This is a genomic window from Lysinibacillus sp. NPDC096382 (assembly GCF_044762845.1).
In the GTDB taxonomy this organism is placed as follows: Bacteria; Bacillota; Bacilli; order Bacillales_A; family Planococcaceae; genus Lysinibacillus.
Genome location: NZ_JBIWFC010000015.1, coordinates 1 through 115,343 on the forward strand (window position 1 = coordinate 1; position 115,343 = coordinate 115,343).

At 38.2% G+C, this 115,343-nt stretch carries 105 protein-coding genes, 2 rRNA genes, 1 pseudogene and 3 riboswitches (1 of these 111 running past the window's edge); of the genes and pseudogenes, 87 read left to right on the forward strand and 21 right to left on the reverse strand.

Translation table 11 applies throughout. The features are described 5' to 3' along the window. The 15 genes from ACIQZA_RS18290 to purD all read left to right on the forward strand — a co-directional run. Positions 1-93, forward strand: a 23S ribosomal RNA gene (locus ACIQZA_RS18290); the annotation flags it as partial. A 162-nt stretch (positions 94-255) separates the two neighbouring features. Next, a 5S ribosomal RNA gene (gene rrf, locus ACIQZA_RS18295) occupies positions 256-371 on the forward strand. A gap of 1,176 nt (positions 372-1,547) precedes the next feature. After that, positions 1,548-1,742, forward strand: a complete 195-nt coding sequence (locus tag ACIQZA_RS18300; protein ID WP_323655716.1) for an NETI motif-containing protein — start codon at positions 1,548-1,550, stop codon at positions 1,740-1,742. Positions 1,743-1,834: 92 nt separating this feature from the next. Then, a riboswitch (purine riboswitch) is annotated at positions 1,835-1,933 on the forward strand. A gap of 199 nt (positions 1,934-2,132) precedes the next feature. Beyond that, positions 2,133-2,621: a 5-(carboxyamino)imidazole ribonucleotide mutase gene (purE, locus tag ACIQZA_RS18305; RefSeq protein WP_323655715.1), complete on the forward strand. Its 489-nt coding sequence runs from the start codon at positions 2,133-2,135 to the stop codon at positions 2,619-2,621. Then, positions 2,618-3,742: a 5-(carboxyamino)imidazole ribonucleotide synthase gene (gene purK, locus ACIQZA_RS18310; protein ID WP_402883367.1), complete on the forward strand. Its 1,125-nt coding sequence runs from the start codon at positions 2,618-2,620 to the stop codon at positions 3,740-3,742. The genes purE and purK overlap by 4 nt, the downstream gene beginning before the upstream one ends. 13 nt (positions 3,743-3,755) lie before the next feature. Further along, positions 3,756-5,051 (forward strand): adenylosuccinate lyase, encoded by a 1,296-nt coding sequence (gene purB / locus ACIQZA_RS18315; protein WP_400939689.1) that lies wholly within the window; start codon positions 3,756-3,758, stop codon positions 5,049-5,051. 261 nt (positions 5,052-5,312) lie between these two features. After that, positions 5,313-6,023: a phosphoribosylaminoimidazolesuccinocarboxamide synthase gene (gene purC, locus ACIQZA_RS18320; protein ID WP_400939687.1), complete on the forward strand. Its 711-nt coding sequence runs from the start codon at positions 5,313-5,315 to the stop codon at positions 6,021-6,023. Between the two features lie 2 nt (positions 6,024-6,025). After that, on the forward strand, positions 6,026-6,274 hold the full coding sequence (gene purS / locus ACIQZA_RS18325; RefSeq protein ID WP_079562648.1) for a phosphoribosylformylglycinamidine synthase subunit PurS: 249 nt from the start codon (positions 6,026-6,028) through the stop codon (positions 6,272-6,274). Positions 6,275-6,276: 2 nt separating this feature from the next. Then, positions 6,277-6,960: a phosphoribosylformylglycinamidine synthase subunit PurQ gene (gene purQ / locus ACIQZA_RS18330; RefSeq protein WP_402883364.1), complete on the forward strand. Its 684-nt coding sequence runs from the start codon at positions 6,277-6,279 to the stop codon at positions 6,958-6,960. Then, a complete protein-coding gene (gene purL / locus ACIQZA_RS18335; RefSeq protein ID WP_402883362.1) occupies positions 6,947-9,181 on the forward strand; it encodes a phosphoribosylformylglycinamidine synthase subunit PurL in 2,235 nt (744 codons plus the stop codon). Before purQ ends, purL begins: the two co-directional genes overlap by 14 nt. After that, complete coding sequence (purF, locus tag ACIQZA_RS18340) at positions 9,157-10,581, forward strand: amidophosphoribosyltransferase (RefSeq protein ID WP_400939683.1); 1,425 nt, start codon at positions 9,157-9,159, stop codon at positions 10,579-10,581. The genes purL and purF overlap by 25 nt, the downstream gene beginning before the upstream one ends. An 87-nt stretch (positions 10,582-10,668) precedes the next feature. After that, positions 10,669-11,724, forward strand: coding sequence for a phosphoribosylformylglycinamidine cyclo-ligase (gene purM / locus ACIQZA_RS18345; protein ID WP_402883361.1), 1,056 nt, complete (start codon positions 10,669-10,671; stop codon positions 11,722-11,724). Further along, complete coding sequence (gene purN, locus ACIQZA_RS18350; protein WP_402883360.1) at positions 11,724-12,293, forward strand: phosphoribosylglycinamide formyltransferase; 570 nt, start codon at positions 11,724-11,726, stop codon at positions 12,291-12,293. Before purM ends, purN begins: the two co-directional genes overlap by 1 nt. 626 nt (positions 12,294-12,919) lie before the next feature. Further along, complete coding sequence (purH, locus tag ACIQZA_RS18355; RefSeq protein WP_402883358.1) at positions 12,920-14,446, forward strand: bifunctional phosphoribosylaminoimidazolecarboxamide formyltransferase/IMP cyclohydrolase; 1,527 nt, start codon at positions 12,920-12,922, stop codon at positions 14,444-14,446. Positions 14,447-14,514: 68 nt separating this feature from the next. After that, complete coding sequence (gene purD / locus ACIQZA_RS18360; protein ID WP_402883357.1) at positions 14,515-15,771, forward strand: phosphoribosylamine--glycine ligase; 1,257 nt, start codon at positions 14,515-14,517, stop codon at positions 15,769-15,771. Between the two features lie 650 nt (positions 15,772-16,421). Here the strand turns inward: purD and ACIQZA_RS18365 are convergent. Continuing rightward, the gene (locus ACIQZA_RS18365; protein ID WP_402883356.1) at positions 16,422-16,865 is read right to left on the reverse strand and encodes a YgaP-like transmembrane domain; all 444 of its coding nucleotides are present in this window, start codon (positions 16,863-16,865) and stop codon (positions 16,422-16,424) included. A gap of 201 nt (positions 16,866-17,066) precedes the next feature. Here ACIQZA_RS18365 and ACIQZA_RS18370 point away from each other — a divergent pair, with 201 nt between their 5' ends. From ACIQZA_RS18370 to ACIQZA_RS18455, 18 genes are all read left to right on the forward strand, one after another. Further along, positions 17,067-18,788 carry an adenine deaminase C-terminal domain-containing protein gene (locus ACIQZA_RS18370; RefSeq protein WP_402883355.1) on the forward strand — a complete coding sequence of 574 codons (1,722 nt, stop codon included), beginning with the start codon at positions 17,067-17,069 and terminating at the stop codon, positions 18,786-18,788. Between the two features lie 49 nt (positions 18,789-18,837). After that, on the forward strand, positions 18,838-19,893 hold the full coding sequence (locus tag ACIQZA_RS18375) for a DUF3048 domain-containing protein (RefSeq protein WP_142510097.1): 1,056 nt from the start codon (positions 18,838-18,840) through the stop codon (positions 19,891-19,893). 15 nt (positions 19,894-19,908) lie between these two features. Continuing rightward, complete coding sequence (locus ACIQZA_RS18380) at positions 19,909-20,229, forward strand: YerC/YecD family TrpR-related protein (RefSeq protein WP_004225717.1); 321 nt, start codon at positions 19,909-19,911, stop codon at positions 20,227-20,229. Positions 20,230-20,339: 110 nt separating this feature from the next. Beyond that, entirely contained in the window at positions 20,340-21,029 is a 690-nt protein-coding gene (gene pcrB / locus ACIQZA_RS18385) for a heptaprenylglyceryl phosphate synthase (protein ID WP_402883351.1), read from the forward strand. Between the two features lie 32 nt (positions 21,030-21,061). Beyond that, on the forward strand, positions 21,062-23,314 hold the full coding sequence (gene pcrA, locus ACIQZA_RS18390) for a DNA helicase PcrA (protein WP_402883349.1): 2,253 nt from the start codon (positions 21,062-21,064) through the stop codon (positions 23,312-23,314). Between the two features lie 14 nt (positions 23,315-23,328). Then, entirely contained in the window at positions 23,329-25,335 is a 2,007-nt protein-coding gene (gene ligA / locus ACIQZA_RS18395) for an NAD-dependent DNA ligase LigA (RefSeq protein ID WP_400939666.1), read from the forward strand. Between the two features lie 147 nt (positions 25,336-25,482). Beyond that, positions 25,483-26,616 (forward strand): CamS family sex pheromone protein, encoded by a 1,134-nt coding sequence (locus ACIQZA_RS18400; protein ID WP_142510101.1) that lies wholly within the window; start codon positions 25,483-25,485, stop codon positions 26,614-26,616. Positions 26,617-27,564: 948 nt separating this feature from the next. Next, entirely contained in the window at positions 27,565-27,852 is a 288-nt protein-coding gene (gene gatC / locus ACIQZA_RS18405) for an Asp-tRNA(Asn)/Glu-tRNA(Gln) amidotransferase subunit GatC (protein WP_010857153.1), read from the forward strand. Between the two features lie 24 nt (positions 27,853-27,876). Beyond that, entirely contained in the window at positions 27,877-29,340 is a 1,464-nt protein-coding gene (gatA, locus tag ACIQZA_RS18410; protein WP_400939660.1) for an Asp-tRNA(Asn)/Glu-tRNA(Gln) amidotransferase subunit GatA, read from the forward strand. Between the two features lies 1 nt (position 29,341). Continuing rightward, positions 29,342-30,769: an Asp-tRNA(Asn)/Glu-tRNA(Gln) amidotransferase subunit GatB gene (gatB, locus tag ACIQZA_RS18415; protein ID WP_402883348.1), complete on the forward strand. Its 1,428-nt coding sequence runs from the start codon at positions 29,342-29,344 to the stop codon at positions 30,767-30,769. Between the two features lie 239 nt (positions 30,770-31,008). Further along, positions 31,009-31,569 (forward strand): thioredoxin family protein, encoded by a 561-nt coding sequence (locus tag ACIQZA_RS18420; RefSeq protein WP_400939655.1) that lies wholly within the window; start codon positions 31,009-31,011, stop codon positions 31,567-31,569. Positions 31,570-31,703: 134 nt separating this feature from the next. Beyond that, the gene (locus tag ACIQZA_RS18425; protein ID WP_142510105.1) at positions 31,704-32,618 is read left to right on the forward strand and encodes a diacylglycerol kinase; all 915 of its coding nucleotides are present in this window, start codon (positions 31,704-31,706) and stop codon (positions 32,616-32,618) included. A 545-nt stretch (positions 32,619-33,163) separates the two neighbouring features. Beyond that, on the forward strand, positions 33,164-34,510 hold the full coding sequence (locus tag ACIQZA_RS18430) for a cytochrome ubiquinol oxidase subunit I (RefSeq protein ID WP_323655687.1): 1,347 nt from the start codon (positions 33,164-33,166) through the stop codon (positions 34,508-34,510). After that, entirely contained in the window at positions 34,507-35,532 is a 1,026-nt protein-coding gene (locus tag ACIQZA_RS18435; protein WP_400939651.1) for a cytochrome d ubiquinol oxidase subunit II, read from the forward strand. Before ACIQZA_RS18430 ends, ACIQZA_RS18435 begins: the two co-directional genes overlap by 4 nt. Before the next feature lie 13 nt (positions 35,533-35,545). After that, positions 35,546-35,668 (forward strand): cytochrome bd oxidase small subunit CydS family protein, encoded by a 123-nt coding sequence (cydS, locus tag ACIQZA_RS18440; protein WP_256469478.1) that lies wholly within the window; start codon positions 35,546-35,548, stop codon positions 35,666-35,668. Between the two features lie 175 nt (positions 35,669-35,843). Beyond that, positions 35,844-37,217, forward strand: a complete 1,374-nt coding sequence (gene rlmD / locus ACIQZA_RS18445; protein ID WP_402883345.1) for a 23S rRNA (uracil(1939)-C(5))-methyltransferase RlmD — start codon at positions 35,844-35,846, stop codon at positions 37,215-37,217. Beyond that, a complete protein-coding gene (locus ACIQZA_RS18450) occupies positions 37,217-37,405 on the forward strand; it encodes a hypothetical protein (RefSeq protein WP_323655684.1) in 189 nt (62 codons plus the stop codon). Before rlmD (ACIQZA_RS18445) ends, ACIQZA_RS18450 begins: the two co-directional genes overlap by 1 nt. Before the next feature lie 253 nt (positions 37,406-37,658). Continuing rightward, positions 37,659-38,648, forward strand: coding sequence for a tRNA dihydrouridine synthase (locus ACIQZA_RS18455; protein WP_402883343.1), 990 nt, complete (start codon positions 37,659-37,661; stop codon positions 38,646-38,648). A 51-nt stretch (positions 38,649-38,699) separates the two neighbouring features. Here ACIQZA_RS18455 and ACIQZA_RS18460 read toward each other — a convergent pair whose 3' ends face one another. Then, complete coding sequence (locus ACIQZA_RS18460; protein WP_402883342.1) at positions 38,700-39,623, reverse strand: GNAT family N-acetyltransferase; 924 nt, start codon at positions 39,621-39,623, stop codon at positions 38,700-38,702. A 184-nt stretch (positions 39,624-39,807) separates the two neighbouring features. On the opposite strand from ACIQZA_RS18460, the gene ACIQZA_RS18465 reads away from it, so the two are divergent. The 3 genes from ACIQZA_RS18465 to ACIQZA_RS18475 all read left to right on the forward strand — a co-directional run bounded on the left by ACIQZA_RS18465 (position 39,808) and on the right by ACIQZA_RS18475 (position 41,659). Further along, a complete protein-coding gene (locus ACIQZA_RS18465) occupies positions 39,808-40,020 on the forward strand; it encodes a response regulator (RefSeq protein WP_402883340.1) in 213 nt (70 codons plus the stop codon). A 243-nt stretch (positions 40,021-40,263) separates the two neighbouring features. Beyond that, the gene (locus ACIQZA_RS18470) at positions 40,264-41,478 is read left to right on the forward strand and encodes an MFS transporter (protein WP_402883339.1); all 1,215 of its coding nucleotides are present in this window, start codon (positions 40,264-40,266) and stop codon (positions 41,476-41,478) included. 58 nt (positions 41,479-41,536) lie between these two features. Then, positions 41,537-41,659 carry a hypothetical protein gene (locus ACIQZA_RS18475; RefSeq protein ID WP_403009937.1) on the forward strand — a complete coding sequence of 41 codons (123 nt, stop codon included), beginning with the start codon at positions 41,537-41,539 and terminating at the stop codon, positions 41,657-41,659. A 111-nt stretch (positions 41,660-41,770) separates the two neighbouring features. Here ACIQZA_RS18475 and ACIQZA_RS18480 read toward each other — a convergent pair whose 3' ends face one another. Beyond that, positions 41,771-41,968 carry an alpha/beta-type small acid-soluble spore protein gene (locus ACIQZA_RS18480; RefSeq protein WP_053483023.1) on the reverse strand — a complete coding sequence of 66 codons (198 nt, stop codon included), beginning with the start codon at positions 41,966-41,968 and terminating at the stop codon, positions 41,771-41,773. A 205-nt stretch (positions 41,969-42,173) separates the two neighbouring features. Here ACIQZA_RS18480 and ACIQZA_RS18485 point away from each other — a divergent pair, with 205 nt between their 5' ends. The 6 genes from ACIQZA_RS18485 (at position 42,174) to ACIQZA_RS18510 (ending at position 48,679) form a co-directional block, all read left to right on the forward strand. Next, the gene (locus tag ACIQZA_RS18485) at positions 42,174-42,668 is read left to right on the forward strand and encodes a YehS family protein (protein WP_402883338.1); all 495 of its coding nucleotides are present in this window, start codon (positions 42,174-42,176) and stop codon (positions 42,666-42,668) included. Positions 42,669-42,933: 265 nt separating this feature from the next. Next, positions 42,934-43,128, forward strand: coding sequence for a hypothetical protein (locus tag ACIQZA_RS18490; protein WP_142510112.1), 195 nt, complete (start codon positions 42,934-42,936; stop codon positions 43,126-43,128). A 230-nt stretch (positions 43,129-43,358) separates the two neighbouring features. Continuing rightward, positions 43,359-43,444, forward strand: a riboswitch (cyclic di-GMP riboswitch). Between the two features lie 108 nt (positions 43,445-43,552). Further along, positions 43,553-45,295, forward strand: coding sequence for a methyl-accepting chemotaxis protein (locus ACIQZA_RS18495; protein WP_400939632.1), 1,743 nt, complete (start codon positions 43,553-43,555; stop codon positions 45,293-45,295). Next, the gene (locus tag ACIQZA_RS18500) at positions 45,295-46,047 is read left to right on the forward strand and encodes an SDR family NAD(P)-dependent oxidoreductase (RefSeq protein ID WP_400939629.1); all 753 of its coding nucleotides are present in this window, start codon (positions 45,295-45,297) and stop codon (positions 46,045-46,047) included. Before ACIQZA_RS18495 ends, ACIQZA_RS18500 begins: the two co-directional genes overlap by 1 nt. 24 nt (positions 46,048-46,071) lie before the next feature. Further along, entirely contained in the window at positions 46,072-47,568 is a 1,497-nt protein-coding gene (locus tag ACIQZA_RS18505) for a sodium:solute symporter family protein (RefSeq protein WP_142510115.1), read from the forward strand. Positions 47,569-47,995: 427 nt separating this feature from the next. Next, a complete protein-coding gene (locus ACIQZA_RS18510) occupies positions 47,996-48,679 on the forward strand; it encodes a hypothetical protein (RefSeq protein ID WP_400939625.1) in 684 nt (227 codons plus the stop codon). A gap of 205 nt (positions 48,680-48,884) precedes the next feature. On the opposite strand, the gene ACIQZA_RS18515 is transcribed toward ACIQZA_RS18510, so the two are convergent. Both ACIQZA_RS18515 and ACIQZA_RS18520 read right to left on the reverse strand, forming a co-directional pair. After that, complete coding sequence (locus ACIQZA_RS18515) at positions 48,885-50,579, reverse strand: methyl-accepting chemotaxis protein (RefSeq protein WP_400939623.1); 1,695 nt, start codon at positions 50,577-50,579, stop codon at positions 48,885-48,887. Between the two features lie 315 nt (positions 50,580-50,894). Continuing rightward, positions 50,895-51,890, reverse strand: a complete 996-nt coding sequence (locus ACIQZA_RS18520; protein WP_402883335.1) for a M23 family metallopeptidase — start codon at positions 51,888-51,890, stop codon at positions 50,895-50,897. Between ACIQZA_RS18520 and ACIQZA_RS18525 the strand changes: the two genes are divergently transcribed. From ACIQZA_RS18525 to ACIQZA_RS18540, 4 genes are all read left to right on the forward strand, one after another. Beyond that, positions 51,882-52,187 (forward strand): hypothetical protein, encoded by a 306-nt coding sequence (locus ACIQZA_RS18525; protein WP_403009940.1) that lies wholly within the window; start codon positions 51,882-51,884, stop codon positions 52,185-52,187. The two genes, ACIQZA_RS18520 and ACIQZA_RS18525, sit on opposite strands and share 9 nt — an antisense overlap. Before the next feature lie 431 nt (positions 52,188-52,618). Continuing rightward, positions 52,619-54,514 (forward strand): PrkA family serine protein kinase, encoded by a 1,896-nt coding sequence (locus ACIQZA_RS18530; RefSeq protein WP_400939708.1) that lies wholly within the window; start codon positions 52,619-52,621, stop codon positions 54,512-54,514. 152 nt (positions 54,515-54,666) lie between these two features. Next, entirely contained in the window at positions 54,667-55,824 is a 1,158-nt protein-coding gene (gene yhbH, locus ACIQZA_RS18535) for a sporulation protein YhbH (RefSeq protein ID WP_400939617.1), read from the forward strand. Positions 55,825-55,857: 33 nt separating this feature from the next. After that, positions 55,858-57,255: a SpoVR family protein gene (locus tag ACIQZA_RS18540; protein WP_400939705.1), complete on the forward strand. Its 1,398-nt coding sequence runs from the start codon at positions 55,858-55,860 to the stop codon at positions 57,253-57,255. 162 nt (positions 57,256-57,417) lie between these two features. Here the strand turns inward: ACIQZA_RS18540 and ACIQZA_RS18545 are convergent, their stop codons facing one another. Continuing rightward, the gene (locus ACIQZA_RS18545; protein WP_402883332.1) at positions 57,418-57,777 is read right to left on the reverse strand and encodes a hypothetical protein; all 360 of its coding nucleotides are present in this window, start codon (positions 57,775-57,777) and stop codon (positions 57,418-57,420) included. Between the two features lie 187 nt (positions 57,778-57,964). Here ACIQZA_RS18545 and ACIQZA_RS18550 point away from each other — a divergent pair, with 187 nt between their 5' ends. After that, positions 57,965-58,840 carry a radical SAM/SPASM domain-containing protein gene (locus ACIQZA_RS18550; protein WP_400939613.1) on the forward strand — a complete coding sequence of 292 codons (876 nt, stop codon included), beginning with the start codon at positions 57,965-57,967 and terminating at the stop codon, positions 58,838-58,840. Between the two features lie 150 nt (positions 58,841-58,990). Here ACIQZA_RS18550 and ACIQZA_RS18555 read toward each other — a convergent pair whose 3' ends face one another. Continuing rightward, positions 58,991-59,380, reverse strand: coding sequence for a helix-turn-helix domain-containing protein (locus ACIQZA_RS18555; RefSeq protein WP_142510121.1), 390 nt, complete (start codon positions 59,378-59,380; stop codon positions 58,991-58,993). A 216-nt stretch (positions 59,381-59,596) separates the two neighbouring features. Between ACIQZA_RS18555 and ACIQZA_RS18560 the strand changes: the two genes are divergently transcribed. Next, positions 59,597-60,232 carry a restriction endonuclease subunit S gene (locus ACIQZA_RS18560; RefSeq protein WP_402883331.1) on the forward strand — a complete coding sequence of 212 codons (636 nt, stop codon included), beginning with the start codon at positions 59,597-59,599 and terminating at the stop codon, positions 60,230-60,232. A gap of 231 nt (positions 60,233-60,463) precedes the next feature. Here ACIQZA_RS18560 and ACIQZA_RS18565 read toward each other — a convergent pair whose 3' ends face one another. Beyond that, positions 60,464-62,137, reverse strand: a complete 1,674-nt coding sequence (locus ACIQZA_RS18565; RefSeq protein WP_402883329.1) for a ribonuclease J — start codon at positions 62,135-62,137, stop codon at positions 60,464-60,466. A 172-nt stretch (positions 62,138-62,309) separates the two neighbouring features. Here ACIQZA_RS18565 and ACIQZA_RS18570 point away from each other — a divergent pair, with 172 nt between their 5' ends. Further along, positions 62,310-63,074, forward strand: coding sequence for a DUF2935 domain-containing protein (locus ACIQZA_RS18570; RefSeq protein WP_400939605.1), 765 nt, complete (start codon positions 62,310-62,312; stop codon positions 63,072-63,074). A gap of 179 nt (positions 63,075-63,253) precedes the next feature. On the opposite strand, the gene ACIQZA_RS18575 is transcribed toward ACIQZA_RS18570, so the two are convergent. Then, positions 63,254-63,748 (reverse strand): L,D-transpeptidase family protein, encoded by a 495-nt coding sequence (locus tag ACIQZA_RS18575; RefSeq protein WP_132363416.1) that lies wholly within the window; start codon positions 63,746-63,748, stop codon positions 63,254-63,256. A 148-nt stretch (positions 63,749-63,896) separates the two neighbouring features. Here ACIQZA_RS18575 and ACIQZA_RS18580 point away from each other — a divergent pair, with 148 nt between their 5' ends. The 5 genes from ACIQZA_RS18580 to ACIQZA_RS18600 all read left to right on the forward strand — a co-directional run bounded on the left by ACIQZA_RS18580 (position 63,897) and on the right by ACIQZA_RS18600 (position 65,683). Further along, complete coding sequence (locus ACIQZA_RS18580) at positions 63,897-64,130, forward strand: hypothetical protein (protein ID WP_142510125.1); 234 nt, start codon at positions 63,897-63,899, stop codon at positions 64,128-64,130. A gap of 44 nt (positions 64,131-64,174) precedes the next feature. Then, positions 64,175-64,387 (forward strand): hypothetical protein, encoded by a 213-nt coding sequence (locus tag ACIQZA_RS18585; RefSeq protein WP_402883371.1) that lies wholly within the window; start codon positions 64,175-64,177, stop codon positions 64,385-64,387. Positions 64,388-64,402: 15 nt separating this feature from the next. After that, entirely contained in the window at positions 64,403-64,600 is a 198-nt protein-coding gene (locus tag ACIQZA_RS18590) for a gamma-type small acid-soluble spore protein (protein WP_400939598.1), read from the forward strand. Positions 64,601-64,719: 119 nt separating this feature from the next. Further along, positions 64,720-64,890: a cysteine-rich CWC family protein gene (locus tag ACIQZA_RS18595; protein ID WP_142510127.1), complete on the forward strand. Its 171-nt coding sequence runs from the start codon at positions 64,720-64,722 to the stop codon at positions 64,888-64,890. 211 nt (positions 64,891-65,101) lie between these two features. Beyond that, positions 65,102-65,683: a DUF305 domain-containing protein gene (locus ACIQZA_RS18600; RefSeq protein WP_142510128.1), complete on the forward strand. Its 582-nt coding sequence runs from the start codon at positions 65,102-65,104 to the stop codon at positions 65,681-65,683. 111 nt (positions 65,684-65,794) lie between these two features. Here the strand turns inward: ACIQZA_RS18600 and ACIQZA_RS18605 are convergent, their stop codons facing one another. Beyond that, positions 65,795-66,391, reverse strand: coding sequence for a metallophosphoesterase family protein (locus ACIQZA_RS18605; RefSeq protein ID WP_402883369.1), 597 nt, complete (start codon positions 66,389-66,391; stop codon positions 65,795-65,797). A gap of 592 nt (positions 66,392-66,983) precedes the next feature. Between ACIQZA_RS18605 and ACIQZA_RS18610 the strand changes: the two genes are divergently transcribed. The 9 genes from ACIQZA_RS18610 (at position 66,984) to ACIQZA_RS18650 (ending at position 79,939) form a co-directional block, all read left to right on the forward strand. Next, positions 66,984-68,486 (forward strand): class I adenylate-forming enzyme family protein, encoded by a 1,503-nt coding sequence (locus ACIQZA_RS18610; RefSeq protein WP_402883368.1) that lies wholly within the window; start codon positions 66,984-66,986, stop codon positions 68,484-68,486. A 390-nt stretch (positions 68,487-68,876) separates the two neighbouring features. Continuing rightward, positions 68,877-69,866 carry a C39 family peptidase gene (locus ACIQZA_RS18615; RefSeq protein ID WP_402883323.1) on the forward strand — a complete coding sequence of 330 codons (990 nt, stop codon included), beginning with the start codon at positions 68,877-68,879 and terminating at the stop codon, positions 69,864-69,866. A gap of 120 nt (positions 69,867-69,986) precedes the next feature. Next, the gene (locus ACIQZA_RS18620) at positions 69,987-71,216 is read left to right on the forward strand and encodes a carboxylate--amine ligase (protein ID WP_402883320.1); all 1,230 of its coding nucleotides are present in this window, start codon (positions 69,987-69,989) and stop codon (positions 71,214-71,216) included. After that, positions 71,216-71,929 carry a cysteate racemase gene (gene cuyB, locus ACIQZA_RS18625; RefSeq protein WP_402883318.1) on the forward strand — a complete coding sequence of 238 codons (714 nt, stop codon included), beginning with the start codon at positions 71,216-71,218 and terminating at the stop codon, positions 71,927-71,929. Before ACIQZA_RS18620 ends, cuyB begins: the two co-directional genes overlap by 1 nt. Before the next feature lie 235 nt (positions 71,930-72,164). Continuing rightward, complete coding sequence (locus ACIQZA_RS18630) at positions 72,165-73,313, forward strand: DEAD/DEAH box helicase (RefSeq protein WP_387085170.1); 1,149 nt, start codon at positions 72,165-72,167, stop codon at positions 73,311-73,313. Between the two features lies 1 nt (position 73,314). Continuing rightward, complete coding sequence (locus ACIQZA_RS18635; RefSeq protein ID WP_402883316.1) at positions 73,315-74,544, forward strand: aminopeptidase; 1,230 nt, start codon at positions 73,315-73,317, stop codon at positions 74,542-74,544. A gap of 30 nt (positions 74,545-74,574) precedes the next feature. Then, positions 74,575-75,513, forward strand: a complete 939-nt coding sequence (locus ACIQZA_RS18640) for an SGNH/GDSL hydrolase family protein (RefSeq protein ID WP_402883314.1) — start codon at positions 74,575-74,577, stop codon at positions 75,511-75,513. Positions 75,514-75,704: 191 nt separating this feature from the next. After that, the gene (locus ACIQZA_RS18645) at positions 75,705-76,862 is read left to right on the forward strand and encodes an exonuclease SbcCD subunit D (RefSeq protein WP_402883311.1); all 1,158 of its coding nucleotides are present in this window, start codon (positions 75,705-75,707) and stop codon (positions 76,860-76,862) included. Next, positions 76,859-79,939 carry an AAA family ATPase gene (locus tag ACIQZA_RS18650; RefSeq protein WP_402883308.1) on the forward strand — a complete coding sequence of 1,027 codons (3,081 nt, stop codon included), beginning with the start codon at positions 76,859-76,861 and terminating at the stop codon, positions 79,937-79,939. Before ACIQZA_RS18645 ends, ACIQZA_RS18650 begins: the two co-directional genes overlap by 4 nt. A 213-nt stretch (positions 79,940-80,152) precedes the next feature. Here ACIQZA_RS18650 and ACIQZA_RS18655 read toward each other — a convergent pair whose 3' ends face one another. Continuing rightward, entirely contained in the window at positions 80,153-80,488 is a 336-nt protein-coding gene (locus ACIQZA_RS18655; protein WP_142510137.1) for a magnetosome magnetite crystal formation protein family, read from the reverse strand. Between the two features lie 125 nt (positions 80,489-80,613). Then, a riboswitch (TPP riboswitch) is annotated at positions 80,614-80,722 on the forward strand. 127 nt (positions 80,723-80,849) lie between these two features. Between ACIQZA_RS18655 and thiT the strand changes: the two genes are divergently transcribed. From thiT to map, 5 genes are all read left to right on the forward strand, one after another. Beyond that, the gene (gene thiT, locus ACIQZA_RS18660; protein ID WP_402883306.1) at positions 80,850-81,410 is read left to right on the forward strand and encodes an energy-coupled thiamine transporter ThiT; all 561 of its coding nucleotides are present in this window, start codon (positions 80,850-80,852) and stop codon (positions 81,408-81,410) included. A 139-nt stretch (positions 81,411-81,549) separates the two neighbouring features. Continuing rightward, on the forward strand, positions 81,550-81,867 hold the full coding sequence (locus tag ACIQZA_RS18665; protein WP_402883303.1) for a hypothetical protein: 318 nt from the start codon (positions 81,550-81,552) through the stop codon (positions 81,865-81,867). A 338-nt stretch (positions 81,868-82,205) separates the two neighbouring features. Then, positions 82,206-82,400, forward strand: a complete 195-nt coding sequence (locus tag ACIQZA_RS18670; RefSeq protein WP_142510140.1) for a hypothetical protein — start codon at positions 82,206-82,208, stop codon at positions 82,398-82,400. Positions 82,401-83,091: 691 nt separating this feature from the next. Beyond that, entirely contained in the window at positions 83,092-84,654 is a 1,563-nt protein-coding gene (locus ACIQZA_RS18675; RefSeq protein ID WP_400939563.1) for a glycoside hydrolase family 10-like protein, read from the forward strand. 502 nt (positions 84,655-85,156) lie between these two features. Next, entirely contained in the window at positions 85,157-85,912 is a 756-nt protein-coding gene (gene map, locus ACIQZA_RS18680) for a type I methionyl aminopeptidase (protein ID WP_400939697.1), read from the forward strand. A gap of 26 nt (positions 85,913-85,938) precedes the next feature. On the opposite strand, the gene ACIQZA_RS18685 is transcribed toward map, so the two are convergent. Continuing rightward, on the reverse strand, positions 85,939-86,652 hold the full coding sequence (locus ACIQZA_RS18685) for a hypothetical protein (protein ID WP_323655633.1): 714 nt from the start codon (positions 86,650-86,652) through the stop codon (positions 85,939-85,941). 200 nt (positions 86,653-86,852) lie between these two features. Here ACIQZA_RS18685 and ACIQZA_RS18690 point away from each other — a divergent pair, with 200 nt between their 5' ends. Both ACIQZA_RS18690 and ACIQZA_RS18695 read left to right on the forward strand, forming a co-directional pair. After that, the gene (locus ACIQZA_RS18690; RefSeq protein WP_400939560.1) at positions 86,853-87,677 is read left to right on the forward strand and encodes a polyphosphate kinase 2 family protein; all 825 of its coding nucleotides are present in this window, start codon (positions 86,853-86,855) and stop codon (positions 87,675-87,677) included. A gap of 162 nt (positions 87,678-87,839) precedes the next feature. Further along, positions 87,840-88,427: a GNAT family N-acetyltransferase gene (locus ACIQZA_RS18695; RefSeq protein WP_142510759.1), complete on the forward strand. Its 588-nt coding sequence runs from the start codon at positions 87,840-87,842 to the stop codon at positions 88,425-88,427. A 49-nt stretch (positions 88,428-88,476) separates the two neighbouring features. On the opposite strand, the gene ACIQZA_RS18700 is transcribed toward ACIQZA_RS18695, so the two are convergent. Together ACIQZA_RS18700 and ACIQZA_RS18705 are read right to left on the reverse strand one after the other, a co-directional pair. Continuing rightward, entirely contained in the window at positions 88,477-89,040 is a 564-nt protein-coding gene (locus ACIQZA_RS18700) for a beta-class carbonic anhydrase (protein ID WP_142510760.1), read from the reverse strand. Positions 89,041-89,243: 203 nt separating this feature from the next. After that, the gene (locus tag ACIQZA_RS18705; RefSeq protein ID WP_255505301.1) at positions 89,244-89,378 is read right to left on the reverse strand and encodes a hypothetical protein; all 135 of its coding nucleotides are present in this window, start codon (positions 89,376-89,378) and stop codon (positions 89,244-89,246) included. Positions 89,379-90,246: 868 nt separating this feature from the next. Here ACIQZA_RS18705 and motA point away from each other — a divergent pair. Beyond that, complete coding sequence (gene motA / locus ACIQZA_RS18710; protein ID WP_400939556.1) at positions 90,247-91,050, forward strand: flagellar motor stator protein MotA; 804 nt, start codon at positions 90,247-90,249, stop codon at positions 91,048-91,050. Continuing rightward, the gene (motB, locus tag ACIQZA_RS18715) at positions 91,034-91,804 is read left to right on the forward strand and encodes a flagellar motor protein MotB (RefSeq protein ID WP_400939553.1); all 771 of its coding nucleotides are present in this window, start codon (positions 91,034-91,036) and stop codon (positions 91,802-91,804) included. Before motA ends, motB begins: the two co-directional genes overlap by 17 nt. A gap of 67 nt (positions 91,805-91,871) precedes the next feature. Here motB and ACIQZA_RS18720 read toward each other — a convergent pair whose 3' ends face one another. Beyond that, positions 91,872-92,093 (reverse strand): DUF1128 domain-containing protein, encoded by a 222-nt coding sequence (locus ACIQZA_RS18720; protein ID WP_142510762.1) that lies wholly within the window; start codon positions 92,091-92,093, stop codon positions 91,872-91,874. A 435-nt stretch (positions 92,094-92,528) separates the two neighbouring features. Here ACIQZA_RS18720 and ACIQZA_RS18725 point away from each other — a divergent pair, with 435 nt between their 5' ends. Both ACIQZA_RS18725 and ACIQZA_RS18730 read left to right on the forward strand, forming a co-directional pair. Then, positions 92,529-92,855 carry a YtxH domain-containing protein gene (locus ACIQZA_RS18725; RefSeq protein WP_400939551.1) on the forward strand — a complete coding sequence of 109 codons (327 nt, stop codon included), beginning with the start codon at positions 92,529-92,531 and terminating at the stop codon, positions 92,853-92,855. 23 nt (positions 92,856-92,878) lie between these two features. Continuing rightward, on the forward strand, positions 92,879-93,817 hold the full coding sequence (locus tag ACIQZA_RS18730) for a YihY/virulence factor BrkB family protein (RefSeq protein WP_142510764.1): 939 nt from the start codon (positions 92,879-92,881) through the stop codon (positions 93,815-93,817). A gap of 55 nt (positions 93,818-93,872) precedes the next feature. On the opposite strand, the gene ACIQZA_RS18735 is transcribed toward ACIQZA_RS18730, so the two are convergent. Together ACIQZA_RS18735 and ACIQZA_RS18740 are read right to left on the reverse strand one after the other, a co-directional pair. Beyond that, the gene (locus ACIQZA_RS18735) at positions 93,873-95,777 is read right to left on the reverse strand and encodes a heavy metal translocating P-type ATPase (protein WP_402883297.1); all 1,905 of its coding nucleotides are present in this window, start codon (positions 95,775-95,777) and stop codon (positions 93,873-93,875) included. A 512-nt stretch (positions 95,778-96,289) separates the two neighbouring features. Then, entirely contained in the window at positions 96,290-97,828 is a 1,539-nt protein-coding gene (locus ACIQZA_RS18740) for a fumarate hydratase (protein ID WP_402883295.1), read from the reverse strand. Positions 97,829-98,091: 263 nt separating this feature from the next. On the opposite strand from ACIQZA_RS18740, the gene ACIQZA_RS18745 reads away from it, so the two are divergent. Beyond that, positions 98,092-98,883: a YwqG family protein gene (locus ACIQZA_RS18745; RefSeq protein WP_402883293.1), complete on the forward strand. Its 792-nt coding sequence runs from the start codon at positions 98,092-98,094 to the stop codon at positions 98,881-98,883. 188 nt (positions 98,884-99,071) lie between these two features. On the opposite strand, the gene ACIQZA_RS18750 is transcribed toward ACIQZA_RS18745, so the two are convergent. Continuing rightward, positions 99,072-99,257 (reverse strand): SE1561 family protein, encoded by a 186-nt coding sequence (locus ACIQZA_RS18750; protein WP_049668848.1) that lies wholly within the window; start codon positions 99,255-99,257, stop codon positions 99,072-99,074. A 369-nt stretch (positions 99,258-99,626) separates the two neighbouring features. Between ACIQZA_RS18750 and ACIQZA_RS18755 the strand changes: the two are divergent. Beyond that, positions 99,627-100,788, forward strand: a pseudogene (locus ACIQZA_RS18755) (MFS transporter). 411 nt (positions 100,789-101,199) lie between these two features. On the opposite strand, the gene rlmD (ACIQZA_RS18760) reads toward ACIQZA_RS18755, so the two are convergent. Then, a complete protein-coding gene (rlmD, locus tag ACIQZA_RS18760) occupies positions 101,200-102,579 on the reverse strand; it encodes a 23S rRNA (uracil(1939)-C(5))-methyltransferase RlmD (RefSeq protein ID WP_402883287.1) in 1,380 nt (459 codons plus the stop codon). A 44-nt stretch (positions 102,580-102,623) separates the two neighbouring features. Then, entirely contained in the window at positions 102,624-103,442 is an 819-nt protein-coding gene (locus ACIQZA_RS18765) for a polysaccharide deacetylase family protein (RefSeq protein ID WP_400939529.1), read from the reverse strand. Between the two features lie 258 nt (positions 103,443-103,700). On the opposite strand from ACIQZA_RS18765, the gene recX reads away from it, so the two are divergent. From recX to ACIQZA_RS18780, 3 genes are read left to right on the forward strand one after another with little or no spacing between them, the layout of a single operon-like run. Continuing rightward, a complete protein-coding gene (gene recX / locus ACIQZA_RS18770) occupies positions 103,701-104,504 on the forward strand; it encodes a recombination regulator RecX (RefSeq protein ID WP_400939527.1) in 804 nt (267 codons plus the stop codon). After that, entirely contained in the window at positions 104,501-104,830 is a 330-nt protein-coding gene (locus ACIQZA_RS18775) for a YfhH family protein (protein WP_142510770.1), read from the forward strand. The genes recX and ACIQZA_RS18775 overlap by 4 nt, the downstream gene beginning before the upstream one ends. After that, positions 104,831-105,100 carry a YfhJ family protein gene (locus ACIQZA_RS18780; protein WP_142510771.1) on the forward strand — a complete coding sequence of 90 codons (270 nt, stop codon included), beginning with the start codon at positions 104,831-104,833 and terminating at the stop codon, positions 105,098-105,100. A gap of 39 nt (positions 105,101-105,139) precedes the next feature. Here the strand turns inward: ACIQZA_RS18780 and ACIQZA_RS18785 are convergent, their stop codons facing one another. After that, positions 105,140-106,126 carry a metal-dependent hydrolase gene (locus ACIQZA_RS18785; RefSeq protein ID WP_142510772.1) on the reverse strand — a complete coding sequence of 329 codons (987 nt, stop codon included), beginning with the start codon at positions 106,124-106,126 and terminating at the stop codon, positions 105,140-105,142. A gap of 208 nt (positions 106,127-106,334) precedes the next feature. Between ACIQZA_RS18785 and mutY the strand changes: the two genes are divergently transcribed. The 8 genes from mutY to ACIQZA_RS18825 form a co-directional block, all read left to right on the forward strand. After that, positions 106,335-107,369, forward strand: coding sequence for an A/G-specific adenine glycosylase (gene mutY / locus ACIQZA_RS18790; RefSeq protein WP_402883282.1), 1,035 nt, complete (start codon positions 106,335-106,337; stop codon positions 107,367-107,369). Between the two features lie 84 nt (positions 107,370-107,453). After that, complete coding sequence (locus tag ACIQZA_RS18795) at positions 107,454-107,633, forward strand: gamma-type small acid-soluble spore protein (protein ID WP_142510774.1); 180 nt, start codon at positions 107,454-107,456, stop codon at positions 107,631-107,633. Positions 107,634-108,009: 376 nt separating this feature from the next. Then, a complete protein-coding gene (ntdP, locus tag ACIQZA_RS18800; protein ID WP_132363336.1) occupies positions 108,010-108,555 on the forward strand; it encodes a nucleoside tri-diphosphate phosphatase in 546 nt (181 codons plus the stop codon). 202 nt (positions 108,556-108,757) lie between these two features. Continuing rightward, a complete protein-coding gene (locus tag ACIQZA_RS18805; protein WP_402883278.1) occupies positions 108,758-110,503 on the forward strand; it encodes an ABC transporter ATP-binding protein in 1,746 nt (581 codons plus the stop codon). A gap of 803 nt (positions 110,504-111,306) precedes the next feature. Beyond that, positions 111,307-112,320: an ABC transporter ATP-binding protein gene (locus ACIQZA_RS18810; protein WP_400939517.1), complete on the forward strand. Its 1,014-nt coding sequence runs from the start codon at positions 111,307-111,309 to the stop codon at positions 112,318-112,320. Beyond that, entirely contained in the window at positions 112,295-113,284 is a 990-nt protein-coding gene (locus ACIQZA_RS18815; RefSeq protein ID WP_400939515.1) for an ABC transporter ATP-binding protein, read from the forward strand. The genes ACIQZA_RS18810 and ACIQZA_RS18815 overlap by 26 nt, the downstream gene beginning before the upstream one ends. Before the next feature lie 21 nt (positions 113,285-113,305). Continuing rightward, positions 113,306-114,922 (forward strand): ABC transporter substrate-binding protein, encoded by a 1,617-nt coding sequence (locus ACIQZA_RS18820; RefSeq protein ID WP_400939513.1) that lies wholly within the window; start codon positions 113,306-113,308, stop codon positions 114,920-114,922. Positions 114,923-115,204: 282 nt separating this feature from the next. After that, positions 115,205-115,343, forward strand: partial view of an ABC transporter permease gene (locus ACIQZA_RS18825; protein ID WP_400939511.1) — the start only. The gene runs 866 nt beyond the window's last position; 139 of the gene's 1,005 nt are visible here — the first part of the coding sequence; its start codon is at positions 115,205-115,207; its stop codon lies beyond the right edge, outside the window.

A 115,343-nucleotide genomic window follows, 5' to 3' on the forward strand; every position in this document is an offset into this window, starting at 1 on the left:
GATCCCTCAAAGACGATGAGGTAGATAGGTTCGAGGTGGAAGTGTGGTGACACATGGAGCTGACGAATACTAATCGATCGAGGACTTAACCAAAACGTTTGAAACATTCAATGCACCGTTTATCCAGTTTTGAAAGAATAATTCTTTCAAGGGTTTCAAGATACGAGTAGTTCGAGGAAGCGTACTCAAGTACGTGACTGACTGAACGACAGAAGCTGACGAAGAAATACGATGTATATTGAAAGCCGACAATAGTCTAGTGATGATGGCAAAGAGGTCACACCCGTTCCCATACCGAACACGGAAGTTAAGCTCTTTAGCGCCGATGGTAGTTGGGGGCTTCCCCCTGTGAGAGTAGGACGTCGCTAGGCACCTAGAAAAGTCGAGGATTTATTCCTCGGCTTTTTTGTTTTATAAAATAAAAGTAAAATGATATACTCATTTTTAAATTTACATAATGAATGATGCTGTATAATGAATGAACTAATCGACATATCCTCCTAAAAAAACGAGCAAAGTTTGTGGAATGTATCGGGGGGGAAACACATATGTGCCCGTAAAAACAAAAACGATTGATAGAATTAACGAACAGGAGGATAGAGCGCCATCAAGAGAGATTTTTACAACTTGCTGGAATGTCTAAATATTGTTCAAAGAGTAAAGTCGGACGAGCTTTTATTAGCGAATTTTAAATTGAAATTAGATCTATAACCACATCTTGCTTTAATAAGGGAGGAATTAAAAAATGAGGCGTAACATTTTTTTACTATATCAATATTTTCCTTAATGATTTTCATTCTTTATGTTTGGCTATGATTCATCAAAATGGTATGGTAGTTTTTTTAATTTCCTTTATGATCTAAGTATATTTACGCCATTTGTGTAGGAGGATTAGGAATAATTAGCGCAATTTTGGGTATTAAAGGCGATATTCGTAGGGTTTTAATTGTACTCAATGCTTTTTTAATGTTCCTGTTCCTGGGTGCATATTTAATTGGAATCTATGGATTTCAAAATCCTTAATAAAGAACTGCAGTTTATTTTTCTGCAGTTCTTTTAATTTGTCTTCCATTAGTAACAATAAAAATATAATTCCTTGTTAATAGCTAGTCACCAAAAGTTGAGAATGATATTTATTAAGCGGAGAGTGGGCGACTTTTTTGGGAATAGCAATAAAGGAACGAAGGCTAAAAGCATCACGTCCTGTGATAACGCCTTCGTGACCAACATCATGTTGGCCCGAGACCATGGAGCGAGCAAGCTGAGGAAAGAAGGCTAAAAATATCACATCCTATAATAACGCCTTCGTGACCAACATCGTGCCGATGTCGTTATGTTGCACTACGCTTTCGCATAAAACATTTGTTGGCCCAAGCGGCTCATCGGACGCCCCCCAGGAAAGTGCCTAGTCGGAACGAAAATCAACTTCACGTTTTGGCGAAGAGCATTTTATTAATACATCATACATACTAAAGGAACAAACTAAAGGTATAATGGAATTCATACAAGGGAAAACAATTGGAAACAAGATTGAAAGGAAGAAAGATTTGGGAAAAAAACAAATTTGGTATGAAGTAGAAGAAAACGAGTCAATTGAAGATTGTTTGGCAAGAATGCGTCGAGATGGTTATATGGCAGTGGGAAGAAAAGAAGAACCGATTTTTCACTTAGTCAATGGAGAACCAACGTATTTGCGTCAAAAAATACAATTCAAAGCAATGTTATGGCAAGATTCCGAGTAATTCTTGCTTAAATCCGAACATTTATAAAAGACCAAAATAAAATGTTCGCATTTTTGGTTGACTACAATGGAATGACTTGTTAAAATATGAGAAGGAAAAACAAATAAATCCCACATATATGCTAGAGGATTGGCTCTAGTGTCTCTACCCGGCACCGTAAATGCTGGACTATGCGGGAAAGCACTTTTGGCATGTTACGGGAAGGTTTATGTGCAGAAATGTACATTTGCATATTCTTTTCATAATAAGTCCTCAAGTAAACTGCTTTCACGTGTATGGTAGGGAGTAGTTTATTTGAGGATTTTCTTTGTTATAAAAAGAAAAAGTAAGGAATTGTAGTAGCTATAAAATATTTGATCATTTTTCTAACGTTAAAAAGGAGCGACAATCATGAATCCGAAAATCGGTGTCATTATGGGGAGTTCAAGTGACTGGGAAACAATGAAATATGCATGTGATATTTTAGATGAATTACAGGTACCGTACGAGAAAAAAGTTGTATCTGCACATCGTACTCCCGATTTAATGTTTGAGTATGCAGAATCAGCACGTGAGCGAGGTATTCAAGTAATTATTGCTGGTGCAGGTGGAGCTGCGCATTTACCTGGAATGGTAGCAGCTAAAACAACGTTACCGGTAATCGGTGTACCTGTGCAATCACGTGCTCTTAACGGTCTTGATTCTTTATTATCAATCGTTCAAATGCCTGGCGGTGTACCTGTAGCAACAGTAGCGATTGGCAAAGCGGGAGCGACGAATGCAGGCTTGCTAGCAGCGCAAATTTTATCGACAACAGATGCAGAGCTTGCTAATAAACTAGATGCTAGACGTGAAGCCACGAAGCAACAAGTATTGGAAAGCACAGGTGACTTAGTGTGACAAAGATAATTTATCCCGGGCAGACGATAGGCATTATCGGAGGAGGTCAGCTTGGCCGTATGATGGCACTTGCTGCTAAAGAAGCAGGCTTTAAAATCGCCGTTCTTGAACCATCAATGGATTCACCAGGTGGACAGGTTGCGGATGTACTTATTGTAGCCCCGTATGATGATGAGTCAGCTTTAGAAGAACTTGCAGAGGTAAGTGACGTTATAACGTATGAATTTGAAAATATCGATTATGAAGGCTTAAAACGTTTAACACAAATGGCTTACGTCCCACAAGGAGCAGAGCTAGTACGCATCACACAAGACCGTGTGACAGAGAAAGAAGCGATAGTGAACGCGGGTTGTCCAGTAGCCCCTTATTTGGTGGTAAATACATATGAAGAATTACTAGCCAATATTGATAGGATTAGTTATCCTTGTATAGTCAAAACAGCAAGAGGTGGCTATGATGGCAAGGGGCAGCAGCTTTTAAAATCTACAGAAGACCTACCGTTAGCAAAAGGGCTTTTCTCTCATTCACAATGTATTGTTGAGGGATATGTATCTTTCGTTAAAGAGGTGTCTGTCATTGTTCAAAGAAACGGGAATGGTGAATCATATTGTCAGCCAGTTGGAGAAAATATTCATGTTCATCAAATTTTACATGAAACGATCGTACCAGCTCGTATAAAAGAGGAAACATCACTGTCTGCAGAACGAGAAGCCTTGAAAATTGCTGATTATCTAAATTTAGTAGGGACATTAGCTGTAGAAATGTTTGTATTAGAAGATGGTGGAATCGTTATAAATGAATTAGCACCAAGACCTCATAATTCAGGTCACTATTCTATAGAAGCATGTAACGTTTCACAGTTCCATCAGCATATACGTGCAGTTTGTGGTTGGCCATTATGTAAACCACAACTTTGGGCACCATCTATTATGGTAAATGTTTTAGGGCAGCATGTCATGCCACTTAGTAACTCAATTGCTAAATATCCTGAATGGTCTATACATCTTTATGGGAAAGCTGAAGCTAAGGTAAACCGTAAGATGGGCCACGTAACGATTATGACAAAAAACTTAGAAGAAACACTACAACAAATCGAGAGTTCTGGCATTTGGTCAGAATAGAAGGAGAAACGCAATGATCGAACGTTACACAAGACCCGAAATGGGCGCAATTTGGACAGAACAAAATAAATATCAAGCTTGGTTAGAAGTTGAAATTTTAGCATGTGAGGCTTGGGCAGAAATCGGAGACATCCCAAAAGAGGATGTAGCTAAAATTCGTGAAAATGCTTCATTTGATGTTAATCGCATTTTAGAGATTGAGAAAGAAACACGTCATGATGTTGTAGCATTTACTCGTGCCGTTTCTGAGACACTTGGTGAAGAGCGAAAATGGGTGCACTATGGTTTAACTTCTACGGACGTAGTTGATACAGCCCTTTCTTATATAATTAAACAAGCGAATGATATTTTACGCAAAGACATCGTGAATTTCATTGATATTATTGCAGCAAAAGCGAAAGAGCATAAGCATACGGTTATGATGGGACGTACACATGGTGTTCATGCTGAGCCAACAACTTTCGGTTTAAAACTTGGTTTATGGTATGAAGAAATGAAGCGTAACCTAGAACGCTTTGAAGCAGCAGCAAAAGTAATTGAAACAGGAAAAATGTCTGGAGCAGTTGGAACATATGCCAATATCGATCCTAAAGTTGAGCAATATGTATGCGATAAACTAGGCCTTGCAGCATCACCTATTTCAACTCAAACATTACAACGCGATCGTCATGCGCAATATTTAGGTGCGTTGGCATTAATCGCAACATCAATTGAGAAATTTGCAACAGAGATTCGCGGCTTGCAAAAATCAGAAACGCGTGAAGTGGAGGAAGCATTTGCAAAAGGTCAAAAAGGCTCGTCAGCAATGCCTCATAAACGTAATCCAATCGGTTCTGAAAACATGGTTGGTATGTCACGTTTAATGCGTGGCTATATGGTAACGGCTTATGAAAACGTAGCATTATGGCATGAGCGTGATATTTCACATTCATCTGCAGAGCGCGTTATTTTACCGGATGCAACGATTACACTTAACTATATGTTAAATCGCTTCGGTAACATAGTGAAAAACTTAACAGTATTCCCTGAAAACATGAAACGTAATATGGGTCGCACTTTTGGTCTAATTTATTCTCAACGTATCTTATTAGCACTGATTGATAAAGGGTTAGTGCGTGAGGAAGCGTATGATACAGTACAACCTTTAGCGATGCAGGCATGGGACGAGCAAGTTCAGTTCCGTACGTTAGTCGATGCAAGTGAAAAAATTACATCGTATTTAACGAAGGAAGAGCTAGATGAATGCTTCGACTACAACTACCATTTACAACATGTAGATATGATTTTTGAACGTCTTGGACTTAACTAAAATTTACCTTCATTCAGCAACTGAATGAAGATTAAGCCTCCGGCGGATGTCACGGATATTGAAAAGAATGAATTGTGCCAGCACAATTCAAAATCCGGACGCTTTGTTTATCTGCGCGAAAGCAAAGCGACAGCTACAATTACGCTAAGGCGAAATTGATTGAGTAGAGTCACTTGCGGTTGTTACAGAATTGAATCGTATACGTACGTTTCAATTCTGAACAATACGCGTGTATTTCATAATATCAGGGGGAGTAACGAAATGACTAAAGGTCAACTTTTGTATGAAGGTAAAGCAAAAAAATTGTACACAACAGAGGAGCCTAATGTGTTACTCGTTGAATACAAGGATAGTGCAACAGCGTTTAATGGTGAGAAAAAAGAAGAAATTGAAGGCAAAGGCGTATTAAATAATCGCATTACATCTTTAATTTTCGAAAAATTACAAGCAAACGGAATTGCGTCACATTTCGTAAAACAATTATCTGATACGCAGCAGCTTGTAAAAAAGGTAGATATTATTCCAATTGAAGTCGTAGTTCGCAATATAGCGGCGGGTAGCTTAGCGAAACGTCTTGGCTTTGAGGAAGGTACACCATTAAAACGCCCAATCGTTGAATTTTATTATAAAGACGATGAGCTAGGCGATCCGCTCATTACAACGGAGCATATTGACGTACTTGATCTTGCAACACCTGAGGAAGTGATAGCCATTTATGATGGTGCACTTGTAGTGAACAAAGTTTTACAGCCTATTTTTGCAGATGTCAACGTTACATTAATTGACTTTAAATTAGAGTTCGGACGTGACAATGACGGAAATGTACTATTGGCAGATGAAATATCACCAGATACATGCAGACTTTGGGATGCAACTACAAAGCAAAAGTTAGACAAAGATGTCTTTCGTAGAGACCTTGGTAATTTAACTGAAGTTTATACTATTATACTTTCTAGACTCGGAGGCAAATAACAATGAAAAAAGTTAAAATTTACGTGACATTACGTGAGAGCATTCTTGATCCACAAGGTTCAGCTGTACAAGGTTCTTTAGTGAAAATGGGTTACGCTGAAGTAGAAGATTTACGAATCGGTAAATATCTTGAACTAGCAATTAAAGATACAGAACGTGATATTGATACTCTAGTAAAAGAAATGTGTGAAAAGGTTTTAACTAACGTTGTAATCGAAGACTATCGCTACGAAGTCGAGGAGGCTAACTAATCATGAAATTCGCAGTACTCGTTTTCCCTGGGTCAAACTGTGATATCGATATGTATCATGCGATTAAAGACGAGCTAGGTGAAGAAGTAGAATATGTATGGCATACAGCAACAGATTTAAGTGGCTTTGATGGCATTTTAGTACCGGGAGGCTTCTCGTACGGGGACTATCTTCGCTGTGGTGCGATGGCCAACCAATCTAATATTATGGCAGAGGTTAAGAAGGCAGCAGATGCTGGTAAGCCGGTATTGGGAGTATGTAATGGCTTCCAAATCTTAACTGAAGCAGGCTTATTACCAGGCGCATTACTTCGTAATAAAAATTTGAAATTCATGTGCCGTACAATCCCGCTTAAAGTTGAAAACAATAATACATTATTCACAAACCAATATGAGCTAGGTCAAATAATCAATATTCCAATCGCTCACGGTGAAGGTAACTACTACTGTGACGAGGAAACTTTACAACAATTAAAAGATAACAATCAAATCGTGTTCACATATTCAGGCGAAAATCCAAACGGTTCTTTAGAAGATATCGCAGGGATTACAAACGAGCGTGGCAATGTACTAGGGATGATGCCTCACCCAGAGCGAGCTGTTGATGCACTGGTGGGCGGAGCAGACGGTCTGGCAGTATTTAAATCAATTGTGAAGCAGTGGAGGGAAAATCATGTCAACAACTAAGTTTGAGCCAACAGCACAGCAAATTAAAGAGCAAAAGCTATACGCTGGTATGGGGATGTCAGACGAAGAATTTGCAATGGTAGAAGGTATTTTAGGACGTCTACCAAACTGGACAGAGACAGGTCTTTTCTCCGTAATGTGGTCTGAGCACTGCTCATACAAAAATTCAAAACCAGTGTTACGTAAATTCCCTACAAAGGGTCCACAAGTTTTACAAGGTCCAGGTGAAGGTGCTGGTATCGTAGATATTGGCGACGAACAAGCAGTTGTATTTAAAATGGAATCACATAACCACCCATCAGCAATTGAGCCTTATCAAGGTGCTGCTACAGGAGTTGGTGGTATTATCCGTGACGTTTTCTCAATGGGTGCACGTCCAATTGCGATGCTAAACTCACTACGCTTTGGCGAATTAAAATCAGCACGTGGTAAATATTTATTTGAAGAAGTAGTTGCTGGTATCGCAGGTTACGGTAACTGTATCGGGATTCCTACAGTCGGTGGCGAAATTCAATTCGATCCTTGCTATGAAGGCAACCCACTAGTGAATGCAATGTGTGTAGGTTTAATCGACCACAAAGATATTCAACGTGGAATCGCGGCTGGTGTAGGGAATACAGTTATGTATGTGGGCGCTAAAACAGGCCGTGACGGTATCCATGGTGCAACATTTGCATCTGAAGAGTTAACAGAAGAATCTGAGAACCAACGTCCAGCAGTTCAAGTAGGTGATCCATTTATGGAGAAACTTTTACTTGAAGCATGTTTAGAAGTTGTAAAATCTGACGCGCTAGTAGGTATTCAAGATATGGGTGCTGCTGGTCTTACGTCTTCATCAGCAGAAATGGCTTCTAAGGCTGGCTCTGGTGTAGAAATGAACTTAGACTTAGTACCTCAACGTGAGACAGGCATGACAGCATATGAAATGATGCTATCTGAATCTCAGGAGCGTATGCTACTTGTTGTGAAAAAAGGTCGCGAAGATGAAATTAAAGCGATTTTCGATAAATATGACTTAGATGCTGTGGCAATTGGTCGCGTGACGGATGATAAAATGCTACGCCTATTACATAATGGCGAAGTTGTAGCTGAAGTATCTGCTGATGCACTTGCAGAAGATGCACCAGTTTATCATAAACCATTTGCAGAGCCTGCTTACTATGCTGAGTTCCAAGCGATGGAAAACACAGAACCAGTGGTAACAGATTACAAAGAAACATTAAATGCACTTTTAAAAGCACCAACAGTTGCTTCAAAAGAGTGGGTTTACGATCAATATGATTATCAAGTTCGTACATCAACAGTCGTTGCACCAGGTTCTGATGCAGCCGTGATCCGCGTTCGCGGTACGAACAAAGGATTAGCGATGACTACTGACTGTAACTCTCGTTATATTTTCCTAGATCCAGAGGTAGGCGGTGCCATTGCTGTAGCAGAGGCAGCTCGTAATATCGTGGCAACTGGTGGTACACCATTAGCAATTACTGACTGCTTAAACTTTGGTAATCCTGAGAAACCAGAAATCTTCTGGCAAATTGAAAAATCAGCTGATGGTATTTCAGCGGCTTGTACAGCATTGAATTCACCAGTAATCGGCGGTAACGTCTCTCTTTATAACGAGCGTTCTGGCGAAGCGGTTTACCCAACACCAACAATCGGTATGGTTGGACTAATTGAAGATTTAGCACATGTGACAACTCAAGAAGTAAAGGTTGCTGGTGATGTAGTATTTGTGATCGGCGATACAAAAACTGAGTTCGGTGGTTCGGAGCTTCAAAAACTATTAAATAATGGGGTTATTTCAGGGAAAGCACCAGCAATTGACCTACAAATTGAAGCCGCACGTCAAGAAGCATTGCTTAAAGCGATTAAAGCAGGAATCGTACAATCTGCACATGATGTAGCAGAAGGCGGTCTTGCAGTAGCGCTTGCTGAAACAACATTTGGCGCACATGGCTTAGGTCTTGATGTAACATTAACAGGCTCTGCTACAACAGCATTATTCAGTGAAACACAATCTCGTTTTGTTGTAACAGTGAAAGAAGAAAATGTAGCTGCATTTGTAGAAATTGTAAAAGACGCAATGAAAATCGGTGTTGTAACAAACGATGCGCTTGTTAAAATCGACGGTGACAACGGTGTGCTTGTAGAAGGTACAGTGGAGGAATTCCGTTCTAATTGGAAAGGAGCAATCCCATGCTTGCTGAACTCAGAGGCTTAAACGAAGAATGTGGGGTGTTTGGTATTTGGGGTAACTCAAATCCAGCACACCTTAGTTATTACGGGCTTCATGCTCTTCAACACCGTGGCCAAGAAGGCGCTGGGATCGTAGTTTCTGACGGTCAGCATCTTCGCGCGGTGAAAGGCGAAGGACTAGTTAATGATGTTTTCAACGAAGAGAAATTAAAGGCAGTGGACGGAAAAGCAGCAATTGCCCATGTCCGTTATACGACTGCTGGAGGGGGCGGTATTGAAAATGTACAGCCGTTATTATTTCACTCCTCAACTGGTAGCCTTTCAATTGCTCATAACGGTAATTTAGTCAATGCCACGCACTTAAAACAGTATTTAGAGCGTCAAGGTAGTATTTTCCATTCCAGCTCCGATACTGAAGTGCTAGCACATCTTATTAAGAAAAGCTCGCATTCACCATTCCGTGCGAAGGTGAAAAATGCCCTATCTTTATTAAAGGGCGCGTATTCGGTCTTAATTATGACTAAAGATGAAATGCTTGTTGCACGTGATCCACATGGTTTACGTCCATTATCTCTTGGGAAGCTAGGAGATGGCTGGGTTGTAGCTTCTGAAACTTGTGCATTTGATTTAATAGGTGCAGAATTTGTTCGATCTGTTGAACCTGGTGAGTTATTAATTATTAACGATGAGGGTGTAAAATCTGATCGTTTTGTAGATATGGATAAACGTGCAATGTGCGCGATGGAGTACGTTTATTTAGCACGTCCCGATTCTGATATTGATGGTATTAACGTCCACATGGCGCGTAAACGTATGGGCAAACAGCTTGCTCGAGAATGTGCACATATTGGAGCGGATGTTGTAACAGGTGTCCCTGATTCAAGTATTTCAGCAGCAATCGGCTTTGCAGAGGAAAGTGGCATTCCGTATGAGCTAGGTCTTATTAAAAATCGTTATGTAGGTCGTACATTTATCCAACCAACACAGGAATTACGTGAACGCGGTGTGAAAATGAAGCTTTCTCCTGTTGTTCAAGTCGTAAAGGATAAACGTGTAGTGATGGTGGACGATTCAATCGTTCGCGGTACAACTTCAAGACGTATTGTAAAAATGTTAAAAGATGCAGGGGCGGCAGAAGTACATGTTGTCATTTCTTCACCACCGATGACGGATCCTTGCTATTACGGTATTGATACTTCCACACATGAAGAATTGATTGCATCTAGCCACAATGTAGATGCAATCCGGGATGCTATAGGAGCCGATTCCCTAACATTCCTTTCCGTTGAAGGTATGGTGGAGACGATTGCAAGACCATATGAAGATGAAAACCGTGGATTATGCCTAGCGTGCTTTACAGGTAAATATCCTACAGAAATTTTCCCAGATACAATCTTACCACATGAAAAAGAACTATTACGTTAAGAAAAACATCTAAACACGTCTAGCTATAAATGATAAATCTAGATTCAGATGTGCCAAGGCGATTTGGATGATAAGGAGGAACTCTGCGTGTCAAAAGCATATGAACAAGCAGGTGTAAATATAGAAGCAGGCTACGAAGCCGTAAAACGAATGAAGTCTCACGTTGAACGAACAAACCGTCTAGGTGTGATGGGCACGTTTGGTGGTTTTGGCGGTATGTTTGACTTGTCAGAACTAAATCTTAAGGAACCTGTTCTTATTTCAGGTACAGATGGCGTTGGGACAAAACTAAAGCTAGCGTTTATGGTGGGCAAGCACGACACGATTGGTGTGGACTGTGTAGCGATGTGTGTCAATGATATCGTAGCGCAAGGGGCTGAACCATTGTATTTTTTAGATTATGTAGCCCTTGGCAAGGCAGAGCCAGCGAAAATTGAGCAAATCGTAAAGGGCGTTGCAGATGGCTGTGTGCAATCCGGTGCGGCATTAATCGGTGGAGAAACTGCAGAAATGCCAGGTCTTTACGAAGAAGATGAGTATGATTTAGCTGGTTTTGCGGTAGGAGCTTGTGAAAAATCAGCCATCGTAACAGGTGAGAAAATCGTAGAGGGTGACGTGCTTGTTGGTATTGCTTCAAGTGGGGTGCATTCAAACGGTTACTCATTAGTACGAAAAATTGTTTTTGCAGATAATCATTACGCTGTTGATTCGATTGTGGAAGGCTACGAAAATCTTGGTCCTATAGGGGAAGCCTTGTTAGTGCCAACAAAATTATATGCAAGACCTGTACTTGCAGCTTTAAAAGCAGCAGACGTTCATGGCTGTGCCCATGTAACTGGCGGTGGTTTTTATGAAAACCTACCACGTATGATGCCAGAAGGTTTAGCAACTGAAATTAACTTAGGTTCTTGGCCTGTCTTACGTATTTTTGAGTTTTTAAAAGAAAAAGGCCAGTTAGAGGACAAGGATTTATATAATGTCTTTAACATGGGGATTGGCTTCGTGTTAGCTGTACCTGCAGATGAAGTAGATAAAGTACTTGCTACAGTAGAAGCAAATGGTGAAAAAGCATACAAAATCGGTCGCGTTGTGAAAGGCGAGGGTGTTGTATTCAATGGCTCACATGATGGGAGTTTAGTGTAATGACTGCACCAACTAAAATTGCCGTTTTTGCTTCAGGTAGCGGCAGTAACTTTCAAGCTATTCAAGAGGCAATTGAACGTGGTGAACTACATGCAAAGATCGAACTTGTTGTCACAGACAAGCCTAGTGCATTTGTAGTGACACGTGCTGAGAACTATAGTATTCCGGTGCTAGCTTTAAGTCCGAAAGAGTTTTCTTCAAAAGCAGATTATGAGACTGCTATTATCGAGGCACTCCATAAATGTCATGTAGAATGGATTGTGCTTGCAGGTTATATGCGCTTAATTAGTGAAGTATTACTAACTGCATACCCACAGCGCATCGTGAATATTCACCCTTCACTATTACCGGCTTTCCCTGGTAAGGATGCCATTGGTCAAGCAATGGAACACGGAGTCAAAATAACAGGTGTAACCGTCCATTTTGTAGATGAAGGTATGGACACAGGACCTATTATTGCTCAATCGGCAGTTCAAGTTGTTGAAGGTGATCGTGAGGCAACAGAAACGGCCATTCATAAGGAAGAGCATGAACTTTATACAAAAGCTTTACAGCAATTATTAAAGTAATTCAGTGGTGAGGAGTTTGGTCTTCTGGAACAATACAGCCAACTCTACTCTAACAATAATAGCAAGACATATTCGTGGCAAACACGATAAAAATTGGTTTATCACCAAAAGTTGTGGGTGACTTTTGTTAAAACGTCTACTATGTAAATAAGTTGATGGGAGTGGAGGCTGGACGACTCCTTGGGGATTAGCGATAGAGGAACGAAGGCTAAAAGTATCACATCCTGTGATAACGAATTCGTGACCAACATCGTGCTGCTGCCGCTTCGTTGGCACTACGCTTTCGCGCAAAAGACATCTGTTGGCCCGAGACCCTGGAGCGAGCAAATAGGGGAACGAAGGCTAAAAGCATCACGCCCTGTGATAACGCCTTCGTCGCTACGTTACACTACGCTTTCGCACAAAAAACATCCTGTTGCCCCAAGCGGCTCATCGGACGCCCCCAGGAAGTTTTGCTCTGTAGCGAAAGTGAAGCGTCAGCAACAAATGTTTTCTGTAGCGAAAGCGAAGCGTCAGCTACAAATGTTTTCTGTGCGAAAGCGAAGCGGCAGCAACAAAGCGCCCAGCCGGAACAGAAATCAACCACACGTTTTGGTGATGAACCTAAAAATTAGGAGGATATTGTTGTGACAAAACGTGCATTAATCAGTGTTTCCAATAAAGATGGTATTTTAGAATTTGCAAAGGAACTAGTAGCGTTAGGTTATGAAATTTTATCAACTGGTGGTACGAAAAAAATGTTACAAGACAATAATGTTGCCGTAACAGCAGTAGATGAAGTAACTAAATTCCCTGAAATTTTAGATGGTCGTGTAAAAACTTTAAATCCAATGATTCACGGTGGACTATTAGGAAAGTTTGACGATGCTTCTCATCAAGCACAAATGAATGAGCATGGAATTGAGCCAATTGAGATTGTTTGTGTCAATCTTTACCCGTTTGTTGAAACAATTTCAAAGCCTAATGTAACATGGGATGACGCTATCGAAAATATTGATATTGGTGGTCCAACAATGTTACGTTCTGCAGCAAAAAACCATCAATACGTAACAGTAATTGTGGATAGCAATGACTATGCGAACGTATTAGAGGAGCTTAAAGCTAATGGTACAACGACAATTGAAACACGTCGTAAGTTAGCTGCAAAAGTTTTCCGTCACACAGCCGCTTATGATTCATATATATCAAACTACTTAACAGAAGAAGAGTTCCCAGAGAGCTTAACAATGACATATGAATTAAAACAAAACTTACGCTATGGTGAAAATCCTCATCAAAAAGCAGCATTCTATCAAAAGCGACTAGGCTCAGATTTTTCATTAGCTTATGCTACGCAATTACATGGTAAAGAATTATCATACAACAATATTCAAGACGGGAATGCCGCATTGCAAATTGTCAAAGAGTTTAAAATGCCTGCAGCAGTAGCTGTAAAGCACATGAACCCTTGTGGTGTTGGAACGGGCGCAACATTAGAAGAAGCGTTTGATAAAGCGTATGAAGCAGATCCAACATCTATTTTCGGTGGTATTATTGCTTTAAATATGGAAGTAGACGCAGCAACTGCTGAAAAATTAAGCCATATCTTTTTAGAAATTATCATTGCACCTGCTTTCTCTCAAGGAGCACTTGATATTTTAACGAAGAAGAAAAATATTCGCTTATTAACAATTCCTTTTGAGCAAGCAAAACAAGACAAATTCAATGTTGTATCAGTTGAAGGTGGTCTTCTTGTACAAGAACCAGATCGCCACGGCTTTTCTAATGCAGATATTAAAGTTGTTACAGACCGTGAACCGACAGCACAAGAATGGGAAGCATTACAGCTTGGCTGGGCAGTTGTGAAGCACGTTAAATCTAATGCAATCGTCGTTACAGATTCTCAAATGACACTTGGCGTTGGTGCTGGTCAAATGAACCGTGTTGGCGCAGCTAAAATCGCATTTGAGCAAGCAGGCGAAAAAGCAAAAGGTGCAGCACTAGCTTCAGATGCATTCTTCCCAATGAGCGATACTGTTGAAGCAGCTGCAGCGGCTGGTATTACAGCCATTATTCAACCTGGTGGCTCTATCAAAGATCAGGATTCAATCGATAAAGCAAATGAATACGGCATTGCGATGGTATTCACTGGCGTACGTCATTTCAAGCACTAAAATATTCGAAAACTAGACCGAGATGGGCAACATCTCGGTTTTACGCACAAAGAGGAGGATTCCCTAAAATGAAAGTAATGGTCATTGGAAGCGGCGGTCGAGAGCATGCTATCGCCAAACAATTTAGTATGTCACCATCTGTTAATAAAGTATTTGTAGCACCTGGTAATGATGGCATGAAAAGCGATGCAGAAATCGTTGCTATTGATACTATGGATTTTGCAGGTCTTGCACAATTTGCAAAGGAAAATGCAGTAGATTTAACCTTTGTAGGACCTGAGCAACCACTTGCGGAAGGCATAGTGGATTTCTTTACTGCTATTGGTTTACGAGTATTTGGTCCAACAAAGGCAGCTGCACAAATCGAGAGCAGTAAATCATATGCGAAAGAAATGATGAATAAATACAATATCCCAACTGCTGCCCATGAAACGTTTACTGAAGCTGCGAAGGCTATTACATATATTAAAGAGCAAGGTGCACCAATCGTTATCAAAGCAGACGGCTTGGCAGCTGGTAAAGGTGTAGTTGTAGCAATGACCGAAGATGAAGCAATTGAAGCTGTAGAGGATATGATTGGGAACCAACGTTTTGGTGAGTCCTCTTCTCGAGTTGTCATTGAAGAATTCCTAGACGGGGAAGAATTCTCCTTTATGTCCTTTGTCCATAAAGGCCAGATTTATCCAATGGTGATTGCTCAAGACCATAAACGTGCTTATGACGGCGATCAAGGACCAAATACAGGGGGTATGGGAGCTTATTCGCCAGTACCTCAAATCTCTCAAGAAGTAGTGGATGATGCATATAAAACGATAGTTGAACCGACCGTGAAAGGTATGGAGGCAGATGGTGTATCGTTTACCGGAATTTTATATGCAGGTTTGATATTAACGAAAAATGGTCCAAAAGTGATTGAGTTTAATGCACGCTTTGGAGATCCTGAAACGCAAGTAGTTTTACCACGTATGGCATCCGATTTTGGCGCATTTATGACTGCATTGATGGATGAAAAGCCATTTGATTTGCAATGGTCTGAAGAAGCAATGCTAGGTGTAGTAATCGCCGCTGAAGGCTATCCAGGGGAGGTTGAAAAAGGAAATGCATTACCTAACCTAGAGGCTCTTTCAGCTTCACACGCGGTATTCCATGCAGGCACAAAGCTTGTAGATGAGAACTTTGTTGGTAATGGTGGCCGAGTTTTATTAGTTGGAGCAAAAGCATCTACTTTACAAGAAGCACAAGAAAAAGTATACGCTGGCATTGCAACTGAAAAATGGGACAATTTCTTCTATCGCAAAGATATCGGCTGGCGTACGTTTAAGTAGTGACTGATTAAATGATAAAAGTTATAGACGACAATTGTTAAAATATATGCTAGGTATATAAGTTGATTGGAGTGTCACAGATGAGTCTTTGGAGCAAAGCGATTAAAGGAGCGAGAGCTAAAAGCATCAAGTCCTGTTCTGACGCTTTGCTGTCTCACCAACAACATCTGTTGCCTTGAAGCCCAAGGAAAGCTCCTAGTAGGAACGGAAATAACTCGTTGTGGTAATATGTGATACGTGATTTTTTGGTCCATATCTTAATTTAGAGATGACACTTTGTTAAAACGTATGCTATGCAAATAGTTGATTGTAGTGGAGGCTGGGCGACTCCTCGGGGATCAGCGATAGAGGAACGAAGGCTAAAAGCATCACGTCCTGTGATAACGCCTTCGTGACCAACTTCGTGTTGGCCCGAGACCCTGCAGCGAAGCGAAGCGGCTCATCGAACGCCCCCAGGAAGCTCTGCTCTGTGCGAAAGCGAAGCGGCAGCAACAAAGCGCCCAGCCGGAACGGAAATCAACCCCTCGCTATGATGATGGTCACTATAATTAAATATTTAAATCATGCTGTGAAACTTCTTATTGTTTTCAAACGTATGAATGAAAAGGATGAGAGCCGTCTCAACAATACAGTTGAGACGGCTCCTTTGACTAAGAAGGATTTTGTGCTTTAGTTGTAGAATTTTTACTTTCTGAGGAATGTTGATTTGAAGTGCTGGAGTCAGATTGCTTTGATGCAGTTGCGTTTGATCCTGACGTATTTCCAGATATAGCAGAGGAGAAATCCTTCATGAGTTTATCGATTTGTTCAGATGACATAGAATTTTGGCCGCTGAACATACTTTGCATAGAAGAGTTGCTGGTGCTATTGTTGTTGCTCATAGTACTCTCCAGACTAGAGCCCAGTAAAGCTTTGGTTGGGCAATACTTAAAGATACCTTCAGCCATTTTCAAGGCACCAAATGCAATCATCAATCGACCTTTCGTACATTCAGGATTTCTTGAGACTTTAGCGATACCGAATGCCGTTAAACCTGCCCCCATGGCAAAGCGACAAAAGGCATTTTTTTCGCTTAAATTCGATTCTTGCATCATAATTATTTCCTCCTTTAGTCATTGTGGGAAAAATAAAGCGGGGTGCACTTTGTTTTATGAAAGTGCTGTGTTACGATTGAAACAAGATGATTGCATAAAGCATTAATTTCATAAAAAATTGCGTTTATGCAGTAGTAGTATGTGATTTCGCGTAGGATTTACACAATGAAATTTTACGTAATTTAGGAAGGGGCGAATAGAATGGATCCAGTATGGAAAATTACAGAATTACGTCAGCAATTAGCAGTAATTGATGGAAAAAAAGCACCGGATATTGTATTAACAAATGCACGTTATTTACATAGCATGCTCAAACAATGGATAGTAGGGAACATTTGGATTTTAGGAGATCGTATTGTCTATGCTGGTGATAGAATGCCTCCGTTATTAGAAGGGACAGAAGTGGTTGATTGTACGAATAAAACAATTGTACCGGGATATATTGAGCCACATGTTCATCCGTTCCAGTTATACCATCCGCAATCCTTTGCTGATTTTTGTGGTCAGCTAGGAACTACAACTTTTATTTCAGATAATTTAAGCTTCGTTTTATCTTTAGAAAATAAGAAAGCGTTTTCAATACTAGATGATTTGAAAAAGCTACCGTTTTCATTTTATTGGTGGACTCGTTTTGATTCGCAAACTGAAATGGAACAGGAGGAAGAGATTTTTTCTAATACGTCCATTTTAGAATGGTTAGAACGTGATGATGTTTTACTTGGAGGAGAATTAACGGGCTGGCCAAGGTTGTTACATGGGGATGACCAAATGCTCTATCGTATGCAAATGGCTAAGGGCTACGGGAAAAAAATAGAAGGGCATTTCCCTGGAGCATCAGAACGAACTTTAGCACGAATGAAGCTACTTGGTGCAGATGGTGATCATGAAGCTATGACAGTGGAAGAAGTAGAGCGACGTATTATGCAAGGATATGCTGTAACGCTACGTCATTCTTCAATTCGTCCAGACCTCCCTGATTTATTAAAGGGAATAGTTGAAAAAGAGCTACCTATTTTTGATCATTTAATGATGACAACAGATGGCTCACCACCTTCTTTCCATGAGGATGGTGTAATGGATAAATGTATTCAAGTAGCTTTAGATGCAGGTGTAGCACCGATAGATGCTTATCAAATGGCTTCTTATAATGTTGCACGCTATTATAATATGTCCAACTTACATGGCTTTATCGCAACGGGTCGATTTGCTTCCCTAAATATTTTACAAGACGAATGGCACCCAGTTCCTGAAAGTGTATTATCGAAGGGTGTATGGTTAAAACGTGATGGTGAACAAGTGCAGAAACTTGCGACAATAGATTATTCAGCGTTACCTGCATTTGACTTAGATTTTTCATTAACGTCTCATGATTTTCAATTCTCGATGCCGTTTGGAATTGAGTTAGTCAATGATGTTATTACGAAACCATATAACTCATTCATTACTAGAGAAGGGCAGCTTGCAGATCATGATGAATGTTATTTAATGCTTATGAATAGAGACGGTAATTGGCATGTTAACACGATGATTAAAGGTTTTGCTACTAGTGTTCAAGGGTTTGCCTCATCTTATTCGAATACAGGCGATATTTTACTGATCGGAAAAAATAAAGACGATATGATTAAAGCCTTTGAGGAAATGAAGGCAATGCGTGGTGGTATTGTCCTTGTTGAAAAAGGCGAGGTAATTGCTGCTGTTCCTTTAACAATTGGCGGTCTTTTATATGATGGAGATGTGAAGGAGCTAGCAGAAAAAGAGAAGTTCTTAAAACAAGCATTAGCGGAACGTGGTTACCACTTAGGAGACGCAGTTTACTCTTTACTATTCTTACAATCGACACATTTACCATATATCCGTATTACGCCAAAAGGGATTTTTGATGTTATGAAGAATAAGTTATTATTACCAGCAGTGATGCGTTAATTGAAGTTTCCCTATGGTAGATGTAATTGATAAAAGGAGAGTAATGCTTGTGTTCAAATCGAAGAAACTATTTATCGCAATGGCTTTTAGCACCTTACTGATAGGAGGATGTTCAAAAGATTCGTCAGAAGTAAAGAAAGATGATACGAGCAAAGTTGACGATGGAACTGCTATTGAAGAGCCAGTTAAAGAAGGAGCGTTTGTTGCTCCGTTAACAGGTGAAGCTGTGAAGGAAGAAATTACGCAGCGTCCAATTATTGTTACAGTTAATAATCACCCGAAAGCACGTCCACAATCAGGAATAGAAGCGGCAGATATTATTTATGAAATGCTAGCAGAAGGCAATGTTACACGTTTATTAGCAGTTTATCAAAGTGAACTGCCAGAAAATGTAGGACCTGTTCGTAGTGCTCGATCTTATTTTGTGGATCTTGCGAAAGGCTATGGTGCATTTTACGTAGCACATGGTTATAGCCCAGAGGCAAAATCGATGCTTACTAATAATGTAGTCGACAATATAAATGGTATGGATTATGATGGCACACTTTTTAAACGTTCAAAAGACCGTGTTGCTCCACACAACTCGTATATTACGTCTGAAAGTATATTAAATGGAGCGAAAAAAGTGGGCGCTTCAATGAGTTACCATGAAAAAGTACATGAGGCTTTTTATGAACCCGATGAACGTGGTAAAATAGGCAATGAAACAAGTCGAGTTGACATTTACTACGGAAATAGTGAGTATTTCCATAATTCGTATTTGTATGATAAGCAAAGTAATCGTTATGGACGACAATCGGCTGGCGTTGACACAAAGGATATGTTAACAGGCGACACATTATCATTTTCAAATGTGCTATTTTTTGAAATGAAACATCGAACGATTGATAATGAGGGGCGCCAAGAAATTGATTTAACTTCTGGTGGAAATGCGTATGTATTTCAAAATGGCTATATGAGAGAAGTCAAATGGGCTAATATTGATGGAATACCAATGGCTGTAGAAGAGTCTGGGGAGCTTGTGAAGCTAGTACCAGGGAAGTCTTGGGTAAATTTCGTACCAATTTCACCAGGGTTACAAGCAATGGTGAAAACGCAGCCTTAAAGGGAGGAAGATTGCATGCAAATCGAAAAAATTCGAGGGCATCAAACAGATCAATTATTTAAAGCAGTGTTAGAGTTGAAAGACATCGAAGAATGTTATAAATTTTTTGATGATTTATGTACGATTAGTGAAATTCAATCGCTGGCACAACGCTTTGAGGTCGCGCATTTACTACGTTTAAAGAAAACCTACGAATCTATTAAGAAGGAAACAGGTGCAAGTACAGCAACTATTTCACGTGTACGTCGTTGCTTTGATTACGGGAATGATACATATGATGAAATGTTAGGTCGTTTGTATCCAGATGAAAAGCCGTTTCAAGCACCAAAAGAATAGTAGGTAAAAGGGCTGGGTAGAGTTATTACCCAGTCTTTTTCATTTTTTTGTAGACAGTCATAAGCTATACTTGTAAACGAATAGATTGAAAATGATAGGTGGTAAAATAGATGGATTATTTAGAATGGAGACATGTGTTCAAGCTAGACCCAGCTAAAGATATTTCAGATGAGGCACTAGAAAAAATTTGTGAATCAGGTACAGATGTTATTATAGTTGGCGGAACAGACGGTGTAACTTTAGATGGTGTATTAGATTTACTTGTTCGTGTAAGACGCTTTGAAGTGCCAATAGCGCTTGAAATTTCTGCGATTGATTCAGTAACACCAGGCTATGACTATTATTTCATTCCAACCGTGTTGAATAGTGATGATCCAAAGTGGATTAAAAATTTACACCATGAAGCAATTAAAGAATATGGAGATATTATGATATGGGATGAATTAGTCGCTGAAGGCTATTGTATTTTAAACCCGAATTGTAAAGTAGCTGAAGTAACGAATGCGAAAACGGATTTATCCATTGATGATGTTGTTGCTTTCGCACGTATGGCTGAAAATTTCTTTAGACTACCTGTATTTTATGTAGAGTATAGCGGTACTTATGGCGATATTGAGGTTGTAAGTGCTGTGAAAAATGAACTGAAAAATACGCGACTGTTTTACGGTGGCGGCATTACATCTGCTCAGCAAGCAGCAGAAATGGCAAAATATGCAGATACAGTAGTAGTTGGTAATATTATATACGAAGATTTAAAAGCTGCACTTGCGACTGTTAAGGCTGTAAAAAATACGATATAATTTAAGAACAAACGTTTGTAAGGCGGTGCGAAATGGAGCAGTTAACGAAAAACTTATTAGCAGGTATGAACCCTGAGCAGGAAAATGCGGTTAAAACAACTGAGGGACCGCTTCTCATTATGGCGGGTGCTGGATCAGGGAAGACACGTGTATTGACACATCGTATAGCATACTTAGTAATCGAAAAAGAAGTATACCCATCAAAGATTTTAGCTATCACATTTACAAATAAAGCTGCACGTGAAATGCGTGAGCGTATAGATGGCATACTAGGTAACGGAACTGGCGAAAGTATGTGGGTATCGACATTCCACTCAATGTGTGTGCGTATTTTGCGACGCAATATTGATCAGCTTGGGATATCACGTAACTTTTCAATTTTAGATTCTACTGATCAGCTATCAGTTATTAAAAATGTTATGAAGGATGAAAATATTGATACGAAGCGTTTTGAACCTCGTGCGATTTTAAATGCGATTAGTTCAGCAAAAAACGAATGTAAAACTGCGGACGATTATGCAGGTCAAATCAATGAAAATAATCCTTACGAAAAAACGATTGCCCGTGTTTATAAAGGTTATGAAAAAAGACTACGCCGCAATCAGTCACTCGATTTTGATGATTTAATTATGACAACTATTACATTATTCAATCGTGTACCAGAAGTGCTTGAATACTATCAAAATAAATTCCAATATATTCATGTAGATGAATATCAAGATACAAATAAATCTCAATATTTACTCGTTCAGTTGCTTGCCAAGAAATTTAAAAATATTTGTGTTGTAGGGGATTCCGACCAATCGATTTATCGTTGGCGTGGTGCAGATATTGGCAATATTCTTTCATTCGAAAAGGATTATCCAAATGCTAAGGCCATTATGCTTGAGCAAAATTATCGTTCAACACAACGCATCCTACAAGCGGCAAACGACGTCATTCAAAATAATACAACACGTTATCCAAAAGAACTGCGTACAGAAAATGCAGAAGGTGAAAAAATCGTGTTGTACAAAGCTTATAACGAGCAAGAGGAAGCGCAATTCGTTGTACAAACAATCCAACAGCTTATTCAAAAAGATAATCGTTCATTTGATGACTTTGCGATATTATATCGTACAAATGCTCAGTCCCGTGTGATGGAGGAAGTGCTCGTTAAGTCCAATATGGCTTATCAAATAGTTGGTGGTACTAAGTTCTATGATCGTAAAGAGATTAAGGATTTACTTGCCTACTTGCGCCTTATTGCCAATAATGATGATGATTTATCACTCGCACGTATTATTAATGAGCCAAAGCGTAGTATCGGTGCAACTTCCTTTGAAAAAATGGCGCGCTATGCGATTGAACAGGAGCGCTCTATTTTTGATGCTATGAATGATCTTGTATTCATGGGTCTTTCAGGGAAGGCTGCTAATTCAGCTGAGCAATTTTATGCAATGATTAAAGGCTTTACAGAGATGCAAGAATATTTATCGGTGACAGAAATTGTAGAGCAGGTCATTGACAAATCTGGTTATCGAGCAATGCTACAAAATGAAAAGACGATTGAAGCAGAAAGCCGCTTAGAAAATATTGAAGAGTTTTTATCAGTAACAAAGGCTTTTGAAGAGCGCAGTGAAGATAAAAGCTTAATTGCCTTTTTAACAGATTTAGCGCTAATTGCAGATATTGATGCACTTGATAAAGATGACACATCAAAGGGCAACATTATTTTGATGACGATGCATGCTGCAAAGGGCTTAGAATTCCCTATCGTCTTTATCATTGGAATGGAGGAAAATATTTTCCCACATTCTCGTTCACTTGATGATATGGATGAAATGGAAGAAGAAAGACGATTGATGTATGTCGGCGTGACGCGGGCCGAGGAACGTTTATATTTAACGAGTGCACAAAGCCGTACGATTTTTGGTCGTTCTAGCTATAATAATGTTTCTCGTTTCTTAGGTGAAATTTCAGAAGATATTACAGAATCAATATCCAAAGGTGGTTCGAAGCCTGAGGTTCCGTTTGCCTCAAGTAATCGTTCTACAAGTGGCTATCAAAAACGTACACTTGGAGCGGTTCAGAAAACACAGCATGCAACTGCTCGTTTACAAACAACAGGTGGTGACCAATTTGGCTGGAAGGCTGGAGACAAAGCGATCCATAAAAAATGGGGAACAGGTATGGTTGTTAGTGTAAAAGGTGAGGGTGATAGTACAGAGCTAGATATTGCCTTTCCACAACCTATTGGTATTAAGCGATTACTAGCACAATTTGCACCTATTGAAAAAGGGTAAGCGGAGGAACTTAAATGAACGAAATTGAACAGCGCGTTGTGGAGTTAAATAAATTATTACACGAATACGGTCATGCCTATTACGTGTTGGATAAACCTGTCGTAGCAGATAGTGTTTATGACCAATTATTACATGAGCTTATTGCATTAGAGGAAGCGAATCCGTCGCTTATTTACCCAGATTCACCTACGCAGCGTGTTGGCGGAGCAGTGGTAGAAGGCTTTAAGAAAGTGACTCATGATTATCCGATGCTAAGTCTATCAAACGCTTTTAATGAAGAAGACTTACGTGAATTTGACCGTAAAGTACGTCAAGCAATCGGTGATAACTTTTCCTATGTTTGTGAGTTGAAAATTGATGGTCTTGCCATTTCATTAAAATACGAAAATGGTGTTTTTGTACAAGGAGCAACGCGAGGAGACGGTGTTGTAGGGGAAGATATTACAGCAAATTTAAAAACGATTCGAGCAATACCTCTTCGATTGAAGGAACCACTTACAATTGAAGTACGTGGCGAGGCGTATATGCCTAAAAAATCATTTGACAAATTGAATACCCTTCGTACTGAAAATGGAGAAGAATTATTTGCTAATCCGAGAAATGCGGCTGCTGGTTCTTTACGCCAGTTAGATCCTAAAATAGCAGCGAGTCGTCAGCTATCAACCTTTATTTATGCAATTGGAGGAGATGGCGAGGCATATGGTATTGACGGTCATGCAGAGATGCTCGATTATTTAGAGGGACTAGGCTTCCCATCAAACAAAGAGCGTCAACGCTGCTCAACGATTGAAGAAGTACTAGCCTTTATCGAAAAGTGGACTGAAAGCCGTCCGAATTTAGCCTATGAAATTGACGGTATTGTTATTAAGGTGGATCGCTATGCGCAACAGGATGAGCTTGGTTATACAGCAAAGAGTCCACGTTGGGCAATTGCCTATAAATTCCCTGCTGAAGAAGTAGTGACAACATTACTTGATATTGATTTAACGGTTGGGCGTACAGGTGTTGTTACTCCAACTGCTATTTTAACGCCTGTTCAAGTGGCAGGTACAACAGTTCAACGTGCGTCATTACACAATGAGGATTTAATTCGAGAGAAAGATATTCGACTAGGAGATACTGTCATTATCCGAAAAGCCGGAGATATTATTCCTCAAGTTGTAGGTGTAATACTGGAGCAGCGCCCTGAGGACTCAGTGCCATATGTAATGCCAGAACATTGTCCAGTTTGTGATAGCGAGCTTATTCGTATTGAAGGAGAAGTGGCATTACGTTGTGTAAATCCAGCATGCTTTGCACAAATTGCGGAGAGCATTAAATATTTCGTATCGCGTAATGCTATGAATATTGACGGTCTTGGTGATAAAGTCGTTGAGCAATTATTACGTGCAGATTTAATTCATGATATCTCTGATTTGTATCACTTAACTGTAGAACAGCTTGTCGAGCTTGAGCGTATGGGAGAAAAATCAGCGACGAATTTAGTCAGTGCCATTCAGGCCTCCAAAGAAAATTCAATGGAGCGTTTACTAATTGGATTAGGGATACGACATGTTGGTGAAAAAGCAGCAAAAATTGTTTCAGAGGAGTTTGAAACGATGGAAGCGGTGATGGTAGCAACAGAGGAGCAACTAGTGGCGATTCATGAAATCGGCGATAAAATGGCTTCATCGCTTGTCGAGTATTTTTCAAATGAGGATGCTCGTGCAGTCATTGGGCGCCTTGCTGAAGTAGGCGTCAATATGACGTATAAAGGTAAAAAAATAGAAGTAGCTATAGGGGATAATCCTTTTGCGGGTAAAACAATCGTATTAACTGGTAAACTTGAGCAATTGACACGTAACGAAGCAAAGGCGAAAATAGAAGAGTTAGGTGGTATTGTTACAGGTAGTGTCAGCAAAAAAACTGACCTTGTCATTGCAGGAGCAGAAGCGGGTTCTAAACTAGAAAAAGCCGAGCAATTAGGTATTGAAGTTTGGAATGAAGACAGCCTGATCGAACAACTTAACCTCGTCCAATAAAGGATAGTAGTGAAGGTAAGTATGATGAATTGTCCTAGCCACTTGGTGGAACGTAGAGGCATTTTATAAATGTCTCTACGTTCCACAGGTAGGGTATGAACAATTCGTCGAGCACAATTTGATTTACAGTAAAGGAGTACAAAAATAATGAAGTCATTTCGACTCATTCCAGCAATTGTCGCTGCTGCAATGCTAGTCGGCTGTGTGCCTTCTAATAAGAAGGAAACAGAGCTTACACAGGAGACGCAACAGGAAAAAGCGGAAACAACGATTATTCCAAGCATACAGATTGATGATTCATACTATAGAACGCTAACACCTTATAAACAAAGTGCTAGCAGAGGATTAGTAGTTTCAAATATCTTTACGAAATATGATATGAAGGAAGTAGAAACAGGTTTAATGCGTCTTTCCCAAAATGAGTTTGACACAGAAAACTACTTCTTCCAAGAGGGGCAGTATTTAGCTGAAAGCACAGTGACAGATTGGCTTGCACGTAGTTCACAAACGAAGGATGGTTTAAATCCTCCAACGACGGACTCAATGCCAGCAGAAGAACGTGCAACTAAGGCCCCAATCTATTTATCACATATTGTTGAGCAAAATTATTTAACAAAAACTAGTGATAATAAAGTGAAATTAGGCGGTATTTCGATAGGACTTTCCTTAAACTCTATTTATTATTATCAAAAGGAAAAATATGGAGAGTACTATGAGGAACCAATTCCGGAGGCAAAACTCGTTGAGCAAGGAAAGAAAATGGCCGCTGAAATTGTGTCCCGCTTAAGAACTCGTGATGAATTGAAAGATATACCGATTGTAGTAGGCTTGTTTAAACAAAAAGCTCGCAATGATATTATTCCAGGAACGTATTTTAACTACGGCGTAGCAAAAGCAGGACAAAACGACGTAGCTGATTGGAAAGGTATTGACGAAGAATATGTACTATTCCCAACTAGTGAATCACAGGATGTATACAGGGATGTTAGCAATAACTTTAAGAATTTTAAACAAGATGTAGATAAATACTTTTCTAATTATACTAGTGTAATAGGAACAGGCTTCTATCAAAATAAAAAAATTCAAAAGCTAACGATTGAAGTGCCAATCCAATTTTACGGCAAGTCTGAAATTATAGGATTTACTCAATATTTAACAGGTGTTCTGATCAATCAATTTGATAACATCAATGTTGAAGTAAATATTACCTCAATAAACGGTCCAGAGGCATTGATCGTTAAGAATGCCAGCGAAAAGGAACCATACGTCCATATCTATTAACATATAGTCAGCCTCGTGCTGACTATATTTTTTTGTGGGAAGAAAAATGAAGAATTAATCAGAAGGATGGATAGGCTCTTTAGAGTGACGGATAGCCCAGCGGAAATGACGGATAAAAAGGCGAAAGCGACGGAAGGGTTCCCCAGATCGACGGATAAAGTCTTCGAAATGACGGAAAGAAACAAAGGCGACGGATAGCCCATCGGAAGTGACGGATAGAGAAGCGAAAGCGACGGAAAGATTCCCCGGAGCGATGGATAAAGTCTTCGAAACGACGGAAAGAAACAGGGCGACGGATAGCCCATCGGAAGTGACGGATAAAAAAGCGAAAGCGACGGAAGGATTCCGCGGATCGACGGATAAAGTCTTCGAAACGACGGAAGGAAATAAGGGTGACGGATAGCCCATCGGAAGTGACGGATAAAAAAGCGAAAGCGACGGAAGGATTCCCCTAAGCGACGGATAAAGTCTTCGAAATGACGGAAAGAAGAAAGGGCGATGAATAGCCCAGCCAAAGTGACGGATAAAAAAGCGAAAGCGACGGAAGGGTTCCCCGGAACGACGGATAAAGTCTTCGAAATGACGGAAAGAAACAAGGGAGACGGATAGCCCATCGGAAGTGACGGATAAAAAAGCGAAAGCGACGGAAGGATTCCCCTGAGCGACGGATAAAGTCTTTGAAACGACGGGAAGCCTCTTGACCCGAGATCCGAGAGCACGGCACACAATCCATGCCCTACTCCCGAAAAGCGAAGTCTATATGAAGGACTTGAAAGGCGGTCCCTAAAGACAACACTTCGTCATAGTAGTGAAAGTTTCTTTATTTTTGGTGAAAGTTGTGATTTTTAATATGAAAAATGTTATGATAATTTGCATGGTTAACTTTATTCAACCCTATTGTCATCGACAAAAACAATGAATTGAGTGAGTATTCGGAGGTGTGGAAAAATGGCAAAATTAACAAAAGAAGAAGTTAAACACGTTGCAAATTTAGCACGTCTTGCAATTACGGAAGAGGAAGCAGAGAAATTTGCTGAACAGCTTGGTAAAATTACAGACTTCGCAGAGCAACTAAACGAGTTAGATACAACGAATGTTGAACCAACAACTCATGTTTTACCACTAGTAAACGTAATGCGTGAAGATGTGGCAACAAAAGGCTTAGACCGTGAAGTAATGATGTTAAACGTAAAAGAACAAGAAGATGGTCAAGTAAAAGTACCAGCTATCATGTAATACTAAAACATAGGAGGATTCCTCATGACGTTATTTGAACGTTCAGCAAAGGAGCTACAAGCTGACATTAAAGCGGGTAAGCTAACAATCGCTGATTTAACAAAAGAAGCATACGAACGTGTGGCAAAGCTTGACGGCAATGTACAAGCTTTCCTTGCTTCAAACGAAGAAAAAGCAACTGCACAAGCAGTTGAAATGGACAAAGTGCCATTTGAAGAGCGTGGACCACTTTTCGGTCTTCCTATCGGTGTTAAAGACAACATCGTGACAGAAGGTTTAGAAACAACTTGTGCTTCTAAAATTCTAGAAGGCTTTATGCCAATTTACGATGCAACAGTAGTTAAAAAGCTACGTGAAGCTGGTATGGTCACTATCGGTAAATTAAACATGGACGAGTTTGCAATGGGTTCTTCAAATGAAAACTCGTACTATAAAACAACAAAAAATCCATGGAACTTAAACCATGTACCGGGTGGATCTTCAGGTGCGTCTGCAGCAGCAGTAGCAGCAGGTGAAGTACCATTCTCACTTGGTTCTGATACAGGTGGTTCAATCCGTCAACCAGCAGCATATTGCGGTGTTGTAGGGATGAAACCTACATATGGTCGTGTATCTCGCTTTGGTTTAGTTGCATTTGCATCTTCTTTAGATCAAATCGGGCCAATTACTCGTAATGTTGAAGACAACGCTCTTTTACTTGAAGCAATTGCAGGATTAGATCCAAACGATTCAACTTCTGCAAACGTTGAAGTTCCAAACTACGCAGCAGCACTTACAGGTGATGTAAAAGGCTTACGTATCGCTGTGCCAAAAGAATTCCTTGGTGAAGGTGTTGGCGAAGCAGCACGCCAATCAGTGCTTGAAGCATTAGAAGTATTAAAAGGCTTAGGTGCTACAGTAGAAGAAGTATCACTTCCTCATTCGAAATACGCACTTGCGGCATACTATATTCTTTCTTCTTCAGAAGCGTCTTCTAACCTTTCTCGTTTTGACGGTATCCGTTATGGTTTCCGTGCAGAAAATGTTAATAATTTGATGGACCTTTATAAAGAAACACGCGCACAAGGCTTTGGTGATGAAGTAAAACGTCGTATCATGCTTGGTACTTACTCATTAAGCGCAGGTACGTATGATGCTTACTACAAAAAAGCGCAACAAGCACGTACACTTATCAAAGCAGACTATGACAAAGTATTTGAAGACTTTGATGTAATCATTGGACCAACTTCTCCAACACCAGCATTTAAAATTGGTGAAAACGTTAATGATCCAATGACGATGTACGCAAATGATATTTTAACAATTCCTATGAACTTAGCTGGTGTGCCAGCCATTTCAATTCCATGTGGCTTTGAAAGTGAACTGCCATTAGGCTTACAAATTATCGGTAAATATTTCGATGAAGCAACAATTTACCGTGTAGCTCATGCTTTTGAACAAGCAACGGAGTTCCATAAACAAGTTCCTCAAATTTGGGAGGGAAAATAACATGAACTTTGAAACAGTCATTGGTTTAGAAGTACACGTTGAGTTAAAAACGAACTCAAAAATCTTCTCATCAGCACCAGCTCATTTCGGTGCTGAACCAAATACAAATACTACAGTTATCGACCTAGGCTATCCTGGTGTCCTTCCTGTACTTAATAAAAATGTTGTAGATTTCGCAATGCGTGCAGCACTTGCACTTAACATGGAAATCGAACAAGAAACAAAATTTGACCGTAAAAACTACTTCTATCCAGATAATCCGAAAGCTTATCAAATTTCTCAATTCGATAAACCAATCGGTAAAAACGGCTGGGTTGATATCGAAGTAGATGGTTACACAAAACGTATTGGTATTACACGTCTTCATATGGAAGAAGATGCTGGTAAACTGTCTCACAGTGGCGACCACTCTTTAGTTGACTTCAACCGTCAAGGTACACCACTTGTAGAAATCGTTTCTGAGCCAGATATTCGCACACCAAACGAAGCGTATGCGTATCTTGAAAAAATAAAATCAATCATCCAATATTCAGATGTTTCAGACTGTAAAATGGAAGAAGGTTCACTTCGTTGTGACGCCAACATTTCACTTCGTCCATATGGTCAAGAAGAATTTGGTACAAAGACAGAGCTTAAAAACCTTAACTCTTTCAACTACGTTCGCCGTGGTTTAGAGCATGAGGAATTACGTCAAGCTGATGTTCTTCTTTCAGGTGGGGAAATTGAGCAAGAAACTCGTCGCTTCGATGAAAAAACAGGTAAAACAATTCTTATGCGTGTGAAAGAAGGAACAGATGATTATCGTTACTTCCCAGAGCCAGACTTAGTTCGTCTATCAATCGATGATGAGTGGTTAGAACGAGTAAAATCAGAAATTCCAGAGCTTCCAGATGCTCGTAAAAAGCGCTATGTTGAAGAATTAGGGTTAACACCATATGATGCAGGAGTTCTTGTTATTTCAAAAGAAATCTCAGACTTCTTCGAGGCTATGGTAGTTAAAGGTGCAGATGCAAAGCTTTCAGCAAACTGGCTTATGGGTGATGTTTCTGCATACTTAAATGCAGAACAAAAAGACCTTAAAGATACTGCATTAACGCCAGAAAACCTTGGGGAAATGGTGAAATTAATCACGGACGGTACAATTTCTTCTAAAATCGGTAAAAAAGTATTTGCTGAATTAGTAGAAAATGGCGGTTCCGCAGCAGAAATCGTTAAAGCAAAAGGTTTAGTTCAAATTTCTGATGAAGGTGCATTACTTGCTATCGTTACAGAAGTTCTAGACAACAATGCACAATCAATCGAAGACTTCAAAAACGGTAAGGATCGCGCTATCGGCTTCTTAGTTGGTCAAATTATGAAAGCTACTAAAGGTCAAGCGAACCCACCAATGGTCAATAAATTATTACAACAAGAAATTGCAAAACGTTAATTGCAATTATTATAGAAGGCCAAGAGAGCAAATTCGTTTTCTTGGCTTTTTATTTTAAAAAATATACATACAAAAGACTCTTTGGGGTATCTATACAAGATAAATGCCTTGCCAAGCAAAACGATATTTGCTGTAAATCGACACTAAAAAATACCAAATTAACACTTAATAGTTGTCTTCAAAGAGTATTCATAGCAAAATATAGTATAGAACATGATATAACTTTAGGAGGTCAATCAATGAAAACTGAACAACAATATTTTGATGATGCGATTTCGATTCAACAATATATGGATAATATGACGACATTAAAAGAGGAAAGCTTCCGTATTTATGATGGCTTCGAAGTGCCACTAAACGATGGTTTTATCGAACTACTAAAGGACAAGCAACCAAAAATTTTAACAATTACTGAGGATTGGTGCGGGGACGCAATGTTAAACAATCCAGTTATTCGTCGAGTTGCAGAGGCAGCAGGGTTAGAAATGCGCGCAGTACTACGTGATGCTGATACAGATTTAATTGATCGCTATTTAACAAACGGTGGCCGTGCAATTCCGGTTTATATTTTATTAGATGATGCTGGGCAGGTTGTTGGGAAATGGGGACCGCGTGCACCAGAATTACAGGAACTAGTAGTGAGTAAGCGAGCTACTTTACCTGATAAAGAAGATCCTACATTTGAAGATGCACAAAAAGCACTATATGCTGAAATTCGTGAAGAGAATATTACGAATAAAGCATATTGGACATTTGTCTATGAGGATTTTAAAAAGCAAGTAACAGCTGCATTACAATAATTATAAATCGTAAGGCTGCATGTCAGAGAATAAGGACATGCCTTACTTTTGTTGACTATTGGAAGCTTAATGCAACATTTAAACGAATAGTTCGTTGAAAGAAATAGAATCTTATGAAGCAAAGAAGGTATGTTATGAAACGAGCAAGAATCATTTATAATCCTACATCTGGGCGTGAAGCGTTTAAAAAGCATCTACCAGAAGTATTGGCAAAATTAGAGGTAGCAGGCTATGAGACATCTTGTCACGCAACAACCTGTGAAGGCGATGCAACCATTGCAGCAAAAAATGCAGTTGAACGTGGCTTTGATATAATCATTGCAGTTGGTGGAGATGGCACATTAAATGAAGTTGTTTCTGGCGTGAGTTCATTTGAGAACCGCCCGAAAGTAGGTTTAATTCCGATGGGCACTACGAATGACTTTGCCCGTGCCGTGCATATTCCGCGAAATATTGAAGCTGCAGTTGACATCATTATTAAAGGCGAAACGTTGCCGGTTGATGTTGGTTTATTAAATGGGGAACGCTATTTCATCAATATTGCCGCTGGCGGACGTATTACAGAGTTAACTTATGAAGTGCCAAGTAAAATGAAAACAATGCTAGGACAGCTAGCTTATTACGTAAAAGCAGTAGAAATGATCCCATCAATTAAAGCTTCCCATATGCGTATCGAATATGATGGCGAAGTGTTTGATGGGGATGCCATGATGTTTTTATGCGGCTTAACAAATTCAGTGGGTGGCTTTGAAAAGCTAGCACCTGATGCAAGTATTAATGATGGCTACTTTACTTTATTAGTATTGAAAAAAGTAAGCTTACCTGAATTTATTCAGCTTGCTGCAATGGCATTAAGAGGCGAGCATTTGAATGATGATCGTGTAATTTATAAAAAGGCAAGTGTCGTAAAAGTATCTACTGAAGATGAAATACATTTAAACTTAGATGGTGAGTATGGTGGAGATGCGCCTGCTACATTTGAAAACTTAAAGCGCCATATTGAGATTTTTGTTCCACTAGCAGATATCCGTGAAGAAGACCGTATGTAATAAACATAAGAAGGGTCTGCTTAATTTAGGTAGAACCCTTTTTAATTTAGGGTGAGAGCCTGTTTAATCGAATTTTTGTGGAGATTAATGGTTTATCACAAAAGTTGTGGATGACTTTTGTTAAAACGTCTACTATGTAAATAAGTTGATTGGTGTGGAGGCTGGGCGACTCCAGTAAAGCCCCAGCCGGAACGGAAATCAACTACGCGTTTTGGTGATGATTCCTATTTAATGGGTTAATCCCCATATATATGAATATTTTCATCCTTTAATTGGTAATGTGAATGAATTAAGAAAAATGTTTGGCAAATGTGCGTATATTACTTGAACAAAATTTGAAACCTTTATAATAGGCCGAAATTCCGGTCCATTATAAAGGTTTTTTTCGTTGCAATAGTGGAAAATGGGGTAGAGATAAGGGAGAGGAAGTGTTGCCTTTGTATAAGTCACAGGAAAGAAAGCTCATTTGGCTAAGCTTTGGTGTTGCAATTATTATGCTACTTTCCATACTTGGAAGAATATTTGGAGGTTAGGGGGGCAATGACATGGTGAATGAATCAGCAGTCTTTTGGAGTAGAGCGTTAACGGAACTAACTTTATCCTTCCATATTATTTATGCAACGATTGGAGTTGGTGTCCCGTTAATGATTATGATCGCACAATGGACTGGGTATAAAAAGAATGATGAGCACTATATTTTAATGGCAAGACGTTGGGCACGAGGTTTTGTTATTACGGTTGCAGTCGGAGTTGTCACAGGGACAGCAATTGGCTTACAGTTATCTTTACTATGGCCGAATTTCATGCAGCTTGCCGGTCAGACAATTGCATTACCACTTTTTATGGAAACGTTTGCATTTTTCTTTGAAGCCATCTTTCTAGGCATCTACCTATATACTTGGGATCGCTTCGATAGTCAGAAGAAGCATATGCTACTGTTAATTCCGGTTGCTGTCGGTGCATCGATGTCAGCTGTGTTTATAACAATTGTCAATGCGTTTATGAATGCGCCACAAGGATTTGATATTGTGGACGGCCAGCTAGTGAATATTCAACCATTTCTAGCAATGTTTAATCCAGCAATGCCGACAAAGGTAGCGCATGTTCTCGTTACAGCCTATATGACATCCGCATTTGTATTAGCCGCAATCGCAGGATATCGTATGCTTAGAGGTTCTAAGCATATATATCATAAAAAATCTTTATTACTACTTATGAAGATTGGTCTGATTTTCTCCATTGCTTCAGCAATTATTGGAGACTTTTCAGGAAAATATTTAGCGGAATATCAGCCAGAAAAACTAGCTGCGGCTGAGTGGCATTTTGAAACGGGAGACAAAGCTTCCCTTATACTATTTGGTGTATTAGAAGGGGAAGAAGTAAAATATGCTATTAAAGTACCTTATGCTTTGAGTGTTTTAGCACATAATAATCCAAATGCTGAGGTAATTGGCTTAGATCAATTTGCTGAAGAAGATCGACCACCACTATATATCCATTACCTCTTTAATCTCATGGTGTTTATCGGCATGTTTATGGCACTCGTTTCACTGGTTTATGTATGCGGGAAAGCACGCGATTGGCAGTTTATTCATTCACGTTGGTTTAGATGGATTGTTGTTGCAGGTGGACCACTTTCTATTATTGCGATTGAAGCAGGATGGTGGCTTGCTGAAGTTGGACGACAGCCTTGGATCTTATATGGATTAATGCGAACACCAGAAGGGGCCACGACGAGTGACCATGTAGATTTAATGATGCTGTTGTTTACAGGTGTGTATGCCGTATTAGGAGTAGGAAGTATGGTAGTTTTAATTCGTATGTTCAAAAAGAATCCAATTGAGCGAGAGTTAGAAGATCGCCATGCTGAAAAAGGCGGTGACATCCTATGACATTAGAGATTTTAGGTATTTCAGTTTTATGGATTTTCCTATTTGGTTATGTCATTGTAGCTTCAATCGATTTTGGTGCAGGCTTTTTTAATGCCTACAGCCTACTAATCGGAAAAAATCACATTTTAACAAATATTATTAAACGTTATTTATCACCAGTTTGGGAAGTAACCAATGTCTTTTTAGTATTCTTCTTTGTTGGGATTGTTGGATTTTTCCCACAAACAGCTTTCTATTATGGAACGATTTTACTTGTTCCAGTTAGTATTTCGCTAGTGCTGCTTGCAATACGAGGCTCCTATTATGCATTTGAATCATATGGCGCACGTGGGCATATTGGTTACACGTTGACGTATGGTATAGCAGGATTACTTATTCCAGCCTCACTCTCTGTTGTATTTGCGATTGCTGCTGGCGGCTATGTTGATATTGCTGACGGGCAACCGGTCTTGAATTATTGGACGTTGTATACGAGCCCGTTTGCTTGGAGTATTGTCGTGCTAAGCATTGCAGCGGTACTGTATATTTCAGCCGTGTTTTTAACTTGGTATGCACATAAAGCTAAGGATCGAGAAGCTACAAATTTAATGCGAAAATACGCACTTGCTTGGGCGATACCATTAATGGTGAGTGCGCTCGGCATTATGTACGAAATGAAATTCATTAACCCTGAAAGTTACAATAACCTAGTTAATTTATGGTGGATGTTTGCCATATCTGCCGTGCTATTTATTATTACTGTAGTGTTGCTATGGATGCGAAAAAATTACGGTCTTGCGGTTAGTTTATTGATTGCCCAATTTGCAGTGGCATTCTTTGCATATGGAATTGCCCAATACCCATATTTACTGTATCCGTATTTAACGATTTACGATAGCTTTACAAGCACACAAATGGCGATTGCACTCGTCATTGCGTTTGTTTTGGGACTGTGTCTGCTTATTCCATCATTGTTCTTGTTGTTGAAATTATTCCTTTTCAACAAAAATTATGTGACAGGAAAAGAAGATAATCACGCATAGGAGGGATACAACTATGACAAGTTTTTTGATTTTTTATGCACCATTTATAGTCGTCATCTTAGGTGTAGTTGCTGCTTTCTGGTGGGCACCTAGAGATTACCATACAGTAAGGAAAGAGGGGAAGAGTCGCGAATAGCGGCTCTTTTTTCTACTCGTGTAAAGGTAATCAGTTTGAGAGCGGATACCAATCTTGTCTTCCTGATCAGTTAGAAGTAGAGCCGACCACATTTGAGCCGTTAATATGAAGCCTTGTTCTTTTGTCATCCGCCTCAACATGCTACAATAAAGAGATTGAAATGGAGGATGTACGAATGTCAGCACCCGTGAAAAAGAATGACCGACTAACAGTTTATATAGAGGATTTAACACATGATGGCAATGGCGTCGCAAAGGTCGATGGCTATCCATTATTTATCCAAGGTGCACTTCCTAGTGAAACGGCGGAAATACATGTTGTAAAAACGTTAAAAAACTACGGCTTTGCGAAGGTCGTAGAAATTCTCGAGCCATCATCAGATCGTGTAGATGCGCCTTGTGAATATTTTAAACAATGTGGCGGCTGCCAATTACAACACCTGTCTTATGAAGGACAGTTAAAATGGAAAGAAAACATGGTGCGTAATGTCATGCAGCGCATTGGTAAAATTGATGCGCCTGTTCTACCAGTGAAGGGCATGGAAGAGCCTTGGCATTACCGTAATAAAGCGCAAATACCTTTCTCCTCAAATGAAGCAGGACAAGCAATTGCTGGTTTCTACAAAACGAAGTCTCATAGCATTGTGGATATGGAGCGATGCTTAATTCAGACTGGAGAAGCGGACGCTATTCTTGCAGGTTTGAAAAAGGAACTAGCGGCAATCGGTGTTCGACCATACAACGAATTATCGCATGAGGGAATGCTTCGCCACGTAGTTGTTCGTAAGGCACGAGCAACTGGTGAAGTGATGGTTGTTGTCGTAACTAAAAAGAAAAAATTCTCGCAAAAAGAAGCCGCTGTTGCGATAATCCAGAAGCTTATCCCGAATGTTACATCCATTATGCAAAACGTTAATAGCGACAAAACGAACGTTATTTTCGGTGATGAAACCGTAAATCTTTGGGGCAAGGACGTTATTATTGATACAATTGGCGATGTTCGCTTTGAAATTTCAGCCCGTTCATTTTACCAAGTAAACCCTGAGCAAACGGAAGTTCTATACAAACAAGCATTAGACTACGCTAACTTACAGGGTGATGAACGAGTAATTGATGCATACTGTGGTATCGGCACAATTTCATTATTCCTTGCACAACAGGCAAAGGCTGTTATGGGTGTTGAAATTGTCCCACAAGCGATTGAAGATGCAAAACGCAATGCAGCACTAAATGGCTTTACGAACACGTATTTCGAGGCTGGGCCAGCAGAGGAAGTAATTCCACGTTGGTATAAGGAAGGCAAAGAAGCGGATGTTTTAGTAGTTGACCCACCACGCAAAGGTTGCGATGAGGCTCTTCTTCAGACGATTTTAGAGCAACGTCCTAAGCGTGTTGTGTATGTGTCCTGTAACCCAGCTACACTAGCGCGCGATCTTCGAATTTTGGAGGATGGGGGCTATAAAACGCAGGAGATTCAACCTGTAGATATGTTCCCGCATTCGACGCATGTGGAGGTTGTTACGGAACTAACTCTAAAGGAGCGATCATAATGGACGCAGCAAAAAAATGGCTCTCTATCCCGAAAGATATCAGAGAAATGCTCGTGAAAAACGTATTTTGTGGCAATTGTGGTGTAACGGCAATTGTGAAGTACACGATACAAGAGGGAGAATATGCCCCTGTATTGAAGGGGAAATGCAAGACTTGTGGTAGGGATGTTGCTCGGGTGATTGATTAGTAAATGATAGAACTCTGAAAGGATGGAGTGAATATTCCATCCTTTTTGTGTAAGCATGGAAGGGTTTTGGTTGAATCTTATGCTTGAATAGAAGAGGTTACTTTTGATATATGTGAATTAAAATACGACTTTCACAAATTATAAATACCAAATGTATTTGTTGATAATCAGTTATTGAGCATGATATAAGTGTAAAAGAAGTAGAACATTTGGCTTCATATTTTTTTATCGAGAGTTTGAAGTTGTATCCATAGTGAGAGGATTTGAGTTTGACATGATAGATAATTTTTGGCGTGACTTACCGCGACCATTTTTTGTACTTGCACCAATGGAAGATGTGACGGATGTTGTTTTTCGTCATGTAGTAAGTGAAGCCGGTCGACCGGACGTATTTTTCACAGAGTTTACAAACTCGGATAGCTATTGTCATCCAGAGGGCATGAAAAGTGTGCGTGGTCGTTTAATTTTTACAGAAGATGAACAGCCAATGGTGGCACATATATGGGGGGATAATCCCGAATATTTTCGTCAAATGAGTATTGGTATGGCGGAGCTAGGTTTTAAAGGCATCGATATTAATATGGGTTGTCCTGTACCGAATGTGGCATCGAGAGGGAAAGGTAGTGGCCTTATTCTGCGTCCAGACGTTGCGACAGAGCTTATTCAAGCAGCAAAAGCAGGAGGACTACCTGTCAGCGTGAAAACACGACTTGGCTTTAAAGAGGTAAATGAGTGGGAGGAGTGGCTAACGCATATTTTAAAGCAGGATATTGCGAACCTTTCTATTCATTTACGTACAAGAAAGGAAATGAGCCAAGTAGATGCGCATTGGGAGCTAATTCCGGAAATCAAAAAATTGCGTGACCGTATTGCACCAAATACGCTAATAACAATCAATGGAGACATTCCTGACCGTCAAACTGGGCTACAACTTGCTGAACAATATGGTATTGATGGCGTTATGATCGGGCGAGGTATTTTTAAAAATCCTTTTGCTTTTGAAAAAGAGCCGAAAGAGCATAGTAGTAAAGAGTATCTTGATCTTTTAAGACTGCAGCTTGATCTTCAAGATCAATATGCGGAAGTACTACCACGTTCAATCTCTGGGCTTCATCGCTTTTTCAAAATTTATGTTAAAGGTTTCCGTGGAGCTGGTGAATTAAGAAATCAATTGATGAACACGAAATCAACAGATGAAGTGCGTGCATTGCTTGATAACTTTGAATCAAACGATGTTGAATGACGAAGGACCGTAGATAGAAAAGAGGGGCAATGAACCCCTTTTTTTTGTTGCCTAATTCAGTTTTGTAAAGTACCTTATCTCTTCTGTATCCGTATAAAAACCGACAGACTCGTATAGAGATAAAGCTGATTTATTTGTAGTTAGTACCATGAGAGTAGCTTTTTGTAGCTGATGAGACTTAAGGTATTTCATAGCTTGTGTAAGCAAAAACTGGGCAATACCGCGTTTCCTCCACGGTCCACGGACATAAACGTCCTCTATTACACCGTATTCTTCTTCTTGCCATGCCATCAGTCCACCAATAATAGCGTCTGTTTGACGTATGACCATGGATGTCCATAGCTTGTTGTTCTTGTATTCAGATAACCTATTTAGACCAAGTGGAGTGTCTGGCCAAATTTCGGCTTCTATATCAAGGTAATCTCTTTCCTCGCTAGAAGTCTCCATCTTCCAGTATGAGAATTGAAATTCTTCTTGTAGTGTTAACGCAGGAATAGGTTTATTCAAATCACGATTCATACGATACAGGCTATTTAGAGGGAGGTAGCCTTTTTGGATAAAAAACTGATTGTTTGCAGTTTCTTCCGAGTCGTTACCAACGCAAAGGATTGTTCCATATTCTTTAGGTAAAGTTTCCTTTAATTGATGTGCTCTTTTGAAAAGATATTGATAGACTTTATCGAGCAGAGCAATGTCATGTTCTCTTTCAGAAATGGTTTTAAGATTAACGTATATAGAGTGGTTATTCTCTATTGAACGACTGGGGGGTACAACGTTAATGATGCTAACTTGCCCCTTAGCGACCATTTTCCCATTTTCAAATGCGCAATAAACGTTACGCCAATTATCTTCGTCTCCGACCCACCAAAATGTCGCATTTTCTTTTGCTGTAACGGATTGGTACAATTCTCCAAGTAAAGGCATGTCTCCATTTTCAAAATTACGTATGAAAATTTCTGTTGATGATTGGCTCAAAATAATCCTCCTCGTAGTATGGGATTTCGCAGTTTAGAAGGTTGGCTATGCGAGTTCCCTGTATCAATTCCATCTATACATTATATATCATAAAATGGTATTATATGTAATAACATTTTTAATGATTCTTTAAATAACTTTTTCTAAAATAGCTGTTACTTATTGCCCAAAAGGAGAATTAACTATGTACAAACTTATGCATATTGAAGACGATACTGAATTAAGTGCGCTTATTCAAGAAAACTTGGAGCGCTATGGGTATACTGTTGTACAGCTTAAAGACTTTTTTGATATAGATGAAAATGGCCTCCTATCTCAACTAAGAGCTAAGGTAATTTTTTCTACTATAAGGCATTGCTATTTCAATAATAATCTTATAAAATGTAGAACAACATAAATGAACGAAATAAATTTCCTTTAATACGGTCCAGAGAGGCTGAAAAGGGCTACTTGATATTTTAAGGCTAATAATATCTTTGATTTGGCATGCCCTTTTGTCCTCTGTGACAGAAGGGCTTTTATTTTGCTTCAACCTCTTTTAATGGAGTCCCGTGAGGCTTCAAAAGAGAATGGACAAGAATTGTATAATCCATTCCCTCAAAAAGAGATCTTTATCAACAGAAACTGGAGGATTGTAAAGATGGATTATCGTAAGAAAACAGTGGTAGCTTCAGTAGCTGGTTTAACGTTGGAAGGGATGGACATTATGTTTATCTCCTTTGCAATGACAATGATTATTTCGGAATTTAACATTGATTTCGCAACGGGTGGGCTCATTTCTGCCGTAACGAATATTGGTATGCTGTTAGGTGGCATTATTTTCGGGGTTTTAGCTGATAAGTATGGGCGGGTAAAAGTGTTTACTTATACCGTCTTGCTGTTTGCAATTGGTACAGCTTTAACTGGGTTAGCAACAACTATTGAACAAATTTATATTTATAGATTTATTGCAGGTCTCGGTGCAGGGGGCGAATACGGCATTGGTATGGCGCTTGTTGCCGAGGCTTGGCCGAAGAATAAGCAAGGAAGAGCCTCTTCATATGTTAGTGTAGGTGCTCAATACGGAGTTATTTTAGCAGCGTTACTAAGTGCCATTATTCTTCCTATTTTAGGATGGAGAGCTTTATTCTTTGTTGGTGTAGTACCTGTCATTTTCGCTTTTATCGTGCGAAGAAATCTTGAGGAATCACCGGAGTGGCTGGCTGCTCAGAAAAATAAAAAAATCGATAAGCAACATGAAAAAGGTAAGTTGGTGCAGCTATTTGAAACGCCTCGAACTTCGATGACGACAATATCATTAATCGTTATGGCAACTGTTCAAATTGCTGGTTACAATGGCTTAATGATTTGGTTGCCATCTATGTTGCAAAAATCTCAAGGTCTATCCGTTTCAAGCTCGGCACTTTGGACAATTAGCACAGCAGTTGGCATGATTATTGGGATGCTAACATTTGGACGATTTATGGACCGATTTGGCGCAAAGCGTGCATTCGGAATCTTTTTACTTACATCTGCATGTGCAGTATTTTTATACGCATATGCCACAGGTAGTATCGCAATTTTATTAGGTGGTGCAATTGTCGGCTTCTTCTCAAACGGGATGTTCGCAGGGTATGGAGCTTTAATTAGTAGCTTCTATCCGGTGCAAATTCGAAGTACAGCAACAAATACAATTTTTAACTTTGGTAGAGCAATTGGAGGATTTTCACCAATCTTTGTCGGCTATATTCTTCAAAGTTATGATATGACGGTCGTTATGATCTATTTAGCTGCCTTATATTGTATTTCCTTTATCGTGATGCTTACTCTAAAAAAAGGGGCAAGCGAGGCTTTACAACCGGTTGAAATTAAATAAATCAATTATGCCTCGGCATAAATTGTGTCTGGAATCGGCTTTGTGCTTAGGCCTGCAGATGTTTTTTGCGCGAAAGCGTAGTGCTAACGCAGCGTCAGCAACTGGTTTTGTCTGTGCGAAAGCGAAGTGGCAGCAACAGCACGATGCAGGTCAGTTAGCCGTTATCGCATGGATGCGATGATTTTAGGCTAACATCCTCTAAGAACCCCTTTCCGATTCCATGACATCCGCCGAACATGAAAGAACGAATGCCAATTTTAAAAAAGGGATTCGTTCTTTGTTTAATTTATTATTATAATAAACCTTTTGAACGTTTTTCAGCCATTTCTACGAGGCGTTTTGTTATTTCTCCCCCGACTGAACCGTTTGCACGAGAAGAGGCTTCTGGCCCTAATTGTACATTAAATTCTTGTGCGATTTCATATTTCAATTGATTAACGGCTTCATGTACACCGGGAACTAGAAGCTTATTTGAACTACGATTAGCCATTTATCTCACCTCCTTGTGATTAGAATGGTCGAGAGTTAGCTAATCATACATGTTAAAAAATAAAATGCACATTCTAAATACTTTAGTAAAGTAACTTTTGGAAAGCTAACTAAAATTGTGAATGTCTCTGCTATAATAAAGTAATGCTTCAATTAGGATAGGATTATTAGAAGCGCTTTTACAGTTAAAAATGGAGGTTTTTAAAATGACGAACAATGATATTTTAATTCGTTTAAGATATGCATTAGATATCAAAAATACAGATATGGTTAAAATTTTTCAGCTAGGTGGCATGGACTATACGAAAGAACAAGTATTGAACATGCTTATTAAAGTTTATGATGAGGAAGAAGCACCAGAAGAATACATTAAATGTAATAATAAAATGGTAGAGGCTTTTTTAAATGGATTTATTACATTTAAACGGGGTCCGCAAAAGCCTAAGCCAGGTCAATCAGAAGGACCACTACCTGTTTCAGGAAAAGAAAGCCCTAATAATATGGTATTAAAGAAAGTGAAGATTGCGTTAGCCTTAACGACTGAGGAGATGCTCGATATTTTATATGATGGAGGCGTTAGCGTTTCGAAAGGCGAATTAGGTGCCATTTTAAGAAATCCAAGTCATCGTAACTATAAAGAATGTGGCGATCGCTTTGTGAGAAATTTTTTAAGAGGGCTGACAGATAAGTATAGAAATTAAAAAACGTTAACTCTGAATTGTCAAGTGTGAATTTCAATGAAAAACTAATGGATCAATGATTAACAAAGCAACTGCAATTTTGCAGTTGCTTTTTCGTGAAGAATTTTACGTAAAAATACTCGCTGTGATAAAAATATTCTGTAAAAAGCGCATTTTCCTTAGTTGAATATAGTTGACAATTTATGGCGGAATTGTGTACACTGAAAATGACATAAAGTTGTCACAAAGAGGAAAAATAAATGTTCACGAACAGAGGGGTGCTTTTATGTTTGGTTTAAACATTTTATTAGTTGCTTTCGCATGTGTTACAATCCCACTTGTTGTTGCTTCAGTGATGTTAGACATTTTTTATGCAGAAAAGAAACAAGTTCGTTTTTCATTACGCCGTACATCTATGTGGTATTCCTGCATGTTTGCTTTATCATTTATACCATCGGTCTTATACATGACACTAAAATAGATATATCTTTAATTTGAATAATCATTTAGGGGTAATTGATTATTTAAAATTATAGTAGCAGCTACAATATTGCGTTGTAGCTGTTTTTATTTGTTATGAAGAGAATTGTGGATAAGCTGAGAAAAATAAGTAATATTATTCATTTTATACTAATAGTAAAATAGTAAAAAATATGTGAATTTTAACCTGGTAACATTGACTACTTTTACCCATTGTGTTAATTTGAGGAGGAAAAAGATGGGCAAATCTACTGAAAGGTAGAGACGCAAAGCTACAGATCTAAGGTAATAAATACTATGATGGCTGAGCTGCAAAGGAGTACTAGTTAGGTACATATATTGCTAGTCATATTCTTTGATGCCTGTTTCTTTTGAAATAGGTTATTTTTTTTGCCCAAAATACGATCAAGGAGGAAGTAATAATCATGAAGTTGTTTAAAAATGTTTCATTAAAAAACAAACTTTTACTAACGGTTTCTATTATTGTTTTGCTTCTAATTGCTATTATTACTACACAAAGTATTAGAGAATTAAACAATCGAATGTCTGTTGATTTAGAGCAAGAGTTGAAAAGTGTTGGTTTATTGACAGCTATGAATCTTGATAGGAATGATGTTAAAGATTTATTGACTGAAAAGGGAGAGACTAACGCTAAATTTAAAAAAATTCAAAAGCAACTCGATAAGATTCAAGAAGAACAAGGGATCATGAGTTGGAGCTATATTTGGGATGTGAAGGACGCAGATGGTGTTAACCCGATCGGCTATACATCTAATTTGAACGATGTCTATGAAGCGGGTGAAATCTTTACTGATTTAGCAGATGAACATGTAAAAACAGCTAAATTGGCAATTAAAAATGATAGCACTGCTGTAACTGATATTTTCGAAGATCCTTATGGTTCATGGCGAACTGTGTTTACCCCTATTAAAGATGACAATGGCAAGCTCATTGCTTTATTAGGTATTGATTATTCTGCGGACTACATAAATACGATCATTAAAACAAGTGTCATAAAACAAATCGTTATAGCTGTTATTGGAATTTTACTTCTATTAGTTTTACTCTACATAATTATTGATCGTCTATTAAAACCACTTAAGAAAGTAGTGAACGCTGCAAATCAAGTAGCGAATGGAGAATTAATAAATGTAGATTTAGAAATAACGAAGGACGAAATCGGAAATTTATCTAAATCTATTAAAACGATGGTTTCCAATTTACAACATATTATTTTAAATATTAGAAATACATCTGACAACGTTTCTTCTGCTGCTAATCAGCTAACTGTTAATGCAGCAGAAACATATAACAGCTCAACTACTATTGCTCAAGACATGGGACAAATCACGCAAAACGCTGAGGCTTCAATGGTTATGACTGAGGAAACAGCTGCTGCTATGGAGGAAACAGCGACAGGCATCCAGCAAATTGCTGACTCTGCTAATACGGCAGCCGAATCATCTATTTCTGCTTCTCAAGCTTCAGAACGTGGAAATCATGTTGTTCAGCAAGTCATTGCACAAATGGAGTTGATTAATGATTCTGTTGAACAAATCGGTACAACAATAAACGGATTACATATCAATACGAAAAAAATTAGCGATATCGTAAATCTTATTACAGCCATAGCAGATCAAACAAATCTACTAGCATTGAATGCGGCAATCGAAGCTGCTAGAGCAGGAGAGCATGGGAAAGGCTTCGCGGTTGTCGCTGATGAGGTTAGACGATTAGCGGAACAATCATCACAGTCTGCAACGGAAATATACAATTTAATTAGTACAATTCAAGCTGATTCAAATGCCTCTATCACTGTTATGGAAAAAGGTAAAGAAGATGTAAAGGCTGGTATGGAGTTTACAAACGAAGTAGGGGAAATCTTTAAAGAAATTCTCACTTCATCAGAACAAGTTGCCAGTCAGATACGTGAAATTTCAGCTGCATCTCAACAAATTTCAGCTTCTTCGGAGGAAGTAGCAGCATCTGTCAATAATATTAAGCAATCTGCGGAGCAGTCATCTGAATTCTCGGCGAATGTGTCAAATGCAACACAAGAGCAATTGACGACCATGCAAGAGGTGAAAGAAGCATCTTCTTCATTAGGAAAAACAGCAGAAGAATTGCAGGTACTTGTAGCAAAATTTAAATTGGAGAACGATCAATAATGGATATTAATTTTAAAGGAAAAAATGTACTAATTACGGGTTCAAGTAAAGGAATCGGCAAAGCCATTGCTTTGGGCTTTGCCGAGCAAGGGGCTAATATATGTATCAATTATATTGGTGATGATAACGAGGCAGAGGAAGTTCGTGCGCAAGCAGAAAAGTTTGGTGTACAAGCTATAAAATGTAATGCAGATGTATCGAACTCTCATCAAGTTCAAGCTATGTATCAATATATGGACAAACAGTTAGGCGAAATTGATGTTCTTGTCAATAACGCTGGGTTCGCACAGGCTTCAAGCATTACGGATTTAACAGATGAGCAGTGGGATAAAATGATCAAAGTTCATCTATATGGTTGTTTCTACAATTGTCGAGAAGCAGCAAAAAGAATGAAAGAACGAAACAATGGAAAAATTATTAATATTTCTTCTGATATTGGTAGTTTAGGTTGTGAGGAATTTACGCATTATTCTGCTGCAAAGGGCGGTATTAATGCATTTACGAAGGCTTTGGCACGAGAGTTAGCACCTTCGATACTAGTCAATGCAGTAGCTCCTAGTGGTACATTTACAGACATCCTAAAGGAATTTGGAGAGAATTATGTAGAGGAAGAGTCTGCTAAATATCCGTTAAAACGATTAGCTCAACCAGAAGAAATCGCAAAGACCGTGTTATTTTTAGCTTCAGAAAATGCGAATTTCTATACGGGTCAAGTATTAACGCCAAATGGCGGAGTCGTTATGAACGGTTAATGTGAAAAACTGAGGAGCAATACTATGTTAAATATAATCATCTTTAGCTTATACTTAATTTTTATTTATTACATTGGATATAAAGGATACAAACGGGTTAATACTGCGGAGGATTTAATTGTTGCTGGGTGGAGCATGCCTTTATCTGTTGTCACAGGAAGTCTAGTGGCTGCCTTATTAGCAGCCCCATTCTTCTTTGCAGCGGTAGGCTCTGGTTATACAAGTGGCGGCTTTGAAGGTTCAGCGACAATGGGTGGTTTAGGGACTTGTATGATTCTTGGAGCACTCATTTGGACGAAGCCATTACGTAGATTAAAGGGCTGGACATTAGCAGATTACTATGGATTAAGATATGGCAGTAAAAAGCTCGGTGCTTATACAGGCGTCGTAATGGCGATTGCCTTTGGTGTCTTTAATGCTGCTGCGTTAACAGTTGGTGGCACGTATATTATTCAGCAGCTATTACAAATTGATTTCGTTCCAGCAGCATTACTTTTTGTATCATTAACTGCCTTATATTCTGTAATTGGGGGCCTTTGGGCTGTAGCCTATACGGAAATTGTTCAGGGGGCACTGGCAGTAGCGGGTATAGTAGGGATCACAATTTTTATCTTATTCTATTACCCTGATGTAACATTTAACCCGGAGTGGTGGAATATTAGTGAACTCTTCAATAAGGCTGGAGCAGAGTTTTGGACACTATATCTTGTGTTAGCACTTGGTGATATTCCGGCAGTGGACTTAGGACAAAGGGTAGCCGCGGCTAAAAGTCCAAAAGTAGCTCAGCGCAGTATGATTATAGCTGGGACTATTATTATCGCTATTAGCTGGATTCCGGGTATGCTAGGAGAAGCGTTCAAAACGATTTATCCTGGTAGTACAAATCCAGAGACATTGATGCTTGCCTTTGCTCAAGGATATTTCCCACCGTTATTAGCAGCCATCTTTTTAACAGCAATGGCAGCGATGGGGATGTCTACTGTAGCCGCGTGTTATGTTGCAACTTCAGGAATTGTCACGAAAAACATTTATTTAGACTTTATTAATCGTAACCCAGATCCTAAAAAACTGTTAAAATTTTCAAGACTTATTATTATTTTAAGTGCTTTGCTAGGTTTAGTTTTAGCGGTCAGCTTCCAGAAAGTCATTGATTTAGCCTACTTGGCATGGGATATTGTATTCGTAACAATTTTCTGGCCAATCGTTTTAGGGCCGTTTTGGAAGCGAGTAAGTACACCTGCAGTTTGGGCGAGTATATCTGTCGGGTTAGTATATTACATTATTACATCTTTAACACATGTGCCTAGTCTTACTATCCAATCAGAGGGGTTTTTAGGTTTATTAAATGAGCTGTGGCAGGCACCTGTTTTCTCAGGCGTTGTGATCACAGGTATTACAATTGTTATTGTTAGTTTGATTATTCCACCTTCGCAACATGTTCTCGAGATGCATAAAATTGAAAAAGATAAGACTTTAGACAATGTAGGCAGTAAAGAGGAATTAAAGGAACATTCAAATTGATAATTATTTATAAATAAAAATGGAAACATGAGGGCATTGATTTTTAATGCCCCCATGTTTTTTTATGCGGACAACAACACTAGCTTGTTTTGGCAAAATAAAGTACTTCGGGAATGGATAAATTTTACCAGGGGAATGTTGTGAAATTTATTGTTACAAAAAATTAAAAAGTAAGTTTTCACATAGAAAATTATTGTCTGAGGAGATTACAGCAGGCGTTGTGGAAATAACGATGCTTGCTAATAAGGCTGCAAAGGTAAGAGAGAGTGGATGGAGCAGTAAAGCTACAATCAAGATAACCTCCATTTTAATGGCAGAATAACTGGTCCCATAGAAATTAAGAATGAAAAGATAATCGTTAGAATAAAATTTCTATTAACATGGATGAAATAAACCTATCGATTATCTTTTTGAGGGTGGGATATGGATGAAAACCTTTTTTCTTGTATTTCTAGGAATGACCTATTTATTATTAGCAAAGTTAGTCGAAGCGGCTATCTTTAGCAACGTCTATTTTTTAATTGGTTTAGGAGTATTAATAGCAGGAATTATTCGATATGTTAAAGAACGATATATCTATAACAATAGATTAAATGAAATGAAAGAGGCTAGTGAGGAGGAGCTTATGGCTATCCCTCATACGCATTGCATCATCTCAAATGATTGTTTAAATGCTTTATTACTAAATGAACTAACAAATACACTTTTTCTCGTAAGTAGAGAAGATTTAGAAGAAGATTTGATTACAAAAGAAATCTCATTCAATAAAATATATGAAGTTGCTATAGTGGAGGACGAAATGTATATTGCTAGGACTAGCAATAGTTTAATAAGTAGTTCATTACTTGGTGAAGATCTGGATATAGAAGAGGAATCCGATGATGAGGACCCTGAGGATAACGCTGTGTCTCAATTGACGTTGAAAATTGTAGCTGATAACTTATCTGATCCTATTCTAGAATATATTTTTCTTGATAACGGTGAGCCTATATCAAGAGAAGAGGATGCGTATCAAGAAGCGTTAGAGTTATGTGAGGAATGGTTTCAGAAGATCAGTGTTATTATTAAACGCTATGAGCTTGAAAGGGTACCCATTAGACAGTGGCAATAAATTAAAATGTAGAAAAGAAAGCTATCTCGGACGTAATGTCGAGATAGCTTTTTTAGATGGATATTTTAAACGCTCAGGTAGTGAACCGAAGTGCTCCGGTGAGGCAGAGAAGTGATCCGTTATCGTCCCAAATTGCTTGGGGTACCAAAGAAATCTCTGTTAAAGACCTAACACGTTCACGTTCTCCAAATTAAGAATCCGTACTTTAAATTTTAAATCGCTGTAATTGGATATTTAGCTCTTCAGCCATACTAGCGAGTTGATTTGCACTCCTTGAAATTTCCTCCATAGTAGCGGCAGTTTCCTCTACAGTTGCTGTTGTTTGTTCTACACCAGCTGCAGACTCTTGAGAAATAGAAGCCATTTCATCAACAGAGACATTGATAGACTCGGAATTTTGAGCAACTTTATTTAAATTGCCTGAAATGGTATTTATGTTAAGGATCATTTCTTCAACGGCTTCCGAAATTTGGTCAAATGTTTCATTTGTTTGATTTAGTTGGGCGTTTCCTCTTTTTACTTCCTCATAGCCAGATTGCAGAGCAGTTGTTACATTGCCAGTTTCTCCTTGAATACGGTTGACGATTGTTGAAATATCAGTGACAGAGAATTGTACTTGTTCTGCAAGTTTACGAACTTCATCGGCTACAACTGCAAAACCTTTACCATGCTCTCCTGCGCGAGCTGCTTCGATGGCAGCGTTTAAGGCAAGTAAATTTGTTTGATTTGAAATATCATCAATGACAGAAACAAGCTTGGAAATTTCAGCAGACTGCGCATTCAAGCCTTCAACTTTTTTCACTGAATTTAACACAATCTCATTAATAGCTGCCATTTGTTGTGTTGACTGTATCATTAAGTCTTTACCAGTTGTTGTTAGTTCTTGTACATGACTTGAATGTTCTTTTAATTTAATGCCTTCCTGTGTTGTTTCATGAATACTGCGTTGGAAAGAAGACATTGTTCCGGCTAAATCACCTGCTGTAGATGCTTGCGTTTCTGTGCCAGAGGCTAGCTCCTGCATAGTCACGGTAATTTGCTCTGTACCTGATTGCACTTCATTCGAAGATTGGGCCAGCTCTTCGCTACTAGCTGCTACTGTTTCGGAAACGGTATAGATTGAGCTAATCGTTTGCTTTAATTTTTCATTCATTTCATTGGCGGAAAGCATTAATTGACCAATCTCATCACGATGAGTTATTGGAAGTAGTTCATGGTGCAAATTGCCATCCGCTAATTCACTCATGCGCTTTGAGACAATCGTAATAGGCTTAGAAATATCTCTAGCAGTGACAATAGCGATGAGGACACCTGCGATTGTCAATACAATGCTAACAATCATTCCAACTGTTTTATTGCTTAAACTTGTTGATACTACGTCATCTCCTACCTTAGTAATGGCATCCGAGCGTTTATTGGCTAAGTCTTCATAACCAACACGAACTTCGATTACAAGATTATTCATAGCTGTTAAATTTTTTAATGCTAATTCTCTATCACCTTTTTTATAAACATCGAATACTTCGGTGTTAACGCGATTGCTCCATGTACGTGCCATTTCTACTAGCGCATCACGCTCAGGTGTATTTTCGTATTTCTCTATAATACTGTTATTTTCTTCTGCTACTTTACGATATTCATTAAACATTTCTATGTATTTTTCATCACCAGATACAACATAACTTAAAGCTGCAGAGAGACGAACGCTCATAGACATTGCTAAATTTTTACTTGCCGTTAAGACTTGTAAATCTTCTTTTACTAAACCTTCTGCTTGTTTTTCCATCTTATTATTAGAAATATAAGAATAGGCTGTAAAACAAACAACTAATACTAATAAAAGAAGAAATGCACTTAATATTCGAGCTTTAAGTGTTTTAAACTGAAAAATACCTTTCATCTTTTCCCACCCTTTGCTAAATGGTCTCTAAAATATAATTGTTGTTATAGTACAAATATTATTTTATAACTAAATCTTTATATAAATAAGCCCTTTTAATGGAAAAATGAAAAATAGTTTTTTAGTACAATAATATTTTGGTGTTAAAGGGGTAGGTAGTTAAAAATATAGTATCTTATGTGCAATTATGAAGTTTTTTTAATATTTTTATGTATTTTTTCCTATTTAAGAAAAAGCACTTGCTGCACAAGTGCACCAAGCGCTCTAAATCAGAAAAGAAAACATTTCGCCATTTTTCAGCCGAGTCGTCATTCATTATTGTTGTTTTGTTTTTTTAGCTAGTCGTTCCCATTGTAGTAATGATGGATATGGATCAAATGCCCATTCTGTACGTCCATTGAACTTATATATGCCATAGTGAAGATGAGGCGGGAATTTTCCGGACGTTCCTTCTTTACCGTAGCCAGAACTACCAACATAACCGAGAACAGTTCCAGGCTCGACAAAGTCGCCTACATTAATCTTCTTATTATAACTACCGAGATGGGCATAATAATGATATGAGTTATGATTATCACGAACTCCTATGCGCCAACCACCAAATTGATTCCAGCCTTTTATTTCTACTACTCCATAAGAGGTAGAAAGTACGGGAGTCCCATAGCTAGCGAAAATATCCGTTCCTTCATGAATACGGCGTCCACCCCAGCCCCTATTGTCTCCCCATGTACTCCGATAACTGTAATCGTAATTAGTAGGGATTGGGAATGTGTGGTCATCGAGCTCAGTTGATTTGAAATGACTATACATTTTGGAAATGGTGAAGATTTGATTTACGGCCTGTTCACTTCCGTAATATTCCCATAAAGCTAATTTAAAGTCCTCATCAGTTGTTCCAAATTTACTTAAAAATGTAGCCATGGAGAAAATTATATCGGCATCATCCTTTGGGCTGGCAACTCCGTCACCATTGCCATCTAAACCCATCCCCCCAAAGTAACTAATTGTTTCTGGGCGAGTATCATCTCGTACAGGATTTAAAGCACCTGACCAATATTCATCAGAAAATTGAATGGCAATGATACCATCCCGTTTCGGAATATCTTTACGAACGGATTGTAAATTTCGTTCATATTGATCAATGGCTGCTAAGAAATGCCATGGGATAAGTAATTCATCAAATTGTACGTAATAGGCCATACGTTGCTGCACAATTTCTTCTTGGGTGGGTTCTTCTTTTGCTAAAGCAACAGAGGGGAGAGTAAAACTCCATAATAACATCCATAATAAAAGGAATATAAAATGGCGCAAATAGTGGACCTCCTTTCTAACGTTAGAATAACCGAATTTTTTATCTTCATTCAGCACTTTTTGTGGGAAAATGAAGCGGTAGAAATGAGCAATTTTGTGAAAGACAACGCACGTAAGGTTGATTTCCGTTCCGGCTGGGCGCTTTGTTGCTGCCGCTTCGCTTTCGCACAGAAAAAACATTTGTTGCTGCCGCTTCGCTTTCGCACAGAAAAAACATTTGTTGCTGCCGCTTCGCTTTCGCACAGCAAAAACATTTGTTGCTGCCGCTTCGCTTTCGCACAGAAAAAACATTTGTAGCTGACGCTTTGCTTTTGCACAGAGCAAAGCTACCTGGGGGCGTCCGATGAGCCGCTTGGGGCAACAGGATGTTTTTTGTCCCGAAAGCGTCGTGTAACGTAGCGGCAGCAACAGGGTGTTGGTCACGAAGGGCGTAATCACAGGATGTAAGCCTCCGTTCCTCTATTGCTGATCCCCAAGGAATCGCACCCTCCACTCTTCAGGTATAGTTTTAAAAAAACGACATCCTTTTTGGAATAAGCCGAAAAACGTAAGGCGATACGATTAGTGTTTTCATTCTTTTTTATCTTTAGCGTTTAAATTCCTGTTTTTCAGAGGAAAAAATTAAAAACGCAATAAGAAGAAATTTCGACAAAGAAAAAGTATTGGGTATCATAATGTCATTTCCTTCATACTATGTTATAAATCAAGCCCTGAATGGAGGGAAGGCTATCAACATTTTAGATAAAGTGAAAAGCTATCGCGAAGAAGAAAATCGGCTAAAGTGGGAAGGTACATTTGCAGATTACCTAAACATCATCAAGGAAAGACCTGAAGTTGCTCAAACGGCCCATTCACGCGTCTACAATATGATAAAAAGTGCTGGTGTAGAGGAACGCGATGGGCAAAAAATGTATGAATTTTTTGGGCAAGAAATTTTTGGGCTTGAAACAGCAGTTGAAAGACTGGTGGAGGAATATTTCCATCCAGCAGCGCGAAGATTGGATGTTAGAAAACGTATTTTGTTATTAATGGGACCAGTAAGTGGTGGTAAATCAACAATAGTAACCTTGTTGAAACGTGGACTCGAGCAATTTTCAAGAACAGATGAAGGTGCAGTTTTCGCAATTAAGGGATGCCCAATGCATGAGGATCCTCTACATTTAATTCCACATCATTTGCGTAAAGATTTTTATGAGGAGTATGGTATACGAATTGAAGGAAGCTTATCGCCTTTAAATACGATGCGTCTTGAAAAAGAGTACGAAGGACGTATTGAAAATGTGATGATTGAACGTATTACTTTTTCTGAAGACAAACGTGTGGGCATAGGAACATTTACGCCGTCAGATCCAAAATCACAAGATATTGCAGATTTAACAGGTAGTATTGATTTCTCAACAATCGGTGAATTTGGTTCAGAATCTGACCCTCGTGCTTATCGCTTTGATGGTGAGTTAAATAAGGCAAACAGAGGTATGATGGAGTTCCAAGAAATGTTAAAGCTTGATGAAAAATTCTTATGGAATTTATTGTCTTTAACACAGGAAGGTAATTTTAAAGCAGGTCGATTTGCATTAATTAGTGCAGATGAGTTAATTGTTGCGCATACAAACGAAACGGAGTATCGTTCATTTATTTCAAATAAAAAGAATGAGGCGTTACATTCACGTATTATTGTCATGCCGATTCCGTATAACTTAAAAGTTAGTCAGGAAGAATTGATTTACGAAAAAATGATTAAAGAAAGCGATATGTCACATGTTCATATTGCGCCGCATGCATTGAAGGCCGCAGCAATCTTTTCGGTTCTAACAAGGCTGGAAGTACCGAAAAAACAAGGTGTGGATCTTATTAAAAAAATGCGACTGTACGACGGAGAAAATGTGGAGGGATTTAATTCCGTTGACTTAGAGGAGCTTAAAAAAGAGTTTCCGAACGAAGGCATGAACGGTATTGATCCACGGTATATTATTAATCGTATTTCTTCTGCTATTATCCGAAAAGAGATACCATCTATTAATGCGTTAGATGTTCTACGTGCACTAAAGGATGGGCTTGACCAGCATGCTTCCATTACTCAGGAAGATCGAGAAAAATATATGAACTATATTGCAGTTGCTCGAAGAGAGTATGATGAAATTGCCAAGAATGAAGTGCAAAAAGCATTCGTTTATTCGTATGAAGAGTCTGCAAAAACATTGATGAATAATTACCTCGATAATGTAGAGGCGTTTTGTAATAAAAATAAAATTTTAGATCCATTGACTGGTGAGGAAATGAATCCTGATGAAAAGTTAATGCGCTCTATTGAAGAGCAAATAGGCATTTCGGAAAATGCAAAAAAAGCATTCCGTGAGGAGATATTAATTCGTATTTCTGCTTATGCTCGAAAAGGTAAGCGTTTTGACTATAATTCTCATGAAAGATTACGAGAAGCAATACAGAAAAAATTATTTGCGGATCTTAAGGATGTCGTGAAGATTACAACATCTTCAAAAATGCCGGATGAATCACAGTTGAAAAAGATTAATGAGGTTGTGGCAAGACTTGTTGATGAGCATGGCTATAATACAACGTCTGCTAATGAATTATTGCAGTATGTAGGTAGTCTGTTAAATCGTTAGCGACCTATTCAGTGGAAACTATAAGACTATTGATAGGAATGAATAGGAGTGTCCCATTTTAGGGCACTCCTTTTATCTTCATTTAAGTTCAAGAAAGCGGATGACTAGCATAGTATAGAAAAAGCGAATTTGATAGATGGGTGAGGATAAAAATGACTGAAAACGATAATAAACGTTTTGCCATTTCTCAGGAAAATTGGTCCCTCCATCGTAAAGGGCACCAGGACCAGCAACGGCATATGGAAAAAGTTAAAGATGCTATTAAGAATAATTTACCCGATTTAGTTAGTGAAGAAAGTATTGTCATGTCTAATGGTCGCGAGGTAATTAAAATACCTATACGTTCACTTGATGAATATAAAATTCGATATAACTATGATAACTCCAAGCATGTTGGGCAAGGTCAAGGAGACAGTAATGTAGGTGATGTGGTTGCGCGTGATCCCAGCAGAGGCAATCAGGCTAATGGTAAAGGAAAAGAAGCTGGTGACAAGCCAGGTCAGGATTATTATGAAGCTGAAGTAAGCATTGAAGAGGTTCAAAATGTGTTATTTAACGAGCTTGAGCTACCAAATCTACAGCAGAAAGAAAAAGCGGATATTAAGACGGAAAAAGTTGAGTTTAACGATATTCGGAAAAAAGGTTTAATGGGAAATGTCGATAAAAAGCGCACAATCCTTAATGCGCTAAAGCGTAATGCTATGCAAGGAAAACCAGACATTACGCCGATTCATAATGATGATCTGCGTTTTAAAACGTGGGATGAAGTGGAAAAACCTGAATCGAAGGCAGTCGTCCTTGCCATGATGGATACAAGTGGTTCCATGGGTTCCTTCGAAAAATATTGCGCAAGGAGCTTCTTCTTTTGGATGACAAAATTTTTGCGCTCCAAGTATGAAACAGTAGAAATTGAGTTTATTGCGCATCATACCGAGGCGAAAGTAGTAACAGAAGAGGAGTTTTTTACGAAGGGAGAAAGCGGTGGAACGATTTGTTCATCTGCCTATATAAAGGCACTGGAACTAATTCGGGAAAAGTATAATCCTGCTCGCTATAATATTTATCCAGTACATTTTTCAGATGGTGAAAATATTTCAATGGATAATGAAAAGTGCTTGAAGCTAGTGGGAGAGTTAATGGATGTATCGAGCATGTTTGGATATGGTGAAGTCAATCAGCATAACCGCTTTTCTACACTTATGTACACTTACAAAAAAATAGATGACCCTAAATTTAGATATCATATTTTGAGAAAAAAAGACGATGTGTACGATGCCTTAAAGAGCTTTTTCAAAAAAGATGAATCTTAAATCATGTTCAAAGGAGGAGGCGGAAAAGTGGAGATGAACGAGCTTGAACGAGCAATTGATGAAATCACAGAAATTGCCTCAAGCTTTGGCTTAGATTTCTTTCCAATGCGCTATGAAATTTGTCCGGCAGATATTATTTATACATTTGGCGCATATGGTATGCCTACTCGATTTTCACATTGGAGCTTCGGTAAACAATTCCACAAAATGAAGCTTCAATATGATTTAGGGCTAAGTCAAATCTATGAGCTAGTGATTAACTCTAACCCATGTTATGCATTTTTACTTGATACCAATACGTTAACACAAAATAAATTGATTATTGCGCATGTATTGGCGCACTGCGATTTCTTTAAAAATAATGTACGCTTCTCCAATACTAGAAGAGATATGGTGGAGAGTATGACTGCAACAGCTGAACGGATAGCTGGCTATGAAAGAGAATATGGAAAGGAAGAGGTCGAACAGTTTTTAGATGCGGTTTTAGCGATTCAGGAGCATATCGATCCTTCCCTTTTACGACCAAAATTGTCTTGGAATACGGAAGATGAACTTGAAGAGGAAAGTCCTCAAATAAAATCACCGTATGATGATCTCTGGCGTTTAGACGATAAGGAAAAAGAGTATAGATCGGTAAGGCGAAAAATAAAGCACTTCCCGCCAAAGCCAGAAAAAGATTTATTGCTATTTTTAGAGGAGCATAGTCGGGAGCTCGAGGACTGGCAGCGAGATATATTAACGATGATGCGTGAGGAAATGCTTTATTTTTGGCCACAATTAGAGACAAAAATAATGAATGAGGGCTGGGCTTCCTTTTGGCATCAACGCATCATGCGTGAGCTTAAGCTAACAACAGCGGAAACGATTGAATATGCGAAATTAAATGCAGGTGTTGTGCAGCCTTCAAAAACATCCATTAATCCTTATTACCTTGGTGTGAAAATTTTCGAGGATATTGAGAACCGCTATAATCATCCAACGGAAGAGATGAGAAAGCTAGGTGTTCAGCCAAACTCCGGTCGAGAGAAAATGTTTGAGGTTAGAGAGATAGAATCGGATATATCTTTTATCCGTAACTATTTGACGAAGGATTTAGCAAAACGTGAAGATTTATATTTGTTCCAGAAAAAGGGCAGTGAATACCGTATTACAGATAAGGAGTATGAAATGGTACGAGATCAGCTCGTATCGATGCGTGTAAACGGGGGATTCCCATATATCGTCGTTAAAAATGGAGATTACCTTCGGAACGGAGAGCTCTATTTAGTGCATGGCTATGAGGGGATGGAGCTCGATCCACACTACTTAGAAAACGTTTTGCCATATATTTATCAGCTATGGGGTCGTCCTGTACATCTAGAAACAAATGTGGATGGAAAGCCAATGCTTTATTCATATGATGGTACAAAAAATTATAAACGCAATGTGTGAGATATGGTTCCTTGGCGAATAACTGAAACGAAAAAACTTCTATCTGTGGTATGAAATATCCCTGCAGATAGAAGTTTTTTACAGTCTAGAATCAACGTTCATCGCCATAATTTCTGTTCCGCCAGGGCGTTTTCCTGGGGAGTTCGATGAGCGCGGTCAACTTTATTCGTTGTTATTCTCATCTTCACTACTTTCACTATGATTCGAAGATGAATGAATATCGCTGTCGATAACTCTACTGTCCCTTACTTTTATGCCTTGTTGTCCGCCAGCTTCATCGTTATCGTCACCAGCAATACCGCTTCGGCCGTTTCCATCAGCAAATTGGGAGTTTATATTTCTAGTACTGCCATTTATGGCATTTTGACCGCCTTGGTTGGCATTAGTACCTACATCCTTATTTATTTGTCCTCCACCTTCAGCCCTTTGTTCAAAATGGATTTCTTTATTGCCAATATTAATAGTAAGATGGATGGTAATATGATTTTTAGATGGATCTTTTGAATGTTCATTATTAGGCATAATTTTCACCTCCTTTATTTTAGCATTACTATTAAGTTATTAATCTTTCTTTAGCTTACCTGTTCATGTAGCCCTAAAATATATAAATAATGTGAGGGGATGGAGACTGAAAAACTGTTCCTTATCGTAAAATTTGATAAAATGAATAGGATTTGAATATAAGAAGAACTGGAACGGTGAAACAACGTTGAGAACATTTAAAAAGGTTTATATAGAAATAACGAGTGTCTGTAATTTAGCATGTAGCTTTTGTCCTCCAACTGCTCGTGCAAAGGGACTTATTAAAGTAGAACAATTTAATAAAATATTGGATGAAATACGTCCTCATACGAAATATATTTATTTGCATGTAAAAGGAGAGCCACTTTTACACCCACGTATTGATCAGCTACTTGATGCAGCACATGAGAAAGGTTTTAAAGTTAACATTACAACGAACGGTACGCTGATTAAAAAGAATCGTGAAAAGATACTAGGGAAACCAGCCTTACGCCAAATTAATTTTTCTTTGCATAGTTTCGACGGTCATGAGGGATCGGAAAATCGTGAGAAATATTTAGGGGATATATTAGATTTTGTGCGTGCTTCGAAAGACTATAATACGATTATTTCATATCGATTATGGAATTTACAAAAGGATCATTTAACAGATATTGCGGCACGGAGAAATCGTGAAACGCTCGAAATTTTAGAAAATGAATATAATCTTGATTATCGCATCGAAGAAAAAGTGCAGCCTGGTAAAGGTGTAAAGATTGCTAATAATATTTATTTAAATCAGGATCATGAATTTAAGTGGCCAAGCTTACTAGAAGCGGAGGATGAAGGCAAAGGCTTTTGCCATGCACTTCGAAGCCAAGCCGCTATTTTAGTGGACGGTACAGTAGTGCCTTGCTGTCTTGATGGTGAGGGCGTTATTAATTTGGGGAATGTGAATGAGAAATCCTTTACAGACATTGTTCAAGGAGAACGTGCAAATAATATTGTCGACGGATTTTCACGTAGAGAAGCTGTAGAAGAGCTATGCAGAAAATGTGGCTATCGTCAAAAGTTTGGAATGTAATAAAAAGATCCATTTGGTTGTAGACTAAATGGATCTTTTATATGGTTAAAACAATGGCATGCCACCATGATAAAACAGGCTCATCACCAAAAGTTATGGATGATATTTGTTAAAAAATAATTTTTGGCTAGCCATCAAACAGCTCCAACGTTATTGACTATTGGAGCTGTTTTTCTTTGATTGTGAATCAATAGTATCTAAAAAATCCTTCGTAATGCGTACTACGTATTTCACTTCGTCTAAATTGCGCTCCCTTAATACTGATCGATGTATGTCAAGCACAAGGTTCTTTTCTTCAATATCAGTAACACCGGATAATTTTTGAAAATTAAAAAGCTCCTCAGGGGCAATATCTAATGCTTTCATTAGCGTTTCTAAAGTGCTTAATGTGATATTAGACTGTCCGTGTTCAATGTTTGAGATTCGTCCTTTACTAAAACCTAGTTTCCCCGTTTTTTCTGCTACTTCTTCCTGACTAAGCCCCTTAGATACCCTAATAATACGGAGTTGTTCGCCTACTAGCTTTAAAAAGTCTGACATATGATTCACCTCTATGTAAAAAGCTAGTGAAAAACATTAAAAATGCCTATACCATTATAGTGGTATAATAGAGATAATGTTATAATAAAATGGTACAATGATTAATGGTAAGTTTTTATTGAGAGAAAAGCCATGTGTAAAACGGTGTTGATTTATTCTTCAGAAGCTTGTTTTAGAGTACAGCTAATTCTAGTTAAGGATTGGAGGATTCCATGCATGGTAAAGCGTTATCGATTAGATGAAGTTGCTAAAATAGAAGAGGGAAAAATAGTACCGAAGAAAAAGTATTTTCCAAACGTCGGAGTACCCCTAATTACAGAAGAAAGTTTAAAAAAGTTAATGCTAAATGGTGATATTGACCAATTACCAAAAGTTAATATTACATTGAAAGAACATTTAAAGTGTTCACTAGTACCAGCTAAAACCATCATTCTTACGAAAGCTAATATGAAGGAAGCAAATAAATATATTTATCAATGCGAAACTGAAATGTGTATTGCAAATGATATCGTCGCTATTATTCCAAATGAAACAATTATTTTAAGTGATTATTTATTACACTTTCTCAAATGGTATCAAATTCATAAAGAATGGCATCATTTGTACGATATACCTATAGATATCCCGATGTTAGCTGTCCAACAGAAAATGGTGCAAATTTTAAATAAGATTCAGTTTTTATTAAAGAATAAAGAGTCTTTAATGACAGCTGTAGAAGTGTTACCACAGAATTTTCACAATTTCTCGATGCAAATAGAAAATCATTCAAAAAGTTTACATCATGGGTTTAATCAGGCTCAGCATCTTTATGATGTTATGCTACATAAAATTTTCAAGGGTGAACTTAAATAAAATTGCACAATAATCAGTTCTTCATCTTCACTGGAATTAGATAAAATAAATTTAGTCGGTGTAAAAGGTCAACATCTTTCACACCGACTTTCATCAATTATGCCGAGGCATAATTGTACCTGTCGCTATGCTTTTAAAAAGACATCTGCAGCTTCCGCTTTACTTTCGCGCAAAAGAACAATGTAGCTGCCGCTACTTTTGTAACTGCCGTTACATAAAACATATGCTGAGTTAAATTTCGATAATTATTGGTAAAATCATTGGTTTTCTTTTTGTTTGTGTAAATAGATATTGACCGACAGCTCTTTTGATTTCTCTTTTTAAGACATGGATTGGCTGCTTACTTTCTTCCTGAAGCTCATTTACCGTTTCTTTGACGAGAATATTTACTTTCGTTAACAGCTCCTCAAAGTCTTTGGCATAAACAAAGCCTCGCGAAATTGTATCTGGTTCTGAAATAAAGGCGCCATCTATTTTATTAAGTGTTATAACGATAACAAGCATACCGTCTTCTGATAGCTGTTTGCGATCTCGTAAAACAATTCCTTCGACTTCACCAATACCGATACCGTCGACATACGTATCACCTGAAGGGATTTTACGTGTTTGCCTAGCCATTGCATTTTCAATATCCACAACATCCCCGTTTTTCATAATAAACGTATGCCCTCTTTTGACACCAACGGACTCAGCTAACAAACGGTGCTGATGTAACATACGGAATTCACCATGAATCGGAATAAAAAATTTGGGCTTCATTAGCGTCAGCATTAGTTTTAAATCTTCCTGGTAGCCATGACCTGAAACGTGCATACCTGTATGACTAGCCGAGCCATAAATAACCTTCGCACCTAGCTGAAACAAATTATCAACAATCCGTGAAACACCCTTTTCATTCCCTGGAATAGGGGATGAAGCTAAAATAACTGTGTCATCAGGTAAAATTTTCACTTCACGATGATTTCCACTTGCTAAGCGAGAGAGTGCAGCTAATGGCTCACCCTGACTACCCGTACATAATACAACAACTTCTTCGGGTGGAAGATACTTCACCTCGCGTGCATCTATTAACATATCCTCTGGAATGTTTAAATAGCCTCGCTCAAGCGCAACATCTACAACATTCACCATACTCCGACCAAGTAATGCAAGCTTTCTATTTGTAGTAATCGTTGCATCTACAATTTGCTGTATGCGATTAACATTAGAAGCGAAAGTAGAGATAACGATTTTACGCTCGGCATGTAAAAATGCATCTTCTATATGATTACCGACAAGCTTCTCTGAAGGAGTTAACCCAGGTCGTTCAGCATTCGTACTTTCAGAAATAAGTACTAATACGCCTTCTGATCCTATCTCGGACATTTTATGAATATCTGCAAACTGATTATTGACAGGCGTTAAATCAAATTTAAAATCTCCAGTGTGTACTACATTTCCTTCGGGTGTATTTATAACGATTCCTAAGCAATCAGGTATACTATGGTTTGTTCTAAAGAAACCAACATCAACTTGTCCGAAATTTAATGATGAATCGGAACGAATTTCTATTAATTCTGTCTCTCTTAAAAGCTTATGTTCTTTCAGCTTTAGCTCGATTAAGCCAAGAGTAAAACGTGTTGCATAAATAGGGACATTTATTTTTTTTAACAGATAAGGGATTCCGCCGATATGATCCTCATGTCCATGAGTCACAATTAATGCTTTGATTTTCTCTTTATTTTCCAGTAGGTACGTAATGTCAGGAATTATTAAATCGATACCTAGTAGGCTTTCGTCTGGAAATTTAGCGCCGCAGTCGATAATTAAAATATCATTCCCGTACTGTACTACATACATATTTTTGCCAATCTCATTAATGCCACCTAAGGCGAAAATCGATAATGTATTGTCTTTTGTGGACAAGCATATCCCCTCCTAATTTTTCAGTATGTTCTTTTAATGAAAATTCAGCATTAGTAGTATAGCTTTAAGCGTTTCATCCTATACGAAAAGACAATTTGAGATTAAGCATTAATATTAGATTTTCATGAAGAATAGAATAGAAGAACGTATAGAATAAAGGGGATGTGACTGGTTGTCGAATTACTTACAACATGCGGTGTTTGAACATAGGTTTTGGCTAAGGATATTGAAAGACCATTCTCAATTTATTCATGATTCCTTGTATCCATCGGAAACAGAGGATATTAAAAGAGCAAGCGCATTTATTCTCAAATTTTCTCAGCTTCTTGCTTATGTTAATTCGATAGATGCCAATAATGCGGTTTCCTTCTCACTTACAGTCGATGAAGCTGTAGAACAACTAAAGCAATTTAAATTTTATTTGCTTAGAAAGCAATTAACGGGAAATATTAATATCCATCTACCACCTACCTTTATTAATCATATGGTGAATGAATTAGAGGAGTATCAAAATGTACTTAGCTATCTGAAGAAGGGGGAAGTCCCGCCAATCTTTCATGAGCTACATCATCATTTACTCTGGCTGTTAGATGCATCAGGACATGCAGGTATCATTCATGACGATTTGGATGGTGTAGAAAGAAGGTTGAGGCAAAAAAGTACTACCTTTGCTCAACATTTTGAACAATTTTATTTGAAAGCAGTGGAGCTTACAGGATATTTGCGTTCAAATATAGACTCATTCCCCGCATTAACTCGCTTTAATCATGATGTGGAAATAGAAATGGGATTATTCAAAATTTTTTTACGGGAGTTAGAGGAGATGGAGTTAAGTGCAGAAGTATTAGGTACATTTACAGCTCTAATGGCGGATCATATGCTAAGAGAGGAGCAATACTATTTATCGAAGCTTGCACAATCTAGAGGTGAAGATTAATTTGCAAAAAGTGATGCCAGATAAATCGCTGATAAACATCAAAAAATCGCTGATAAAATGAGGGCAATCTGAAGGTTTCAGGTTGCCTTTTTTATTCCGATAAATCAGCATAAAATGTACCGATAAAACTAAAAAACATTCCGATAAAATCTGAGGAATGTTTTTAGTCTGGCAGATTTTTATGGATGAATAAAAACTCCAGTACCGATTGGAACAATGCTTGCGAGCTCTTCGACATCCTTATTATGCATGCGGATACAGCCACGTGAAACGGCATGACCGATTGAGCTAGGATTATTAGTTCCGTGAATTCCGTAATGTTCTTTAGATAAACTCATCCACATTGTCCCAAACGGACCACCAGGATTTGGATCCTTGTTAATGATTATAAAATGGCCAGTAGGTGTATCATGTAACATCCTACCGACTGCTATTGGGTATTGCTTTTGAAGAACATTATCCTTATATAACCGTAGCCATCGATTTTCAGTAGAAATATCTATTCTATAAGGGATAGTATTTGGATTAGGAAATCCAGGTATAACAATTTGTTGTCCTATATAAAGTACATTCGGATCTAGCCCTGGGTTAGCAGCCATTATGGACGCTAATGGCGTACGATAATTTCTAGCTATTTGGGACAAGGTTTCGCCTGCTCTAACTGTATGGATCAAAATCATCACCTCCTATAAAGTGGTTGCTTTAATACAGGTTATGCCGAAGAAATAGAAAATACCTTTATATTTTTATAAGGATAGCAACTACAGTTAGTTGGATATGATAAGCAGTAACAAGCCATATCCAGTATTCGAGGAGATATAGATGAAAGAATTTAAAATTACTTATTTTTTTGATGAACTGCATTATGTAAGGAGATTTATCCATATAGAATCACAGGAAAAGGCAGAGGCATTAGTTCGAAGTGAACGAGATCAATATATATCCTTTACAGATAGTAGAGGGATGTATCATGAGCTGCATACAAGACATGTTCGGGTCATTCAAATATCTGAATATCATCGCATCGATAAAAGCTCGAAAACGAAAGACACATGATTTGTCCAACACTGCACATGCTATAAGTAAAGGAGTGAGTAATGATGGACATAGAAAAAAACATACCACATGAAAAAAAGATGTTTATGAACTTAGCGAGTAAGGATAAGCCAGACATGGTAGAATCTGATAATATAAGTCTTTTCGATTTACACGAAGATATGCAAACGGTTGATCCTATACCGGTTAGAGAGCTCAATAAAAAAGTAGAACGAGAAGGCGATGAATTGATTGAATTGCAGCCTGATGAATTATAGAAGGTAGGGATTTGTATGACTGATCATAATGAAGCTCAGTTTACTTCTGCTGGAACAAATATTAATGAAGTAAAAAGAAAAAATGCAGAAGGTGGGTTATCTTACAATGAAGTGAAAAAGCTGCTAGCCCAAAGAGGCGGGGCTGGTACGGAAATATATAGTGATACAGATGTCGAAGAAGTAAAGCAACAGATTCATGAGAAAAAGCAATAAGCTAATTGGGGAGGAGTATGAAAAGTACTCCTCTATTTTTATTTTGTAAGGATGAAAAAATCACTGATTAAAACTTCACTTTATTTTACAATGAAAAGTAAATGTATGGAGGTGTACGAATGGAAGAAAAACGTTGCCCGTTATGTGGACAAGATAATCATTGTGGGGTAGTAAATGGGCAAAAGGATTGCTGGTGTATGACAAAGAGTTTCCCTAAAGAAATCCTTGAAGCAGTACCTAAAGAGCAATGTATTTGTCAAAAGTGCTTGGATACATACGAAAAAGATTAAACATTCGTGCAATCAATTATACCTCGACATAATTGCTGCTGTCGCTTCGCTTTCGCGCAGGTAAACAATGCCGCTGTCACTAAAGAAAACACTCGCTGAAAGAAGTTAAAAATATTTTAATGCTGTTACGAAACAATAGAGATCAGTTGGTACAATTGTCTACCGCACAACAACCTATCGGACATATATTACTCTGAAAGGAGTGTGTCTAATGACTAAAACAGTTGTACTCAGTAATGTAACAAAGGTTTATTTAGAGGAAAACCAAAGGATCCTCGATAAAATGATGCAGGGCATGACCTATGTGACAATTACATGTAGTATTTCAGATAATTTTATTAAGCAAATATTACCGCATCAAGTAGCTGCTATTAGATTGTCGGAAAATGTTTTGCGATACACGACAAATATACTTGTACAAAATCTCGCGTTAGAAATAATAGCAACAAGTACGGAGACTGTTGAATGCCTCGAAGCGATACAAAATAGATGCTGTATCGTACAAAATTCGGAATGTGAATTGTACGATTATATGTGTGCTTATAAGGAAATTACTGGGGCTATGTTCCAAGCAATGAGTTTACCGCCAGTTTCCAATAATATTAATATAAACTTTCTGCGAACGATGATTGTTCACCATCAGGCGGGCGTTCGACTAGCGCAAAACGTTTTAAGGTTCTGTATTTGCCAAGAATTAATACCAATCCTTCGAAATATGATTCAAACTATGTGCGATCGTATTTGCGAAATGGAAAAATTACTAGATGCTTTAAAGGATTGCGAGAATTGCTAGTTTGAACGGAACATTTACAAAGTGAAAAAACGCTAGAGTCGAAGTCGATTTTAGCGTTTTTTTATGACTACGATGTATATCAGCAAAACTCAAACTCTTGATGAAAAATAATCAAGCATTCTCAACAGAAGGAGCGCACATAAATGTTACTGTTCGTTTGTTACTATCGTAAAGACACCACTCTCGATGATCGACAACCGATCCAACATTGATACCGTATTGCTTTTCTTGTAATGCGATTGGTTGGCCATAGCGAATACGAATAGGTAACTTTTTATTGCGATGATAAAGACCTGATTCATGACTATGCCCGAAGAAAAGAAGCGATTTTCTAAATGGAGGAAATGTTGGTTGCCAAGTAACACTCCATTTAAATTGATGTCCATGCATAAGTGTTGCACCAACAATCTCCATTGTTTCAGGTAACTCTGTAAAACGTTCAATGCCAGTTATACGTGTAATACGCTCTTCCTGATTGCCACGAATAGAGGGGAATGTTAGTAAAACTTCAAAATCATTTTCTACTATTGCAGCTTTTTGTAGCGGTATACCCGACATTGTTTGAGCCTTTTTCTTACTTACAGTACATTCGTATAAATCACCTAATCCCAATACCTTTGCATCTTTCGCACATTGCTGAATATGGGCTAGAACCGCCTTAGTATCTTCTATATTAGAATGTAAATCTCCTAAAAGTGCGTACAGCATTTTAATCATGCCTTTCATTAATTATGCCTCGGCATAATTCTGTAACATCCGCCGGGCTTTAACTTCTTTCAACAAGTGTTTGGACACCTACTAAAAAGTGACTTAAAACCGCTTTCATCTCGAGGCAACGCTTTCGCTACAAAAGACACTTGTTGAAAGAAGTTAATCATTATACAAATATCATACACCTAACAGAAATTGATAGAAAAGTAAAATGTATAAATATATTTAGTTACATATGGATTATATTTTGGTTCATCACCATAACCGAGTTGATTTCCGTTCTGAGCTGTATGCTTTCCTAGAATCGTCCGATGAGCCACTTAGGCCAATAGATGTTGGTCACAAAGGCGTTATCATAGGACGTGATGTATTTAGCCTTCATTCCTCTATTGCTAATCCCAAAGAGTCATCTGTCTCCCTCCATTCAATTTTCCGCATGCCAAATGATTTAACAAAATGAGCCTTAATAAGTGTAGAAAAATTGCCAACAATTTCATAGATTGATAAAATATAATTGTAATTTTCTGAATTTTTAACAGCGATTCTACATGGTATGAGGGACATGAATTAATAATTTTGGGGGCTTATGATGACGATGTTAATGACAGATATTCTACAAAAATATGCTATGCAGCAACCAAATAGGATTGCAACAGTTTACGATGGGACAAAGCTATCCTATAGTGAATTTTATAAAAGTGCAGAAACATTTGCTGCATACTTACAAGAGCAAGGTTTTAAAAAAGATGATGTAATTGCATTATATATGCTCAACTCAGATTTATTTTTAATCGCTTATATCGGTGTTCAGTTAGCGGGCTATGTTGTCATGCCCATTAATACAAAACTAGCAGCTCCAGAGGTCGAATTTATTTTTAATCATTCAGAAGCTAAAGGGCTTATTAATGATGAAAGGTTAGAGGATGTACTCGCAACTATTGGCTATCCGTTTCAACATATTGTAGGGCTCGAAGAGATGAAAGACGTCATTAAAAACTATCCAGGTCAAAGAAAAGCTGTCAAATTGGAGCCTCATGATACTAGTGTTGTTATGTATACTTCTGGGACGACGGGTAAACCAAAAGGAGTAATGCTAACTCATCAAAATATTGTATCAACTGCGGAAATATGGTCGTCCTCAATGGATATGACCAATGAGGATAGAATGTTTATTTGTACGCCTTTATTTCATTGTGCAGGTCTTCATGTATTTGCGATGCCGATGTTTTATAAAGGCGGTTCAATGGTTATAGAAGAGGCTTTTTCTTCGACAAACACAATAGAACAATTAGTCGTTACAGATTCAACAATTTTCTTTGGTGTTCCGTCAATGTATACAATTATTTTAAATACACCTAACTTTAAGGAACATACATTTAAAAATTTACGTTTATTATGTTACGGAGCGGCACCGATGCCTTATGAGCTTGTTAAGCAAGTGAAGGAGGCATTTCCTAATGTGAAAGTACAAAACCTGTATGGACAAACTGAAAATACTCCTGCCACCACTTCTCTTTTAGATGCCGATTCATTGACAAAAATTGGGTCAGTAGGAAAACCATTAGCCCAAACGGACGTCCGTGTTGTTGATAGCTTTGGTGAAACGGTGCCAGCGGGTGAGGTAGGAGAAATTTGTGTCAAAGGGCCACAAGTCATGAAAGGTTATTTACGTAATCCTGAAGAAACAGCTAGAGCAATTAAAGATGGTTGGCTCTATTCAGGAGATTTAGGGCGTTTTGATGAAGACGGTTATCTCTATATTGTTGATCGTAAAAAAGATATGATCATTCGAGGTGGCGAAAATATTTATCCTATCGAGGTTGAAGAGGTTTTATATCAACTGCCAGAAATTTTAGAAGCAGCCGTTGTAGGTTTTCCACATGAAGTATATGGCGAAGTTCCGAAAGCATTTGTCGTATTGAAGGAAGGAAAGTCTTCTGATGAAGAGGCGATATTGGCGTATTGTCGGACTCAGCTGGCAAAGTATAAAGTGCCACATGAAATTGAATTTTTAACTGAATTACCACGTAATGCTTCTGGGAAAGTTTTGAAACATACATTACGACCAAGAGTAAGTACGCCAAACGTGTAAAACGGTTTGAGAAAATTCGAAAATAGCAAACAAAGTAATACCTTAATCGGACGCACACTAAATTTAGAGATGCTTTTGTGTAGAGGAAATATGTTAGGCCTGGTGCTCAATTGCGTTCAAGGCTTAGGTCAACGGCGCGAAAGCGTAGTTCTATCGCAGCGGCAGCGGCATGATTGGTCACTTATTCGTTGTTGTTGTTGTTGTTGTTGTCGCTTCGCTTTCGCACAGATAAATTGCTACAGGACGTGGTGTTCTTAGGGGTTTGGACAACCGCTAATAGAAGTTAAAAATAGGAACGTCTATGAAATTAGCGTATAATAGAGTCTGCGACAAATTGAAATAATAGAATTGAAGTAATTGTCTTCAAACAAGATAGGAGCGGAATTTGTCTTGTGGACGCGGGATAAACGCCTTTTACTAATAGGTTTAATGATAATCATGCTACTACTTTCGGGTTGCCATCCGTTTTCGCAGCAGGAAATACAAAACAAAGGATTAACTGTGTTAACGGTAGAGTTTAACAGTGGTGCGCCCATACCTAACCTTTATATAACTGCTACAGATGTAGAGTCAGGTGAGGTAGTAGAGGATGCGGTTGGCTCTGAAGAGGGTGAAGCAATATTTTCGAAGCTAATAGCGGGACGGAAATATGCTATAGCTGCAACTACGCTTGAAAATAGTACGAAAAATGATGGTTATACGACAATCGAAAATTTTACATATGATGCGACAAAGCCGTATTATCGATTGGAGACACATTTTTCAAGGGACGAGCAAGAGCTGGATGTACCAGTTGTTATGCAAAATCCTGAATTACCGCATGGCTGTGAAATCACATCGTTAACAGCTGTATTAAATTATTATGGGTTGGATGTTACGAAGCTGGAAATGGCTGATAATTATTTACCAAAGCAAACAATAAGCAATGTAGGCGGACAACGATTTGGTCCAAATCCGGCACAGGCTTTTGCAGGAAATCCTCGTGATAAAGCACATGGTATGTATGTCTTTGCAGCTCCGATTGTCAAAGCCGCAGAGGCAGTAATAGCAGATAAACAGGCAGATTTACGAGTGACAAATAAGAGTGGTGCCTCGCAGGACGAAATTTTACAGCTTGTTCGGGAGGGAGTCCCTGTTGTAACTTGGGTTACATTAGATTTATCAGAGCCCCAAAGAAAGCTAGCTAAGGGCTGGATCTATGAAGGTGAAAAAGTGCCGCATGCCGCGTATATGAACTTGCATGCTGTTGTTTTAACCGGGCATTTAGGCGATAAAGTTGTTGTTATGGACCCATTAAAAGGCTTTGTCACTTATAATGTGGATCAGTTTTTTAAAAGCTATAGAGAGTTAGGTGAACAAGCTGTAGCCGTTCATAAATGATTCAAAGAAGAGTTATAAGGCGTACAAGGAAAGTATGATACACTTGTAAAAAAGGCTTGTTACTGGGGATGCCCCCACGTTATGTGAGAGCCTAATAAAAGCTAAAGTGAGTTGAGTAGAATGGCCATTGAGCACGCTTTTTTACCGGTTTTATTAGGAGATGAAATGAATGCTTACGGCATGGCAAGAGCATTTTACGAGTCCTATGGCGTTAAACCACTTGCATTAAATCATACGAATATGGAGAAAATACAGCAGAGTGATTTATTAATATTTCGTGAAGTTCCAAAACTCCATATTGAAGAACGTTTTATCGTTGCGTTAAAGGCAATTGCAGAGGAATTTGCAGGTAAAAAATTGCTGTTATTAGCCTGCGATGAATTTTACGTGAAAAAAATTGTGCAACATAAAGCGGAGCTAGCAGAGTATTTTGTAATTCCTTATGTGGATGCAAACCTTGCTAACGAGCTATTAACACGTGAGAGCATGTATGAACTTTGTGCGAAGTTCGGCTTTCACTATCCGGCAATGCATGTTTGCACCGTCAATGATTACGAGGAATTTGTCATCCCTTTTGAATTCCCAGTTGTCATTAAACCTTTGAATATGACAAAGTATGCTACATGTATTTTTCCGGGCAAGAAAAAAGTGTATATTGCCAAAGATAACGACGAAAAGGATGCTATTTTCCATGCCATTTATAAGGAATCGGCATACCGAGATGATTTAATGGTACAGCAATATATTCCTGGCGAAGATGCTCATATGTACGTCGTAAATGCTTATGTTGGGCAAGATAGTAAAGTACAGCTATTATCTGTAGGTAACTCAATTTTAGAGGAGCATTCCCCAGAGGGGATTGGTCGCTATGTAGCCATCATGACAGCATACGATAAAGACTTAATGGACCGCGTAAAATTGTTTCTAGAGGAAATGCGATTCCAAGGCTTTGCCACGTTTGATATGAAGTACGATGAACGTGACGGTCAATATAAGTTATTAAGTATTGAATTACATAATGAACTTTCAAATTATTATGTGACAGCAAGTGGCTATAATTTAATGCAATATGTTGCGGATGATTTTATCCGTGGAAGTAAAAAACAGCTAACATATGTTCAGAATAAGCATCTTTGGACAATTGTGCCGAATGGTGTCCTCTTTAAATATGTACAAAATGAACAGCTTGTGATTGAAGCGAAAAGTCTTATTCGCCAAGGGATGGCTACGGATTCCATCTTTAATTATAAGGATATGAATGCGAAGCGTTGGTTAAATATAACACTAGATAATTTAAGCTTTTATCGCCAATATAAGAAATATTTTAACAACAAAGGTCTGTCAAACTAATGAAAAAACAAACTTTAGGTATAATTGGTGGCGTTGGTCCACTAGCAACGATGTTTATCGGTGAAATGATTGTAAGACGTACGAAGGCAACGAAAGATCAGGAGCATTTACATACAATCATTGATAATGATACGAATATTCCTGATCGTACTGCCTTTATTTTAGATAGTACAAAAGAAAATCCCGTACCAGTGATAGTCGCAGATGCTAAAAAGCTTGCTTCTGTTGGAGCAAATCTGATTGCTATTCCATGTAACACGGCACATACCTTTTATGATGAGATAGTTGAAGGTTCTCCAGTTCCCGTCTTACATATGATAAGGGAAACAGCAAAGCGAGCTTCTGACTTAGGGGCAGAGAGTGTAGGGATTTTAGCGACAACGGGTACATTAACCTCACGCATGTATCAAGATGCGTTAGAGGAATTTGGTATAACACCTGTTGTTCCAGACGATGTGATGAAAGAGAAAGTCATGTCTATTATTTACGATTATGTAAAGGCTGGAAAAGATGTCTCTTGGGAGGATTGGCAGCCGATAGAAGAAGCAATGCTTGCACTTAATTGTGATCGTATTGTATTAGGATGTACTGAATTATCAATCGTCAATCGAGATTTAAAACTAAGTGACAAATATATCGACTCATTAATCGTTTTAGCAGAACGTGCCATATTAGCATGTGGCTATGAAATTGTAGATGAACAATCGTATTAACCAAATAAAATCTGCACGCTTTTCGCAGGTAAGTTGTAAACCTTCAAAAGATCTCAAGTATATAAGAGCTTGAAGGCTGGCAACCCCGTGATAAGTCGTGCAGATTTTTTTATCTGTAGGGAGATTAAGAAAGCCTCATTTTTGAAACGATTATACAAAGGTTTACGTACATATGAAGTAGGAAAATGATTAGTGTGTTAAACTAGTGTCAAGCAGATAGAAGGTGGGAAATTACATGTCAGTAATAAATTTATTAAATGAAGATTTACAAGCAAAATGGAAATTTGAAGAGCCGATGAAAATTCAAGAAGAAATGATTCCAGCAATGCTTGAGGGCAAAGATATTGTAGCCGAGTCGCCGACAGGGTCGGGGAAGACTTTAGCTTATGTACTTCCTTTATTAAAAAAAGTAAACGGTTCAAAAAAACAAACACAAGGACTTATCGTAGCTCCATCACAGGAGCTAGCGATGCAAATTGTAGAGGTTATCCGTGAATGGACAGCAGGTTCTGATATTACGGTTCAACAACTAATTGGTGGCGCGAACTCTGCACGTCAAATTGAAAAGTTAAAGAAAAAACCGACGATCGTTGTAGGTACACCTGGCCGATTAAATGAATTAGCGCGTGCTGGAAAACTAAAGTTAAAAGAAATTGAAACAGTTATTTTAGACGAGTGCGATCAGTTACTAAGTCGTGAATACCGTGTTGTCGTAAAATCTTTTATCGAAGGGTCAGCATATGGGCGACAAGTAGTTGTTGTTTCAGCAACAATTACGGAGGAAATTGAATTAGTGGCTAGTCGTATGATGTTCGAGCCAGTACGCTTCAAAATTAAACCTGAGGATATGTTAAAGGTTGGTAAAGTTGTACACTCTTTCGTGAAAGTAGAGGAGCGAGATAAAACTGATTTCCTACGTCGACTATCACATACAGAAGGATTACGTGCACTTGCTTTCGTCAACAATATCGATCAATTGCTGATGAAAGAAACGAAATTACAATATCGTTCGGCACCGATTGTGACATTACATTCTGACATGAAGAAGGAAGAACGTAAAAAGGCGTTAGATGCATTCCGTAAAGGTGACGCGCGTATTTTAATCGCTACAGATATTGCAGCACGCGGTTTAGATATTGAAGGTTTAACACATGTTATTCATGTTGATGTACCGAGAACAATTGAGCAGTATTTGCATCGTTCTGGTCGTACGGGTCGTGCTGGAGCAGATGGTGAAGTATTAACATTATTATCTTATCGTGATGAGAAAACGTACAAAAAATGGACAAGAGAAATTTCTGCGAAACCTGTACAGAAAATATGGCATGAAGGCAAGCTAGTGGAGGGTAATTCAAAAACAATTGGACAGAAGCGAGGTAAATAATATGACGTTTGAAGAAAAATTACAAGCATATGCAGAACTTGCGGTAAAAGTCGGTGTCAATATTCAACCTGGGCAATACTTATTAGTTAATACTTCCGTGGAAGCATTAGATTTCGCCCGTTTAGTCGTGAAAGAGGCTTATAAAGCTGGTGCAGGACGTGTTCATGTTAATTTTTCAGATGATGAAATGGATCGTGCTTACTTTGAGCATGCTTCAGATGAAGAATTTAATCGTTTCCCAGAATGGGTAGTTAAAATGCGTGATGAGGTGATCGAACGTAAAGGAGCAATATTGTTGATCGATGCTGCAGATCCTGATAAATTAGCAGGTATTTCAGCAGATCGGCTTGCTACCCATCAAAAAGTATCAGGCGCTGCTCTTACAAATTATCGCAACGCCGTAATGAAAGATTTAATAGCTTGGTCAATTGTTGCTGTCCCTTCACCAAAGTGGGCATCGAAGGTATTCCCAAACTTAGCGGCTAAGGAACAAGTACCAGCATTATGGGATGCTATTTTTAAAACTGTTCGTATCGGTGAAGGCAATGCTGTTGAAAACTGGCATGAGCACGTAGTAAATTTAGAATCTCGCGCGGCCCTACTGAACAATAAAAAATATGCGAAACTTCACTATACAGCACCAGGTACTGACTTAACAATTGCCTTAGCGCCACAGCATAAATGGCTTACTGGGGGTAGTAAAACGCCAGATAATACTACCTTTATTGCTAATATGCCGACAGAAGAGGTCTATACGTTACCGATGAAACAAGGTGTAAATGGCTATGTAAGCAATACAAAACCATTAGTTTATCAAGGGAATATTATCGATGGCTTTAAACTAACGTTTGAAGAAGGAAAAATTGTTAAGGCTGAAGCACAGGTAGGCCATGATTTATTACAAGAGCTTATGAATGTAGATGAAGGTTCTTGTTATTTAGGTGAGGTCGCACTAGTACCGCACGAATCACCAATTTCAGCATCGGAGATTTTATATTTTAATACATTGTTTGACGAAAATGCATCGAACCATTTAGCGATTGGCGAAGCTTATCCAACTTGCTTAGAAGGTGGAAGAGATTTAGAAAACGGACAGCTTGAAGCGTTAGGTGCCAATATTTCAGTGACACATGAGGACTTTATGATTGGTAGTGGTGAGATGGACATTGACGGTATTTTACCAGATGGAACTGTAGAGCCAATTTTCCGCAAAGGTAGCTGGGCATTTTAAGTTCTTCATTTGAAGAAAGGAGCTGAGCAGATGAAACGATTACTAAGCATAATTGGTGCAACTATACTCATAATGGCATTAGGTGTTTCATCTGCTTTTGCTCAGATTGAAAACTACCTATCAATCGGAGATTCCTTGGCGGCTGGTCAAACACCTTATCAACAGATTGATACAGGCTACAGTGATTTAATTGCCATGAAATTAGGAATGACTGGGCAATTACATTTCTATACAAAGGAGCTCGCTTTCCCAGGCTATACAACAGCTGATGTCTTGAAACGAGTACAATCAGAGGAAGCAAGTGACTTACTAGCTAATGCAACACTTATTACAGTTTCGGCAGGTGCCAACGATTTACTGCGTCTAGTGCAGGTCAATCCAACAGCAGGTACATTAGCCTTTACGCAGTTGCAAACGGATTATGCATTAAACATTGCCAGAAAAAATATGGCGGAGATTTTGGATGAGTTGAAAGTGCGCGCACCTAAGGCAAAGGTCTATGTAATGGGCTATTATTTTGCTTATCCAAATGTTCACGCTACGCAAAAAGAAGGCACAAATGCACAGCTTGTAAAGCTAAATAAGATTTTACAGCAACAGGCAGAGCATGCTGGAGTAGTTTATGTAGACGTCTATGATGCTTTTGGGATAAACGCTACAAACTTTTTACCCAATATCTCTGACGTACATCCAAATTTTGAAGGCTATCGCCAAATGGCAAATGCTTTTTTACATGAATATAGCGGAAATAAAGCACTAGCCATTGCTTCAAAAGAACTGCCAAAGCCTAACCCTATGTCATTTGAGCACATTTTAGAACAACTAGCGAAGGCAGAGCAGAAACAAGAAGCAAAAGAGCAAGAAAATGAAAAGCCAAAACCTACTGCGCGTACCATTCAAGGTTTTACAGGATACGCTGCTTTTATGGAGAAGGTAAGAGCAACACGTTTTAATCATAACTATTTGTAACAGGGCATCGACAGTGATGCTCTTTTTTATGTTAAATATCTATAAAAATCAGCGACGGAAAGGACTGAAGCGACGGATAGCCCGCCCCTTAGTTCCCCACGTTATGATGAGGAACCTTTATCAAACTAATAAAAGGAAAAACAATCAATCCATCAGCCGTGATAAAATAAAATAAACAGGAGGCGCAAAGAATGAAAATATTTCATACAGCAGATTGGCATTTAGGAAAGCTTGTACAAGGCGTCTACATGACAGAGGATCAACATTATATTTTACAGCAATTTATGCTAGCCATTGATGAGGAAAAACCGGATGTTATCGTTATAGCAGGTGATTTATATGACCGTTCGATGCCCCCTATTGAGGCAGTGAATTTACTAAATGATATTTTGGCGGAAATTGTACTTGATAAAAAAATTCCTGTGTTAGCGGTTGCGGGGAACCATGATAGTGCAGGTCGATTGAATTTTGGCAGTAGTTTAATGAGTGATAGTGGATTACATATTAAAGGCCAATTTACGAAAGATCATGCGCCGATAGTTCTCCATGACGAGTATGGTGAAGTACATTTTCACCTCGTACCATATGCAGAGCCGGTTTCAGTACGGACTATTTTAGAGGATGATTCCATTCGATCTCATCAAGAGGCGATGGAAAAAATTATCGACCATATTGGGCAAAGTTTAGATCCAACAAAACGTAATTTTTTTGTAGGACATGCCTTTGTGACGAAGTATGGGGAAGAGGAAGCGAACACGAGTGATTCTGAGCGGCCCTTATCAATAGGAGGCTCGGATTGCATAAATGCAGCGTTATTTAAGCCTTTTAATTACACAGCACTTGGCCATTTGCATAAAGCACACTTTGTGTTGAATGAAACGATTCGATATGCCGGTTCTCCTTTGAAATATTCATTATCTGAGCACTTACATGAGAAGGGCTTTTTAATAGTGGAGCTAGATGCACAAGGGGAAGTCACTATCACAAAACGTAAGCTTATAGCGAGACGGGATTTACGTGTGGTAGAGAGCTTAATGGATGATTTATTGCAACTACCACCCAGTGATGATTATGTATTTGTACGTTTAACAGATGCTACATCAGTAACCTCGCCGATGGAACGTATTCGTACGGTGTTTCCTCATGCAATGCATGTTGAGCGCAAAGTAGCACGTCAAGAGGTATCACATGAAATTCAGACGGTTGAGACAGAGAAAATAGAAGACATCGATTTATTCCGATCATTTTTTACAGATATAATTGGCGTACAGCCAGATCAAGATACAGAACGTCTATTTACAGAGATGCTACAAGAATTATTAGATGAGGAGCGGGAGACAGTAAAATGAAGCCTTTAAAGTTAACGATTACTGCATTCGGTCCATATAAAAATACAGAGGTTATTGATTTTCAACAGCTTGGTGAACATCGTCTATTTGCGATTTCCGGAAAAACAGGCGCAGGTAAAACGACGATTTTTGATGCGATATGCTATGCACTTTACGGATCGGGTAGCGGTGAAGATCGTCAGGATACTGCTATGCTTCGAAGCGGGTTTGCGGATGATGATGTGTATACTGCAGTGGAGCTCGTTTTTGAAATGCATGATAGAGTCTATCAAATTTTACGTCAGCCAGGTCATATTAAAGCAACAAACAAAAGTGTCACTGGCAAGAAAATTGAACTGGCTGAAATCAAAGGAAACACGCTTGATTATAATATTGTAGAAAAGCAGCAAACGCTTGAGGTAGATAAAAAGCTACAGGATATAATCGGCCTCACAAAGGATCAGTTTAGTCAAATTGTTATGCTACCACAAGGTGAATTTCGCAAGCTGTTAACCTCAGATTCTACGAATAAAGAAGTTATTTTACGCAAAATTTTTAAAACAGATCGCTTTGGTGCGATGACAAAAAGACTTGATGCGAAACGAAAAGAGGCGGAAAGTGATTTACTGCATGCTCAACAATTAAAGGAACATCTTCTTGGCCAAATTGCAGGTGCTTTACCACAGCGTTCGTCATCTTTATTTACTTGCATTACTAATAATACTGACAATATGCATCAGCTGAAGAAGGCTCTAGAAGAGGAGCAAACCTATTATACGGAATGTATACAATTGGAATTGCAACGCTATAAAGAGGCTTATGCGCATCATCAAAAAGGGCAGGAATTTTATAGTAGAGCGAAAACACTAAATGAGCAATTTGATGAGCAAACTAATCGTCAGAATCGCCTACAAGCATTGCTACAAGAACAAGATATATATAGCGCAAAAGAACGCGAAATTGCATTAGCAGAGAAAGCAGAGCGACTTGTCATACTTGAGCAACAATGTATCGATTTACGTGCTGAGCAAAATCGTAAAGAACAATCCTATCAGCAAGCAATGACAGAGCAGAAAAACACAGAAGCTCAGTTAAAAATAGCGCAGGAAAAGTTTAACGTTGAAGAGGCGAAAGAATCTGAGCGTCAACACGTTTTACAGCAGGAATTACAGCTACAAGCATTATTACCGACGTTCGAGACGTATGAGAATAATCTGCAGCAAATGCAAATAGCTGAACAATATGTTGCAACAGCAAAGCTAGCTGTAGACGATAATAGTAAAATCGTAGAAACAGGACAAATGCAAGTTCAGCAATTAACAAAAACAATTGAACAATATGAAAAACAACTTGAGCCATATGAAAGTTATTTAGAACAGCTACCTAAGTTAAAAGAGCAAGTATCATTACTAGCGCAAGTTGAAAAATATACGAGAGCAGTTGCAACAGCGGAGCAGGATGTAGCCACTACTAATGTCCATTATCAAGAAAGTAAGCAGGCTCTTCAAAAGTTGGAGCAACAATGGATTGCGAGTCAAGCAAGTATTTTAGCACAGCAACTTAAGGACGGAAAGCCTTGTCCAGTGTGTGGTAGTACAACACACCTCGAAACACATCGTGAGCAATTAGAGATGATTGAATTAGCAGAGGTGGAGGCTTTACGAGCAAAGGCTAGTACTGATGAGCGCAAGTTTTTAGAGAAAGAAGCTTTATTGAATTCTACAAAGCATCTTCTACAAGAGGCGCTAGAACAGTTAGACACGAATGAGATTGATCAATCGAATCAAGCACAAATTGTAGCTTCTTTGCAAAACGTAGAGCAACAAATAACGATCTTAAAAGTAGTGAGCCATCAATTATCTGATGTACGTATGCAACAAAAGGATCATCGTGCACGAATGGAGCAGTTACAAGAAAAGCAAATAAAACTTGAGCAATATTTAGTTGAGAAGACGAAGGAATTGACTAAACAACAAGCAATTGTAGAAGAGCAGCAAAAGCATATTCCAGAAAATCTTACGACGCTACAAGCATTGCAACAGGCAATCGCTCATATAGGATCACAAAAACTTGCATTACAAACTGCGTGGAATAGTAGCCAACAAAGTTTGCAATCTGCCAAGGAAGCCGCAAATAATGCTAGAATGACCGCAGAAATAGCGAAACAGGCTTTTGAGGAATTAAAGCTGAAAATGGATGAAAAGCGCGAGCAATTTTCAGTGAGTATGAAGGAAGCAGGCTTTGAAAGCTATGATGAATTTGCTACTGGGAAGCGTAGCGCGTTGCAAATAGAAGCTTTACGGAAATCTTGCAATGAATATGCACTACAAATCCACACATTACAAGTACAAATTACTGAGGGAGAGAAGCATCTTAAAGGGCAAGAGAAGCAAGATTTAACGACCATGGAAGAAAAGTTAGAGATGCTTCGTGTCACATATGAGGAAGCTTTTAAAGTATTGCAACAAATGGAAGGATTTGCGAAGGCTTGTGCAGACTTTATCAAAAAAGTTGAGGAGACCGAACAGGAGATTCATTTACTTGAAAAAGAAGCGGGGCGAGTAAAGGAGCTCTATGCAATGTTAAATGGACAGAATGTGAAAAAGCTGTCTTTTGAGCGTTATATTCAAATCAATTATTTAGATAAAATAACAGAGGCGGCAAATGTTCGACTTTATCATTTATCCAACGGTCAATTTGAGCTACGACGTTCAGATCGCTTAGAAAAGCATGCCAAGCAAAGTGGGCTAGGACTAGATGTGTATGATGCTTATACAGATCAATTACGAGATGTGAAAACATTATCAGGGGGAGAAAAGTTTAATGCGTCTCTAAGTCTTGCCCTTGGGATGGCAGATGTCATACAAAGCTTTCAAGGTAATATCCGTATCGAAACGATGTTTATTGATGAGGGCTTCGGTTCTCTCGATGAAGAAGCATTAAATAAGGCGATTGATACGCTTATTGATTTACAAGATTCCGGACGTATGATTGGAGTCATTTCTCACGTTGCAGAGTTAAAAGCTACAATGCCTGCTGTGTTGCATGTCGAAAAAGCAATGAACGGTCATAGTCAAACATATTTTGAAGTGAAATAACAAAGAGGCGTATCTCTGTTTGTTGGAAATACGCCTTGTTGTTATTTTTTTTTAGTTACGTTAGGATTTGTTCCTTTTTTTGCAGCGATTACTTTTTTGACAATTGGGATAACGATAGGTGCTAATTTTACAGCGGTTTTAACAACTTTAGATACTTTCACAAAATAACAGCTCCTTAAGTACTATGTGTTCAAGGAGAGGTTAAGATGAAACTTATCGGATCACCCGAACTGCTTGAATAATATTCCAAATAACGACTCCTAATGAAACGAGAATATAAATTGCGAATGAAGCAAACCAAATGATAAGAAAATTATTACTATCTGAATTTAGATCAAAATTAGTGTTGAATGATAAAGTTGAGAAAATAAAGACTGCAAAGAAAATTATTCCGAATGCGACTGGGATTAAATGTGATATTAGTGCTCGAATAGAGTGCCTCTTTACGTCGCTATCTTTTGTCACAAAGTAAACGACTAATGGCACAATAAAGGGTGCAAATAAAATACTGAGATAACTAAAGGCAGATAAAATTTTTTGGTTCTCCATAGTAGTACCTCCTTTTTTAATATTTACGCATGAAAAACGATAAAGTTTCAAAAAAAAAAATGTGGAAGAGGTTGTAATCATAACAGTGTTTGCGTACAATGAGGTTGTTCAATAAAATTAAGATGTACGACCACAAGGGGAGCTGATGATGTCAGCTGAGACTGGGCACGTAATGCCTTGACTCTTCGAACCTGTAAGTTAACACTTGCGTAGGGATTGTGGATAGAAACCGACACTTTTACGATGTGAGGCTCTGTCCTGGCATCGTTTTTTATTTTTTTGATGCCAGATAGGGACATATTTGCCAACTGATTTCTATTCCTGCTCTTGTATCCTACATCGGAACAAAGGAGAGAATATTATGGACAATAAAAAACTGTTAATGCTTGTGGAGATTGCGATATTCGCTGCGATTGGCCTTGTGCTCGATCAGGTTTCCTTTAAAGTATGGGCACAAGGCGGCTCTGTTAGTCTAGTGATGGTACCAATAATTTTAATAGCATTCCGCTGGGGCCTTATTCCAGGCATGACAACCGGTTTACTCATTGGTGTAATGCAAACAATGTTTGGTGCTACAATTGTGCATTGGCTACAAGGAACACTTGATTATGGTGTTGCCTTTACAGTAGTGGGCTTAGCGGCCGTTGTACGTCGACCGGTGCTTGAGGCTGCAAAAAATTTAAACAAAAAGAAAATGGCGCTTTATATTATTTTAGGAACTGTATTAGCAGGTTTTTTACGCTATGCAGCACATACCATTGGTGGCGCTGTATTTTTCGCAGAGTATGCAGGCGATCAAAATGCGTGGATTTATTCAATCATCTATAATGGAACATATATGCTACCAGCAACGATTTTAACAGCGATTGTCGGTGTTCTGCTATTTACGGCAGCACCTCAATTAATGCAACGAAAATCATAACTATTATGCCCTTCACATGAGTGAAGGGTTTTTGTTTTGGCTGTTTTCGAAAAGATTGTTGCTATTCAACTAACGGAGCAGTTTACTTCCAATGTGTGCCTCGTCATGCTTGAAAAAACGCCGTATTCAGGAGGGTCTAATGGGGAAGGCATTCTGCAAAAGAACTAAAGAGATAATTGTAGATGGTTTTCAATTCCACTGCGTTATTAATGAGATCCCTAGTAACAAATTTGTGAATTTTAAAGTCTATTCATCAAAAATATCATATTTTGAAGTCTTGTTTACATGGGAAGGTAGCTGGAACTTCATCCCACATAAGCCAAGCAATTGTGAACGTTTAATTAGATATGCGATTGAAAATGGGTGGGAATTTAGTGTTGAAAAGAAAACGTTTAAAATAGAACAAGGTAATCTTCTCATTGATAAATTAGGACTAACCTCACACATTTCTCATTAAGCTAACGTAGTGCTTTCCTTCAATAAGAATAGGACTTGCGTGTATGATTGAATCCCATACGCACAAGTCCTTTTGTTATGCTTTCACAACCTCTCCTGTAGCTTCACACATGGCTCTATAGCAACAATTAGACTGTTTCCCTCTGCTCCACTAACCACACTCACAGGTTCGTTAAAGGCTCGTTCAACTCTGCTTAGGTACTTGTTACTCAATTCTTGTAGCTGTCAATCTCATTTGTTGCACATTTACCATTTCTCTACCAACCCAAACTCTGCTATGTTACAATTTCGATGTAGAAAAAATTTTAAGTTAGTGAAAAAAGTGGGAGGATTTGAGTTTTGAATAGTTATTATACAGAAGATATGAACAGTTTTAATTCAGGAGATATTTTATTTAGTGCTTTCTCGATTTTCGGGTTATTATTTTCTCTTATTCCATTTATTTTTTTCCTTTGGTTTGCTATCAGTACAACTAAGCAATTAAAAAGGCAATCTTTATTATTGGAAGAAATCAATGAAAAATTAAAACGTTAACAAGGACTATAATCTCCTTTTAACAATCAAACCAATTGCCACCACGCAAATCTTAGGGACTTGTGCGTAACACTACTACAAGTCCTTTTGTTATGCTTTCTCTATCACTCCTATAGCTACACACATGGCTCTGTAGCACCAATCAAACAAAAAGATGTGCTACCGCAATCTCATCATAACTTGCTTTATAAGCTCACACAGTCATCTATCACCAATATTTGCAATCGTTCTACACTTCACCAATCACTGATTATCAGTTATTGAACTAAACTAGCTAATAGATTGTCAATAAAAATCTTTTAAATTAAAAAACACTTCATACTAAAAAGCGCAACTCAAATAACCCTCCGAATTCAATTTGGAAGGTTTTTGTTGAATTTGAAAATGCTGTGGGCGTCAAGAATTTAAATAAATGAAAATTACCGGTGAAGGGAGAATAATTGGGTATTTGTGGTATTATATAGTGAGCGAAGAAACAGAATAAAATTTTCCAACGAGCTTCGCAAACAATTGAAATTACCAATAAAGGGTCCTGCCGACAAAATGCTACAGACCTAATTACTGTAAGACACTTTTTGGAAGGATAAATCAGTTCCTACTTTTATAGAATAGGCTGAAATGGTATTTACTTAGATTATAGTAACAGCTAGGTTTTAATAGCTGAGAATTAAAAGGAGAGATTTCATTATTTATGTTTAAAAATTTTTTTGGAAAGTGCTTAGTAACTTTTTTTGTTTTACTTTTACTTATTCCTGTTTTTACAAATCAAAAGGCTACAGCTAATTCACTACCTCAAAATGAAATGCGTGCAGCCTGGATTGCAACAGTATCTAATATTGATATGAAGGCAGGTATGAGTAAAACCCAATATACTCAATGGGTTCAAAGTACCTTAGACAAATTAAAAGCTGATAACTTTAATACAGTTATTTTTCAAGTTAAGCCATTAAATGATGCACTGTACCCGTCTAAGCTTGCTCCATGGTCATCGTATATAACAGGCAATACACAAGGGACCAATCCGGGTTTTGATCCATTGCAAATAATGCTGGACGAAGCACATAAGCGAGGATTAGAACTTCATGCTTGGGTAAACCCATATAGGGTCACTATGCCTTCGCAATCTTTGACTAATCTTGCTGCCGATAATGTAGCCCGTAAAAATTCTAATTGGGTAGTGAAATACGGTAAACAATACTATTTAGATCCTGGTTTGCCGGAAGTTCAAAATTACTTATTATCAACCATAGAAGAATTAGTAAGCAACTATGATATCGACGCTGTACATATGGATGATTACTTCTATCCTTATAAAATAAAAGGAGAGACTTTTCAAGATCAACAAACTTTTAAAAAGTATGGTGGCTCATTCAATAATATTGAAGACTGGCGCAGAAATAATGTTAATCAATTAGTAAAAAAGGTTTATGCAAGCATTAAGGCAATTAAACCTCATGTTCAATATGGAATATCTCCGTTTGGAATTTGGCGAAACAAAGGGCAAGATTCTACTGGTAGTAACACGAATGGAATGAGTAACTACGATGATCTTTATGCTGATACAAGACAGTGGATTAAAGATGGAAGTATCGATTATATTGCTCCTCAAATCTATTGGTCCAGAAATCATAAAGCAGCAAATTACTCTGTTTTATTAGATTGGTGGGGAAGAGAAGTTCAAACGTACGCAAAAGTCCATCCTGTTAATTTATATATTGGCATGGCCAATCATAAAGTTGGAAATGATTCTGATACTGCATGGAATAACAAGACGGAACTTATCAGCCAAGTAATCGCCAACAGAGCAAATAAAAATGCTCAAGGACAAATGCATTTTTCTCTAAGAAGTATTAACAATAACGCTCTTGGATATGCTTCTTATCTAAATCAGCAACTATACAATTATAAAGCTTTAACACCTACAATTTATTGGAAAGGCTCTGCAATACCTTTATGTCCAACTGATGTTAAATTGAGTAAAGAGTCTTTCGGCATGAAGCTTACTATTACAGATGAAAATAGTACTCAACCAAGGAAATATGTAATATACCGATTTGATGGAACAAAAGAAGGATCATATGAAGACGTTAAAAATATAGTAGACGTGGTTTATAACACACAAGGTAATACTGTTTATGTAGATACTATTGCAAATAATAGTAAAGCATACACATATGGTATAAAGTCTATATCTGCTACAGGTGTGGAAAGTAAAACTGCTTTTGTTCTAAAAGAAGGAAATCCTTACCAGTAGCAATAGAGCCAACACCTGAAGGGCCAGAGAAATCAGAAAAACCTGTAGATCCAAGCCTATTGGTAGAAAATAATCGATCATTTTTATAAAAACCAATCTTAAATTTGAGGGATAAGAATCCATTTTGATCAATCTTTTTGTTGAAGAAGGTAGTCAAACCAGAAGCAACAATCTTTGAGAAAACAGCCTTTGTTTTTTAGCTAGCAAGGGATGACATTTGTTGAAAAGTATACATTGTATATTTGTTGATTGGAGTGGAGGATGGGCGACTCCTCGGGGATTAGCGTCACAGATGAGACCCTGCAGCGAGCATCGCGAGTGAAGCGGCTCATCGGACGCCCCCAGGAAAGCGCCCAGCCGGAACGGAAATCAACCTCACATTATGGAGATGTCGGCACTTTACAATTTATGATGGCATATAATATTTAAAGCGTTTAGCGTTTTATGTATAAAAAGTTATGTTATATTAAATAGTAGATATTAGATGAAAGGGACGTTAAAAATGATTGTAAAAACGCAAGAAGAGATTGAAGCATTTAAAAAAATCGGCCGTATTTGTGCTGAAATTCGTGAGGCAATGAAGGCTGCTACAAAACCAGGTGTAACAACACTTGAATTAGATGAAATTGCAGGTCGTATGTTTGCTGAAGCAGGAGCAATTTCTGGACCTAAAGGGGAGTATGATTTCCCAGGCTACACATGTATTAGTGTGAATGAGGAAGTCGCACATGGTATTCCTGGTAAACGTGTGATTAACGAGGGAGATATCGTAAATATAGACGTATCTGGGTCACTAAATGGCTACTTTGCTGATACGGGCATTTCATTTGTAGTTGGCGAAGGCTATGAGGATAAAGAAAAGCTATGTCACGTAGCCAAAAGTGCTTTCGACCGTGCGATGACAAAAGTAAAAGCTGGATCAAAATTAAACCAAATCGGTAAAGCTGTTGAGCGTGAAGCATATGCCAATGATTTAACAGTGATTATGAACCTAACAGGTCATGGTTTAGGTCGTTCTTTACATGATGAGCCAAATCATATTTTAAACTACTATGATGCTTGGGATTCAACAATTATGAAAGAAGGCATGGTGCTTGCAGTCGAGCCATTTATCTCAGCGAAAGCGGAGCATATTGTAGAATCTGGTGATGGCTGGACATTCATTACGCCAGACAAATCATTAGTCGCTCAAATTGAGCATTCAATTATCGTTACTAAAGACAAACCAATTATTTTAACTTCTCTAGATGAACAATAAAAAAGCTGAAAATCCTGCTAACCAATTTATTTTTGGTAGGCAGGATTTTTTTTAATAAATAATATACCGACAAGTAGCACTCCACATAAAAACAAGGCTGCAGTTGTCACAAGTAGCTCATCGAAACCATTATGTAATGCGACCCCGATATAGGACCAGATAAATACACTTGGGTAGATAATATCAAAATAATGGAATCGAATATGTAGCGCTATTGCCGCTCCAATGGTCAGTAAAATAACTGCCCAAAGTGGATCACTAAGGCCAAGACCATTCCATTGATAAGATGTTAACATGAAGCTTACATTTGTCATTAGGCTAAATGTAATCCATGCTAAATAAACCGAGAAGGGTATACGACCTGTGAGTGAATTATTGCTAAGAGGGTACGCTTTGTACAACTTAAATAAATACAGTACTAAAACAAACGTACTGATAATTGACATGATAAATAGTTCGTGATGCCAAACAACAATTGCTAACGCCTGCATGATACATATGCTACTAAAGAGAACAGTCTGTTTAATAGATGTCTTTTTTAGGTTCATGACTAACCAATAACCAAGTAACATGTAAACCACAATCCAAATCATATAACTAACATTAAACGGTGCAAATATTACTGGAAAACGATTTAAGATCTCTAAAAAAGAATGATCGTTTATTTTCATGAAATAGGATGAAAAGGTTAGGATGAGTGAGACAATAAAAGTTATTGTCATCAAAAAAAATCGAGGCATGTTTTCTCTCCCTTCGTGTTAAATTGTATAGGGAAAAGACAAATAAGTATAGGACTGAACATTATATTTTCATTATAACGGAAATTTCCAACGATGTATCGCGTGTTTCGTTAAAAATATCTACAATTTACCATTTGGATAGTTATCCATATACTTCTTTAGTACAATGAAAATATTCGAATGTAAGGAGTGAAGTTTTAATGACTCAAAATTTAAATGATCTAGATTTATCAGTGAAACTGGATAAGAAAATGTACAAAAAGAAATTAAAAGTACTCCAATATGAAATGTTAAATGCTCAACAGTTTTTATTAAAAAATAAAATTGGATTAATTCTAGTATTTGAAGGTATGGATGCTGCTGGTAAGGGTGGCGCTATTAAGCGTCTAATTGAACGTGCTGATCCGCGTGGCTATGTCGTGCACCCAATTGCAGCACCTCAGCCTCATGAACTACGCTACAATTATTTACAACGTTTTTGGCGAAAGCTGCCACAACATGGACAAATCGCTATTTTTGATCGCTCATGGTATGGTCGTGTATTAGTTGAGCGAATTGAAGGATTTGCAACAAATGAAGAGTGGTCTCGTGCATACGAAGAAATTAATAACTTTGAAAAGATTTTAACAGCAGGGGATTATATTGTTATTAAGTTTTGGCTTCAAGTATCTGATGAGGAGCAGCTTAACCGTTTTAGAGAACGTGAAGAGGATCCATATAAGTCTTGGAAGCTAACAGATGAAGACTGGCGAAATCGCGAAAAAACACCTCAATATATAGAAGCTGCAAATGAAATGTTTGCGAAGACCGATAAGAAAAGTGCTCCGTGGGTTCTAATACAAGGAGATGATAAAAAATATGCTCGTGTTCAAGTGCTGCAAGAAACACTAGCACATATCGAATGTGAGGCAAAAAAACGTGGCCTACATTTAACGAATGTTTTAGACACAGCACATTTAGAAGATGCGGAATCGTCTAGCCTTGAATTGCTAGAGGAGAAGCCTAAAAAACAAAAAGTGAAATAATGATATAGATGCTGTAACAACAAGACGAGATGTTTTAGTTGTAGCAGCATCTTTTTTTACATACAATAAAGTAAAATTGCAATTAGTGGGTGTTTCTTCCATTGGTAAATGAACGCAGGCATTAAAACGTATTGATAATTATCGGAAGGTTAGTGTGGAAAAATGGTGCTTAAAATTTGGAGATTATTAAGGAAAAAGGGTGAAAATGTGGTATCAATTCAAGGAGGGAAATGCTACATTCGCACATTTTATGAAAAAGATGCACAAAGTTTAACCGATCTCGTAAGTCGCAATAAATACTTTTGGTCTACACATGAGCCGTTACAACGCCCTGAATATTATACAATTAATGCTCAATATAAAAAAATTCAAGAATGCTTATACTTAATGGACTCAAAGAGGGAATTTTCCTTTGGTATTTTTGAGCCGGGTACAAATAATTTAATAGGACATATTGCTCTTTATGCAGTAAAACGTTTACCGTATTCTAGTGCGTTTGTTGGTTATGCGATGGATGAAATTTATATTGGAAAAGGGATCGTCACGGAAGCAGTTAATATGGTCGTGCAATTTGCGTTCGAGCAAGTAGGCTTACATCGAGTAGAGGCTTATGTTTCAACACAAAATAATTCTTCTATCCGAGTCTTAGAAAAGGCTGGATTCCAGCGTGAGGGTCTTTTGAGAAAGCTGCTGTACATTAATGGTAAATGGGTGGATCATTATATGTATGCACGTTTAGAGGGTCAATAAAAAGAAGCGTCTATCTTTCAGTATTGAAGGATAGACGCTTCTATTTTTATTATTGTTTGCTACCGTCTATGATTAAATCAAGGCGACCTGTATTTGGATCAATCACTAATCCATGAACAGGTACGTCTTTAACCATTAACGGGTGATTGCGAATAGTATCAACGCTTTTCTTTACACTTGTTGCTACGTCACCAAAGCCACGTAAAAACTCTTTTAAATCAAAACCTGAATATTCAATCGTGTCGATAGTTTCAGGGGTAATCCCTCTAGCAACCATTTTATTTAACATGGCTTCTGGGTCAACTGCACTCATACCGCAGTCGTAATGTCCAACAACATACACCTCATCTGCTTGTAGTTCATAAACAGCTACAAGTAAACTACGCATAATTGCACCAAAAGGGTGACTAACTAATGCCCCAGCACTTTTAACGATCTTTACGTCGCCATTACGCAAATTCATAGCTTTAGGTAACAGCTCTACAAGTCGTGTATCCATACAAGATAACACAACGATGCGCTTATCAGGATACTTTGTTGTAATAAAAGGCTCATATTTCTTTTCTTGAACGAAATCTTCATTAAACTTAAGAATATCTTGTAACATTGTCATGAAAGATTGCTCCCTCCCTTACAGGAATTATTTTAGAGCAAAACTTTAAATATGCAAATAATAATGACAATATTCACGCGATTTTTTACGAAAAAAAAAGAAGTTTAGTAATTTATTTAGCGAATCGAAATAATTAAATAGCCGTAAAATCTGCCGGAAGATAATAAAAAAACAGCTACTTACTGTAGCTGTTTTCAACAAAATTAAAATTTTTCGTTTGGTTTTGGATCTACAGTCACTGAAGACTTAGAATCTAAACCAACTTGTAGGTAGTGGATGAAGAATGCCAAAGAGATTAATAATACGACACTAAAGCCTAGTACAGTCGTTACGAACATAATAAAAGCCCCTCTCTACTAAAATAATCTACAATATTATCTAAAGTAATTATACAATAGGTTACTAGGAAAATCTAAGGAGAATTTATGACATCCACAACACACCTAGTTCAGACTAATATTAGTAGGGATAAATTACTTGAATTGTCCAGTTGATAATATGGAAAAGTGATTGTTTTTACCTAATAGTAGTGGCGCTTTCTATATTCTGTTGCCTAGAAATAATCATAAAGTAATGTACTGAGCTTTGTGCATTTCGTCTGTTGAAATAATTGATTTTAAATTTTCTTGTCCGTGCTTAGCCGCGACGTTTTTTGTACCGAAAGCGTAGCGGCAGGTATAGAAGTCTCTCCGTCTTTAGTTGGTGAAAGAAGTTCTTTGTGCCAGCACAAAGCCGAATGATGCAATTATGCCGAGGCATAATTGATTAAATATGGGAAGAAATTAAATGAGTCTTTTGGAGCGTTTTCATAGCGAGTGCGAAAAAAGTATGTTGTCGGATAAATAGACATTAAACTGTTTTATACCATTTTTATGCGATGTTTTAGCGATTATTTGAGGTGGTTTTTTGTTTTCAGTCGAATTACTCATATGAATGCGTGGATTTTTTTGGATATTTAATCCTAATTTTATGACTAATCAAGCATTTTTTAGTAATTTTGTGTCGAAGAATAATAACAAATTCTTAATTTTTTTCAAATGAAGACAATTTAGTGTATTATTCTTAATTCAATATAATCAAATATGGTCGAAAGGTGAATAAAAAGTATTTATTTCATCGAAAAAAATGTGAAATACATTTATACTATATTAAAATTATGGAAAAAAGGACGAAATAAAGCTTAATAGGAGATTTGGAGGTTCTAGAATGGATATATCGTCGATTGTAGGGTTAATACTTGCGCTAGTAGCGCTATTAACAGGAATGGTGCTAAAGGGTGTAAGTTTAGGTGCATTTTATAACCCAGCTGCCATTCTAATTATCATCTTCGGTACAATTTCCGCAGTAACAATTGCCTTCCCAATGAAGGAGTTAAAGCGTGTACCAAAGCTATTTAAAATTCTTTTTAAAGAAACAAAATTAGCGGATGATATTGAGATTATTAAGATGTTTTCACAATGGGCTGATTTAGCTCGCCGTGAAGGTCTATTGGCGCTTGAGAGTAAAGCTTCAGAAATAGAAGACCCATTTTTAAAAAATGGACTTACATTAGCAATTGATGGTCAGAATGCGGACTATATTCGTGATGTCTTAACAGAAGAAGTCGAAGCGATGGAAGAACGTCATGCTAGTGGTGCTGCAATCTTTACACAAGCTGGTACATATGCCCCGACTTTAGGGGTACTTGGTGCGGTAGTAGGGTTAATCGCCGCATTAGCAGATTTGAATGACATAGAAAAGCTTGGACATGCTATTTCAGCTGCTTTTATGGCTACATTATTAGGTATTTTTACAGGTTATGTTTTATGGCATCCATTTGCGAATAAATTAAAACGTAAATCAGCTATCGAAGTTAAGCAAAAAAGAATGATGATTGAAGGCATCCTTTCTGTCTTAGAAGGGGAGGCTCCACGCGTTATCGAACAAAAATTATCTTCTTACTTAACAATGGAAGAACGTCGTCAAATTTCTCATGAAAGTGGGGCGGGCGGCCTTGGCAAAGAAAGCTAAGAAAAAAAAGCATGATGAACATATCGATGAGTCTTGGCTAGTTCCGTATGCAGATATTTTAACACTGCTATTAGCTGTATTTATCATATTGTTTGCATCCAGTTCAGTAGACCAAGAAAAGCTAGAGAGAATGTCAGCGGTGTTTAATCAAGTATTTGATGGTGGAACAAGCTTTTTAGATCAGCCTTCACCGGTAAAAAGTCCGAATGCGGATAGTGACCAAACACCACAAACGCAACAAAATTCAGCTTACTTGAAGGATCAGCAGGAGTTAGCTCAAATTAAAGATAGTGTTGATAATTTCATTGCTGTTCATGAGATGGAAGGTCAATTCGCAACAGCGATGACTGATGAAGGGTTACTTGTTACAATTCGTGATAGTATCCTGTTTGATTCTGGGAAAGCGGACATTAAACCAGAGTATAAGACAATAGCAAAAGAGCTTGCAGATGTGTTGGTATCTAATCCACCACGTAGTATTGTTATTACTGGTCATACGGATAATGTTCCAGCTGGACCAAACTTCTCTTCTAACTTACAGCTCTCGGCGTTACGTGCGGTGAACTTCGCAGAAATTTTATTGCAGAGTAACTCGAAGTTAGATGGTCGAAACTTTAGTACACAAGGTTTCGGTGAGAACCGTGCCGTTGCACCAAACGATACTAAAGAAGGACGTGCGAAAAATCGTCGTGTAGAAGTGTTAATACAACCACTTGTAACTGAGGATGGTTCTGCCGTAAAAAGTACAAAATAGAAAAAAGCTATTAGCAAACGGCTTTGGTGCCTTTATTGCTAATAGCTTTTTGTTTAGAAACTTTTATTTATTTGCGTAAAGCGCCTAATTCAGCAACGATAGCTTGCATCTCGCTCGGACTAAATGTATCGCGCTTCATGATCATTTCGTATAAATAGACTAGGTCATCGTAATTAGCCTCATCGAAATTTTCCGATTTCATCGCATCAACATTAACCATGCGAAGCTTGTCTTTCATTTGATCAATCATATAAATAACGTTTTCTTTTGACGGTACTGATAAATCCATTATTTAAACCTACCTTTCGTTATCCTCGAAAATATCATTTCATTGAATAAAAAAAATGTCAACACTGTATTTTGACATTGCTTTAAAAATAGACTGTTATTGGGTAGAATAAGGGCAGTAAGTAGTTTAACATCTGTCGGCAGGTGTTCAAACATCCGCTTAATTAGAGGAACTCAGTCTAAGAACGCCGCATCCAGTGACAATTTATCTGTGCGAAAGCGAAGCGACAGCAACAACAACAACGCACGACTGAGTGACCAACATCATACTAAAGTTGTCTCTACGCTTTCGAGCAAAAAACATCTGCCGCTGACGCTACGCTTTCGCGCAAAAAATATCTGTTGGCCTAAAGCCTCCGGACGTAATTATGCCGAGGCATAATTGATTTATTACTCTAAAAAACAAATACATTTACTAAAGCAGGGGGTATTTAATATGGGACAAAGTAAATTATTAGCATCTATCGTAGTTGGTGCCACAGTTGGTGCTGCGTTAAGTATGTTGGACCGTACAACGCGTGAAAAAACAATAGCTTCAACGAAAAAGATGAAAGAAGCAATATCGTATTATGCAACCAACCGAGAGGAATTACAAGTTCTAGTTGAGGAAAAAGTATTGGCCACTAAAGTGCTATGTGAAAGTGTTTCAGAAAATGTCAACTCAATCATTGATAAAGTTGATGAGTTTAAAGATTTACCTTCCACGATCGAAGGCATGATTAATGACACGAAATCAGCCTTTTCTTTACCTAATAAAGAATAGTTGTCGTACAGGAGGGAATTTGTATGGAGAAGAAAAAAGCTTCGATACATTCAGCTGTCGGTGTGGTGAAATCATTTGTCTCACCGGACGAAGATACTGTAGATGTGATGACATCAAGAGGCTTTATGCAAGATTTACTACTACGCTTACGACGAGCAGAAATATCAGCTCTTGCAGCGCAATTGGCTTATTTCTTTTTACTGTCTTTTTTCCCGTTACTAATTTTTCTAGTTACATTACTACCATATTTGAATTTAAAGTCGACGCAAGTGTATTCATTTCTAGTGAATATAATGCCGGACGAAGTGTATAGGCTTATTGAAAGTACATTGGATGAAATTTTAACAAGCCGAAATAGTAGTTTATTATCTGTCGGGGTACTTGGAACAATTTGGTCTGCCTCCAAAGGAATTAATGCATTGATTAGAGCCTTGAATAAGGCTTATGACACAGAAACTAGGGCGAGTCTACTAGATCGAGGGCTATCCCTTGTTTTCACCTTGGTATTTGTCGTTGTTATTGCTGTCGTTCTACTGTTACCGGTTTTTGGGCAACAAGTGGGGCATTTCTTATTTTCGATTGTTGGCATTGAGGAGCAGTTTGAAATAATCTGGCATAGAACACGTTGGTCGATCCCACCGCTACTTATTTTTATAGTTTTAATGGGGATTTATAGATTTATTCCAAATACAATTCCTCGTTTGAAGTTGAGGGGAGTTTGGCCAGGTGCATTATTTTCAACTATTTCCTGGGTGGCAGTAACATATGCTTTCTCCTTTTATATTAATAATTTCGCGAATTATTCCGCTACATATGGCAGTATTGGTGGCGTTATTATTTTAATGCTGTGGCTATATTTCACGGGAATTATTTTAATTTTTGGTGGCATTTTAAATGCGACGATGCAGAAAAAAGTATTGCAAAAAGAACTTATGAAGCAGGAGACACTAGCGAATAGGTAGGAATATGAAAAGAATAGCCTCGTATCACGCTTTGTGATACGAGGCTGTTTGTGTTTTAGGCGTTTTTATTAAGCATACGTAAGCCATTTAAAATAACTAAAATAGTGCTTCCTTCATGTCCGATTACGCCAAGAGGTAAATCGACGACCTGTAAAAAGTTTGAAGCAATTAATAAAACGATAACGCCTATAGAGAAGAAAATGTTTTGTTTGATGATGCGTTGCATTTTACGTGATAAACGTACAGCATAGGCAATTTTTGATAAGTCATTTTTCATTAAAACGACATCTGCTGTTTCTAAAGCAACATCTGTTCCTTCTCCCATCGCAATTCCGGTAGTTGCAGTTGCTAATGCAGGTGCATCATTAATACCGTCACCGACCATCCCTACAAATTTATGTTCAGAAAGGAGTCGTTTCATCTCAGTCACTTTTGTTTCAGGGAGACATTCTGCAACGTATTCTGTCACGCCTGCTTCTTTGGCAATCACCTTTGCAGTCTTCTCGTTGTCGCCTGTTAACATGACAACATCAATGCCTAGCTCTTTTAGTAATGATATTGCTTTTTTTGCTTCACTGCGAACTGTATCTTTTAGGGCTGCCAATGCGACAATGCCATCTTTGTCACGAATGAAAATAACACTTTTTCCTTCTGAGGCAAGGCTTTCTGCTGCGCCATTTGCAAATTCGATTGCCTCATCTAGACCAACAAAGTCTGGTTTCCCGACAAGATATTCGACCTCATTAACGTTACCTTTGATACCCCAACCTGGGATATCTTCAATAGTGGCTTGAGGAAACTGTGTGATACCTTCTTGTCTTGCGAATAAAGTAATTGCTTGTGCGAGTGGGTGGTTCGATTGTGCTTCAATACCTGCAAGGATTGTTATTGCATGTTCACGGTCTAATCCTTCTCGAACAATAAAATCAGTAATGGTTGGTTTACCTTGTGTTAAAGTACCTGTTTTATCTACTGCTAATGCACGTAATACACCTAGATGCTCTAAATGTAAGCCTCCCTTGAATAATACACCGTGTTTAGCACCATTTGAAATTGCTGCAAGTGTTGCCGGCATAATGGATGCCACAAGTGCGCATGGAGAAGCAACTACTAGGAGTACCATTGCACGATAGAAAGTTGTTGTCCAGTCCCAACCGAGAACGAAGTGAGGTAGAAACATCATAATGGCAACGGAGAGTAGCGCAATTTTTACATAAGTACCTTCGAATTTTTCTATAAACTGTTGAGATGGAGACTTTTCACTCTGAGCACTTTGTACAAGTTGGATAATTTTTTGGAAAAGTGTTTCTGAATTTGGTTTTGTCATTTCCATCGTAATGGCGCCATTTAAATTCACAGTACCTGCAAATACCTCGTCGCCTTCATGTTTTGCCACTGGGAGTGGTTCACCGCTTATTGCGGATTCGTCGATAGAAGACTGTCCTTTGAAGATCACGCCGTCTGCTGGAATACGTTCACCAGGTTTTACGAGTAGGTGATCTCCAATTTGTAATGTAGAGATAGAAACTTTCATTGGTTCAAAGTTCCCTCGTACAAGCCAAGCTTCTTCGGGTTGTAAGTTCATGAGTGCAGAAATTTCACGATGACTTTTATTCATTGCGTATGTTTCCAGAGCACCACTTACGGCAAAAATGAAAATTAGAATAGCGCCCTCTGTCCAATAACCGATTGCAGCTGAGCCAACTGCAGCTAATACCATTAATAGTTCAACATTAAGTTCTTTATTTTCAATGGTTTCTTCGATGCCTTCTTTTGCTTTAGCGAATCCGCCGACACAAAATGCAACTATATATAAAATAATAGAAGCTGTTGTTTGCCCGCTAGTATCTAAACGCCATGCAAGCAAAATAAACAGACCTGCTATAAGGGCAGCAATTAATTCAGCATGCTCTTTTGTTTTCTCAATTAAATTAGAATTTTCTCGTTTAGAGTGTTCCACTTTTATTCCTCCTGATAATGAAAATCAATATCAAAACCCATATAAATCAATGTATATAAACAATGTCTAATTGAAAATCGCTATCGATTAGCTCCTCTCTAATTTAGAATTATTATAACAAAGGTATTTGGAAAAAGAAAGTAAGAAATTTGAAGGGATTTTTAAAGAGTGGGGATAAAAGCAGGCCGGGATTGAGATGGAGGCGATTTGAGGATTTTTAAAATAATTTTTGAACATAAGAAAAGCACAGTTATTCATAGGAATATTCTGTGCTTCTCAAACTTGTGCAGGCTTATCACTATAAAGTGGGGCTGATTTCCGGTCTGGCTAGGCGCTTGGGCGTCTAGTCTTCACTTCAATGAACTGACATACGTTTTAATAAATGTCATACCTAACTTTTGGTGATGAGCCATAAATTATTAAGTTATAAATTCGTTTTTTCAGTATAGCTGATGCTATGTGTACTCCACAGTTTAAAAACTATTGTTACTATTCAACGTAAAAAGCTCTTATTAGAATACTCGTTCTGCGTGTAGGGCAAGTTTTTCTAGGGATGATTTGTCTACATCTGCGTGTAATGAGTTACCGTGAGAGTCCATTGTTACAACAGCCGTGAACTTCTCAACGTTTAAATGCCACATTGCTTCTGGAATACCGAATTCCATTAGGTCAACGCCTTCAACACCTTTAATGCAGTCTGCGTAGTATTGTGCAGCACCACCGATTGCATTTAAGTAAACGCCACCGTGCTCTTCTAATGCAGCAAGTGTTTTTGGTCCCATACCGCCTTTACCAATTACAGCGCGGATACCGAATTTTTTCATGATGTCACCTTGATATGGCTCCTCACGAATAGAAGTAGTTGGACCAGCTGCTTTAACTGTCCAGTTGCCTTCTTCGTCTTTTGCCATTACAGGGCCACAGTGATAAATAACTTGTCCATTAAGATCAACTGGAGCATCATGGCTCATTAAATGATGGTGAATTGCGTCACGGCCAGTATACATACGACCAGTAATCGAAACAACGTCACCAACTTTTAGAGCGCGAATTTGCTCTTCAGTAATTGGTGCAGTAAGTTCCACTACATCTGTAGTAGTATCTTCTGTTGTTGCTGCAACTTCATCTTCTTTAAATGTAATTTTTTCGCCTTCTTGATAATGCCAGTTAATAATTTCACCAGTTTGAGGATTGATGTCCACAGCCATACGACGGTATGCCCAGCAGTTATAAGCTACTGATACGTAGAATGATGCAGGGATACGGTGCATAACACCAATTTTACAGCCTAGTAATGTTGCTTCACCACCGAAGCCCATTGTACCGATACCAAATGTGTTTGCAGTTTTCACTACATACTCTTCCAATTTAGCAAGATCAGCATTTGGATTTGTATCTTCCACATGACGGAATAATTGTTCTTTCGCTAAGTCGTAACCAGAAGAGCGGTCTCCACCGATACCTACACCGATGAAGCCAGCTGAACAGCCTTGACCTTGTGCTTGGTATACTGAGTGAATGATACATTTACGGATACCATCTAAATCACGACCAGCGCGGCCAAGACCTTCAAGCTCACATGGTAGGCTATACTGAATGTTTTTGTTTTCACAGCCGCCACCTTTAAGGATTAACTTAATTGTGATGTAGTCTTTTTCCCATTGTTCGAATTTCATAACAGGAAGACCGTCACCAAGGTTGTTGCCGCTGTTTGCGCCTGTTAATGAATCAACCGCATTTGGACGTAATTTTGCATCGGCAGATGTATCACAAATAGCTTTTTTAATAGCTTCTTTAATTTCTAATTGGTTTACACCAACAGGAGTATAAATTTTGAATGTTGGTAGACCAGTATCTTGACAGATAGGTGATACATTATCTTCTGCCATAATAATATTAGTTGAGATTGTGTCTAAGCTCATTGCAGCACGAGTACCTGAATTCTCAGCTTCTTTAGCTTTCTTAATTGCACGACGTACGTCTTTTGGTAGATTAGTAGATGTTTCAGTAATTAAATCGTAAAGACTTTTCTCCAAAGTTTGGATATTCATTTAGTATTGCCCCCCATAGAAAATTTGATTATTTCCACGATACATTATACTCTTTTCAACTAATGAAAAAAAGAGTTCAACTCATTGTGGTCGGAATTAAAGGTCTATTCTCAAAAAGAGGTCATTTAAATATGAAATTATGTATCTATTGTTTAGGTGGGCGGATCACTTTTGAAGCTGAGCTGATCAAATCACCATAAAGATTGCTGGTGAAGAACGTTTGTTCTATAATAAATATAAAATTTCCTTTAGGAGGTAATATTATGAAGTTACTTAATTTACCTGAAGTATTTGAACAATATCGGACTGTAATAGAGGAAACGATACAGCCTACTGTATTTATTGAAACGGAAGAACGAAAAACATCTTTATTTGAAAGTAAGTTTGCGGGTGATCCGTATTTTCCTCTTTCAATGGAATATCCGAAAAGTCCTGAGGGGCAACCATTAAAATTACTAGCACAAATTAATTTTGCAGATGTATCTAAGCATTTACCGAATTTCCCTGAAGAGGGGATTTTACAGTTTTTTATTGATGGCTATGATGATGTATTAGGGATGGACTTTGAGAATGGCCAAAATCAGGAGGGCTTCCGCGTCATTTTCCACGAACATATTGTCAGTGATGAGCTGCAATTAGTTCAAGACTTCTTATTTGTTGAAGAGAAAGAAAAAGAATTATTCTTTCCAGTTGAAAAAGAAATGGCATTGTCTTTTGGAACAAGCTACGAACCATTATCAGCACATGACTTTAGACGTGAAAAACTATATGCGAAGATCCTTGCTAATATAGAAGACAATGATATTTTAGTAGACTCATTTTATGAAACCTTAAATAGTTCAGGTCATAAAATTGGCGGATATCCATTCTTTACCCAAGAAGATCCAAGAGCATATGGCGACTATATAGATTCAACAATTTTGTTACTTCAGATTGATAGTGTAGGGGAACATATTGTGTGGGGGGATGACGGGGTTGGAAATTTCTTTATTACTGAAGATGACCTTAAACGAAAGGATTTTAGTAAAGTTCTATATAATTGGGATTGCTATTAACCGGAAATGGAACAGAAAAAAGCAAGTGGATATAGCACATCTGCTTGCTTTTATCTTCATTCAGCAAATCTTTTCTGTACGAAAGTGAAGAGTCAGTTATAAAAGACTTCCTGAAGATAAGCCTCCGGCGGATGTCACGGGATTTTGATATTCGGACGCAATTACGCCAAGGAGAAATTGATTAGTAGTTATTGTTCACGAGCATTAAATTGCTCCATTTTGTCTTCTAAATCATCCATCATTTGAATTAAACGATCGATATCCTCTAATTCAGTTGTTTCAGGATCAATTGCATCTAAAACTTCTAAAAACATTTCTAGACGCTCTTTTAAGTAGTTCATTTGCTGTTTTTTATCAGTGATTGGATTTGACATACATACACCTCATTTCATCCCCTTCATCTTAGCTGATTCGGGACTAAATTTCAATGTTTAGGTAAACACCTAGGACTAAGCGATTATTTTGCGAAAATCAATAGACTGAATATTTACAACATTAAAGACGTGTGTTAAATTAATATTAAGAAAAAGTAAAGGAGCTGATTTCAAAAATCAAAAAAACTCTAACTCGAAAAGGAGGGAGTTTAAACAAGTACTCGGCCGATGTAAAAGCCGAAATTCGTGTTTATACAATTAAATGGAGATAAGTGTTAGTTAGGCCTTAGCGTAAAATCACATGTGGTGAGCGCTAAGGCTTTTTGGTATGCTGTTATTTGGAAAAACGACTTGATGTTGGAGAGAATGATGACATACTTCTCAGATTACAGCAAAAAAAGATTTGCCATTCTAGTGTTAATTGTATCTATTTCAGGCTTTTCACAAGGGATGCTATTACCGCTAATTTCAATTATTTTCGAACGTGATGGAGTATCCTCTGCGTTGAATGGATTGAACGTAACAGGTCTATACATAGGAACTTTATTAATCTCACCGTTTATCGAGCAGCCATTACGAAAATGGGGCTACAAAACCATTATTTTAATAGGCGGTGCACTTGTCTTCGCTTCACTGCTTGCATTTCCCTTATGGAAGAGTGTGACTTTTTGGTTTACCCTCCGCTTACTCATTGGGATAGGGGATCATGCATTACACTTTGCAACACAGACGTGGATTACAAGCACTACGGATCATAGAAGCTTAGGAAAAGGTATGGCCATTTACGGCTTGTCTTTTAGTACAGGTTTTGGGGTAGGTCCTTTGATGGTGAAATTTATACAAGGTTTCAGAAGCATTACCGTTTATTATGTCCTCGATTATGTGCTTATTAGCATGGGCTTTTGTCTTCCTTTTACAAAATGAAATACCAGAGAGATTAACGGGAGACTTACATGCAAGGGGGTGGCATCGTTATAAAATGGCTATTGCATTCGGGTGGATTGCATTTTTATGGCCATTTGTTTATGGGTTTTTAGAATCTTTTTTAAATGCCTTGTTCCCAGTTTATGCGTTACGAAAAGGTTTCGACGTGGATATGATTCCTATTATTTTAACAGTCTTTACATTTGGTGGGATTTTGACACAAGTACCACTTGGAGCTATAGGGGATAAAGTAGGACGACGCAATGTCTTGCTGATAGGTTCATTTGGTGGGATTGTTATTTTTGGCATTGCAAGTTTTGTAGAGCATTCACAAATTGCAGTAGCTGTAGCATTTTTCTTTACAGGTATATTAGTCGGTTCGATGTTTTCATTGGGTATTACTTTTATGGCTGACTTAACACCAAAGGAGTTACTACCAACAGGAAATCTGCTTTGCGGTATTGCTCTTAGTATCGGTAGTTTAACAGGGCCATTAGGAGGCGTTTATTTAGAATATGTAAATTACAGCTTCCTTTTATTAGTGGCGATGCTTTTGCTAGCTATAGCCATTGTTTTATTAGTCTTTGGGCGTTGTTTTTTGGAATGATTCTTGAAGCGGAAAAAAGAGAGTCAGCTCGGAGACTTTTGGGTATTTTAGACAAAATAAAAGAGCGGGGCTCATCTTCCCGCTCATAAAACAAAAAAACGCCCAGCAAATCCGTGCTGTTATGGCGTTCTTTGCGTGACAAGGATGTTCCGTCCAAGTCACATAGGTTTGGCACCTAGAATGATATTATACAGACAAGTTAACATAAAATCAAATAATATTTGTAGATAAGTAATATTTGGACTTTGGATCTCTATATAATAGAAGAACACTAACTCAGATGAATTATAATGAGGAGATCGCAGAATATATATAAAAATTATCGATCCACGATGCAGCTGCTAAAGCAATAGAAATTCTCATTTAGAATGTTAAAGGGCGTCACTCATTTTTTGAGGACGCCCGTTTTTATTACTTATTTTTCAATACTAGCTTCGCCACACATTCCACCTGTGCGGTTTGTGCAAACATATCCACTGGCTGAATATACTCCACATCATAAAACTTCGATAATTCGTTTAAATCCTTCGCTAAAGTTGATGGATTACACGATGTATAGACAAAGCGCTTCGGTTTTAGCTTCAACACCGTGCGGATGAATTCTGGTGCTAGACCTGTGCGTGGTGGGTCAACTGTAATAACATCTGGTGTAAACCCTTCCCTGCGCCATTTTGCTAGGACACTTTCTGCTGTGCCGACTGCGTATTTTGTATGCTTGAAGCCATGGTTTCGTGCATTTTTACGTGCATCCTGAATGCTTTCTGGAATAACATCCATCCCGCGAACTTCTTTTGCTTTGTCAGCCAGCCATAAGCCGATTGTTCCAACACCGCAGTAAGCATCAACAACTGTTTCTTTGCCTGTTAATGCCGCTGCTTTTTTTATTTCATCATAAAGATGGACCGTTTGTGTTGGATTCAGTTGGAAAAAGGCGCGAGCTGATAAATCAAAGGCTAATTCTCCAAGCTCCTCATGAATTGTTTCCTTGCCATCAAGGACAATTGTTTCATCGCCAAAGATTAACGATGTTTTCTCACGGTTAATATTTTGGGCAATCGAAACAATACTTGGATCGATTTTTTTAATACGTGCAATGAGTTCCGCTTGATGTGGAATTTCCTTACGTGTTGTAACGAGCACGACTTGTGTTTCACCAGTACGAATTCCTGTACGTACAACAATCGTACGTACTAAGCCATCAAGTGTACGACCATCATAAATAGTAATATTCAGTTTTTGTAAAATTTTACGCGTTGCCACTGTGATTTTAGCTGTAATCGGATGTTGAACAAGGCAATCATTGATGTTCAGTAACTTGTTACTACCTTCTGCAAATAACCCTGCATAGACACGCTTACCCTCTTTACGTACTTGATACTGACTTTTGTTACGATAATTCCATGGATTATCCATCCCTAAAGTTTTGCGAACTTCAACTGTATTAGCTAAAGGTTTAGCGTAACGTTCTAATGCTTGAATTACGATATCACGCTTTTCGATTAGCTGTTTTTCATATGTCATATGTTGAAGCTGACAGCCGCCACATTCGTTGTAAACTGGGCATGGCGCTTCCTGGCGATATTTTGAAACTTTACGAATAGTTACTATTTCTGCTTCGGCAAAGTTTCGCTGTGTTTTAGTTACTTGTGCTGTAATTTCTTCACCAGGAATAGCGCCTTTTACGAATACCACATTACGCTTATAAAAGCCTACTCCTTCACCGTTAATACCAAGTCTTTTTATTGTTAGAGGAAATTTTTGTCCTACTTCCATTGTTGTTTGCTGCGTCAAGCGATCCACGTCCCTGTTCTTTTAATATCATCTCCCCATTATAACTAAGGAGTAGACGATTGCAAAGCGACAGGAGAATCTTCATATTCTAAAACTAAATCGTCAAGGGATAAAAATGTATAGCCTTGTTTTTTCGCTTCGGCAATAAACCTTGGGAGAGCTTCTGCATTATCTTGTGCAACTGTATGCATTAAAATAACAGCGCCAGGGTGAAGCTGTTCCATTAATGCATTATACGCATAATCTGCGCCACGACGGACATCCCTTTCCCAATCCTTAAAGGCAACAGACCAGAAAATATGACGATAGCCCTCAGCATTTGCTACCTCTAATAATTTCGCATTAAATGTACCTTCAGGTGGTCGGAAGTATGTTGTACGCTTTATACCAGTCAATCCCCGAAGTTTATCGTCAAATTTTTTCCATTCTGTACGCATAGCATCTGGCGTTAATCTCGCCATATTTGGATGTCCATATGAATGGTTGCCGATTGTGTGGCCATCTTTAATCATGCGTTTCACTATATCGGGGGCACTTTCTAAATAATGACCAGTTAAAAAGAAGGTGGCTGGTGCTTTTTCCTTCTTCAATGTATCCAAAATGCTTTCTGTAAACCCATTTTCATATCCGTTATCAAAGGTTAAATAAGCAATTTTTTTATCAGGCTTACCTTTATAAATAGCACCATATTTCTCAAGTAGCTGATCAAGCTGTGCTCCAGCTTCAGCTGGTTCACCGTTTTTTGCTTTCTTTAATCCCCAATGGTATTCATCAGAGCCAGAAGCTGAAAATGGATTAAAGCTAATCGCCGCGGCAATAATAAAAGTAGCGATGACCGCACCTACAATATGCTGTTTCCACATGTAAAAACGCATCCTTTCTTTTTCATTAGAATGCGTATTTTTAAAAAAATTATCCTATTTAATTTAATGCATAAATCTTGAAGAGGAAATTAAACGTAAAATGATGTTTTTCTAAAAGAATATCCTCGAAACTGGAAATTACTCGTGAAACGAGAGAATACCGAAATAAAAGTAAATACCCACGCAAAACGGGAGCATACCTCCCACAGAGCAATACCCTCGAAAAATGTTATAATGGTCAGTAGTGAGGTGTTACAAATGCGTATTATTACGAAAATTGCACGTCAAAAAAACAACCCAGAACGTTATAATATATATTTGAACGAAGAATACGCTTTTCCTGTAGATGAGGCAATTCTCATTCAATTTGGATTAACGAAGGGAAAAGTTCTTGAGGAATTTGACATTCAGGAAATTGCCTATGAGGATGAGATTCGAAAAGCTTTTAATAAAGGGTTAAATTTTTTGTCTTATCAAATGCGCAGTGAGCATGAGGTCAAGAAAAAGCTTCTCTCGTTGGAATTTGGGGAAGCGGTTATTTTAGAGGCTATCCAAAAGCTTAAATCATACGGCTTTTTAAATGATGAAACTTACTCCAAGGCGTTACTCGATACGAAAAAAGCTACGATGAAAAAGGGACCTAAGGCAATTAGGCAAGACCTTATGAAAAAAGGAATTGATAAAAGCTTACAGGATGAGGTTCTTGCTACGTATAGTCATGCGGAACAGGTTAAGCTTGCCACACAATTGGCTGAGAAGGTCGTTCGATCAGAAAAAAAGAAAACCCCAACACAAGTAAAAGCTAAAATTCAAGATTTTTTAATGCGAAAAGGTTATTCTTTTAATGTTGTAGATGATGTGCTCAGTCAAATAGAGATTGAGCAAGATGAAGATGAATGGCAACAGCTACTTGATGGACAAGGCGAAAAAGTTTGGAAAAAGTATTCATCGAAGTATACTGGTTATGAATTGAAAATGAAAATAAAGCAGGCTCTCTATCAAAAGGGGTTTCCTATAGAGGTTATAGATCGTTTTATAGAAGAGAAGGAGAATGAGGAATGAACGAAAAAAATTATGCTGCAATGTCAGAGCACGAATTACGTGAGGAAATAGCAATGATAAAGGAAAAGGCACGTAAGGCGGAACAGCTAGGTATCATTAATGAATTCGCAGTATATGAGCGTAAGGCTTTAATGGCTGCTGCTTATTTAGTAGATTTGGAGACAATAATTCCTGGAGAAATGTATCGTATTGACGGCTCTGAAAATGAATTTTTTCAAGTGGATTATTTAAAAGGTCGCTTTGCTTGGGGACATCGCTTGGGAGGCGAAAAATATCAAGAGGCTTTACCTGTTTCCATGCTATCTCCTGTAAAGGTGGGCAAATAAATGGAAGAAAAAATTGAAAAACTAACTGCTGAATTACTTGCAAAAAACCCGCAAATGTCAGTAGGACGTGCACGAGTATGGATTGAGCTTTTATGGAGTGATTTTGAATCGACTTCTGCAAAAGCAGGCTACTCCTATCGTGGTGCTGATTACACTGAAAATTTAGTGCGTCAATTAATTAACAGCTACGGTGATAAACTTCATGCATTTGCAGGACGCAATCCTAAATACGCACATTTACTCGATGCTAGTGATGATATGGTACAATAACAAAACCCTGACCAATATTTGGTCAGGGTTTGCTGATGTTTAATTACTTGCGCCAACCTGTAATTTTTTCTGGAGTTTATCTTCGGTAAAAATCCAGCCTGTGTATGAAGTGATAATCTCATTGTCATCGTTTAAATGAGCGACAGCAACAAACGGATAGCGATTATCACTACGGTAACGCAGATCAATTAATCTTACTTCTGTTAAGCCATTATCGAGTTCTGAAATTTCCCAGCGATACAATGGTGAGAATGACACGAAAGCAGCGAGATTGCGATCTTTCAATGCTATTTCGATAAGAGGCGTTTTCGGTAAAGGTTTTATTTCGAATTTATCATAAATATTAACAGTTCGCCCATAAGCGCGCCCAACGTAATAATGCGTTTTGGATTTTGCTGCAATTCGCCAGTGGAAGAATCTCATTGTAGGGGCTACAATGACATACTCTTCATCTTGTATGGTATTATGCACAGCGTTCTTTACAGCTTTTTGGACTGTAAAGCGTAAAAAGTAGTAAACGATAATAATGAGATACATGATACTAAATGTCCAAACTGGATTTGCACCAAATGCCCAAAGTAAAATGCCAAGGCAATGTAGTGTAAAAATAATTGGATCAAACGTATTAATGACACCAAGTGCAACCCATCTTCTAGAGAATGGTCGAAGTGCTTGTGTACCATAAGCGTTGAAAATATCAACAAAGACATGAAGTGCTACAGCTAAAAATGTCCAAAGCCATAAATGAAACACATTTGCGTCTTGAATAATAAGTGCTAAAACCGCTGTAATTAATATGGGCCAAAGAGCTACTGCTGGTAGTGAATGTGTAATTCCTCGATGATGTCGAATATAAACGGCATTGTTGCGTAATTTTAACACTGTATCGACATCAGGTGCCTGTGAGCCAATAATCGTACCTGCCATTACTGCGGTAAAGGTCATTGAATGATCTGCTACAACGGGGTCGATTAAAGCAAGACCTCCGAGGGCAATACCCATAACGAAATGTGTACCTGAATCCAAAAATATCCACTCCTTGTATGCAACAAAAAAGAGTACAATTGCATACATGTATATTTCAATAATCCGTAATACGTGATATTTACAATTAAGAAAGTTGTTTTAAAGCTTGAAAAAATATGAAGTTTTTTGTCGTTTTTGACAGATAATCTTTTCTTAATTGTATACTCTTTTTACCATAAATAAAATCGTAAAGACGCAGGAGGTCACTGTGAATTATCCATATGTAACAGAATTTCGACAATCTTTAGTCGAATGGTTTAATGTTGAGAAACGTGATTTACCTTGGAGACATACTACGGACCCTTATAAAATCTGGGTATCGGAAGTGATGCTCCAGCAAACACGTGTCGACACAGTTATTCCTTATTACAATCGTTTCATGGAAAGTTTTCCAACATTAGAATTACTCGCGGAAGCTCCGCAAGAATACTTATTGAAGCATTGGGAAGGCCTTGGCTATTATTCCCGTGCACGTAACTTACAAGCGGGTGTCCGTGAGGTATTAGAAAACTACGGTGGGATAGTACCCGATAATCGCCACGAGATTTCAACATTAAAAGGCGTAGGCCCATATACTGCTGGAGCTATTTTAAGTATTGCCTATAATAAGCCCGAACATGCGGTTGATGGCAATGTTATGCGCGTTTTAAGTCGTGTGCTTACTATTCATGATGATATAGCAGTTCCAAAGACTAAAAAGGTTTTTGAAGCGGCTGTTGAAGAATTGATAGATCCCGAAAATGCATCGTCCTTCAATCAAGGCTTAATGGAGCTTGGTGCACTTATTTGTACGCCAACCTCACCAAAGTGTTTATTGTGTCCAGTTCGCGAATACTGTACCGCTTATAATGAAGGTGAGCCAGAAAAATTACCTATCAAATCAAAAAAAGTAAAGATGAAGTATATCACATACGATGTGCTTGTATGCCGAGATGACGAAGGTCGATTTTTATTAGAACAGCGAACAGCAGAAGGTTTACTAGCTAACCTATGGCAGTTTCCAATGCTTGAGCACGGTAAAGATTCAATAGATACATTTCTTAATGATTATGCTATGAATGTTCAATCGCAAGAAGATTTGCTAACATTTAAACATGTTTTTTCACATTTAACATGGCATATAAATAGCTATTTTATGAAATGCAATTCAGCAGTAAAGGGCGAATGGCTGACTCGAGAGCAAATAGAATTATTACCAATGCCCGTTCCAATGCTGAAAATTTGGCGAGAAATTAAGCGTTAATCAAGAAAATAAAATTTATAAAAATTTATGAGCATAAAAGCATTCACCTCGGTACACAATAATGAGCGTGGAGGTGAATGAATAATGAAAAAGCAAAACAACAACCAAAATTTACAACCGAATAAAAACATGCAACGTCAAAGTCAAGAATTTGGTTATGAAACAGACGTTAATGAAGTGCAAAAGCAAAATGCTAAAGCAGAGCAAAACAAAGCTCAAGCTTCAGGTAACTTCAATAAAACTAACCAAGATCTTGGTGAATAACACTTTGTAATTGCATAATTGCATTTACCTCTTAGGAGCTGTCTAAAATCGAAAAGATTAATAAAGGCAGCTCCTTTTTAATTTTTATATAGCAAGATGAGAAAATTGATTGGGTAGTCGAGGAAACTGCTCAGATAGAACGAAGAACTGATCGGAAGCGAGGAAGAAAGGCTTTGATTCAGAAAATCCGATTTGTTTATAAACACAAGCAAAAAAAATCCAATTGAAAGGTTGTTATGATCGAAATTTTGTACAAATTTAAAAGAGCGCAGGGAAATTTTGTGGTTTTCTAACTACACCTTTCGCGTACACATTGCTATAATATACTAGAGACTGCTAGATTTAGGTAGCATAGACGAAAAGGTGGGCTTCAAAAATGGCAATACCGGTAGAAGGAGAAACGATACAAATACATAGTTATAAGCACAATGGCCGTATCCACCGTGTTTGGCAAGAAACAACGGTTTTAAAAGGGACGAAAAATATAATTATCGGTGCGAATGAACGGACACTTGTGACAGAATCCGATGGTCGTACTTGGCTAACGAGAGAGCCTTCTATTTGTTATTTCCATGCGGAGCACTGGTTTAATATCATTTGCATGCTACGTGAGGACGGTGTGTATTATTATTGTAATCTAAGCTCACCATTTGTTTTCGATAATAATGCCATTAAATATATTGACTATGATTTAGACATTAAAGTTTTCCCTGATATGTCTTATTCACTCTTAGATGAGGATGAATATGAGCTACATCGTAAGGAAATGTCTTATCCAGATGTCATAGATAAAATTTTAAAGCGCAATGTCGATAAATTAATTAGCTGGATTCAACAAAAAAGAGGACCTTTTGCACCTGATTTCATCGATGCCTGGACAAGTCGTTATAAGTTTCAGCTCGATATGCAAGCAGATGATTAATTGCACCTATTAGTTTTACTAATGGGTGTTTTTTTATGTCTTAAACAATCGAATTGTAAAATAGTTAGTAATAAAGCTAAATTAAATGTACTTGAAGCAAAATATTGCTATAATACGTTTGGGCATTCAATTTGTGGATGTCTATTTCTTTTTATGTGCTATTTACTTAAGAGAGTCTTATTAATAAGGATGTGATAATAAATTGGGTAGTATTAAACGTTATATGAAATTTGTAAAACCATATACATGGGAAATTATTTTAACGATTATAATTGGTATAGTGAAATTTGCGATTCCGTTATTTATTCCATTACTCATAAAAATTGTGTTAGATGATATTATCGATGCAAAAAGTCTAACGGATGCAGAGAAGACAAAGGAACTGTTTTATTGGTTAGGTGGAACGATCATTGTATTCTTTATTATTCGACCACCGATTGAGTATTACCGTCAATATTTCGCTCAAAATGTCAGTAACAAAGTGCTTTTCGATATTCGAAAACAAATATATGCACATTTACAGCGATTAGGTTTAAGATACTATGCCAATACAAGAGCTGGCGATGTTATTTCAAGAGTGATTAATGATGTGGAACAAACAAAAAACTTTATCATGACAGGCTTGATGAATGTTTGGCTAGACTTTGCGACAATTGTTATTGCTATCGGTATTATGTTTGCCATGGATGTTAAGCTTACGCTAGTAGCATTAGTTGCGTTCCCATTCTATGCATTTAGTGTGAAGTACTTCTTTGGTAAACTTCGATCTTTAACACGTAAACGATCACAAGCGCTTGCAGGTGTGCAAAGTTATTTACATGAACGTGTAGCTGGAATGAGTATTATTAAAAGCTTCACGCTAGAAAAGCATGAGCAAAAATTATTCGATGAAGCAAATGGTGAATTTTTAGAAAAGGCACTAGACCATACGAAATGGAATGCTAAATCCTTTGCGGTGGTAAATACTATCACGGATGTAGCACCTCTCCTAGTAATTGCTTATGCAGGTTATCAGGTTATTAATGGTTCTCTTTCAGTCGGGACGATGGTGGCCTTTATCGCCTATATCGAACGACTTTATGGTCCACTTCGTCGTCTTGTAAGTTCATCAACGATGTTAACACAGTCAATAGCATCAATGGATCGAATGTTTGAATTAATAGATGAACCTTATGAAATAAAAAACAAGGCTAATGCCTTAGAGCTACCTCGAGTAAAGGGTGAAGTTCGCTTTGACAATGTGAACTTTCAATATGAAGAAGAGGGCTCACAAATTTTAAACAACATCAATTTCACGATTAACCCTGGAGAGACAGTTGCATTTGTAGGAATGAGTGGTGGAGGAAAATCAACTATTATTAGTTTGATCCCTCGCTTTTATGATACTACTAGTGGCGCGGTGCGTATTGATGGAAATGATGTACGAGACGTAACTTTACATTCTTTACGCTCACAAATTGGAATCGTCCTACAGGATAATATTTTGTTCAGCGATTCGGTAAAAGATAATATTTTAATGGGCAAGCCGGGTGCTTCTGATGAAGAGGTAATTGCTGCAGCACAAGCGGCAAATGCACATGATTTTATTATGAGCTTGCCAAATGGCTATGACACAAAAGTCGGGGAGCGCGGTGTGAAGTTATCAGGTGGACAAAAGCAGCGAGTAGCAATCGCTCGTGTATTTTTAAAAAATCCCCCTATTTTAATACTGGATGAAGCAACTTCTGCGTTGGATTTGGAAAGTGAGGCACTTATTCAAGAATCATTGGATGTACTTGCACATGAACGCACAACTATTATAATTGCTCACCGACTTTCTACGATTACACATGCAGATAAAATTATTGTTATAGATCATGGACAATTAATTGAAAGTGGAACCCATGAGCAATTAATGCAAAAAGAGGAAACTTACTTTAATTTATTCCAGGTGCAACATTTAGATTGATATACCACGTTATAATAGAAAAATTCTGGCTCACCATAATGTGGGGTTGATTTCCGCTCTGGTCAGGCGCTTTGTTGCTGCCGCTTCGCTTTCGCACAGAAAAAACATTTGTAGCTGCCGCTTCGCTTTCGCACAGAAAAAACATTTGTAGCTGCCGCTTCGCTTTCGCTACAGAAAACATTTGCCGCTGCCGCTTCGCTTTCGCGCAGAGCAGAGTTTCCTGGGGGCGTCCGATGAGGCCGCTTCACTCGCGTTGCTCGCTCCAGGGTCTCATCTGTGACGCTGATCCCCAAGGAGTCGCCTGGCCTTCACTCCAATCAACTTATTCTCATGACATACGTTTTAACAAAATGTCACCCTCGGTTTTAAATGATGGACCAAAATTTATTGGAAATTTAGCCATCATCATAACGTGGGTTGATTTCCGTTCCGGTTAGGCACTTTGTTGCTGCCGCTTCGCTTTCGCACAGAGCAGAGCTTCCTGGGGGCGTCTGATGAGCCGCTTGGGCAATAAGATGTTTTTTGTGCGAAAGTGAAACGACGTCAACCCTATCTAATCATTTAAAAATAGCTTTCCGTTTAAATATAAACAGAAGGCTATTTTTTTGTCTTATTTATAAAATATTATCGATTATTAAGATATTATTAATATAGAACTCGAACGATGTAGAAAATCTATGTTAATTGCAGAATAATTATGATTGAAAGAGCAATGTTTTTTGGTTAGAATTATCTGAAAATAGGGAATTGAGTGACAGAGAATGTGATTAAGTAAAAATATAGGTAGGATGGGGCGATTGATCATGAGAAAAAAGCTGCTAGAAATAAAAGGTTTAAAGACAACCTTTTTTACAGATGATGGACAAATTCCTGCCGTAGATGATATCGATTTTTCTGTTCGTGAGGGAGAAATATTAGGGATTGTAGGGGAATCGGGAAGTGGAAAAAGTGTCACATCACTGTCCATTATGGGGTTAATACCATCGCCACCAGGAAAAATAACGGGTGGAGAAATACTATTAGATGGCAAAAACCTCGTCACATTATCTGATAAACAAATGCAAAAAATTCGTGGGAAAGATGTGGCGATGATTTTTCAGGAGCCTATGACATCCTTAAATCCTTTGTTTACAATTGGGGATCAGCTAAAAGAAGCGATTTTAATTCATAATCCAAAATGGTCTAAAAAGGAAGCATTTGCAAGGGCAATTGATATTATGAAACTAGTAGGTTTACCACGAGCTGAGGAATTATTAAAAGATTACCCACATCAACTATCAGGGGGGATGCGACAACGGGTTATGATTGCGATGGCACTTGTCTGTGATCCGAAGGTATTGATTGCTGATGAGCCGACTACTGCATTAGATGTTACGATTCAAGCTCAAATCTTGCAGCTTATGAAAGATTTAAATAAACGTTTAAATACAGCCGTATTATTAATTACACATGATTTAGGCGTTGTAGCAGAAACATGCGAGCGGGTTATTGTGATGTATGCGGGCCAAATTGTAGAGGAGGCACCTATTCAGGAGATATTCGTAAATCCAAAGCATCCTTATACACAAGGGCTTATTAAATCAGTACCGGATATGCGTTATAAAAAGGACAATCTTTACTCTATACCAGGTAGTGTACCTAAGCCTGGTAGTATTCAGGAAGGTTGTCGTTTTGCAGCGCGTTGCGAATTTGCGATGGACCGCTGTGTACAAGAAACACCACCTTTATATGAAGCGACAGAGCGGCATAAATCGAGATGTTTTTTACTAGAGAAACAGGAGGTGAAGCAACATGTCGAAAGTGTTATTGAAAGTTGATGGTTTAAAAAAGTATTTCCCTATTCGGAAGGGTGCCTTGAATACACAGGTTGGAGACGTAAAGGCAGTGGATGATGTTTCCTTTGAAGTTTTTGAAGGAGAAACATTAGGTATCGTTGGTGAATCAGGGTGCGGTAAATCAACGACTGGTCGACTTTTAATGCGATTGCTTGAGCCAACAGAGGGCGAGATTGAATTCGCAGGTAAAATGATTTCAGATTTTTCGAACAATGAAATGCGCAAAGCCCGTAGAGACATTCAAATGATTTTCCAAGATCCTTATGCTTCTCTTAATCCTAGGCATAATATTGGAAAAATATTGGAGGAGCCTCTTATTGTTCATGGAATGGGCAACGCAAAGGAACGGAAACAGAAGGTATTAGAGCTTCTCGAAATTGTTGGGTTAAATGAATATCATGTGAAACGGTATCCACACCAATTTAGTGGTGGTCAAAGGCAGCGTATCGGCATTGCCCGTGCTCTGATGACGAATCCACGTTTGATTATTGCGGACGAGCCCGTTTCTGCACTCGATGTGTCAATACAGGCTCAAGTATTAAATTTATTGCAAAACTTACAAAAGGATTTAAAGCTAACTTATATTTTTATTTCCCACGATTTAGGGGTTGTACGTCATATTAGTAATCGTGTAGGTGTAATGTATTTGGGGAAATTAGTGGAGCTGACAGCAAGTGAGGATTTATATGCTGAGCCACTTCACCCATATACACAGGCATTGCTATCCTCGGTACCTGTTCCAGATCCTACGTTTGAACGTGAACAGCTCATTATTTCTGGAGATATCCCAAGTGCTTCGAATCCGCCAAGCGGGTGCACTTTCCATACAAGATGTCCATTTAAAAAAGAAGAATGCTCTCAAGTAGTTCCAAAAATGCAAGAAGTGAAACCGGGTCATTATGTTGCGTGCCATCTATATGATGCAATCCAACATTCAATGATATAAAAAAACTTAGGGGGAAAATCAATGAAAAAAAAGAAGCTTTGGACTTTGGGTGTAATGCTTATCCTTGTTCTTTCGACGATGTTAGCAGCTTGTGGCGGCTCAGATACTAAGGATACGGGTAGTAAAGATACTTCAAGTGGTGGCGATAAAGCTAGCGGTGGGCCAAAAACATTAGTATATGGTCGTGGCGGTGATTCCACTGCTCTCGATCCAGCGACAGTAACAGAAGGTGAATCATTTAAAGTAACGGTTAACCTCTATGAGACTTTAATTAACTTTGGAGAGCAAGATGTAACATTGCAGCCAGGGCTGGCAAAATCTTGGGAACCTTCAGCAGATGGATTAACGTATACGATGCAACTTGAAGAAGGGGTTAAGTTCCATGACGGTACTGATTTCAATGCTGAAGCAGTCGTGAAAAATTTTGAGCGCTGGAAAGCTGGTGGTGCTGATAAATTCCCATACTACGCCTCTCAATATACGGTAGATGACAAGCAAGTAATTGAGTCGATTACTGCTGATGGTGATTATAAAGTTATATTTAAATTATCCCAACCACAAGCAACATTCTTGAAAAATTTAGCGATGTCTCCATTTGCTATTGCTTCACCAACAGCTTTTGAAAAAGATGATGAGGCACTTAAAGATCATCCAGTAGGTACTGGTCCATTTAAATTTGTTGAGTGGAAACGAAATGATTCCATCACAATAGAGAAAAACCCAGATTACCGTATTGCAGATTTGCCGAAATTAGATAAAGTTATTTTCCGTTCTATTCCAGATAACTCCGCACGATTCAATGCATTAACTAACAATGAAGTTGATGTAGTGGATGGTTTAAGTCCATCTGATAAAGCTTCAATCGAATCAAATACAGATTTACAACTAATCGAACGTCCATCTATGAATGTTGGTTATCTTGGATTAACAGTAACTCGTCCACCGTTCGATAACGTAAAAGTTCGTCAAGCAGTAAATTATGCAATCGATAAGCAAGCATTAGTAGATGCATTTTATGAAGGCTTAGGAGAGACGGCGAAAAATCCAATGCCTCCGTTAGTTGCAGGCTACAACGATGCCATTAAAGGCTATGAATATGATCCGGAAAAAGCAAAAGCATTATTAGCAGAGGCTGGCTATGATGGTAAAGAAATCGAACTATGGGCAATGCCTGTGCCACGTCCGTATATGCCTGATGGTCAAAAAATTGCGGAAGCCATTCAGAAAAATTTTGCAGATGTTGGTATGAAATCTAAAATTGTAACGTTTGAATGGGCTACGTATTTAGATAAGGCAGAAAAGGGAGAGGCGGATGCGTTCTTACTTGGTTGGACAGGTGATAACGGTGATGCGGATAACTTCCTTTACACTTTATTAGACGGAGATAATATTCATTCTAACAACTATACATTCTATGACAACAAAGAAGTGCACAAACTATTAGTTGCAGCACAAACTGAAATGAATGAGGACAAGCGTAATGCCCTTTACAAGCAAGCACAAGAGATTATCTCTAAAGATGCACCGTGGGTTCCGCTTGCTTACTCTACCCCAATTTTAGCTGCTAACACTAAAGTTACAAACTATATTGCACATCCAACAGGCTCTGACCGTTTAGAGTCAGTAGATATGAAGTAGGCTTATAGGGCTGTCTTAAACAGGTTTTAATTTAAGAGGGAATTATTTTAAAGAATCTGCTTGCTTTCTGCGGGTAAGCCGTAGGAATCTAGCGGATTCTTTTTACAAGCTAGAGGTATTTTTTTCTGTATGAAAGACCAATCATCTAAACGATCAATTATGCCTCGGCATAATTGCGTCCGGAACCGTTTGGTGAAGGCTGATCCTTTCTACAGTATGTGTAAAGACTTCAATGCTTTTCATACAAAAGTATATTTTGAAAATAACAGAGGGGTGAAGAAAATGCTTCGCTATATGGGAAGACGTTTATCTCAATTAATCCCAGTTTTGCTTGGAATGACTTTTATCGTTTTCATGTTAATTCGTGCAATTCCTGGTAATCCAGCACAAGTAATTTTAGGGCAGCAGGCAACGAAAGAAG

Excerpts from the sequence above, each read along its gene's own strand:
- purE (WP_323655715.1), top strand. The coding sequence starts at position 2,133 with ATGAATCCGAAAATCGGTGTCATTATGGGGAGTTCAAGTGACTGGGAA.
- purB (WP_400939689.1), top strand. The coding sequence starts at position 3,756 with ATGATCGAACGTTACACAAGACCCGAAATGGGCGCAATTTGGACAGAA.
- purC (WP_400939687.1), top strand. The coding sequence starts at position 5,313 with ATGACTAAAGGTCAACTTTTGTATGAAGGTAAAGCAAAAAAATTGTAC.
- purS (WP_079562648.1), top strand. The coding sequence starts at position 6,026 with ATGAAAAAAGTTAAAATTTACGTGACATTACGTGAGAGCATTCTTGAT.
- purQ (WP_402883364.1), top strand. The coding sequence starts at position 6,277 with ATGAAATTCGCAGTACTCGTTTTCCCTGGGTCAAACTGTGATATCGAT.
- purL (WP_402883362.1), top strand. The coding sequence starts at position 6,947 with ATGTCAACAACTAAGTTTGAGCCAACAGCACAGCAAATTAAAGAGCAA.
- purF (WP_400939683.1), top strand. The coding sequence starts at position 9,157 with ATGCTTGCTGAACTCAGAGGCTTAAACGAAGAATGTGGGGTGTTTGGT.
- purN (WP_402883360.1), top strand. The coding sequence starts at position 11,724 with ATGACTGCACCAACTAAAATTGCCGTTTTTGCTTCAGGTAGCGGCAGT.
- purD (WP_402883357.1), top strand. The coding sequence starts at position 14,515 with ATGAAAGTAATGGTCATTGGAAGCGGCGGTCGAGAGCATGCTATCGCC.
- ACIQZA_RS18365 (WP_402883356.1), bottom strand. The coding sequence starts at position 16,865 with ATGATGCAAGAATCGAATTTAAGCGAAAAAAATGCCTTTTGTCGCTTT.
- ACIQZA_RS18370 (WP_402883355.1), top strand. The coding sequence starts at position 17,067 with ATGGATCCAGTATGGAAAATTACAGAATTACGTCAGCAATTAGCAGTA.
- ACIQZA_RS18380 (WP_004225717.1), top strand. The coding sequence starts at position 19,909 with ATGCAAATCGAAAAAATTCGAGGGCATCAAACAGATCAATTATTTAAA.
- pcrB (WP_402883351.1), top strand. The coding sequence starts at position 20,340 with ATGGATTATTTAGAATGGAGACATGTGTTCAAGCTAGACCCAGCTAAA.
- pcrA (WP_402883349.1), top strand. The coding sequence starts at position 21,062 with ATGGAGCAGTTAACGAAAAACTTATTAGCAGGTATGAACCCTGAGCAG.
- ligA (WP_400939666.1), top strand. The coding sequence starts at position 23,329 with ATGAACGAAATTGAACAGCGCGTTGTGGAGTTAAATAAATTATTACAC.
- ACIQZA_RS18400 (WP_142510101.1), top strand. The coding sequence starts at position 25,483 with ATGAAGTCATTTCGACTCATTCCAGCAATTGTCGCTGCTGCAATGCTA.
- gatC (WP_010857153.1), top strand. The coding sequence starts at position 27,565 with ATGGCAAAATTAACAAAAGAAGAAGTTAAACACGTTGCAAATTTAGCA.
- gatA (WP_400939660.1), top strand. The coding sequence starts at position 27,877 with ATGACGTTATTTGAACGTTCAGCAAAGGAGCTACAAGCTGACATTAAA.
- gatB (WP_402883348.1), top strand. The coding sequence starts at position 29,342 with ATGAACTTTGAAACAGTCATTGGTTTAGAAGTACACGTTGAGTTAAAA.
- ACIQZA_RS18420 (WP_400939655.1), top strand. The coding sequence starts at position 31,009 with ATGAAAACTGAACAACAATATTTTGATGATGCGATTTCGATTCAACAA.
- ACIQZA_RS18425 (WP_142510105.1), top strand. The coding sequence starts at position 31,704 with ATGAAACGAGCAAGAATCATTTATAATCCTACATCTGGGCGTGAAGCG.
- ACIQZA_RS18430 (WP_323655687.1), top strand. The coding sequence starts at position 33,164 with ATGGTGAATGAATCAGCAGTCTTTTGGAGTAGAGCGTTAACGGAACTA.
- ACIQZA_RS18435 (WP_400939651.1), top strand. The coding sequence starts at position 34,507 with ATGACATTAGAGATTTTAGGTATTTCAGTTTTATGGATTTTCCTATTT.
- cydS (WP_256469478.1), top strand. The coding sequence starts at position 35,546 with ATGACAAGTTTTTTGATTTTTTATGCACCATTTATAGTCGTCATCTTA.
- rlmD (WP_402883345.1), top strand. The coding sequence starts at position 35,844 with ATGTCAGCACCCGTGAAAAAGAATGACCGACTAACAGTTTATATAGAG.
- ACIQZA_RS18450 (WP_323655684.1), top strand. The coding sequence starts at position 37,217 with ATGGACGCAGCAAAAAAATGGCTCTCTATCCCGAAAGATATCAGAGAA.
- ACIQZA_RS18465 (WP_402883340.1), top strand. The coding sequence starts at position 39,808 with ATGTACAAACTTATGCATATTGAAGACGATACTGAATTAAGTGCGCTT.
- ACIQZA_RS18470 (WP_402883339.1), top strand. The coding sequence starts at position 40,264 with ATGGATTATCGTAAGAAAACAGTGGTAGCTTCAGTAGCTGGTTTAACG.
- ACIQZA_RS18475 (WP_403009937.1), top strand. The coding sequence starts at position 41,537 with ATGTTTTTTGCGCGAAAGCGTAGTGCTAACGCAGCGTCAGCAACTGGT.
- ACIQZA_RS18480 (WP_053483023.1), bottom strand. The coding sequence starts at position 41,968 with ATGGCTAATCGTAGTTCAAATAAGCTTCTAGTTCCCGGTGTACATGAA.
- ACIQZA_RS18485 (WP_402883338.1), top strand. The coding sequence starts at position 42,174 with ATGACGAACAATGATATTTTAATTCGTTTAAGATATGCATTAGATATC.
- ACIQZA_RS18490 (WP_142510112.1), top strand. The coding sequence starts at position 42,934 with ATGTTTGGTTTAAACATTTTATTAGTTGCTTTCGCATGTGTTACAATC.
- ACIQZA_RS18495 (WP_400939632.1), top strand. The coding sequence starts at position 43,553 with ATGAAGTTGTTTAAAAATGTTTCATTAAAAAACAAACTTTTACTAACG.
- ACIQZA_RS18500 (WP_400939629.1), top strand. The coding sequence starts at position 45,295 with ATGGATATTAATTTTAAAGGAAAAAATGTACTAATTACGGGTTCAAGT.
- ACIQZA_RS18505 (WP_142510115.1), top strand. The coding sequence starts at position 46,072 with ATGTTAAATATAATCATCTTTAGCTTATACTTAATTTTTATTTATTAC.
- ACIQZA_RS18510 (WP_400939625.1), top strand. The coding sequence starts at position 47,996 with ATGAAAACCTTTTTTCTTGTATTTCTAGGAATGACCTATTTATTATTA.
- ACIQZA_RS18515 (WP_400939623.1), bottom strand. The coding sequence starts at position 50,579 with ATGAAAGGTATTTTTCAGTTTAAAACACTTAAAGCTCGAATATTAAGT.
- ACIQZA_RS18525 (WP_403009940.1), top strand. The coding sequence starts at position 51,882 with ATGGCGCAAATAGTGGACCTCCTTTCTAACGTTAGAATAACCGAATTT.
- yhbH (WP_400939617.1), top strand. The coding sequence starts at position 54,667 with ATGACTGAAAACGATAATAAACGTTTTGCCATTTCTCAGGAAAATTGG.
- ACIQZA_RS18540 (WP_400939705.1), top strand. The coding sequence starts at position 55,858 with ATGAACGAGCTTGAACGAGCAATTGATGAAATCACAGAAATTGCCTCA.
- ACIQZA_RS18545 (WP_402883332.1), bottom strand. The coding sequence starts at position 57,777 with ATGCCTAATAATGAACATTCAAAAGATCCATCTAAAAATCATATTACC.
- ACIQZA_RS18555 (WP_142510121.1), bottom strand. The coding sequence starts at position 59,380 with ATGTCAGACTTTTTAAAGCTAGTAGGCGAACAACTCCGTATTATTAGG.
- ACIQZA_RS18560 (WP_402883331.1), top strand. The coding sequence starts at position 59,597 with ATGGTAAAGCGTTATCGATTAGATGAAGTTGCTAAAATAGAAGAGGGA.
- ACIQZA_RS18580 (WP_142510125.1), top strand. The coding sequence starts at position 63,897 with ATGAAAGAATTTAAAATTACTTATTTTTTTGATGAACTGCATTATGTA.
- ACIQZA_RS18585 (WP_402883371.1), top strand. The coding sequence starts at position 64,175 with ATGGACATAGAAAAAAACATACCACATGAAAAAAAGATGTTTATGAAC.
- ACIQZA_RS18590 (WP_400939598.1), top strand. The coding sequence starts at position 64,403 with ATGACTGATCATAATGAAGCTCAGTTTACTTCTGCTGGAACAAATATT.
- ACIQZA_RS18595 (WP_142510127.1), top strand. The coding sequence starts at position 64,720 with ATGGAAGAAAAACGTTGCCCGTTATGTGGACAAGATAATCATTGTGGG.
- ACIQZA_RS18600 (WP_142510128.1), top strand. The coding sequence starts at position 65,102 with ATGACTAAAACAGTTGTACTCAGTAATGTAACAAAGGTTTATTTAGAG.
- ACIQZA_RS18605 (WP_402883369.1), bottom strand. The coding sequence starts at position 66,391 with ATGCTGTACGCACTTTTAGGAGATTTACATTCTAATATAGAAGATACT.
- ACIQZA_RS18610 (WP_402883368.1), top strand. The coding sequence starts at position 66,984 with ATGACGATGTTAATGACAGATATTCTACAAAAATATGCTATGCAGCAA.
- ACIQZA_RS18620 (WP_402883320.1), top strand. The coding sequence starts at position 69,987 with ATGGCCATTGAGCACGCTTTTTTACCGGTTTTATTAGGAGATGAAATG.
- cuyB (WP_402883318.1), top strand. The coding sequence starts at position 71,216 with ATGAAAAAACAAACTTTAGGTATAATTGGTGGCGTTGGTCCACTAGCA.
- ACIQZA_RS18630 (WP_387085170.1), top strand. The coding sequence starts at position 72,165 with ATGTCAGTAATAAATTTATTAAATGAAGATTTACAAGCAAAATGGAAA.
- ACIQZA_RS18635 (WP_402883316.1), top strand. The coding sequence starts at position 73,315 with ATGACGTTTGAAGAAAAATTACAAGCATATGCAGAACTTGCGGTAAAA.
- ACIQZA_RS18640 (WP_402883314.1), top strand. The coding sequence starts at position 74,575 with ATGAAACGATTACTAAGCATAATTGGTGCAACTATACTCATAATGGCA.
- ACIQZA_RS18645 (WP_402883311.1), top strand. The coding sequence starts at position 75,705 with ATGAAAATATTTCATACAGCAGATTGGCATTTAGGAAAGCTTGTACAA.
- ACIQZA_RS18650 (WP_402883308.1), top strand. The coding sequence starts at position 76,859 with ATGAAGCCTTTAAAGTTAACGATTACTGCATTCGGTCCATATAAAAAT.
- ACIQZA_RS18655 (WP_142510137.1), bottom strand. The coding sequence starts at position 80,488 with ATGGAGAACCAAAAAATTTTATCTGCCTTTAGTTATCTCAGTATTTTA.
- thiT (WP_402883306.1), top strand. The coding sequence starts at position 80,850 with ATGGACAATAAAAAACTGTTAATGCTTGTGGAGATTGCGATATTCGCT.
- ACIQZA_RS18665 (WP_402883303.1), top strand. The coding sequence starts at position 81,550 with ATGGGGAAGGCATTCTGCAAAAGAACTAAAGAGATAATTGTAGATGGT.
- ACIQZA_RS18675 (WP_400939563.1), top strand. The coding sequence starts at position 83,092 with ATGTTTAAAAATTTTTTTGGAAAGTGCTTAGTAACTTTTTTTGTTTTA.
- map (WP_400939697.1), top strand. The coding sequence starts at position 85,157 with ATGATTGTAAAAACGCAAGAAGAGATTGAAGCATTTAAAAAAATCGGC.
- ACIQZA_RS18685 (WP_323655633.1), bottom strand. The coding sequence starts at position 86,652 with ATGCCTCGATTTTTTTTGATGACAATAACTTTTATTGTCTCACTCATC.
- ACIQZA_RS18690 (WP_400939560.1), top strand. The coding sequence starts at position 86,853 with ATGACTCAAAATTTAAATGATCTAGATTTATCAGTGAAACTGGATAAG.
- ACIQZA_RS18695 (WP_142510759.1), top strand. The coding sequence starts at position 87,840 with ATGGTGCTTAAAATTTGGAGATTATTAAGGAAAAAGGGTGAAAATGTG.
- ACIQZA_RS18700 (WP_142510760.1), bottom strand. The coding sequence starts at position 89,040 with ATGACAATGTTACAAGATATTCTTAAGTTTAATGAAGATTTCGTTCAA.
- ACIQZA_RS18705 (WP_255505301.1), bottom strand. The coding sequence starts at position 89,378 with ATGTTCGTAACGACTGTACTAGGCTTTAGTGTCGTATTATTAATCTCT.
- motA (WP_400939556.1), top strand. The coding sequence starts at position 90,247 with ATGGATATATCGTCGATTGTAGGGTTAATACTTGCGCTAGTAGCGCTA.
- ACIQZA_RS18720 (WP_142510762.1), bottom strand. The coding sequence starts at position 92,093 with ATGGATTTATCAGTACCGTCAAAAGAAAACGTTATTTATATGATTGAT.
- ACIQZA_RS18725 (WP_400939551.1), top strand. The coding sequence starts at position 92,529 with ATGGGACAAAGTAAATTATTAGCATCTATCGTAGTTGGTGCCACAGTT.
- ACIQZA_RS18730 (WP_142510764.1), top strand. The coding sequence starts at position 92,879 with ATGGAGAAGAAAAAAGCTTCGATACATTCAGCTGTCGGTGTGGTGAAA.
- ACIQZA_RS18740 (WP_402883295.1), bottom strand. The coding sequence starts at position 97,828 with ATGAATATCCAAACTTTGGAGAAAAGTCTTTACGATTTAATTACTGAA.
- ACIQZA_RS18745 (WP_402883293.1), top strand. The coding sequence starts at position 98,092 with ATGAAGTTACTTAATTTACCTGAAGTATTTGAACAATATCGGACTGTA.
- ACIQZA_RS18750 (WP_049668848.1), bottom strand. The coding sequence starts at position 99,257 with ATGTCAAATCCAATCACTGATAAAAAACAGCAAATGAACTACTTAAAA.
- ACIQZA_RS18765 (WP_400939529.1), bottom strand. The coding sequence starts at position 103,442 with ATGTGGAAACAGCATATTGTAGGTGCGGTCATCGCTACTTTTATTATT.
- recX (WP_400939527.1), top strand. The coding sequence starts at position 103,701 with ATGCGTATTATTACGAAAATTGCACGTCAAAAAAACAACCCAGAACGT.
- ACIQZA_RS18775 (WP_142510770.1), top strand. The coding sequence starts at position 104,501 with ATGAACGAAAAAAATTATGCTGCAATGTCAGAGCACGAATTACGTGAG.
- ACIQZA_RS18780 (WP_142510771.1), top strand. The coding sequence starts at position 104,831 with ATGGAAGAAAAAATTGAAAAACTAACTGCTGAATTACTTGCAAAAAAC.
- ACIQZA_RS18795 (WP_142510774.1), top strand. The coding sequence starts at position 107,454 with ATGAAAAAGCAAAACAACAACCAAAATTTACAACCGAATAAAAACATG.
- ntdP (WP_132363336.1), top strand. The coding sequence starts at position 108,010 with ATGGCAATACCGGTAGAAGGAGAAACGATACAAATACATAGTTATAAG.
- ACIQZA_RS18810 (WP_400939517.1), top strand. The coding sequence starts at position 111,307 with ATGAGAAAAAAGCTGCTAGAAATAAAAGGTTTAAAGACAACCTTTTTT.
- ACIQZA_RS18815 (WP_400939515.1), top strand. The coding sequence starts at position 112,295 with ATGTCGAAAGTGTTATTGAAAGTTGATGGTTTAAAAAAGTATTTCCCT.
- ACIQZA_RS18820 (WP_400939513.1), top strand. The coding sequence starts at position 113,306 with ATGAAAAAAAAGAAGCTTTGGACTTTGGGTGTAATGCTTATCCTTGTT.